This window comes from Rhodanobacter denitrificans, from assembly GCF_000230695.2.
In the GTDB taxonomy this organism is placed as follows: Bacteria; Pseudomonadota; Gammaproteobacteria; order Xanthomonadales; family Rhodanobacteraceae; genus Rhodanobacter; species Rhodanobacter denitrificans.
Map to the genome: position 1 here is coordinate 1,237,497 of NC_020541.1, position 109,041 is coordinate 1,346,537.

Below are 109,041 nucleotides of genomic sequence, written 5' to 3' on the forward strand. Positions count from 1 at the left end.
TGTGTGCGGAATCGCGGCAAGACCGATCCCCCGCCTCAGCCATCGCCTACATCACATCGCGCCCCAAGCCCGCAGCGGCCGGTTGCTAACCTCCTTCGCGCCGCCAATCGGGCGGCGTGAATCACGACAAGGAGTGTTTCCATGTCCAGCGACAATCGTATTTCGGCGGTGCTTTCGGATGAGGACGTGACGGCGGTGCAGGGTGCGCTGGCGGCGGCCCGCGCGGTGCTGCCGTTCCTGGTGACGCTGTCGGCGCAGGAGCGGCAGGCCTTGCCGCGGCTGGGGCCGAAGTCGGTGGGGTTCGACGAGAAGTGCGTGACCTACATGACGAACCGGGCGCAGTTCGTGCCGGGCTTCGTGGACCTGGCCGAGGTGCAGAAGGATCGCGCCCTGCGCAGCCAGCTGCTGCGTTTCGCGGCGGAGCTGCAGACGCTGGCCGCCAGCGTGGATGACACGCTGCAGCTGGTGGCCAGCGAGGTGTGGATGGCCGACCTGGCCTACTACCAGAGCGTGCGCGAGGCGGCCCACCGCGGCCGTGACGGCGCGCAGGACGTGTACGACGACCTGCGCCAGCGCTTCCCCGGCCCGCGCGCCAACCGTGCCGTGCCGGAACCGGCGGCGGCCTGAGTCGTGAACCCCGGCGGGGCGGTCGCCGACCGCGCCGCCGGGACTTTGCCGGTCGACACGGACCTGCGCTACCGCAGTCTCGCGGTTCGCCACCCCGGCGCCGCGCTTCGCCACCGCCCCGTCGACTTTCCGAACCTCCCCGCCGGCCTGGGGCACGTCCCCGTCGAGGTTCGGAACCTCTCCGTCGAGCTTCGCGACCTCCTCGCCGGGGTTCCGAACCTCCCCGCCGGCCTGGGGCACGTCCCCGTCGAGGTTCGGAACCTCTCCGTCGAGCTTCGCGACCTCCTCGCCGGGGTTCCGTACCTCCCGCCCGACCTGTGGAGCCTCCCGGTCGGGGTTCGCCATGTCCTCGCCGACCTTCGGAACCGCACCCGTTTCCCCATCGGTGTCCTGTGATTTTTTTCCGTACCCTGCGAATCATGGGATGAACCGCGAGGAAGCAGGCGTCCATGACCGGTAGACAACACCAGCAACGTTTCGAGTCGCTGCTGCACGAGCATCGCAGGATCGTGTTCAAGGTGGCCGGGCTGTACAGCCGCAGCACCGCCGACCGCGACGACCTGGTGCAGGAGATCGGCGCGCAGCTGTGGCGGTCGTTCGGCGGCTACGACCCGGCGCGGGCGAAGTTTTCCACCTGGCTGTACCGCATCGCGCTGAACGTGGCGATCTCGCAGGCGCGGCGCTGGCCCGAGGCCGACCGCTTCGAGCCGCTGGACACGCACCACCTGGAAACCGTCGGCGGTGGCGAACCGATCGCCGAACAGGACGAGCGGCTGACCGCGCTGCACGCGTTCATCGGCCAGCTCGATCCGCTGAACCGCGCGCTGATCCTGCTGTACCTGGAAGACCGCAGCTACGCCGAGATCGCCGACGTGCTCGGCCTCAGCGAAACCAACGTGGCGACCAAGCTCGGTCGCATCAAGCAGAAACTGCGCGGCCAGATGACCGCCGCGCAGGCCACCGGAGCATGACGATGGAACTCGATGAGATGAAACAGGCGTGGGCACGCATGGACCTGCGCCAGGACGGCATGGAGGCGCTGTTGCGCCAGGACTTCCGCGACCGGCGGATGGACAAGGCGCGTTCGACGCTGCGCTGGAGCCTGCTGGGGCAGGCGGTCGAGATCGCCTGCTGGCTGGCCTTCGTGGTGTTCGTCGCCTCGTTCTGGGTGGCGCACCGGCAGGTCACGCACCTGCTGGTGATCGGCCTGCTGCTGCACGCCTACGGCATCGCCGGCATCTGGTCGAGCGTCACCCAGCTGTTCCTGCTCAGCCGCATCTATCTGTTCGATGCGCCGGTGCTGGTGCTGCAGCGGCGGCTGGCGCAGCTGCGCCGCTTCCGCATGGTCAGCACGCTGGCGCTGGGCCTGCCGTGGTGGTTCCTGTGGCTGCTGCTGCCGCTGGTGGTGCTGACCTGGTGGTCCGGGACGGACCTGTTCGTCGGGGCCTCGGGCTGGATCGGGGCCAACATGGCGGTCGGCGCCGTTGGCGTCGGCTTCAGCCTGTGGCTGGCGCGTCGCCTGGCCGGTCGCCCGCTCCGCTCGCCGTGGCTGCAGCGCGTGGTCGACGACATGAGCGGTTGCAGCCTGGCGCGCGCTTCGCGCCAGCTGGACGAGATCGCCCGCTTCGAGCAGGAGTGAACGGATGCGGCGGATGACCGCCGGCTGAATCCGTGCCGGCCATGGGCGTCATCCGCGCGCGGGGTCGCCTCGTTTGCTGCCTTCAACCCGCCACGGTGGCGGTGCGAGGGAGGGAACACCATGAACAGGTTCTACAGCAGGTGGCTGGCCGCCAGCATCGTCGTCGGCATCGGCCTGGGTGGCGCCATGGCCGCCGCGGCGCAGACCGCGGCCGGCAGCACCCAGCGTGACGTCAACCAGCAGCAGCGCATCGAACAGGGGCTGAAGTCCGGCCAGCTGAGCACGGCCGAGGCGGCGCGGCTGGAACAGGGCCAGGCGCACGTGGACCGCATGCAGCAGCACGCGCTTGGCGACGGCAGCCTGAGTGCGGGCGAGCAGGCACGCCTCACGGCGGCGCAGAACCGCCAGAGCCACGCCATCCGCGCCGAGCGGCACAACGGCGTCAACGGCAACCCGCAGTCGCGCTCGTCGCGGCGCATGCAGCGCGACGTGGCGCGCAACGTGCACCAGCAGAGCCGCATCGAGCACGGCGTGCAGTCCGGCGCGCTGACCGCGCACGAAACCGCCCGGCTGGAAGGGCGCCAGGCGCATGCCGCGCAGGTCGAGCAGCGCGCCGCCCGCGACGGCCACCTGGGGCCGCACGAGCAGCGCCACATCCAGCGCGTCGACCAGCGCGACAGCCGCAGCATCTACCGCAAGAAGCACAACGGGCGGGTGGTGGGCTGAGCGGCGGCGGCCATCCGCGTCAGGTTCGCGCCCCCGTGCCGTGCGCGGCGGGTGCGAACCTGGCGCTCAACGCGCCTTCGGCTTCAGCCGCACGTAGAGCTGCTTGCGCACGCGGGCGATGAGCTGGCCGGAAGCGGTGGTCACCTCGGTCTCGAACCAGCGCAGCACCTTCTCGCCGCCGGCGGCTGCGGTGCGCAACTCGTCGACCACGCTGGCCTCGAGTTTGAAGTGCGCGTAGACGTCCTCGTAGCCCGGCGCGACGAAGTCGATCGCGCCGGCCTTGTCCCACACGTAGTAGTCGCGGCCGAGCTGGTGCATCGCCAGCAGCATCCAGAACGGGTCGACCATCGCGAACAGGTTGCCGCCGAACTGGCTCTTCACGTAGTTGCGGTTCCACGGTCGCAGCCGCAGTACCACTTTCGCCTCGGTGTAGTCGTCGCTGAGCGACTGCAGGCGGATCGCGTTGACCAGGAACGGCGGCCACAGGTTGAGCAGGCGGCGGAAGGTCGATGCGCGCATGGGGAGGCTCGTTGGGGCGGGAAGGGGGTATCTTACCTAACCGTACCTTGCGGTATTTCTACTGTGTCAATAAATATATGGCATGATCACGGCATCTTCTAGCAACCTGCGAGGAGGTGGGTCATGGGCATCGGTCTGGAAGGCCGCTTTGAGCGGTATGGCGAAGCGATGGTCATCGCCATGGGGCACGCGGATCGGGTGGCGCCCACGCGCTGGTATCTGCAGGGTTTGATGCTGCCTGGCGGCCGCAAGAGCGTGGAGCCGATGGCGGCACGGGTGCGGCCGCAAGATGTACGGGCGACCCACCAGTCGATGCATCACCTGGTGTCGACGTCGGCATGGAACGACGATGCCTTGCTGGCCGCCGTGGCCGAGCAGGTGCTGCCCGTGCTGACGCACGGCGGAACCACACCGTGCTTCTGGATCATTGATGACACCGGCTTTCCGAAGAAGGGTAGGCACTCGGTGGGCGTAGCCCGGCAGTACTGCGGGCAGACCGGCAAGACCGACAACTGTCGGGTGGCGGTGAGCTTGTCGCTGGCGACGGACTCCAACAGCCTGCCGTTGGCGTATCAGCTATACCTGCCGGCCGAATGGACCGACGACCCGCAGCGATGTGCCGCTGTTGGGGTGCCCGCATCAGTCGGCTTTCTGACCAAGAACCAGATTGCGGTGGCGCAGATCCGCGCCGCCGTCGCGGCGGGCGTGCCGCGAGGCGTCGTGTTGGGCGATGCCGCCTACGGCGATGACAGCACGCTTCGCGATGCGCTGAGCACGCAAGACCTGATCTACGCGCTGGGCGTCAGGCCGCTCACGGCGGTGTGGTGGGGCAAGCATCAACCAGCCACGCCACCACCGCCTGCGACGGGTGGTGGACGCCCCCGCGTGCGGGTATGCCGCGATGCGGCGCACCGGCCGATCAGTGTGCGTGCGCTGGCGCAGGCGTTGCCGGCGCGGGCGTACCGCACCATTACCTGGCGGCAGGGCTCCGCCGAACCCTTGTCCGGCCGCTTCGCCCGCGTACGCGTGGTCGCCGCCCACGACGACCGCGATCGCGCGCCCGAATGGCTGGTCATCGAATGGCCTGGCGGCGACGCCGAACCGCTACGCTACTGGTTGTCGACGTTGCCGAAAGCGACGACCTTCAAGGCCCTTGTCGGCACCATCAAGGGCCGTTGGCGCATCGAGCGGGACTACCTGGAACTCAAGCAAGAACTCGGCTTGGGTCACTACGAGGGGCGCAACTGGCGCGGCTTTCATCATCACGCCAGCCTGTGTATCGCGGCCTACGGCTTCCTGACGTTGGAGCGCTTGCGTGGCAGTAAAAAAAACCGTGCACGATTCAAGGCGCCTGCCGTACCCGAAGGCTTCCGCCCGCGTGGGGCTGGGGCCGATGCAGCGCCATCAACCGCTCTCGATCGCGACCGTACACTTTCGTCTCGCCCGCCTGATCGCACGACAGTTGGCGCGATGTCCTTGCTGCGGCATGGCGCATCCGAGCATCAAACGTCTTTAGTGACACAGTAGAAGTATGGAGGCCCGGAAAAACTCCATGCAGCATGAATCGCGGCGAAGGCCGGGAGCCAGTGGCTTCAGGTCATTGGAAACGCAGCGTCACGGGATTCCAGCTTTCGCTGGAATGACGAGCCTGAGGCGGGAGCGATGCGGGATCAGAACAGCAGCGAGGCCATCCGCCGCCGGTAGCGGCCGACCAGCTCGGCGTCGTCGAGCGTGGCGAAGGCAGCGAGCAGGCGTTTCTTGGCCTGGCCGTCGTTCCAGTCGCGGGCTTTCTGCAGGATGACAAGGAACTGTTCCAGGCCGGCTTCGACGTCGCCTTCGAGCAGCAGATGCACGCCGAGCTGGTCGCGGGCGGCCCAGTCGCTGGCGTCGGCCTGCACGCGCTGCTGCAGTTCGGCGATGCCCGGCGTGTCTTTCAGTGCGTGGGCCAGCTCCAGCTCGCTGCGCAGGCGCACGGCGCGGGCATCGGTGGCCAGGTTGGCCGGCAGCGCGGCCAGCTCGGCCTTGGCCGCGGCGACGTTGCCGGCGCGCATCAGCGCCAGCGCCAGATCGAGTTTCAGCTCGGGCCGGTTCGGTTCGGTGGCGATCGCCTGCTGCAGGCGGTTGATCGCCTGTTCGGCGGTTTCCGGCACGGTGGCTGCTTCGGCGGGTTCGGCCGGTGCTTCCAGCGGCTGCACGTGGCGCGACAGGAATTCGCGTAGCTGGCCTTCGGGCAGCGCGCCGGTGAAGCCGTCGAGCACCTGGCCGTCCTTCACCAGCACCACGGTGGGGATGCTGCGGATGCCGAACATGCCGGCCAGCTCCTGCTGCGTGTCCACGTCGACCTTGCCCAGCCGGAACGCGCCGTGGTACTCGGCGGCGAGTTTTTCCAGCATCGGGCCGAGCGTCTTGCACGGCTCGCACCAGGTCGCCCAGAAATCCACCAGCACCGGCGTGGTCAGCGAGGCCTGCAGCACGTCGGCTTCGAAGGTCTGCTGGTCCACGTCGAAGACGTGGGAAACGGCGGCGGCATCGGTCACGGGAAACTCCAGCTCGGCAGGTGCCGGTTCAGATCGGGGTTGCCGGGCAGCATATCAAGCGGCGCGTTCACGATAGATTTGCGAGAATCTGCGGATCGTCACGCCGAAGCAAGGCACCGGTTGCATGGGCATGGGCTCACCTGAAACGCTGCTGGTCTGCGAGCACTGCGACACGGTCTACCGCCGTCGTCCGCTGGCCCGCGGCGAGGTGGCGACCTGCGCCCGCTGCGGGGCGGAGCTGGAGCGCCACCACGCGTTGAGCGTGAACGCGATGCTGGCGCTGATCCTCACCGCGATGATCGTGTTCGTGCAGGCGAACATGTGGCCGATCGTGACGCTGGGCCTGAGCGGGCAGCAGAGCAGCACCACGCTGTGGGGCGTGATTCTCGCGATGTGGCGCGAAGAGGCCAAGGTGGTCTCGGTGCTGGTGGCCGCCACGCTGTTCTTCTTTCCGCTGCTGAAGATGTTGCTGCTGGGCTGGCTGCTGTGGTTCGGCAAGGCCGGGCGGCGCGCGCCGGGCTTCGTGCCGCTGATGGTGGCGCTGCACCGGCTCGGGCCGTGGACGATGAGCGAGGTGTTCGTGCTGGGCGCGCTGGTGGCGATCGTCAAGGCGCATACCTATTTCGACGTGACGCCGGACCCGGGCATCTACGCTTACGCGGCGCTGACCCTGCTGATCACCATCTTCGCCGGGGTGGACCTGCGCCAGCTGTGGGACCAGGTGCCGGAGCACGCCGCGTGAGCGCCCTGCCGCGCGCCGCCGAACTGGGCCTGATCGCCTGCACGGTGTGCGGGCAGGTGTGCCGCAACGTGCCCGGCGACCCGCAGCTGGACGGCGACGGCGTGGACGACGCGATGGCCTGCCCGCGCTGCGGCAGCACGTTGCGCCGGCGCAAGCCGCACAGCTACGCGCACACCTGGGCGCTGCTGATCGCCGCGTTCCTCCTGTACATCCCGGCCAACGTGCTGCCGATCATGCGCACCGCCAGCCTCAACGACGTGGACGACAACACCATCATCAGCGGCGTGGTGGAGCTGTGGGTGAAGGGTTCGCCGAACCTGGCGATCATCGTGTTCACCGCCAGCATCGTGGTGCCGGTGCTGAAGTTCCTCGCGCTGGGCACCTTGCTGGTGAGCAGCCAGCGCGGCAGCGGCTGGGCCCGCGTGCAACGTGCAAGACTCTATCGGCTGGTCGAACTGGTCGGCTACTGGTCGATGCTGGATGTGTTCGTGGTGGCGCTGCTGACCGCGCTGGTGCGCTTCAGCGTGCTGAGCCTGGTGGAACCGCTGCCGGGCGTGATCTTCTTCGGCCTGACCGTGGTGCTGACCATGCTGGCCTCGATGAGTTTCGACCCCCGCCTGATCTGGGATGGCAAGGATACCGATGACTGACGACAACCCCATCGAACAGGCCCCGCCGGGCGGCGAGCTGCCGCGGCCGGTGGTGAAGCGGCGTCGCTTCAACGCCTCGCTGATCTGGCTGGTGCCGGCGCTGGCGGCGCTGGTCGGCCTGTCGCTGGTGATCAACAACTGGCTGCAGGCCGGACCGCAGATCACCATCAGCTTCCAGAGCGCCGAGGGCCTGGACGCCGGCAAGACCCCGGTGAAGTACAAGAACGTGGTGATCGGGCGGGTCAACAAGATCCACTTGAGCGGCGACCGCAGCCACGTGCTGGTCAACGTGGCGCTGGAAAAGAGCGCCGAGGGCTTCGCCACCCGCGACACCCGCTTCTGGGTGGTGCGCCCGCGGATCGGGCTGGGCGGCGTATCCGGCATCGACACCCTGCTGTCGGGCGCCTTCATCGGCGCCGACGTGGGCGATTCGAACGACTACGAGGACGAGTTCAAGGGGCTGGAACTGCCGCCGGCGGTGAACCACGGCGCGCCGGGGCGCAGCTTCGTCCTGCACAGCGACGACCTCGGCTCGCTCGACATCGGCTCGCCGGTGTACTACCGGCGCATCCAGGTCGGCCGGGTAGCGTCCTATCAGCTGGACAGTGACGGCAAGGGCGTCTCGCTGCAGATCTTCGTGGACGGGCCGAACGACAAGTTCGTCACCCGCTCCTCGCGCTTCTGGAATGCCAGCGGCGTGGACGTGTCGATCGGCGCGAACGGGCTGAAGCTCAACACGCAGTCGCTGGCCACCGTGCTGGCCGGCGGCGTGGCGTTCCAGGACCCGCCCGGGCCGCACGACAGCACGCCGGCGCCGGAGGACAACGCGTACACCCTGTTCGGCGACCAGACCACCGCGATGGCGCCGCCGGACGGCACGCCGCACTACATCCGCATGCGCTTCGAGCAGTCGGTGCGCGGGCTGGCGATGGATGCACCGGTGGAGTTCCTCGGCATCAACATCGGCAAGGTGGTGTCGGTGCGGCTGGACTACGACGAGCAGAAGCAGCGCTTCCCGGTGCTGGTCGGCGCGGTGATCTATCCGCAGCGCCTCGGCGCCGCCTACGACAAGCTGGAGGCGCTGGCCAAGGCGCACGGCGAGAATCCGGACCTGTCGCAGATGATCGGCCGCCTGGTCGAGCACGGCCTGCGCGCGCAGGCGCGCACCGGCAACCTGCTCACCGGCCAGTTGTACGTGGCGCTGGATTTCATCCCGAAGACGCCGAAGGTGGCGTTCGACCCGGCCGCGAAACCACTGACCATCCCGACCGTGCCGGGCAGCTTCGACAAGCTGCAGGAGCAGATGGCCGGGATCGTCGACAAGCTCGCCAAGGTGCCGTTCGACAGCATCGGGCAGAACCTGGACCGGAGCCTGGCCGGGCTCGACCGCACGCTGAAGCAGGTCAACGGCCAGACGCTGCCGGCGCTCGGCGATACCCTGCACGGCGTGCAGCGGACCATGGCCACGGCGAACGAGGCGCTGGCCGGCGACTCGCCGCTGCAGCAGAACCTGGGCGCCACGCTGGAACAGCTGCAGCGCATGGCACGCTCGCTGCGCGTGCTGACCGATTACCTGGGCGGCCATCCGGAGGCGCTGATCCGCGGCCGCCGCGCGGATGCGAAACCGGCCGACGCGAAACCCGTCACCACGCCCGCGGCGATGCCGCCGACGCAAGGGAGCAAACCATGATTCGTAGCGGAAGGCATCTGCTGGGCGTGGCGGCCGGCGTGCTACTGGCGGCCTGTGCCTCGGCGCCGTTGCACTACTACACCCTGGTTGCGCCGGCCGACGAGCCGGCTGGCGGCCTCGTTGCGCCGGCGGACGAGTCTGCCGGCGGCCTGGTGGCGCCGACGACTAGCGCGCCGTCGCTGCCGTTCGAGCTGCTGCCGGTCGGCGTGCCGGCGCAGGTCGACCAGCCGCAGCTGGTGGTGCGCGAAGGCGGGCAGGGCGTGGCCCTGCTCGGCAGCGAGCGCTGGATCGCCCCGCTCGGCGACGAGGTGCGCAGCGCGCTGTCGGCCGACCTGGCGCGCGAACTGCACAGCGCGGACGTCAGCGGCCTGCCCGGCAACGACAAGCCGCTGCTGCGGATCAAGCTGGACGTGCGCCGATTCGACTCCGCGCCCGGCAGCTATGCGTTGATCGAGGCCGCATGGAGCGTGCGCCTGCTGCACGGCACCCGGCCCGCCACGCTGGCTTGCACCAGCCGCGTCAATGAAGCGGTGGGCCCGGGTTATCCTGCCCTGGTGCAGGGCCATCAGCGCGCGATCGCCCGGCTGGCGGCGCAGATCGCCAGCGCGGCGCGGGCGCTTGGCGAAGGCCAGGCGCCGGCCTGCCCGCCCGGCTGAAGGCCGCAAGCTTGGCGCCCGGGCTGCGCTGGGCTAGTCTGACCAGTTCACTCAGCCGGCTCGGGCCGGCTCGCACCAACCGCACAACGGCAACGGAATCATGCAGGACATTCAAGCCCCGACCTCGCCCGAACAGGATGAAGCTGCCTATCGCCCGCAGGCGGTGGAAGCCGCCGCGCAGCGCTACTGGAACGCGCAGCGCGCCTACGAGGTGAAGGAGGATGCCTCGCGGCCGAAGTTCTACTGCCTGTCGATGCTGCCGTACCCGTCCGGCGCGCTGCACATGGGCCACGTGCGCAACTACACCATCGGCGACGTGATCAGTCGCTACCAGCGCATGAACGGCAAGAACGTGCTGCAGCCGATGGGCTGGGACGCGTTCGGCCTGCCGGCGGAGAACGCCGCGATCAAGAACGCCACCGCGCCGGCGAAGTGGACCTACGCGAACATCGAGCACATGCGCAGCCAGCTGAAGTCGCTGGGCTACGCGATCGACTGGAGCCGCGAGTTCGCCACCTGCCGGCCGGAGTACTACCGCTGGGAACAGCTGATGTTCACCCGCCTGCTGAAGCAGGGCCTGGCGTACCGCAAGAACGCGGTGGTGAACTGGGACCCGGTCGACCAGACCGTGCTGGCCAACGAGCAGGTGGTCGACGGCCGCGGTTGGCGCTCCGGCGCGGTGGTCGAGAAGCGCGAGATCCCGCAGTGGTTCCTGAAGATCACCGACTACGCGCCCGAGTTGCTGGACGGGCTGGACACGCTGCCGGGCTGGCCCGACGCGGTGAAGACCATGCAGCGCAACTGGCTGGGCCGCAGCGAGGGCCTGGAGATCCACTTCGCGGTGGATGGCGAGGCCGCGCCGCTGACCGTGTTCACCACCCGCCCCGACACCTTGATGGGCGTCACCTTCGTCTCGATCGCCGGCGAGCATCCGCTGGCGCACAAGGCGGCGCAGGGCAATCCGCCGCTGGCGGCGTTCCTCGACGAGCTGAAGCACGGCGGCGTCTCCGAGGCGGAGCTGGAAACCCAGGACAAGCGCGGCATGGCCACCGGCCTGTTCGCGGTGCATCCGATCACTGGCGAGAAGCTGCCGGTGTGGGTCGCCAACTTCGTGCTGATGGGCTACGGCACCGGCGCGGTGATGGCGGTGCCCGGCCATGACGAGCGCGACTTCGCGTTCGCGCACAAGTACGGCCTGCCGATCAGGCAGGTGATCGCCGCCGGCGACGAAAGCTACGACCCGGCCGTCTGGCAGGACTGGTACTCGGACAAGACCCGCGTGGACATGCGCGTGGTGAACTCCGGTGCGATGGACGGCAAGGATTACCGCGCCGCGTTCGACCACATCGCCGGCGTACTCGAGGCCGAGGGCAAGGGCCAGCGCCGCGTGAACTGGCGCCTGCGCGACTGGGGCGTCAGCCGCCAGCGCTACTGGGGTTGTCCGATCCCGGTGATCTACTGCTCCGCCTGCGGCGCGGTGCCGGTGCCCGAGGATCAATTGCCGGTGGTGCTGCCCGAGGACGTGGCGTTCAGTGGCGTGCAGTCGCCGATCAAGGCCGATCCGGAGTGGCGCAAGACCAGCTGCCCGCAGTGCGGCGGCGCGGCCGAGCGCGAAACCGACACGTTCGACACCTTCATGGAGTCGAGCTGGTACTACGCGCGCTACACCAGCCCCGGCGCGGACGCGCAGATCGACGAGCGCGCGAACTACTGGCTGCCGGTCGACCAGTACATCGGCGGCATCGAACACGCGATCATGCACCTGCTGTATTTCCGCTTCTATCACAAGCTGCTGCGCGACGCCGGCATGGTGCATTCGGACGAGCCGGCGCGGAACCTGCTGTGCCAGGGCATGGTGATCGCCGAGACGTTCTATCGCGACAACGCCGACGGTTCGAAGGAGTGGATCAACCCGGCCGCGGTCGAGATCCGGCGCGACGACAAGGCTCGCGTGATCGGTGCGACCTTGAAGGCGGACGGCCAGCCGGTGCACATCGGCGGCACCGAGAAGATGTCGAAGTCGAAGAACAACGGCATCGACCCGCAGACCATGGTGGACAAGTACGGCGCCGACACGGTGCGCCTGTTCTCGATGTTCGCCGCGCCGCCGGAGCAGTCGCTGGAATGGAGCGAGGCCGGCGTCGAAGGCATGGCGCGCTTCCTCAAGCGGCTGTGGCGCGAAGTGACCACGCACGCGGCGGGGCCGGATCATGCGGCGACCGATCCCGCCACGCTGGATGCGGGCCAGAAGGCCCTGCGCCGCCAGCTGCACGAGACGATCCAGAAGGTCAGCGACGATTTCGGCCGGCGCCACGCGTTCAACACCGCGATCGCCGCGCTGATGGAACTCTTGAACGCGCTGGGCAAGTTCAACGACCAGAGCGAGCAGGGCCGCGCGGTGCGCCACGAGGCACTGGAGGCGATGGTACTGCTGCTCAATCCGGTGGTGCCGCACGTCAGCCACGCCTTGTGGCAGGTGCTCGGCCATGCCGAGAGCGTGCTGGAGGATCAGCCGTGGCCGCCGGTGGATCCGGCCGCGCTGGTGCGCGACACGGTCACCCTGGCGGTGCAGATCAACGGCAAGTTGCGCGCTACCATCGAGCTGGCCGCGCAGGCTTCGAAGGAAGAAGCCGAGGCGCTGGCGCTGGCCCAACCGCAGGTGGCGCACTTCCTGGCCGGCATGACGGTGCGCAAGGTCATCGTGGTACCCGGCAAGATCGTCAACATCGTCGCAGGATGAAACCCATGAGCTTCATGAAGGCGCACCGCCTGTTCCAGGTCTCGCTGCTGCTGGCCGCCACGCTCGTACTGGGCGGCTGCGGCTTCCATCTGCGCGAGAACGCCACCCTGCCATCCGAGATGCAGCGGGTGCACCTTGCAGTGAGCGGCGGCGGCGAGTTCGAGCGCCACCTGGCCCGCGCGCTGCAGACCTCCGGCGCCACCGTCGAGGACGACAGCGGCGCCGGCATCGCCGAGCTGCGTGTGCCGGTGGCGGCCTTCAGCACCGAGACGCTGAGTGCCGGCGGCTACGTGCGCGTCACCGAATATGCGGTGCGCTACCAGGTGCAGTTCGACGTGCTCGGCCCCGACGGACAGGTGCTGGTGCCGCACCAGCGCATCGACATGTCGCGCGAGTACAGCTACGACGCCGGCGACACCGTCGGCAACGCCTCGCAGGTGGAAGAGATCCAGCGCAGCCTCAACGACGACATGGTGCAGGCGATCCTGTTCCGCCTGCAGGCCGCCGGCAAGCATGAGCTGGCCGCACCGGCCGGCGCCGCCAGCACGCACTGATGCCGCTCAGCCCCGGCCAATGGCAGAAGGCGCTGGCGGCGGACAGCCTGCAGCCGGTCTACCTGCTCGCCGGCGAGCAGTTGCTGGTGCTGGAAGCCGCCGATGCCTTGCGCGCGCAGGCGCGCAAGCTCGGCTACAGCGAACGTGAAGTGCTCGAAGTCGGCCAGCATTTCGACTGGAACGACCTGGCCCGCGCCGCGGCGGGCATGTCGCTGTTCGCCAGCCGCCGGCTGCTCGACCTGCGCCTGCCCAGCGGTCGTCCCGGCATCGACGGCGCCAAGGCGATCGGCGCGTTCTGCGCCGACCCGCCGCCGGACGTCACCTTGCTGATCACGGCGATGGAATGGAGCAGCAAGCACGACGGCGCCTGGAGCAGGAAGCTCGACGCCAGCGGAGCGATGGTGGTGTTCAGTTCACCGCGGCCGGACCAGTGGCGGGTGTGGATCGGCGCGCGGCTCGCCTCGCGCGGACTCACCGCCACGCCCGATGCGGTGGCGCTGCTGGCCGAACGCGTCGAAGGCAACCTGCTCGCTGCCGCGCAAGAGGTCGACAAGCTCGCCGTGCTGCACGGGCAGGGCCGCGTCGACGCCGCCGAGATGGAGAACCTGGTCGCCGACAGCGCCCGCTACGACGTGTTCAAGCTCACCGACGCGGCCCTTGCCGGCGACGGCGCACGCGCGCTGCGCATCCTCGCCGGGCTGCGTTCCGAGGGCGACGAACTGCTGGCGCTGATGGGCTGGCTGGTCAATCAACTGCAGCTGGCGCTGCGCCTGGCCAATGCCGCGGACTTCGCCGCGCAGGCCAAGGCCGAGCACCTGTGGGACAGTCGCGCGCAGCAGTTCCGCCAGGCCCTGCGCCGCGCGCCGCGCGAGCACTGGCTGCAGTGCCTGGCCCGCGCCTCGCGCATCGACCGCATGGTCAAGGGCCGCGAGCAGGGCAACCCGTGGCAGGAAGCCGAACGGCTGATCGCCGCCATCGCCGAGCCGCGCGCGGCCCGGGCGCTCGCATGACATTTGACCGCCCCGTCGGGCAGCAAGGGGCCGTGACTTGCTCCCGCCCCTGCCTGCAGCGGCGGGTTGGGGAGGGGTAAGGCTCTTGCCGCAGACATCTGCCAGGCCACTCGCCATCTTCGGCGGCACCTTCGACCCGGTGCACCTGGGCCACCTCAGCGTGGCGTGGGAAGCGGCCGAACTGCTCGACGCCGAGGTGCGCCTGCTGCCGGTCAGCGTGCCGCCGCACCGCGCACCGCCGATCGCCACCGCGGCGCAGCGGGTGGCGATCCTGCGCGCCGCGCTGCAGGGCCAGTCACGGCTCACGCTGGACACGCGCGAACTGGATCGCCCGGGCCCGTCGTACACCATCGACACCTTGCACGAGCTGCGCGCGGAGCAGGGCGAGCGCCCGCTGGTGCTGCTGCTCGGCGCGGACGCGTTTGCCGGCCTCGCCAGCTGGCATCGCTGGCGCGAGCTGTTCGCGGCGACGCACATCGGCGTGCTGAGCCGACCGGGTGTTGCCACCGCCCTGCCGGATGCGCTGGAACGCGAAGTGGCCGGCCGGCGCATCGCCGACGCCGCGGAGCTGCGTGCGTGGCCCGCCGGCAAGGTGATCGAGCTGACAGTGACCCCGCTGGAAATCTCCGCCACCCGCATCCGCGAACTGCTCGCCGCCGGCCGCGACCCGCGCTACCTGCTGCCGGCGGGGTTGTTCGACGATCCGGCGCTGCTGGCGCCGTACCGGAACCCGGCCGCGTAGCAACCGCGCTCAGCCGCCGGCCAGCTGCGCGGTGACCTCGTTGATCGAATCGCGGATGCGCCGGGAGAACACCGAGTCGAGGTGGTGGATCAGCAGCAGGTGTTCGGTGGCGCGGGTCATGGCGACGTAGAGCAGGCGCGCCTCGTCGGCTTCGCTCTGGCCTTCCTTGGGCAGGCCGCCGATGCCGGGGATGATCACGAACGGGAATTCCAGCCCCTTGCTGGAGTGCATGGTGACCAGCTTGATGCTGTCCTCGACCGCGAACAGGCTCTGCTTGCCGGTGTTGTCGGCGAGCCGGCTGGGGATGCCCAGGTCGCGCAGTACCTCGTGCAGTTTTTCGCCTTCCCACTGGTTGCGGTAGATCACCGCCATCTCGGAATACGGACGGCCATGCGCGTGCTCGTCGCGCAGCCGCGCGATCAGCACGTCCATCTGCGCGCGGGCGGTGTCGGTGCGCACCAGTTCGGGCACCGCGCCGCGGCGGCCGGCGCTTTCCGGCGCGACCAGCGGCACGCCGTCGCCGTCGGCCTCGTCGCTGCGCGAGGCGAGCAGGTCCTGCGCGAAGGTGCGCGCGACCGAGAGGATTTCCAGCGTGTTGCGGTAGTTGAGCTTGAGGATGGTGGTGCGCCCCTGCGCCTGCACGCCGAGGCTCTTCCAGCTGATCTTGCGCCGGTTCGGGTTGCCGTAGATGTTCTGCGCGTCGTCGTACAGCACCAGCAGCGAGTTGGTGGCCGGGTCGATCATCTGCACGATCAGCTTGTACCAGTCCGGCTCGAAGTCGTGGCCTTCGTCGACCAGCACCGCGCCGTACTGGGCGCGCGGAATGCGGCCGCGGTCCACGCCGGCGATCACCGCCGGCGGCAGCGCTTCGACGAAGGCCTTGCCGCTGCCCGGCGGCAGCGGCTCGTGGTAGGCCACCAGCATCTTGCGGCACCACTTGTGGAAGTTGTAGACCTGCACCTTCTCGCTGAGGCCGCGCTCGCCGATCAACTGTTCCAGCCGCGCGGCCAGGGTCTTGTTGTAGCAGAGCACCAGGATCGGCTTGGAGAGCTCACGCGCGAGCTGCATCGCGCGGAAGCCGAGGATCATCGTCTTGCCGGAGCCGGCCACGCCGTGGATGATCCGGTGCTCGCCGCCGATCGAGCGCGCCAGCTGTTCCTGTTGCGTGTCCATCACCTTGACCAGGTCGGGGATCTCCAGTGGCCGCACCGCGGCATCGGTAGGACCGAACAGGCCGAACTGGCCGCTGCCGGCTTCCACGCGCAACTCCGGGAACAGGTGCCAGCGCACGCGGTCGATCTGCGGCAGGGTCAGCGCCACCGGATACACCTGCGGGAACATCGCCCACAGGCGCTGCTGGAACACCTCGGCGTCGACTGTCTCGTACAGCTCGTCGCGGCAGATCACCAGGTGCTCGGGCAGCACCTCGCCCAGGCCGCCTTCGTCGAACTGCTTGCGGGTGATGTTGGCCAGCACCACGCCCCAGCCCCACGGCATGATCAGCTTGCCGGCGTAACGCGAGCCTTCCGGGTGGCGCAGCGCGGGGTCCCGCTCCAGCACCACGCCGATCTCCAGCGCGTACGCGCGTGCCTGCAGCAGCGGGTTGGCCTCCTTCACCAGGCCGCGCTCGGTGACCAGGGTGAACTGGGTGCTGTCGGCGTGGCGGATGGTGTCGGCCTTCCAGTCCTTCACCTCCAGCACCAGCAGGCCGCGGCGCGGGTGGAACACCACGAAATCCGGGTGGCGCTGTTTCAGCCCGACCGGCACGTCGTACCACAGCAGGTAGTCGTCCTCCAGCTTCTGTTCCAGCCGCTCGGAAACGCGCTTCTCGCCGCCGGTCATCCGCGGCAGGCAGCTGTTGCGGGTCGGAATGAGTGTCGCCACGGAAGTCCTCGACTGACGCTGTCGCACGACGTTAGCCGATGGGATGACGCTGTCAATGCCGCTGGACGGCGTGAAGCTGCGCCCAGTGCCGCAGCTGCTCCGGCGGCACGTCCATGCGCCGGCAGGCGCGGCTGGCGATGCCGTCCTTCAGCGCGGCATGGAACACCGGCGCGATCGACCACAGCGCGTGCGCCGCCAGCCGCGCCTGGCGCCGCTGCCAGGGCGTGTGGCGCAGCCGCGCGAGCGCCCACTCCGGCAACAGCGCGTGGCCGGCGTACAGGAACAGGTCGCGCGACAGTCCGGCGGCTGGCACCGGCAGGCGCACCTGCGAAAGCAGGTCGAGCACCACGCGCGAGCGTTCGGTGAAGGCCAGCTCGGGCCGGATGCGCCGGAAGTATTCCGCTACCTCGTGTTCGCTGGCCGGCACGTCGCGCGCGCCCAGCGCCTCGGCGATCTGCCGCACCTCGTCGTAGTAGCGGTCGACCGCGCCGGGCGGCAGCGCGATGTGGCTGTAGCGGCGGTAGCCCTGCAGGAAGCAGCACGCCTCGCTGACGTGCACCCAGGTCAGCAGCTCGGGATCATTGGCGCTGTAGGGGTGCCCGTCCTCGCCATGGCCGGCGATGTGGTCGTGGATCTGCCGCACGTGCGCGATCAGCGCCTCGGCCTGCGCGCGCGGCGCGTAGGTGGTGCCGCCGACGAAGGCGGTGGTGCGGCGCAGCCGGCCGAGCAGGTCGCCGCGGAAGTTGGAGTGGTCCCACACCCCGGCCAGCGCCAGCGGATGCAGGGTCTGCAGGGTCAGCGCGGCGAGGCCGCCGGCCAGCATGCCGGGGAAATCCGCGTGCACGCGCCAGGTCGCGCTGTGCGGACCGAACAGGCCCGGATCGCCGTGCGGATGGTCGTAGTCGAGGCCGCCGCTGTCGGCGCGAGGGAAGGCGCCGAGCACCCAGCGGCGGACCGCTTCGCGGGCAGGTCGGGTCAGCAGGTCGAGCGGCGAAGGCATGCCGCCAGTCTAGCCTCGTGCCGGCGGGGAGTTTGATTTGGACGTCCATTGTGTTATCAATGACGACATGCATTCCGCCACCGCCCGCCTTTCTTTCTGGTTTTACGGCTACCCGAAGCCAACGGCGGCGGCGCGGACGCGATCGTTTTGAACTGATCGAAAGAACCACACCGAACCGCCATCCCAGGGCGGTTTTTTTATGGCCGCCACCTGAAAAACCTCCAGGAGAGCCGCCATGCACGCCACCGACGACCTGCGCATCCGCACCATCACCCGCCTCGGCACGCCGGCCGAGATCATGCGCGACTGCGCCGCCACCGAGCCGGCGAGGGCCACCGTGGGGGCTTCGCGGCAGGCGCTGCACGCCATCCTCGCCGGCCGCGACGACCGCCTCGCGGTGGTGATCGGCCCGTGCTCGATCCACGACCCGCGCGCCGCGCTGGAATACGCCACGCGGCTGGCGCCGCTGCGCCACGAGCTGGGCGACGCGCTGGAGCTGGTGATGCGGGTGTACTTCGAGAAGCCGCGCACCACGGTCGGCTGGAAAGGGCTGATCAACGATCCCGACCTCGACGGCAGCTTCCGCATCGACAAGGGCCTGCGCCTCGCTCGCGGCCTGCTGCGCGACATCAATGCGCTGGGCGTGCCGGCCGGTTGCGAGTTCCTCGACATGATCACGCCGCAGTACATCGCCGACCTGGTGGCATGGGGCGCGATCGGCGCGCGCACCACCGAGAGCCAGGTGCACCGCGAACTGGCCTCGGGGCTGTCCTGCCCGGTCGGTTTCAAGAATGGCACCGACGGCAACGTGAAGATCGCGGTGGATGCGGTGCAGGCCGCGTCGCAGCCGCACCATTTCATGGCGGTGACCAAGGACGGCCAGGCCGCCGTGGCCACCACCAGCGGCAACGGCGACTGCCACGTGATCCTGCGCGGCGGCAAGGCGCCGAACTACGATGCGGCCAGTATCGACGCGGCTTGCGCCGCGATCGGCAAGGCCGGCCTGGCCGCCCGGGTGATGATCGACGCCAGCCACGCCAACAGCGGCAAGAACCCGGAGAACCAGCCGCGGGTGGTCGAGGACATCGCTGCGCGGATCGCCGCCGGCGAGCAGCGCATCCTCGGCGTGATGGTGGAAAGCCACCTGCTCGGCGGTCGCCAGGACCTGCAGCCCGGCCAGCCGCTGCGCTACGGCCAGAGCATCACCGACGGTTGCATCGACTGGGACTGCTCGGTGCGGGTGCTGCAGCAGCTGGCGCAGGCGGTGCGCCAGCGGCGGCGGGTCGAAGCCGGCGCGAGCCGGCCTTCCGCGCAGGAGATCGCCGCCTGAGTCAGCTTTCCAGCCGGGCGTCCAGCGTGATCGTGGCCTTCAGCAGCTTGGACACCGGGCAGGCCAGCTTGGTCGCCCGTGCGATGCCGTCGAACGTGGCCGTGTCGATGCGCGGCACCCTGGCCCGGCAGGTCAGCGCCACCTCGGTGATGGCGAAGCCGTCGCCGTCCTTGAGCAGGGTCACCACCGCCGTCGTGTCGATGCTGTTGGCGGTAAAGCCGGCGCTGCCCAGCCCCAGCGACAGCGCCATCGAGTAGCAGCCGGCGTGGGCCGCCGCGATCAATTCCTCCGGATTGGTGCCGGGGCCGTCCTCGAAGCGCGATTTGAACCCGAATGGCGACTCTCGCAACACGCCGGTATCGGTCGACATGGTGCCCTGGCCGTCCGTGATGCCGCCGGACCAGTGCGCGGATGCGGATCGTTTCATGGGACTCTCCCGTGGGTGGTGGCAGGCAGGCGCCCACGATGCCCGGCGCCACATGCAGCCGATGCGAATGAAGCAACGCGATCGCTTCACGCCCGTTTGCCTCGCGCGGGTCGTATGCTGTGGGGATTGTGTTCCGGCCAGGAGTTCGCATGCCGTTCGCCATCCTTCACGATCGCATGGCCCGTCGTTTCGAGACCCGCGTGGACGGCGTGCCGTGCCTGCTCGAGTACGCCCTGGCCGACGGCGTGATGACGATCACCCATACCGGCGTGCCGGCCGCGGTGGGTGGGCGCGGCATCGCCGCCGCGCTGGTGCAGGAGGCGCTGGCGACGGCGCGCGCCGAAGGCTGGAAGGTGGTGCCGGCCTGCTCGTATGCTGCCGCGTGGATGCAGCGGCACCCGGAATACCACGACCTGCTCGGCTGAGCCCCTGACGCGGAGACAAGCATGGACGAATCATCAGGGCGCGCGGGCGAACGCGCGCCGCAGCGGCGCGGCTGGCGGCCATGGCGTTTCGTGAAGGGCCGCCGGTGGACGCTGCTGTCGCTGCTGATCTTCCTGGTGGCGCTGGCGCTGCTGCTGCATGCCGGCGTGCGTCCGGCCAATGCAGTGCTGCTGGGTTTCGACCTGGCCGCGCTGGTGTTCCTGGGCGTCTTCGCGCGCCTGTTCAGCCGGGCTTCGCCGAGTCACATGCGCATCCAGGCGCGGGCGCTGGACACCGGGCGCTGGGGCGTGCTGTGGGGCGGCGTGCTGCTCTCGGCAGTGGTGCTGGCGGCGCTGGGCAACGAACTGCATGCGGCCCGGGGCGGTGGCGTGCCGGCGCTGGCCGTCGGCGTGCTGAGCGTGGTGCTCAGCTGGCTGTTCCTCAACGTGATGTTCGCGGTGCACTACGCCCACGGCTACTACGGTGATTTCGGCGAGAAGCATGCCGGCCTGGAGTTTCCCGACACGCCCGAGCCGGACTACTGGGATTTCGCCTATTTCTCGATCGTCATCGGCATGACCTTCCAGGTCTCCGACGTGCAGATCACCAGCAAGTACCTGCGTCGCGTGGTGCTGCTGCACAGCGTGATCGCATTCTTCTTCAACGTGTTCATCATCGCCATCACGGTGAATATCGTGGCCGGGCAGGGCGGCTGAGCCGAGCGAGGTAACCGCCGGCCGGCGGGCGGCGAAGGAAGCGAGGGGGCGGCGTGGCCGTTCCCCTTTCTTTCTCCCGAGGATCTTCCGATGAACGCACGACTTGCCACTCTTCTTGCCGTATCCATGGCCTGCGGCCTCGCCACCGCGTCCGCGCTCGCGCAGGACGCGATGGCCGCCAGCTCCAGCACCGCCATGGCGCACGACGCCATGCAGAAAACGACCATGAAGCATGACGGCATGAAACATGGTGCGATGAAGCACGAAGCGATGAAGCACGAAGCGATGAAGGGTGACGCGATGAAGAGTGACGCGATGAAGGGTGACGCCATGCAGGGCGACGCCATGAAGGGCGCGGCGATGAAGTCCGGCGGCTGAGCGCCTGCCGCCGGCAGGCGGAGCTGCCGGCGGCTTCTGCTGCGCGTGGCAGTGGCGGATACTGTGTCCGTTTCCGCCACGGGCCGCCACGCCATGGATACATCGTTCGCCAGCCGGCTCGGCATCGAGCATCCGCTGATCCAGGCCCCGATGTCCGGCTCGACGCCGCCGGCGCTGGTGGCGGCGGTGTCCAATGCCGGCGCGCTGGGCTCGCTCGGCGCCGGCTACCTGGAGCCGCAGGCGATCCTCGACCAGGCGGCGCAGATCCGCGCGCTCGGCGAGCAACCGTATGCGATCGGCCTGTTCGTGCTGCCGGACGAATTCGAGGCCGGCATGGCGGCGGTGGCGAAAGCGTGCGAGCAGCTTGATGCGCTGATGGTGCGCGAAGGCCTCGACGTGCGCACCAGCGTTCCGCCGCGCTGGGCGCCGCTTTTCTCCGAGCAGTTCGCCGCGCTGTGCGAGGCGCGTCCGGCGGCAGCGATCTTTACGTTCGGGGTGATCGCCCCGGCGCAGTTGCGCGAGCTGCATAGGCGCGGCATCTGCGTGATCGGCACCGCCACCACGGTGGCCGAGGCACGCGCCTGGGCCGGCGCCGGCGCCGACGCGGTGTGCATGCAGGGCGCCGAGGCTGGCGGCCATCGCGGCACCTTCCTGCACGAGGCGGAGGACGCGATGATCGGCCTGTTCGCGCTGCTGCCGCTGGCCGTGCGCGCGATCGACATCCCGGTGATCGCCGCCGGCGGCATCATGGACGGCCGCGGCATGCTGGCGGCGGAAGTGCTCGGCGCGGCGGCCAGCCAGCTCGGCACCGCCTTCCTCACCTGCCCGGAGTGCTCGGCCGCCGAGGCGTGGAAGCAGGATCTGCCGCAGGTCGAGGAACACCGGGTCACCACCATCCGCGGCTTCTCCGGGCGCGCCGCCCGCGGCCTGCGCAACCGCTTCGTCGAGGCGATGCCCGAAGCGGCGCAGGGCTTGCCGTATCCGGTGCTGAACGCGCTCACCGCGCCGCTGCGGCGCGCGGCGGCCGCCGCCGGGCGCGGCGACCTGTTGTCCGAATGGTGCGGCCAGGCCGCCGCGCTGGTGCGCCCGCAGCCGGCCGCCGAGCTGGTGGCGCGACTGATGCACGAATACCGCTTGGCCAGGCGCTCGCTGGCGCACTGAGCGGGCCTGTCCGTGACGGTGGGCACCTTGACGTGACGTTGCGGTTGCGCGGTTATACTGCGACCGCGCCATTTTGCGCTGCGATCCCGCATCGAGGCCCACCCTCTTGAGCACAGCCCGTAGCAACAAGGCCGTCACCACGGCTACCCTGCGCAAGTCGGTCATCGACGCGCTCGAAGAACTGAAGGCCAAGGACGTGCGCGAGATCGACGTCCGCGGCAAGACCTCCATCGCCGACCTGCTGGTCATCGCCTCCGGCACCTCGGCCCGCCACGTCAAATCCATCGCCGACGAAGTGGGCAAGTTCGCCAAGAAGGCGGGCGTGATGCCGTTGGGCGTGGAAGGCGAAACGGAAGGCGAATGGGTGCTGGTCGATCTGGGCGACGTGATCGTCCACGTGATGCTGCCGCGCATCCGCGAGTTCTATGGCCTGGAGCGGCTGTGGACGGTGGGTGACCACGGGCAGGAAGTCGACGCTGCGCAAGCCAGCTGAGTCGAACCCACGGCATGCGCGCGCGCCTGATCGCCGTCGGTGAACGCATGCCCGGCTGGGTGGCGGAAGGCTTTGCCGAATACCGCAAGCGGCTGTCGCACGAATTGCCGCTGGAGCTGGTCGAGCTGAAACCCGGCAACCGCGGCAAGGGCCGCGACGATGCGCGGGCGATCCAGGACGAGGGCGCCGCGATCCTCGCGGCCTTGCCGCACGACATCCACGTGGTCGCGCTCGATGGCCGGGGCAAGAGCTGGTCCAGCGAGGAACTGGCCGCCCAACTGGCGGGCTGGCGCATGGCCGGGCGCGACCTGGCGTTCCTGATCGGCGGTCCGGACGGCCATGCGCCCGAGGTGCTGGCGCGCGCCGACCAGCGCTGGTCGCTGGGCCCGCTGACCCTGCCGCACATGCTGGTGCGGTTGCTGCTGGCCGAACAGCTGTATCGCGCCACCACGATCGTGGCCGGCCACCCCTACCATCGCGCCTGACGTCCAACGGAGTCCGCCCACCATGTCCTTCCACATCCGCCAAGCCACCATCCTCGACCTCGACACGTTGGCGCCGCTGTTCGACGGCTACCGCCAGTTCTACGGCCAGCCGGCAGACCTGGCACGGGCGCGGGATTTCCTGGCGGAGCGCTTGCGCCAGCACGAATCGCTGGTGCTGCTGGCGCTGGACGAGCACGGCGCCGCGCTCGGCTTCACCCAGCTGTATCCGCTGTTCTCCTCGGTGCGCACCGTACGCACCTGGCTGCTCAACGATCTGTTCGTGGCGGCGACGGCGCGGCGGCAAGGTGTGGGAGCTGGGTTGCTGAAGGCGGCGGCGGAACATGCGCACGCCCTGGGCGCGGCCAGCCTTTCGTTGTCCACCGCACTGGACAATGCCCCGGCGCAGGCGCTGTACGAAGCGCTGGGCTGGCAGCGCGACTACCAGTTCTGCGAATACAGCCTGACGCTGTGAGCCCGAGGCTTTATCTCGCCTCGCAGTCGCCGCGCCGGCACCAGTTGCTGGAGCAGCTCGGCGCGGACTTCGTCGTGCTCGACGTCGACGTGCCCGAGCAGCGTGCGCCGGGCGAATCGCCGCACGACTACGTGAGCCGGGTGGCGCGCGACAAGGCGCGCGCCGGCCTCGCCGCGCTGGCGCACGCTGGCGACGCGCTCGTGCTCGGCGCGGACACCGAGGTGGTGCTGGACGACGACGAAGTGTTCGGCAAGCCGCGCGACGCCGCCGACGCGGCGGCGATGCTGCGCCGGCTGTCGGGCCGCACGCATGCGGTGGTCTCGGCGGTGTGGCTGGTCGGCAGCGGCGGCGAGCGGTGCGAGGTGTGCGTGTCGCAGGTGCGCTTCGCCACGCTGGACGAGCCGGCGATCGCCGCCTACGTCGCCACCGGCGAGCCGTTCGGCAAGGCCGGCGCGTATGCGATCCAGGGCCGCGGCGCGGCGATGGTCGAGCATCTCGACGGCAGCTATTCCGGGGTCATGGGCCTGCCGCTGTTCGAGACCGCGCGACTCCTGCGCCGCGGCGGAATCAGCCCGGCGGGTTGATCGCCACGAACCAGACGGCGACGGCCAGCAGGTTGTTGACGCCATGCGCCAGCACCGCCGGCCAGATCGAGCCCGAACGCAGCCGCAATCCGGCCAGCAGCAGCGCCAGCAGAAGCAGGTTCGGCAGCGCGTACCACTGGTAGTCCAGCCCCGGCAGGTGCACCAGCGCAAACAGCAGCGAGCTGCCGGCCACCGCCCAGCCGACATGCACGCGCTTCATCAAGGCCGACAGCAGCACGCCGCGGAACAGCAGCTCTTCCACCAGCGGCCCCACGCACACCACCACCAGCACCAGCGGAATGCGCAGCCCCAGCGGGGTGTTGCCGCCGATCTGCTGGATGTCCTGGGTCACCGTGTGGCCGTGGGCCAGCCACTCGGTCAACAGCGCACCGAGGAACGGCGCGGCCAGTCCGACCAGCACCGCCAGCGCGAAGAACAGGGGCTGGCGCGGAGGCACGAAGCCGAACCCCGGCGGCTGCGCCTGCGGCCACAGCGCCGGCCAGCTGCGGCGCATCAGCCACAGGGTCAGCGGCGCGGCCACGCCGAGCGAGAGGATCGCCAGCAGCGCCTGCATCGCCGGTTGCGCCAGCGTGGTGCGGATCGCCGTCTCGATGCCCGCGCCGTTGTTGCGCAAAGCCGCCGTCGCCGCGATCGCCGCCCCGAACAGGAAGCTGACGGCGAACTGCAGTGCGAAGTAGACGACGATGATGCCCACGCTGGCGCGCAGGCCGGGCGCGGTGCGGCCGGCATGCGGTGGGGGTGGCGAATCCGGAGGCGACAGGGGCGAGACCTCGGTGCTGCTGATCTGCATGCGGTGACCATGGCCTGTGGCAGGGAACGGCGCGAGCCCAAGCTAGTGGTTTGCAGGCCGGCCGCGCAAGCCGGTCGGCCGCCAGGATTGCCCGCGGCCTGCGGGCCGCGGGCTCAGACTAGCATCGCGCGGCCCACGCCGACGCAGGCCAGCACCAGCAGCGCGGCCCAGCCGAGCATGCCGACCATATAGCCGGGGCCGCGTTTGGCGGGATCCTTCAGGTAGGTCAGCGCGTACCACACGCGGCCGACGATCCAGACCAGCCCCGCCACGCCGGCCCAGCCGCTGAAGCCGTAGTTCGCCGCCAGCCACAGCGTGGGCAGGAACATCACCGTGCTCTCCAGCGTATTCATCTGCACCCGATAGGCGCGCTCGAATGCGGGGTCGCCGCTGGTGGCCGGTGCCTTGATCCCGTACTTGCCGCGGGCGTGGCCGACGGCCCACATGGTGCCGAACAGCAGCAGCACGGTGAGCAGGGTGACCAGGGCGGGCAGGTGGGTCATGCTGAAATCCTCACAAAAGGTCACCTACTTTAGCGGCAGCGCATGCCGTGGCGTGATCCCGGTCGACGCGCTATCGTCGCCACGCGGCGTCGGGGCGCGTGCATCGGTCAGCAAGGGATTCCTATGGATTGGCGAAAAGGCGGCAGCAGCAGCAATGTCGAGGTCGACAACGGTGGCGGCGGTGGCCCGCGTTTCGGTGGCGGTGGCCGCATGGGCCTGGGCGGCCTGATCGTGCTGGCGCTGCTGGGCTGGATCTTCTTCAAGAATCCGCTGGCACTGCTGGACCAGAGCGGCACCCCGCCGGGCGCACCGACACAGACCGGGCAGCCGGTCCAGGTCGATCCCGAGCAGCAGGCCTTCGTCAGCGCGATCCTGCATTCCACCGAGCAGAGCTGGGGCGCGATCTTCCAGGCGCACGGTGCCACCTATGTCGAGCCCAAGCTGCACCTGTTCAGCGGTGGCGTGAACACGGCCTGCGGCGGCGCCACCACGGCGGTGGGCCCGTTCTATTGCCCGGGCGACCAGAAGGTGTACCTGGACCTGACGTTCTTCCAGCAACTGCAGGACGAACTGCATTCCTCCGGCGACTTCGCCCGCGCCTACGTGATCGCGCACGAGGTCGGCCATCACGTGCAGAAACTGACCGGCGTGTTCGACAAGGTCGACGAGGCGCGTCGCCGCGGCGCGCCGATGGATGGCGCCGATGGCCTGTCGGTGCGGCAGGAACTGCAGGCGGATTGCTATGCCGGCGTGTGGGCGAACCACAGCCAGCAGGAGCTGAACTGGCTGCAGCCGGGCGACATCGAATCGGCGCTCAACGCGGCCAGCCACATCGGCGACGACGCCCTGCAGCAGCAGGCGCAGGGCCGGGTGCGGCCAGATACGTTCACCCACGGCACCTCGGCGCAGCGGGTGAAGTGGTTCAAGGCCGGCTTCGGCAGCGGCGACATCGCCCGCTGCAACACCTTCGCCGGCGAGCCATGAGTAACCAAGCCGGCAGCCGCGCAGCGGTTGCCGGCTTTCGGAATCTCCTCCCCTGCTCGGCAGGGGAGGGCAGGGAGGGGTAGCGCTTGCTTCCCTGCTGCGCACCGGACGTCCGCTGCACTAGAATCTGCCTCCTGCGCGCCTCGGGGCGCCCACGGTCGATTCGATGCAACATCCCTGCCTGCGTTGTGGTGCCTGCTGCGCGTACTTTCGCGTGGCGTTCCACTGGTCGGAAGCGGAAGCCTTCCTCGGCGGCAACGTACCGCCGGAACTGACCGAGAAGCTCGACCCGCACCGCTTGGCGATGCGCGGCACCAACGCCGCGCAACCGCGCTGCGTGGCGTTGCAGGGCACGGTGGGCGAGGCGGCGCATTGCGGCATCTACCCGCAGCGGCCGTCGGTGTGCCGCGAGGTGCAGCCGTCGTGGGAGTTCGGCACGATCAGCCCGCAGTGCGACAAGGCACGCCTCGCCCATGGCCTGCCGGTGCTGACGCCGGAGGACTGGCTCGACCCGTTCGACGCCGGCGAACCGCCGCTGCCGCAGAGCGCCTGAGCGCGCTGCCGCGTCCGAAACAGCAGGAGGGAGCTGCCCGCCACCGCGATGGGTGACGGGCATGCTGGATACCCGGAGCCGGTTATTGGCAGCCCGGGAACTTGAACGACGCAAGGCGCGTGTTCCAGTTGAACGAGCCGGTGCTCTTCAGGTACTCGGTGGTGTACCAGAACGTGCAGTCGTCGACCGGATCGACCGTCATCGCGCTGTAGTCGCCCCAGCGCGACAGGTTGTTGCCGCTTTGCGAGCCCTGGCCCTCGATGATGCTGTTCTCGGCTTGCATGGTGCTTAGCGCGTCGGTGCTCAGCCGCCCGGTGTAGCGGATCGCCGGGTGCAGCGCGCTGCTGGATACGCTGTAGCCCAGCGCCATGTTTCCCTGCTTGTCCATCGCCACCGAGCCCATCCAGCGATAACTGGTGTCCGGCGAGAAGGTGGACTGCTGGTAGACCACCGGCGTGGTGCCCGGGCTGCGGATCTCGTACCAGCGCACCCCGGTGTAGGGGTTGTTGTGCTTGGCGCCGACCTGCACCGAATGGTTGACCACCAGCGACTCGTGGTCGCCGAAATTGCGGTAGGCCAGGCGGAACATCAGGCGATCGCCCAGCGAGTCCAGCTTTTGCCGCGTGCCGTACTGCGGAATGCAGCTGCCGCCGCGGCAGGCGGTGGCGAAGGCGGCCACCGGGATGTTGATCGGACCGCTCAGCGTGGTGTTGGCGCTGTTCGCCCAGTCCACATGGAATTTCCACAGGTTCAGCGAGTTGCTGGTGAAGTTCAGCATGTAGTTCGGCGCGCCGGCCGGCGGCGCGGTGGCGCCGTCGAGGTCCGCCGGCAGCACGCCGCCGTAGCTGGTGGACAGCTGGAAGCACTGCTGGGTCGCCGCCTGGCCGCTCAACATCGCAGTGCGGTCATAGGCGCACAACTTGGCGCCCTGGAAGGTATTGGTGAACATGTTGAAGGTTTCGTAATAGCCGTCCGGCCAGACGCCCATCTTTGGATAGTCGGGAAAGACGCTGCCGTAGGAGAAGGCGTAGCGGTAGTACGCGCCGGTGGCGTCACTGGTGGCCGACACGGCCACGCACTGGTAGTACGGCGTGGCGCTGACGGCGAATTGCGAGACGACCCAGCGGTTGGCGGCCTTGTCGTAGACCACCACGGCGTCGCCGTCGTTGTCGGCCTCACAGGGGCCGCCAAAGCCGGACCATAGGGTGTTGCTCGGCACCGGACCGTAGATCACCGCCTTGCTGGCTTTGTCGAACACCGCGAAGCCGGTGTTGACGATCTGCAGGTACTGGGTCGCGCCCACGGCGCCATTCGTATCCGGCGGCGCGCTGTTGACGGTGAAGGTGCCCTGCGGGCCGCTGAAGCCCTGGCCGACGCCTTCGAAGCCGGCGCCCAGCGCGGGCGCAAACGCCCCGGTGACGGTGTGCTGCACGGCGCCGTCGGTCTGGCTGCCCGGAGCCAGCGGTGGCAGCGGATGCAGCGGATGAATGCGTGGACTCTTCGAGAAATCTTCCGGGCGCGGCATGGTGCCGCGCAGGGAGCGCAAGGTGTCGTGCTTCACGGCAGGCGTCACTTCCACCTTCGGCGCCGCGTTTTCGGCGAAGGCCTGGTGGCTTGCCGCCAGACCGAAAACGGCGCCCAGCGCGATGCTCAGGCCGGTCAAGTTTCGTGATGACATGGGTTCCCCTCCACGAGGTAACGGCATGGGAAAGGATCGGCGCGTGCGACTGGCGTTGCGCAGCTTTTGTGGCCAGGCACGACGGGGATCCGACAACCGTTCCACCATCACGCGACGTCGGCACCGCGCACCCCCGGACTCCCTGGTGGAACAGCGGAGTCATAGCGCTTCGACGGGAATTTTTCGTGAAGAAGTCATCCGGCGCCAGATGGCGGACCGCCGCTTATCCTGCAAGCCGATAGATGTCCAAGGCCAGGAAACCCATGTCGATGCCGGCGTCGATCCGTTGCGAAGGGGGCGTTCGCAGCGGCGGCGCCGCGTGCCACGAACGGCGGCAGCAGGTGATCGTCGGTGGAGTGCACGCGTTTGGCGAACGCTGCGTTGCCTGCGTGAACGACCGGCGTGGGCTCCTAGCGGCCGAGCATCGGCAGGCCGAGGCCCAGGCGCAGCGGGTCGAGCCGGGCGCCGTAGCGGTCGGCGCGTGCCGTGTCGCGTTGCAGCGGCTGGCGTACCTGCGCGGCGCTGGCCGTGCGCACGCTGCGGCTGGCCTGGTGGTAGGCGAGGCAGGCCGGGTCGAACGGCAGGCCGCAGAATGCCAGCAGCGCACGGATCTCGCGCTCGGGCTCGGCCAGCAGCGCCTCGTAGCGCTGGAGGCGGATGCGCTGCGGCTCGGCCGCCTGCCACGCGTCCATGATCCGCTGGTAGTCGCGCAGGTAGGCGGCAATGTCGGTCAGCGTGCAGGCGAAATGCGGCAGCCGGTAGAACTGCTGCTTGTAGCAGGACCAGCCGGCTTCCAGCGCATCGCGCCGCGCGTCGACGATGCGCGCGCCCGGCAGCATCGCGCCCAGCACGCCGGCCAGCAGCCAGTTCGACGGCAGCTTGTCGGTGTGCCGCGGCTTGTGCGCTCGCCAGCGTGCGGTGCGTTCCAGGTAGCGTCGGCCCAGCCGCTGCCAGTCGTCGCCCGTTGCCGTGGCGAACCACTGCAGCAGCGGCTGGCGGCGGCGGGCGGATTCCTCGCCGAGCACCTGTTCCAGGTCCGGCAGCTCGCTGGCGCCTTCGACCTCGGGATGGGCGGCGAGGATCTGCTCGAACAAGGTGGAGCCGGAGCGCGGCAGGCCGACGATGAAGATCGCCTCATGGCCCAGGGCCGGATCCCTCGCCGTCGGCAGCCCGCTTGAAGCGGCAAACAGGGCATCGGCATGCGCCCGGAACGCGGCGGCGTTCCATGGATGGAGCTGGCGCAGTGCGGCATTGGCCTGGTCCAGGGCGGCGAAGGCCTGCTCGTAACGCTGCTGGTCCTCGCACACCTTGCCCAGCGCGAAGCCCATCGCGATACGGTCGGCGGGGTTCAGCCCGGGCAGGCGCAGCGCGGCCGTCAGGCGTTCGCGGTCGGCGTCCGGCAGCGGTCGCGTCTTGATGTTCGCCAGCCCGCGCCAGGCGTCGCCGCAGGCCGGGTGCAGCGCCAGCGCGGCACGGTAGCGGGCAGCCGCATCGTCGAAGCGGCCGGTGTGTACCAGCGCGTCGCCGAGCAGGATGAGTGCCGGCAGGAACTCCGGTGCCAGCGCGTGGGCCTGCTCAAGCGCCTCGATCGCTGCGGCGGTGTCGCCGTGCAGTTGCAGGTTGCGGCCGAGATTGAACCACGGCATCGGCGCGTGCGGCGCCAGCGCGCAGGCGCGCCGCCAGCTGGCAAAGGCCGCGTCCGCCTCGCCGGCAGCGAGCTGCGCGTTGCCCAGGTCGGCGTGCGCCAGCGCGTAGTCCGGCCATTGCGCCACGGCCTGCTGCAGGGCCGCGCAGGCTTCGGCATGGCGTTGTGCGCGGGCGTGCAGCAGGCCGAGCATGCGCAGCAGTTCCGGATGCGCCGGGGCGAGCGCGAGCGCCGCATCCAGCGCCTGGCGCGCGACCGCTTCGGCACCGTCGCGGATCGCATGGGCCGCCGCCTGCAGGTGCGGCAGGGCGGCCGGAGCCAGCCCATCGAGCCGCGGCTCGGCGCCGCGGGATGGGTGATGTTCGACGGTGGGGGTGGGCATGCGACGGCTTCACGGCGGCGGCGATGGTGCCGATCTTACGGGGCCGCGCCGCGGCTCATCGAGTGGCGGCTACTTGCGCCGCGGTGGCTTGCCGGCGCCGGGCCGCGGCTTGACGCCGGCGGGTTTCCTGAAGCCGCCCGGCTTGTGCGCCGGCGGCGCGCCGGTGCCGGCGTCGTTGCCGTCCCACTCGTGGATGCGCAGCTGCTGCTGCACCACCCACACCTTCTTCAGGTGCTCGAACACTTCCTTCGGCATGCCGTCGGGCAGGTCGATCAGGCTGTAGTGGTCGCGGATGCTGAGGCGGCCGATGTACTGGCTGTCCAGGCCGGCCTCGTTGGCGATCGCGCCGATGATGTTGCCCGGCTTCACGCCGTGCTCGTGGCCGACCTCGATGCGATAGGTGCGCTTGCCCTGCTCGGTGGCGTGCGCGCGCAGCGGGCGCTGGGCGGACTCGCGCGGCGGCGCACCCTCCTGCGGGCGCGGCTCGTGCGTACGCGGCTTGTGTTCGCGTGGGACCCGTGCGGGCGTGCCTTCGCGCTCGCGCGGCTTGTGTTCGCGCGCGGCCGGCTCGTACTTCTCGCGCTTGGGCGGCGGCGTCAGCAGCAGCGGTTGGTCGCCCTGGGCGATCCGCGCCAGCGCGGCGGCGATCTCGACCGCCGGCACGTTGTGTTCCTGCTCGTACTGCTCGATCAGCTGCTGGAACTGCTCCAGCTCGCCCTGCGCCAGCATGTCGCTGATGCGCTGCTTGAACTTGCCGATGCGCACGTCGTTGACCACCTCGACCGACGGCAGCTGCATCTGCTCGATCGGCTGCCGGGTGGCGCGCTCGATCGCGTGCAGCATGCCGCGCTCGCGCGGGCTGACGAACAGGATCGCCTCGCCGCTGCGCCCGGCGCGGCCGGTGCGGCCGATGCGGTGCACGTAGCTTTCGGTGTCGTACGGGATGTCGTAGTTCAGCACGTGGCTGATCCGCTCCACGTCGAGGCCGCGCGCTGCCACGTCGGTGGCGACCAGGATGTCGAGCTTGCCGTCCTTCAGCTGCTGGATCACCCGCTCGCGCTGCGCCTGGGCGATGTCGCCGTTGATCGCGGCGGCGGCCAGGCCGCGCGCCTGCAGCTTCTCGGCCAGCTCCTCGGTGGCCTGCTTGGTGCGCGCGAAGATGATCATCGCGTCGAACGGCTCGGCCTCCAGGATGCGGGTCAATGCATCGAGCTTGTGCATGCCGCTGACGAACCAGTAGCGCTGGTGGATGTTCGCCGCGGTGGTGGTCGAGGACTTGATGGTGACCTCGACCGGCTCCTTCAGGTGTCGCTGCGCGATCTTGCGGATCGGCGCCGGCATGGTCGCCGAGAACAGCGCGACCTGGCGCCCGGGCGGGGTGGCCTGCAGCACTTTCTCGACGTCGTCGATGAAGCCCATGCGCAGCATCTCGTCGGCTTCGTCGAGCACCAGGAATTTCAGCTCCGAGAGATCCAGCGTGCCCTTGTCCAGATGGTCGATCACGCGGCCCGGGGTGCCGACCACGACGTGCACGCCGCGCTTGAGCGAATGCAGCTGCGGGCCGTAGCTCTGGCCACCGTAGATCGGCAGCACCTGGAAGCCGGGAACGTGCGCGGCGTAGGTCTGGAACGCCTCGGCCACCTGGATCGCCAGCTCGCGCGTGGGCGCCAGCACCAGCGCCTGCGGCTTGCCGGGCCTGCGCTCGATGCGCGACAGGATCGGCAGCGCGAACGCGGCGGTCTTGCCGGTGCCGGTCTGCGCCTGGCCGAGCACGTCGCGGCCTTCCAGCAGCGGCGGAATGGTGGCGGCCTGGATCGGCGAGGGCGACTCGTAGCCGACGTCGGCCAGCACGCGCTGGACGTCGGGGTGCAGCGCGAGTGCGCCGAAGCCGGACGACACCGGGGTGTGGTCGGGAGCGGGGGACGACATGGGGGAACCTCGGGAAGGCAGCGCCGGGGTTGCGGCGCGCGGGTCGGCCATTCTACCAGTGTCCTCGGATGCGCGTGGCGATTCTGGCTGAACGCGAAAGGGCCGGCCGCGCGGTTATGCTCCGCGTTGCCTTTGCCAGCGGAGCGAAGACCACGATGGGCATGCTCGAAACGATCTCCGAACAGCGCTGCCACGGCGGCATCCAGGGCTTCTACCGCCACCACTCGGAAGCCTGCGCCGGCGCCATGCGTTTCGCCGTCTACCAGCCGCCGCAGGCCGGCCGGCAGTTGTGCCCGGTGCTGTATTTCCTGGCCGGACTGACCTGCACCGAGGAAACCGCCACGATCAAGGCCGGTGCGCAGCGGCTGGCTGCCGAACTGGGCCTGGCGCTGGTGATGCCCGATACCAGCCCGCGCGGCACCGGCATCGACGGCGCCACCGGCGACTGGGAGTTCGGCGAGGGTGCGGGTTTCTACCTCGACGCCACCGAGGCACCGTGGTCGGCGCGCTTCCGCATGGCGAGTTACGTGGTGGACGAATTGCCCGCGTTGATCGGCGCGCAGTTCCCGGTGGATGCCGCGCTGAGCGGCATCTGCGGCCACTCGATGGGCGGTCATGGCGCGCTGACCCTGGCCCTGAAGCATCCGCAGCGCTACCGCTCGGTGTCGGCGTTCGCGCCGATCGTGGCGCCCAGCCAGGTGCCGTGGGGGCGCAAGGCCTTGCCGCGCTATCTCGGCGACGATCCGGCGGCGTGGGCCGACCACGACGCCTGCGAGCTGGTGCGGCGGCAGACCTTTCCCGGCAGCATCCTGATCGACCAGGGCGAAGCCGACGGCTTCCTCGAGACGCAGCTGAAACCCGAGCTGTTCGACCAGGCCTGCGCCGAGGCGGGGCAGCCGCTGCTGCTGCGCCGGCATGCCGGCTACGACCACAGCTACTGGTTCATCACCAGCTTCATCGACGATCACCTGCGCCACCACGCAGCGGCGCTGGGGTTGTCCTGAATTTCCGGACGCTCGAGACGAACGTGGCGACCATCAGGCCGCCACGTTCGGTGTCATTCAAGCCATCGCTCAGGCCTTGGCGGCCGGACGATGGTTCGAGCGACGGCGCTGGTTGCCGGCGGCGTGCTCGCCGCGGCCCTGCGGCGCATAGCCGTTCGGCCGCGCCGCGCCGGCGGGCTTGCCTTGCCGCGGTGCGCGTTGCTGTTGCCGCTGACCGCCGCCGCCCTGCTTCGGACGCGGCGCGCCGGCATCCAGCCGCAGCGGGGCGGACGGCTCGTAACCGGCCACCGGGGTGATCGCGATGTCCTGTTTCAGCAGCTTGCGGATGTCGAACAGCAGCCCGGACTCGTCGTGGCTGACCAGCGACAGCGCGAGGCCTTCCATGCCGGCGCGACCGGTGCGGCCGATGCGGTGCACGTAATCCTCGGCCACCGAGGGCAGGTCGAAGTTGATCACGATCGGCAACTGCTCGATGTCGATGCCGCGCGCGGCGATGTCGGTGGCCACCAGCACGGTGACGCGGCCGCTCTTGAAGTCGCTGAGTGCACGGGTGCGCGCGTTCTGGCTCTTGTTGCCGTGGATCGCGGCGCTGCGCAGGCCGGAGGCATTGAGGAAGGTGACCAGTTTGTCGGCGCCGTGCTTGGTGCGGCTGAACACCAGGCTCTGGCGGCGGCTGTCTTGCGACAGCACGTGCAGCAGCAGGTCGCGCTTGCGCGAGGCGTCCACGGGATGCACCTGATGGCTGACCAGGGTGGTCACGGTGTTCGGCGCCGAGACCGAGATCTCGCGCGGGTTGTGCATGAACTCCATCGCCAGCGTCTTGATCGCCGGCGCGAAGGTGGCCGAGAACAGCAGGGTCTGGCGCTTCTTCGGCACCGACTGCAGGATGCGCTTCAGTGCCGGCAGGAAGCCCATGTCGAGCATGCGGTCGGCTTCGTCCAGCACCAGCGTTTCCACCGCCGACAGGTCCAGCGTGCGCTGCTGCATGTGGTCCATCAGCCGGCCGGGGGTGGCGATGACGATGTCGACACCGCGACGCAGTGCGTTGATCTGCGGGCCCATGCCGACGCCGCCGAAGATGGTGGTGGCGCTGACGTGGATGTGCTTGCCGTAGTCGCGCATGTTCTCGTGGATCTGCGCGGCCAGCTCGCGGGTGGGAGTGAGGATCAACGCGCGCGGGCGGCGGGTCATGGTCTGGCCGCTGGTCGACAGTTTCTGCAGCAGCGGCAGCGCGAATGCGGCGGTCTTGCCGGTACCGGTCTGGGCGGCGGCGAGCAGGTCGTGGCCTTCCAGTGCGGGCGGAATCGCGGCGGCCTGGATCGGGGTGGGCTGGGTGTAGCCGTAATCGGCAAGCGCACGCAGCAACGCGGGCGCAAGGCCCAGCGAATCGAAAGACATGGAACACTCCTGAGCAACCCGGAGTGTTCATACCGTGTTGCAGACTAAGGGGAAGGGGCGACGGTGTGTCGCAGCACGCGTGAGGACGAGTGCAGGAACGAGTATAGCCGATCCTTCGCCGCCGCGTGCGCTGGCGGGACATCAAGCTGAACGGCGCATCGCGATCATCTCAGCGGTGCGGTTGCGCCACGATCAGGTAGCTGTTGAACGGCGTGTGCCCGCGCAGCGGTTCGATGCGCACCTCGAGCTCGGCGTCTTCCAGTGGCGCGCGCACTTCGCCGGCACTCGGATAGTGCTGCGCACCGCCGGGAATCCAGCCCGAAACGCGCAGGAAAAACTCCTCGACGCGGGTGGCATGGAAGCGCCAGGTCGGTTCGCGCAGCACGTTGCGGATGATCAGGCAGCCATCGGGCGCCAGGTGCCGGGCGGCTTCCCGCAGCAGGACGGGCTGGCGTTCGGCGGGCAGGTAGTGCAGTACGTCGAGCAGCGCGACGTGGCCGTGCATCGGCGGCAGTTCGGCCACGTCGGCATGACGCAGGCTGATCGAGGCGCCGAGTCCGGCACGCTGCGCGGCCCGTTGCCCGGCGGCGATCTTGCGCGCATCGTGATCCAGTCCGAGGTAAGGCTGGGCATGGTCCCGTGCGTGCAGGTACAGCCCGAGCAGGCCGATGCCGCAGCCGATGTCGAGCAGCGGCATCGCCGTGCCGGCCACCAGCGCGGCGGTGGCCGCGTAGACCGGGTCGCCGGCCAGTTTGCTCCGGACGTAGCCGCGCTGCAGAGAGTTGTCGTACAGCTGGGCGATGCGCTGGCGGCCGTGGCGATCCACATCCGGGCTCCGCTGTTCGGTGGTGACCAGCCTAGGCCATCGGGTGCACGAGTACCATCGTCGCCGGCACGCCCCGTGCGTGAGGTCCCGTTCGAGGAGAGACCGATGTCGCTGCTTGCACCCTTGCGTGAACTCGATACTGTCCAGCGGCACACGGTGCTGGCCAGTTTCCTGGGCTGGACACTGGATGCGTTCGACTATTTCCTGCTGACCTTCGTCATCGTCACGGTGGCGAAGGAGTTCGACGTGGGTACGGCGCAGATCACCTACGCGCTGTTCCTGACCCTGGCGGCACGGCCACTGGGCGCGCTGCTGTTCGGGCGCCTGGCCGATCGTTTCGGGCGGCGGCCGATCCTGATGCTCGACGTGATCCTGTTCTCGTTGTTCGAATTCGCCACGGCGTTTGCCTCGTCGCTGACCGCGTTACTGGTGCTGCGTTTCCTGTTCGGCGTCGCGATGGGTGGCGAATGGGGCATCGGCGCGTCGCTGGCGATGGAGTCGATCCCGGCGAAGGCGCGCGGCGCGGTGTCGGGCCTGCTGCAAAGCGGCTACCCGTGCGGCTTCTTTCTCGCCGCGCTGGCGAACTGGTTGCTGGTCGACCACATCGGCTGGCGCGGCCTGTTCGTGGTCGGCGCGCTGCCGGCGCTGCTGGTGCTGTACATCCGCCGCAAGGTGCCGGAGTCGGCGGTATGGCAGGAGGGCGCGCGGGCGGCGAAGCGGCCCGGCCTGCGGGAGGCCATGCGCGGGCACTGGAAGCTGGCGATTTACCTGATGCTGCTGATGATGGCGTTCAACATGTTCAGCCACGGCTCGCAGGACATGTACCACACCTTCGAGGAGGTGAACCTGCACCTGCCTACCGGCTCGGCCACGGCCTTCGTGCTGGTGGCGCTGCTCAATCTCGGCGCGCTGGCGGGCGGTCTGTATTTCGGCGCGCTGTCGGAGCGGATCGGTCGGCGCAAGGCGATGATGATCGCCGCGCTGCTGGCGATACCGGTGATTCCGCTGTGGATGTACGGCGGCTCGCTGATCCTGCTGGGGGTGGGCGCGTTCCTGATCCAGGTGATGGTGCAGGGCGCCTGGGGCGTGGTGCCGAGCCATCTGAACGAGCTGTCGCCGGCCGCGCTGCGCGGCACCTTGCCCGGGTTTGCCTACCAGATGGGCAACCTGCTGGCGGCGGTCACCGCCACCGCGCAGACCTGGCTGGCGCAGCGCCATGGCGGCGATTTCGCGTTCGCGATGGCGCTGTGGATGGTCTTGGTGGCGCTGCTGCTGACCTTGCTGCTGTGGCTGGGACCGGAGGCGCGCGGGGTAGGCTTCGGTCACCGCGAGTCCTAGCGTCGCCGGGCTACTGCTAGAATCCGCCGTTTGATCCCATCGACGAGACAGGCAATGAAGGCTGGCAAGGACAAGGTCATCGCACTCCACTACACGCTGACGGCGGATGGCGAAAAGGTTGAGAGCTCGCACGATCGCGACGAGCAGTTGTGGATCCTGCTGGGGCACGGCCAACTGATCCCGGGCCTGGAAACGGCGCTGGAAGGGCATGCGTCCGGCGAGACGCTGAGCGTGGACGTGGCACCGGCCGACGCTTACGGCGAACGCCAGGAGGGCCAGATCCAGCGCATGTCGAAGAAATACTTCCCGCAGGCGAACCGGCTCAAGCCGGGCATGACGACCGTGCTGCAGCTGAAGCAGGGCGGCCAGCGCGCGGTGACCGTACACAAGGTCGGCATGAGCGCGATCGACGTGGACCTGAACCACCCGATGGCCGGCAAGACCCTGCATTTCGACGTGGCCATCGGTGAAGTGCGCGACGCCACCGAGGAAGAGATCGCCCACGGCCACGCCCATGCGCCGGGCAGTGCGGAGCACTGACCCCGCTTCAATGAAGCCAACGCGATAACGGCGCCCTCGGGCGCCGTTATTCGTTCGCCCCTTCTCCAACCGGGAGAAGGTTGGGATGAGGGTGCCGGTCCGTGCCTCGATCTATCCGCTGCCTGCTTCGCTGTTTCGGAAGATTCTGGAAGGGCGCTCCCCGCACCACCCTCAATCCAGCACCCGCTTCCCATAGGCGAAATGGCCGCCCCAGTACGGCCCGTCGATGTCGTCCAGCCGCACCGTGCCGCCGCTGTTCGGCGCGTGCACGAAGCGGCCCTTGCCGACGTACACGCCGACATGGCTGATCGCGCCGCCGATGTCGAAGAACACCAGGTCGCCGCTGGCCAGCTGGGTCATCTTGCGCACCTTGTGGGCGTCCATCGAGGCCATGTCGTGCGAGGTGCGCGGCAGCTTGATGCCGGCAGCGGTGCGGTAGATGTAGTCGACCAGGCCGCTGCAGTCGAAGCCGCCGGCGGGCGTGTTGCCGCCCCAGCGATACGGCGTGCCGACCAGGCCGATCGCGCGGAACAGGATGTCGTTCGCTTCCCCAGCGCTGGCGGCCGAAGGTGCGCGCGGCGGCAGCTCGGCCAGTGCCGAGTGCGAGGCTTTGTAAGTGGGCTGGCGCCGTTGCGGACTGCTGGCGCACGCAGCCAGCAAGGCGATCGCAGAGAAAAGCAGCACCCAGCGTGCGACCTGCGGCAGCGCTAACGACAAGGGAAATCGGGCGACGGGCTGCGGACTCACGAGACAACCTCGGCGTGGGGCGTGCCGAGGTTATCAATTCAATAATTCATATGCAAATCAATACGCTTTTTTGCATTTTAAATTCAGTTTCTCAACTCAATCCTTGTTGGCTCCGTCCGGAAGTGGCGTCAGGTCGAATTTGACCGGCACACGCGCATAGCCATCGACCGGCTTCCCGTCCTTCATCTGCGGATTGAAGTGCCATTGCCTTGCCGCATCACTGGCGGCGGCGATCAGGTCAGCAGACGTGGTGGTGCTGTGCTTAGGGTCGTAGGCGATGGTGCCCACCGTACCGTCGGCATGGACCTGGACCGTGAGCAGTACCGTGCCTTGCTCGTTGTTCTTGATCGCCGGAGCCGGGTAGCGGGGCTGGAGTTTTGCGTTGTAGGTCAGGTCCGATTCGGCTTGCCGATCGGACGATGGCCCAGTGCTGGCCTGGACCACGAATACGCCGCCTGCCATCAGCGTGGCGAGTGCAAGACAACCGATGCGACGGCGCAGGGCGCCGGGACGATGACGCTGGATCATGGTGAGTCGCTCCTTGAGTTGTGGCTCGGCGAGCCAGGGAATCAGCGCCGGTGCGGGGGACATGCCGGCGCTGTGCAGCAAGGTTTGCGCGTAGCCCGCTTCATCCTGCGGCGAGTGGCGCAGCACGCGTTCGTCGCAGGCCAGCTCCTGATCGAGCCGGAAACGCGGCAGCGCCAGCCACATCAGCGGATGGAACCACAACAGCGCGCCGGCCAGCTCGGCCAGCAGGTTCCACAGCGCATCGCCGCGACGCAGGTGGGTCAGTTCGTGACGCAATACCAGCCGACGCTCGGTGGCGCCGAAACGCTGCATGAAATCTGGCGGCAGCAGCAACAGGCTGCGTGGCGCCCATAGCACGGCCGGACCGGCCGGATGCAGACGCAGGCGGTGCGGGTCGAGCGTGTCCATTGCCGACCGCAAGGCCGGCTGCCATGCCTCCGGTAGCGGACGGCTGTGCCGATGAAGTTTCAGGTACTGCACGACCAGACGCAGCAGGCAGAACAGCACGCCAGGCAACCACGCCGACGCCAGCCAGATCCCTCGCGAGCCGTGGTGGGCCGGAGCGACGGCCATGGCGAGGTTGCCGGACAGCACCTCGATGCTCGGCAACGTCAGCAGAGGGGCTGGCAGTGTCGGTATCCAGGGTAGCGTTGCCATCAACGGCGGCAACAGCCACAGCGTGAAGGCCGGTCCCGCGCCGAAGCCGCGGCGCAGCGGGCGTCGCACCAGCAGCACCAGGAAAATCGCCGCGGTCACCAGCAGCAAGGAGCGCAGCGCGGCGGCATCCATGTCAACGGTCCTTCTTCTCGATGGCGTCGAGCAGCTTGCGCAGTTCGGCAATGTCCTTCGCGCCCAGTTTCTCGTGGGCACTGAAATGCACCAGCAGCGGCGAAAGCCGACCGCCGAACACACGATCGAGCAGACTGCGGCTTTCCTGCGATTGCCATTGCCCGCGGGTCAGCGTGGGCGAATAGAGGTAGCGCCGGCCATCCCGCTCGGCAGCTACCGCGCCCTTGCCGAGCAGGCGGCTGAGCAGGGTGCGGATGGTTTTCTCGTGCCAGCCGGTGGGTTGCAGCAGTGCGGCGACGATCTCCTCGGAGGTTCGCGGAGCCTGCTGCCACAGCAGCTCCATGACCCGGCTCTCGGCTTCGCTGATGGCAATGGGTTTGTCCGGCATGAGCGTCCCGCCATTGGATTACATGTGTAGTTCAAAACGAAGACTACGCGTGTAATTCTTTTGTGGCAAGCGTCTGCGCAACGCGCAGGAAAGCGGACGGATCGGGGCCGTGCCTGGACGGGGTTGGCGCGATGTCCCGGAAGAGCCAGGGAGTACCGCCGCGGACGGCAAGCTCTTGCCGCCTGGACGTCCCGGACATGTTTGAAGACACGCGGTGCCACGACAGAACCCTGGCAGACCAGGGTTGCACGATGGCCTTGCCGCGGCGGCCCAACGAGGAAACTCTCCGGGAACAACCTGCCCGCGACGATCTTCCGAGTTGCCGCGTCATTGGCGCCCGAGGCCGCAACCGACAACGAGCGGGCGAAATCGCCGGGCGTGGAACCGATGGCGCAGACCAGACCACCATCCGGGTCAATCGAGACGCCGCCGCCAGCAGGGTGCAAGCGGGTAGGCGCGCTGTTGGCGGCCGCAAGGCGGATCGAGTCAGGGAGTCGCGACCGCTATGGTGTGTTCGTTCATGGTCCGCCCGTCGGCGCCGATGCTGCGTAACCGGTAGGTGCCGGGGCGCAGGTAAAGTACATTTTTCGCATGGCGCAGGAAGAGATAGCGGTCGGCGGCAATGGCGTTGGCGGATTCCGTGGCGTAATGCGCCTCGACCAGACACGGAAATTTCTGCTCGCAGGACTCGCTGTCGACGGGCACGGCGACGCGCTGGCCGCCGAGCGAGAGCCAGTCGGGCCGGTGGCCGTTGTTGGCAGGCGGCAGCACGGCGCGCTTCTCGCCGTCGATCGACAGCCAGAGCGGGCCTTGCGTGTAATCGGAAGGCACCGGGTTGGCCGGCGGCAGAATGATGTTGAGGTCGTATGCGCCGGGCCTGGCACTCCATGGGGTGTGGTCGGCGGTCCGCAGAAGCGCGATCGGTCCGCTGGGGTGGAACGTGGCGACGATCCGGGTGTAAATACCGGTCACCGGGCGTGCCGGCAGGTCACCGGGGCCATTGGAGTTCAGTGATTGCCTGGCCGTTTGCGTGAGCGTCTCGTATTTCCGCAAGGCGTGCCGGAACGCGTGGTACGCCAAGGCTTCATTCTCCGGATTTTCTTCCCGGACGTCGGTCTGGTCGACCGACAGGGGATCGAGGCCGCTGAGCTTGCTCAATTGCATCGCCATCGGCCTGGTCGAGCCGATCCGGCCGCGCTGCTTGTCGATGTGGGCATAACCGGCGTGCACGAAGAGCTTCGCCTCGGGGTTGTGGGCAAAGACCTGCTCGTACAGGTTCCTGGCCTGGCCGTCCTCGCGGCCCTGCGGCGTGGCATCGACCGCTTCATAGGGAACGATGACGTAGCCCAGCCGGATGGCCTCGCGCACGATGTCGCCGTACAACGGCTCGTGGAGGTATTCGCTGCCGCTGCTGGTCACCGGGTAGCCGCGTTTCATGAGTGGAACATCCCGACGGTCGAGGGCTTCGGCGGCGAAGTGCGTGTAGCCTTCCGCACGCAGGCGCGGCAGCAGCATCAGGGTCAGCTCGCGGGTATGACCGTCGTGATGGGCCTCGTTCACCATCACCAGGCGCCGGTTGCGGGCCAGCGCGGCGATGGCATCGACCCCGTCCACCGCCTGCCAGCGATCGGCTTGCGGTGCGGTCAATCCTTTTGGCAGTTCGTTGCGCAGCGGGAAATCGCGAACCGCCTCGCTGTAAAGCCCCAGCTCGTTTTCGCTGAAGGCCAGCATCTGCTGGGCGAGCGACTGGTCGTTGCCGGTCAGCTGGGGCGTTGTCGCGATGAGGTAATCGTACCGGGCCAGTTCTCCGCTCAACGACTGCAGTTGATCGAACAGATTCGGCGGCGCTTCTTTTTGCGCGGCGTGAGCTCCGGTGCAGGCGATTGCAAGTGCCAGCAGGATCCATGTGGCGGCAGACGGGCGCTGATGCATGATTTTTCACCTGCGATGCGTTATCCGAATCCAGACTAGGTTTCCCCGATGTGCCACGCAAGGAACGTCATTGGGTTTTCCTGATGGCTTGACGTTCGTTGGTCGTGATGACCTGCTCGGACAGGGTTCTGCGGCGGATGTCCCATGCGCGCAGCCGGTAGTGGCCGGGCCTCACAGCTTGCTCACGGTGTCGTCCTGCATGAAGGCGTAGCGGTCGGCGGCGATCGCGCTCCCGTCTTCGTCGGCATAGTGCGCGTCGACGACGCAGGGCGTGGTGACGCGGCACAGGGTCGTGCTGGTCGTGTACGGGAGGCGTTCACCGTGCAGGGTGAGCCATTCCGGGCGCTGCGTGTTGACGAGGTGCGCCAGCATGGGCTGGTTGCGGACGGGAATCAATCGGAACAGCGCTCTGGCCGGCATATGCAACCCCCCGTGGATGATCCGGGGCTAGCGTGCCGGCGTATGCTCCGGCAGGCAAGCGCCTGCCGGCCCGGCGGGCGGACTGGGTACAATGCGCCGATGGCCCCATTCACCCTGCAGCGCGGTCGCGCACCGTTGTTGATCAGCCTGCCGCACGACGGCAGCTTCATTCCCGACGATATCGCCGCACGGATGCACTCGGCGGCGCGCCGTGCGCCGGACACCGACTGGCATGTCGGTCGGCTGTACCAGCCGTTGGCCGAAGCGTTGGGCGCCAGCGTGCTGAAGCCGCGGGCGTCGCGCTACGTCGTCGACCTGAATCGTCCCGCCGACGGCCATGCGTTGTATCCCGGGCAGCGCGAGACTGGCCTGGTTCCCTTGATTGGTTTCGATGGTAAACCCCTGTACCGGGACGGCGCCGAGCCGGATGCCGCCGAAATCCAACGGCGCATAAACGATTGCTGGCAACCCTACCATCAGGCCATCGCGCAGGAACTTGCACGGCTGTGCGCCGAGCATGGCCGCGCGGTGTTGTGGGAAGGGCATTCGATCCGCAGCCGGGTGCCCATGCTGTTCGAAGGTCGGTTGCCGGACTTCAACCTCGGCACGGCGGCTGGGGCCAGCTGCACCCCCGCGCTGCAGGATCGGTTGCAAGCCTGCCTGGCGTCGCAGTCGCGCTTCGATTTTGCCGTCAACGGCCGCTTCAAGGGCGGCTACATCACGCGCCACTACGGCACGCCCGCGACCGGCGTGCAGGCCGTGCAGCTGGAACTGGCCCAGCTCAATTACATGGACGAAGCGAGCTTCGCGTACGACGAGGCGAAAGCGCCCGAGGTGCAGGAGCTGATCGGCCGGATGCTGCAGCTCTGCCTGGCATGAGCGCAAGGAATTGCGGGCACGATCGGCTGCCGTGAAAGTCAAGATCCCGTGCGCCTGTCGCGCGGGAAAGTCCGTGTTCCATTCAGCCCTGGTATTCCCTCGCCGTCGCATCGTCGGTTCGTCGCGCCGCCCGAGTTGCCGGGTTCCGGCCGGGTCCGCGATACCTTCATTGTCCGAGGCTCGACATCATGATGCGTAAACTTCTGACCGCTGCCCTGCTCGTGGCGGGCGTTGTGCTTTCCGGTTCCGTGCTGGCCCAGGCCGCTGCTGCCCCGCAGGCAGCTGCTCCGGCGGCGCAGGCAGCCCCGGCGGCGGCTCCCGCTGCTGCAGCGGACGCCGCGCCGAAAACGGCCATGCACCACAAGTCGCACCACAAGTCCCATCATCACAAGAGCCACAAGGCGGCTGCAGACGCAGCACCGGCGCCTGCGTCGACGGCGGGTTGATGCGGTCGTAGCAGCCCGGAACCCCGCCGGAGCCATCCGGCGGGGTTTTTCATGTGCAGCTGGTTCGCGTGCCGCTTGCAGGGCTCAGTGCGGCGGCGCCGGCAAGGCGGCGATGCACTTCAGCTCGATCGCGATCGGCGTGGGCAGGGCGTCGATGCCCACCGTGGTGCGGCAGGCGTCGACGCCGGCGAAATACTCGGCGTAGAGACGGTTGTAGGCGGCGAAGTCGCGCTGCATGTCGGTAAGGAACACGGTGACGTCGACCAGGTCCTCCCAGCGTGCGCCGCTGGCTTCGAGCACGGCGCGCACGTTGGCGAACACCTGCCGGCACTGCGCCTCGATGTCGTAGCCGGCCAGGCGGCCGTCCGCGTCGTGCACGTTGCCGGGAATCGCATTGCTGCCGGGTTGGCGCGGGCCGACGCCGGACAGGAACAGCAGGTTGCCGACGCGCCGCGCGTGCGGGTAGGCGCCGACCGGCGCAGGGGCGGCGTCGGTGCGGATGCTGTCGCTGCTCACGCGGCGCCTTCCCAGCGGCGAGTGAGTTCGATCACTGCCTGCTGGTAGGCCTCAGGCAATTGTTCGCGGCTGCGCACGTCCAGGCCCAGGTCGTGGATATGCCCATTGTCGAGGCCATAGATCCACGCATGCACGGCCAGCTGCTGGCCACGCTCCCACGCCTCGCGCACCACCGTGGTGTGGCATACGTTGAGCGCCTGTTCCAGCGCGTTGAGTTCGCACAGGTGTGCATGCCGAATCGCGAACGATTGCGCCGGGTCGAGCTTGTCGGCGTGCTTCATGGCGATGTCGGTGATATGCCTGAGCCAGTTATCGATCAGGCCGAGGCGGCTTTCCTTCAGCACCGCACCGACGCCGCCGCAGCCGTAGTGGCCGACCACCAGGATGTGCTTCACCTTGAGCACGTCGACCGCGAACTGGATGGTGCTGAGCGCGTTGAGGTCGGTGTGCACCACCACGTTGGCGACGTTGCGGTGCACGAAGATCTCGCCCGGCGGCAGGTCGACGATCTGCGTGGCCGGCACGCGTGAATCCGAGCAGCCGATCCACAGGTAACGCGGCGCCTGCTGCTGCGAGAGTTGTTCGAAAAAGGTCGGGTCCTGCGCGGTGACCTGGGCGGCCCAGCGGCGGTTGTTGGCAAGCAGATCTTTCAGTGAATTCATCAGGACTCCATGGGTTCGCGCCAGCGTGTCCTAGCGCTGCGGCGGGGTCGCAGCGTAGGCAAGGCAGATGTTTTTCGGTTCGGTGAAAAAGTGCAGCGCTTCGCTGCCGCCCTCGCGACCAAGCCCGGATTGCTTGACTCCGCCGAACGGCGTGCGCAGGTCGCGCAGCAGCCAGCAGTTGATCCAGACGATGCCGAATTCGAGCAGGGCGGCGAGCCGGTGCGCACGCGCGAGGTCCTGCGTCCACAGCGAGGCGGCCAGGCCGTAGCGGCTGTCGTTGGCGATCGCCAGCGCCTCGGCTTCGTCCTCGAACGGGATCAGGCTGACCACCGGGCCGAAGATCTCCTGCTGGTTGGTCGGCGCCGCGGACGGCAGGCCTTCGAACACGGTCGGCGCGATGAACCAGCCGCCGGCGCAGCGGCCGGGCAGGCTGAGCGCGCCGCCACCGCAGAGCACGCGGCCGCCTTCGGCGCGGGCCTGTTCGATGCAGCCGAGCACCTTGTCGTAGTGCGCCTGCGAGACCATCGCGCCGAGGTCGCTGCCGGCGTCGTTCGGATCGCCCACGCGCAGTGCCTGCACGCGCGCCAGGTAGCGCTGGCGAAAGGCGTCGTAGATCGAGCGCTGCACCAGCAGGCGCGAGCCGCACAGGCAAATCTCGCCCTGGTTGGCGAAGCCCGAGCGCACGATGGTGTCCAGGTTTGCGTCGGACAGCTCGGCATCGGCGAACACGATCGCCGGGTTCTTGCCGCCCATCTCCAGCGAGACTTTCTTGAACTGCGCAGCCGCGATGGCGGCGATCCGTGCGCCGGTGGCCGTGCTGCCGGTGAAGGAGACCGCCTTCACCGCCGGGTGTTCCACGATCGCCTCGCCCACGCTAGGGCCGCGGCCCTGCACGATGTTCAGCACGCCGGGCGGGAAGCCGGCCTGGATGCTCAGCTCGCCGAGCAGGGCGGCGGTGCACGGCGTCACCTCCGACGGTTTGGCCACCACCGTGCTGCCGGCGGCCAGCGCCGGCGCGATCTTCCAGCTGAACAGGTACAGCGGCAGGTTCCACGGACTGATGCAGCCGACCACGCCGAGCGGCTGGCGCAAGGTGTAGTTGATCGCGCCGATGCCGCTGGCGCCGGCTTCCATCGCGTGCGATTCGCTGCCCCAGCCGACGATCGCGGCGGCGAAGTAGCGCAGGTTGCTGACCGCGCGCGGGATGTCGAGCCGGCGCGCGAGGCCCAGCGGCTTGCCGCTGTCGCGCGATTCCAGTGCGGCGAATTCCTCCAGCCGTGCCTCGACCAGGTCGGCCAGCCGGTTCAGGTAGTGCGCACGCTGCTCGATCGGTGTACCGGCCCATCCCGGCGCGGCGCGGCGGGCGGCGTCCACCGCCGCGGCGACATCCGCCGTCGACGAATCGGGGCAGTGCATGAAAACCTGACCGGTCGCCGGATCGTGCACATCGAGCCAAGCATCGAGGTGGGGCGCCTGCAGGCGACCATCGATCAGATTGGCTAGGCGCGGGGTGGACATCGTTGCAAGCTTAAAACCAGCGTGCCGCAATTGCACCGGACGCCGGCGTATGCGCCGGCAGGAAACGGGGCGACGACGACGGGTCGCTCAGCTCAACGCGCGGGTGCGGCCACCGTCCACCGCGATGCTGACGCCGTTGACGTAGGCGGCGGCGGGCGTGCACAGGAACGCGATCACCGCGGCCACTTCGCCGGCTTCGCCGAAGCGGCGGGCCGGCACCGAGGCCAGCATGGCCTGGGCGATCGCGTCCTCGTTGCGTCCGCTGGCCGCGGCCTGCGCGGCGAGCAGGCTGTCGAGGCGCTGGGTGCGGGTGTAGCCGGGCAGCACGTTGTTGACGGTGATGCCGTCGGCGGCCAGTTCGGCGGACAGGGTCTTGGCCCAGCCGGCAACGGCGGCGCGCACGGTGTTGGACACGCCCAGCCCGGCGATCGGTTCCTTCACCGAGGTGGAGATCACGTTGACGATGCGGCCGTAGCCGCTCTGGCGCATGCCGGGCAGCAATGCCTGCAGCAGCACCTGGCCGGCCAGCAGGTGCTGCCGGAACGCGGCCTCGAAGGCCGCAGGCTCCGCACTGTGGGCCGGGCCGCCCGGCGGGCCGCCGCTGTTGTTGATCAGGATATGTACCGGGGCGCCGGCGGCGAGGTCGGTGGCGGTGGCCTGCAGGCCGGCGGTGTCCAGCATGTCCACGCTGTGCCAGTCGTGCCGCTGCCCGGCGTGCGTCCGTGGCAGGCTTTCGGCGGCGGCCTGGAGCCGGTCGCCCGAGCGCGCCAGCAGGGTGACGCTGGCACCCAGTTCGGCCAGCTCGATCGCGCTGGCGCGGCCGATGCCCTGCGAAGCGCCGCAGACCAGCGCGTGACGTCCACCCAGATCCAGTTGCATGTCCCTAGGCTCCTTCAGTGCACCCACAGCCGCATGGCCAGCGCGGCGAGCCAGCACAGCCAGCCCAGCCACTGACTGTAACGCCACACCAGGCGCCAGCGGTTGATCGCGGCGTCGCCCAGCGCGGGCAGGGCCGGCGAGCGCAGCACCTGCTGCATGCTGGCCCATACACGGAACCCGGAGAGCCGGCCCTGCGCGGCGTTGGCGATGACCTGCCAGTGTTGCGGGTAGCGCGTGCGCAGCAGCGCGGCGACCCGGAACGGCGCCACGTACGACAATACGAACAGGCCGACGCCGCTCGCCAGCAGGGCGAGATAGAGGACGATCATGGCGAAGGACTATGGCCGGCCTTGCCGGCGCTGCCGTTGCTCCAGGGCAGCGGCAAGGCCGTGCGCAGGGTATTGAGCACGCCGTCGCCCTTCGCCGCCTTCTTGCAGATCGCGTTGTCGAGCGCCTTCTCGTAGGTCTTGTTCATCAGGCCGACCCACAGCGTACCGTCCGGTCCATGCGGGATGCTGAAGCTGCCGGTGGAATTCATCTGCAGCGAGGCGGCGCTGGAAGCGGAGAACGACGCCGGCGACTGCTCCCAGTAGGTCTTGCCCGACTGCTGCTCGGCCGAGCTGTAGACCAGCAGGTAGCGTGCCTGCGCGCTGTCGATGCTGAGGCTGCCGAAGGCGCCGGTGGTCTCGTCGCCCCAGCCCATGTGCTCGCACAGCCCGATGTCTTCCGAGCGGATCGGCTGGAAGCCCGCGTCCAGCAGCACCACGGTCGGTGCGAACAGGTAGCTGGCATGCAGCCAACGGCCGTTCAATTCCGACTTCATGGCCACCTTGTACGGCAGTTTCAGTTCGGTGGGCAGGCGGAAGGCGAGAAAATAGCTCTGTGTGCCGTTGAGGTTGGCCACCATGCTGCCGCGGCCCAGCACGAACTTCTGCGGTTGCCACGGCAGCAGGTTGCGGTAGGAAAAGTCGGCGAAGCTGCTGCAGCACGGGCTGGCCTGCATCAGCTGCAACTGGGCCAGCTTCAGCGCATCGCCGGTGTTTTCCGACGGCGGGCGCAGGTTCGGCGGCAGCAGGGCCTTGGCGTTGTGGCAGCCGCCCAGCAGGGCGGCGAAGGCCAGTACGGCGGCGATGGCGGGGAGTCGAAGCGGCATGGGCAAGGGTCGCTCAGAAGTCGGCCGTCCCGGCGGCACGGGGGTAGGGAATGGCATCGCGGATGTTGGACAGTCCGCAGATGTACACCAGCAGGCGCTCGAAGCCGAGACCGAAGCCGGCATGCGGTACCGTGCCATAACGGCGCAGGTCGCGATACCAGCCATAGGCTGCCGGGTCGAGGCCGAACTGGACCATGCGGCGATCGAGGTAGTCCAGCCGCTCCTCGCGCTGGCTGCCGCCGATGATCTCGCCGATGCCCGGCGCCAGCACGTCCATTGCCGCGACGGTCTTCTCGTCATCGTTCAGCCGCATGTAGAACGCCTTGATCGCCTCAGGGTAGTTCATGACGACCACCGGGCGGCCGATATGTTTCTCGGCCAGGTAGCGTTCGTGCTCGGTCTGCAGGTCGATGCCCCAGGCTACGGGATACTCGAACTTCTGCCCGGACTTCTGCAGGATCGTGATGGCGTCGGTGTAGTCGATGCGCTCGAACGGCTTGGCGATGAACGCCTCCATGCGGCTGATCGCATCCGGCTGCACGCGCTCGGCGAAGAACGCCATGTCGTCCGGACGTTCGTCCAGCACGGCCTTGAAGATCGCCTTCAGGAATGCCTCGGCGCAGTCCGCGTCGGCCGCCAGGTCGGCGAACGCGATCTCCGGCTCGACCATCCAGAACTCGGCCAGGTGGCGCGGCGTGTTGGAGTTCTCGGCGCGGAAAGTGGGGCCGAAGGTGTAGACCTTGCTCATCGCCAGCGCGTACGCCTCGACGTTGAGCTGGCCGGACACGGTGAGGAACGCCTCGCGGCCGAAGAAATCCTTGCGGAAGTCGATCTTGCCGTCGGGCAGGCGCGGCAGGTTGGCCAGGTCCAGCGTGGACAGGCGGAACATGTCGCCGGCGCCCTCGGCGTCGGAGGTGGTGATGATCGGCGTGTTGATCCAGAAGAAGCCCTGTTCGGTGAGGTGGCGGTGGATCGCCGTCATCATGGTGTGGCGCACCCGGGTCACCGCACCGAACAGGTTGGTGCGCGGGCGCAGGTGGGCCACCTCGCGCAGGAATTCCATGGTGTGCTGCTTGGGCTGGATCGGATAGGTTTCCGGATCGTCGACGAAGCCGGTGACCTGCACGCTGTCGGCCTGCAGTTCGAACGCCTGGCCCTTGCCCTGCGACGGCACCAGCGTGCCGCTGACGATCACGCCGGCGCCGGCGGTGAGGTGCTTCACCTCGCTGTCGTAATTGGCCAGCGTGGCCGGCACCACCGCCTGGATCGGATCGAAGCAGGAGCCGTCGGTGACGTTGACGAAAGACAGGCCGGCCTTGGAGTCGCGGCGGGTGCGCACCCAGCCGCGCACGGTCACTGCGCTGCCGGCATCGAGCTTGCCGGAAAGAGCCTGCTTCACGCTGCATAGCGTCGGACTGACCACGGCCATCGGTTGAAACTCCTGCTGATGCGCCGCACGTCGGCGCGTAGATGATGAACGGCGCGCGCGGCGGCGCCGCAAGGCCAAACCGGCATGATAATGTAGGCATCGTCCGCGCCGCGACTTTCCGGGCCATCCATCGAGGTCGACACCCAGCGCCATGAGCATCACCATCACTCCCGCCGCCAACGAACGCATGCGCCACTTCCTGGCTGGCACGCCGACCGCGGCCGGCGTGCGTTTCGGGGTCCGCCGCAGCGGCTGCTCCGGCTTCGCGTACGTGGTGGATCTGGCCGATGCGGTCGGCGAGGGCGATTCCCTGGTCGAGGTGGACGGGCTGCCGTTGATCGTCGATGACAAGAGCCTGTCCCTGGTCGACGGCACGGTGATCGACTTTCAGCGGCAGGGGCTCAACGCCAGCTTCGTGTTCCACAACCCGAACGCCACCGGCGAATGCGGTTGCGGCGAGAGTTTCACGGTGGGTTGAGCGAGGCGGTACTTGTGCGCTCATCCCTGGGCGCGAAGGTCAAAAGCGGCCATCCGTGGCCGGACCTTTCAAGTCCCGTCTGCTCTTTCGTGGGCGCATGAGCCGGAAGGCGGTCATCCGTGACGGTGCCCTTCAGATTCAGTCACTTGCGCGGCATCGCGCATTCCACGTAGAATTTCGCTTCTGTCCGCGCCCCAACCGGTGCCGGCAGGACACTTGCCTCACCGCACCGGCGGGAGGCTGCGAGGCCGCAAGGCCGCATCCACAAGGAGTCAACCTACAATGACCCTGCGTCATTACGAAGTTGTGTTCATGGTCCATCCGGACCAGAGCGAGCAGGTCCCCGCGATGCTCGAGCGCTACAAGGCGCTGATCGAGACCGACGGCGGCAAGATCCACCGCCTGGAAGACTGGGGGCGTCGCCAGCTGGCCTACCCGATCGTCAACCTGGCCAAGGCGCATTACGTGCTGCTCAACATCGAAGTGAGCCAGAACGCGCTGAACGAGCTGGAGTCGGGTTTCCGCTTCAACGACGCCGTGCTGCGCCACCTGGTGATCCGTCGCGACGAGGCCGACACCGAGCCGTCCTTCATCCTGAAGTCGAAGGAGAAGGACGATGCCAAGTCCACCCGCCGTCGCGACGACGAGGGTGAGGGCGAGGGCCGCGGCCACGACCGCGACAACGATCGCGACAGCGACGACTGATCAGGAGCACAGCCATGTCCAAGTTTTTCCGCCGCCGCAAGTTTTGCCGCTTCACTGCCGAGGACGTGAAGGAGATCGACTACAAGGATCTCAACACCCTGCGCCAGTACGTCACCGAGAATGGCAAGATCGTGCCCAGCCGCATCACCGGCACCAAGGCCCGCTATCAGCGCCAGCTGGCCACCGCGATCAAGCGTGCGCGCTTCCTCTCGCTGCTGCCGTATACCGACAACCACGACGTCTGATTGAAAAGCAGGGAATAGGGAGCAGGGAATAGGGAGTTGGTTGCCTCGCGGCACTTGCTGTTCCTGTTCCCCATTTCCCCTTCCCGGAAATTCGGACAACCGTCCTCTGGCTGCGCCGGGCCACACCGGCGCTAACGAACAGGAAAGCATCATGGAACTCATTCTTCTGCAGAAGGTCCGCAACCTCGGTACGCTCGGCGACAAGGTCGTCGTGAAGCCGGGTTACGGGCGCAACTACCTGCTGCCGCAGGGCAAGGCCGTGCGCGTCAATGCCGCCAACCTGGCCGCGTTCGAGCAGCGTCGCGCCGAATACGAGGCGAAGGCCAACACCATGCTGGCCAATGCCGAGTCGCGCAAGGCCAAGCTGGCCGATGCATCGGTCACCATCGCCGCACACTCCAGCGCCGAAGGCAAGCTGTTCGGCTCGGTTGGTCCGCGCGACATCGCCGAGGCGCTGGTCGCCGCCGGCCACGAAGTCCACAAGAACGAAGTTATCCTGGGCGAAGGCCCGCTGCGCAACGTCGGCGAGTACGACGTGGTGGTGAGTCTGCACGCCGACGTGCAGACCACGGTCAAGGTGGTCGTGGTCGGCGACAAGTAAGCCGTACGCCATCCGCGTGGTGGAACGAACGGGCGCCGCGAGGCGCCTGTTTGTTTTTGGAGGCCGGGAATAGGGAATGGAGAATGGGCAACGGCCGGAGCGTCGCGGTTCCTGCCTTCGATTCCCCGTTCCGTGTTCGCAGGTTTTATCCCCATCAACCCACAGCTTATCCACAAGGTTGTTGTATCGACGGTTGAGACGCCGCCGCGCATCATGGTGTCCGTGTGGCTACCCGCGACATGTCGGTGCATCGCGTGCCGCTCGCGGGGCAATTTTCGAGGTAAGTCGATGTCCTTCGTGCCCGAGCGCAAACCTTCCTCTCCCGCCATCGAGGCACTGCGGGTGCCGCCGCATTCCATCGAGGCCGAGCAGGCGGTGCTGGGCGGCCTGATGCTGGCGCCGGATGCGCTGGACAAGGTGGCCGATCGGCTCGGCGAGGACGATTTCTACCGCAAGGACCACCGGCTGATCTGGCGTGCGATCAACGAGCTGGCGAACAAGGGCATGCCGTGCGACGCGGTGACCCTGGGTGACTGGTTCGAGAGCAACGGCCTGGCCGAGATGGTCGGCGGCGCCGGCTACCTGATCGAGCTGGCCAACAGCACGCCCAGCGCCGCCAACATCGCCGCCTACGCCGAGATCGTGCGCGAGAAATCGGTGCTGCGCCAGCTGATCGACGCCGGCACCTCGATCACCGAGGACGGCTACCGGCCCGAGGGCAAGAGCGTGCACGAGGTGCTGGAAAGCGCCGAGCAGCGCGTGTTCCACATTGCCGAATCCGGCGCGCGCGGCAAGAAAGACTCCGTCTCCATGCGCGAGGCGGTGAAGGACGCGTTCCGCCTGCTCACCGAGCGCTACGAGAACCGCGGCCAGCTGACCGGCGTCAGCACCGGCTTCACCGACCTGGACAGGCTCACCTCCGGCCTGCAGCCGTCGGACCTGATCATCGTGGCGGCGCGCCCGTCGATGGGCAAGACCGCCTTCGCGCTGAACATCGCCGAGGCCGCCGCGCTGGGCGGCAAGAAGGCGGTGGTGGTGTTCTCGATGGAAATGTCCTCCTCGCAGCTGGCCTTCCGGCTGATCTCCTCGGTCGGGCGCATCCACCAGCAGCATCTGCGCAACGGCGACCTGCAGGAGGAGGACTGGCCGCGCGTGTCCAATGCGATCGCGCTGCTGTCCGAAGCGAAGATCTTCATCGACGACACGCCTGGCCTGTCGCCGGTGGAGCTGCGCTCGCGCGCGCGCCGGCTGCACCGCGAGCACGGCGGGCTGGGCCTGATCGTGATCGACTACCTGCAGCTGATGCAGGTGCCCGGCAACAAGGAGAACCGCGCCACCGAGATCTCGGAGATCTCGCGCTCGCTGAAGGGGCTGGCCAAGGAGCTGAACGTGCCGGTGATTGCCCTGTCGCAGTTGAACCGCTCGCTGGAGCAGCGCGCCGACAAGCGTCCGATGATGTCCGACCTGCGCGAATCCGGCGCGATCGAGCAGGACGCCGACGTGATCATGTTCATCTACCGCGACGAGTACTACAACAAGGAATCGCCCGACAAGGGCGTCGCCGAGATCATCATCGGCAAGCAGCGCAACGGCCCCACAGACACCTGCAAGCTCACCTTCCTCGGCCACTACACCCAGTTCGTGAACTACGCGTCGGATTCGTTCGTCGGCTCGTTCGACTGAGGGCAAGGAAACCGCGCGGCGAAAACGGACAGCTTTTCGCGCCGATACGTCTCGCCGCCTGCGATGATCGCGTGCCAAGCTCGCTTCATCCACGCATCCAGCCGGGAACCCGCATGGCCAAAGCCAAGACCGCCTACGTCTGCACCGATTGCGGCGCCGAACACCCGAAGTGGCAAGGTTCATGTGCCGAGTGCGGCGCCTGGAACACGCTCAGCGAGATCGTGCTGGCGCCGGCCTCGGCGGCGAAGCCGTCGGTGGGCGCGCAGCGCTCCAGCTACGCCGGTGCCGCCGCCGGCGCGCCGCGCATCACGCCACTGACCGCGGTGGCGCTGACCACCGAGGCGCGCACGCTGACCGGCATTGGCGAACTGGACCGCGTGCTGGGGGGCGGCCTGGTCGAGGGTTCGGTGGTGTTGATCGGCGGCGACCCCGGCATTGGCAAGTCCACCCTGCTGCTGCAGATGCTGGGCATGCTGGGCGCGCATCTGTCCAGCGTCTATGTCACTGGCGAGGAATCGCTGGCGCAGGTGGCCGCACGCGCGCAGCGCCTGGGCCTGCCGTTGGAGCCGCTGCAGGCGCTGGCCGAAACCTGCATGGAGCGCATCCTCGAACAGGCCGCGGCGATGCGCCCGCGGGTGCTGGTGATCGACTCGATCCAGACCATCTGGACCGAATTGCTCACCGCCGCGCCCGGTTCGGTGTCGCAGGTGCGCGAGTCGGCGGCCAAGCTCACCCGCTATGCCAAGGAGACCGGCACCTCGGTGTTCCTGGTCGGCCACGTCACCAAGGAAGGCGGCATCGCCGGCCCGCGCGTGCTCGAGCACATGGTCGACGCAGTGCTGTATTTCGAGGGCGAATCCGGTTCGCGCTTCCGCGTGCTGCGCGCGTTCAAGAACCGCTTCGGCGCGGTCAACGAACTGGGCGTGTTCGCGATGAGCGACAAGGGCCTGCGCGAAGTGCCGAACCCGTCGGCGATCTTCCTGTCCGCGCACGCGGGGCCGACTTCGGGCAGCGCCGTGATGGTCACCCGCGAGGGCACCCGGCCGCTGCTGGTGGAGGTACAGGCGCTGGTCGATCAGTCCTCGCTGGGCAACCCGCGCCGGGTCACCCTGGGGCTGGAGCAGAACCGGCTGGCGATGTTGCTGGCCGTGCTGCACCGGCATGGCGGCGTGGCGGCCTACGACCAGGACGTGTTCGTCAACGTGGTCGGCGGCATCCGCGTGCAGGAAACCGCCGCCGACCTGCCGGTGCTGCTGGCGGTACTGTCGTCCCTGCGCGACCGGCCACTGCCGGAGCACACCATCGCCTTCGGCGAAGTCGGCCTGTCCGGCGAGATCCGCCCGGTGCCGAACGGCGAGGAGCGCCTGAAGGAAGCTGCCCATCACGGCTTCCGCCGCGCCATCGTGCCGAAGGCGAACGCGCCGAAGAAGGGTCGCGTCGGCGAGATGGAGGTGGTCGGGGTGGAGCGCTTGAGCGAGGCGATCGACGCCTGCCGCTGAACGTTGCCGCTACATCCCCCGGTGCAGAATCAGTTCCAGCACCGCCTTGCTGCCGAAGAACGCCAGCATCAGCACGGCCATCCCGATCAGGGTCAGGTTGACTGCGCGCGCGCCGCGCCAGCCGTGCCGCCAGCGGCCGTACAGCAGCACGCCGAACACCAGCCAGGCGCCGATCGACAGCACGGTCTTGTGCGCCAGGTGCTGGCCGAACAGGTTGTCGACGAACAGCACGCCGGTGAGCAGGGTCAGCGTAAGCAGCACGAAGCCGGCGCTGATCAGGCGGAACAGCAGGGTTTCGGTCAGGGTCAGCGGCGGCAGCGCGCGCAGCCAGCGGCCGAACTGGCGATGGCGCAACGCCCGCTCCTGGAGCGCCAGCAGGATCGCCAGCGCCGCGGCGATCGACAGCACGCCGAACGCGAGCAGGGCCACCGTCACGTGCAACTTGATCTGCCAGTCCATCGGCTGCGGCAGGGTGGGCGGCGCCAGGAAGCCATCCAGCGCGAGCAGCGCGGCGGTCAGCGGGAACACGATGACGCCGAGCGCGGCGACCGGACGCGAGGCATTCACCAGCAGGGTCAGTGCCGAGACGACGAACGCGACCAGCGACAGCGCGGCGAAGAAGTGCAGGTCCAGCGCGCCGCGGTGCATGCCCAGCAGGATGCCGGCGTGGATCAGCACGGCGCTGCCGGCCAGCACCAGCGCCAGCCGGTTCAGCGGTTGCCCGCCGCCCAGCAGCGGGCGCGCCAGCCCGGCAGCGGCGGCGAGATAGAGCACGATGGCGAGTAGGGCAAGAACGTGGAGGGTCATGGCCGCGCAGTGTCGCACAGGGTCGTGCCGGCATGCATGCGGAGCGGAGCGATCCGTCCGCTATAATCGGCCACTTTCCCGTTTGCCGGTTTCGCCATGTTCGAGTCGCTCAGCCAACGCCTTTCCACCACCGTCAATCGCCTGCGCGGTCGCGGCCGGCTGACCGAGGAGAACATCCGCGAAGCCCTGCGCGAGGTGCGCATCGCGCTGCTGGAGGCGGACGTGGCGCTGCCGGTGGTGCAGGCGCTGATCCAGCGCATCAAGGTACGCGCGGTCGGCCAGGACGTGACCAAGAGCCTGTCGCCGGGCCAGGCGCTGATCAAGGTGGTCAGCGACGAGCTGACCGTGGTGATGGGCACTGCCAACACCGAGCTGAACCTGGCCCAGCAGCCGCCGGCCGTGGTGCTGATGGCCGGCCTGCAGGGCGCCGGCAAGACCACCACGGTGGCCAAGCTGGCGCGATTGCTGACCGAGCGCAAGAAGAAAAAGGTGATGGTGGTCAGCTGCGACGTCTACCGCCCGGCCGCCATCGAGCAGTTGCGCACGCTGGCCGAGCAGGTCGGGGTGAAGTTCTTCCCGTCCGCGGCGGGTCAGGATCCGGTGCAGATCGCCAGGGACGCGATCGCCGCTGCGCGGCGCGAGGTGGTCGATGTGCTGCTGGTCGATACCGCCGGCCGCCTGCACGTGGACGAGGCGATGATGGCCGAGATCAAGGCGCTGCACGCCGCGGTCACGCCGATCGAGACCCTGTTCGTGGTCGATTCGATGACCGGCCAGGACGCCGCCAACACCGCCAAGGCATTCAACGAGGCGCTGCCGCTGACCGGCGTGATCCTGACCAAGACCGACGGCGACGCCCGCGGCGGTGCCGCGCTGTCGGTGCGCTACGTCACCGGCAAGCCGATCAAGTTCCTCGGCGCCGGCGAGAAGAGCGACGCGCTGGAACCGTTCCACCCGGATCGTCTGGCCCAGCGCATCCTCGGCATGGGCGACGTGCTGTCGCTGGTCGAGGAGGTCGAGCGCAAGGTCGACCAGGACAAGGCGCAGAAGCTGGCCCAGAAGGTGATGAAGGGCAAGCGCTTCGACCTGAACGACATGAAGGACCAGTTGGAGCAGATGGGCAACATGGGCGGCCTGGCCGGCCTGATGGACAAGCTGCCCGGCGTGTCCAGCCTGCCGGACAGCGTCAAATCGAAAGTGAACGATGGCGAGATGAAGCGCATGATCGCGATCATCAGCTCGATGACGAAGAAGGAGCGCCGCCATCCGGATCTGCTGAACGGCTCGCGCCGCGCCCGCGTGGCGCGCGGTTCAGGCACCCAGCCGGCCGACGTCAACCGCCTGCTGAAGCAGTACATGCAGATGGAAAAGATGATGTCCAAGCTGTCCAAGGGTGGCAGCAAGGGCCTGCTGCGGCAGATGCGCGGAGCCATGAAGGGCATGGGCGGCATGGGCGGGCTGCCGCCGATGCGCTGAGGGCGGCGGCGCAGTCCGAGGCTGCTTTTCCGATGCCCTATTCCCTTTTCCCGATTACGCCCCTAAAATACCCCGTTTACCGCGCACGACTCTCGTGCGCCTGCCGCTGATTCGGCAATTCTGGAGTTTTACCATGGTCAAGATTCGTCTTTCGCGCGGTGGCGCCAAGGGCCGTCCGTTCTACCACGTCGTCGTGACCGATCAGCGCAACAAGCGCGACGGCCGCAACATCGAGAACGTGGGCTTCTACAACCCGGTCGCGGCGGGCAAGGACAAGCGCCTTGAGCTGAACATCGCGCGCGTGCAGGAGTGGGTCGGCAAGGGTGCCCAGTTGACCGACAAGGTCGCCGCCCTGGTCAAGGAAGCCGGCAAGCAGCAGGCTGCCTGAAGTGGCGGCAGCCGGTCGGCGCGTCCTGATCGGACGCATCGTCGGGCTGTATGGCGTGCAGGGCTGGCTGAAGATCGAATCCTTCGCCGAGCCGCGCATGCGCATCTTCGACTACCAGCCGTGGCTGCTCGGTGCAGCGCCCGGCACGGAGACGCAGGTCAGCGGAGTGAAGGGTCGTGCGCAGGGCAAGGGCATGGTGGCCCATCTGCCCGGGGTGGACGACCGGGAGCAGGCAGCGGCGCTGGTCGGTGCCGACATCCATGTCGCCCGCGAGCAGCTGCCGCCGCCGGCGCAAGGCGAGTATTACTGGGTCGATCTCGAAGGACTTGAGGTCGTCACCACGGAAGGCGTGAAGCTGGGGCGGGTCAGTCACCTGTTCGCCACCGGTGCCAACGATGTCGTGGTGGTGAGGGACGGCGAGCGCGAGCGCGAGCGCGAGCGCGAGCGGCTGGTCCCCTTCGTCCAGGGTTCGTATGTGCGTTCGGTGGACTTGTCCGCAGGGCGCATGGTGGTGGACTGGGATCCCGAGTTCTGACGTCGCCGGGTCGCGGGCTGAGGGGGTCGAGGATCATGCGCATCGATGTCGTCAGCCTGTTTCCCGACTTCGTGCGCCAGTGCGCCGCCGTCGGTGTGGTGGGACGCGCGCAGCAACGCGAGCTGCTGCAGGTGGAAACCTGGAACCCGCGCGACTACGCCACCGACAAGCACCGCAGCGTGGACAGCGGCTCGTATGGCGGCGGTCCCGGGATGGTGATGATGATCGAGCCGTTGCGCACGACCCTGGCGGCCATGCGCGCGGCGGCACCGGAACCGGTGCATCTGGTTTATCTCAGTCCGCAGGGAGTGCGGCTGACGCAGGGCCGGGTGGAGGCGCTGGCGAAGTTGCCGCGCATCGCTCTGCTCTGCGGGCGTTACGAAGGTGTGGACGAGCGTCTGCTGGCGCACGAGGTCGACGAGGAGCTTTCCATCGGCGATTATGTGCTGTCCGGCGGCGAGCTCGCCGCGGCGGTGGTCATCGACGCGGTGGGGCGCTTGCAGGAAGGTGCGTTGCACGATGCACAGTCGGCCGAACAGGATTCGTTCGCTGACGGCCTGCTGGATTGCCCGCACTATGCGAGGCCGGTGCACGATGCACTGGGTAGCGTGCCGGACGTGCTGCTGTCCGGCGACCACGCGGCAATTGCCCGCTGGCGCCTGAAGCAGTCGCTGGGACGCACCTGGTTGCGCCGCCCGGACTTGTTGTCACAGCGTGGACTGGATGCGGCATCCCGGGCCTTGCTGGATGAATTCCGCCGCGAACATGCCCAAGCCGGGCGTTTGCGGCAAGACGATGCGGCCGAATGACGACCGCAGCATTGATATCGCTGAAGTGAACCGACAGGTGCGCCATGAACAAGATCATTGAACAGTTCGAATCCGAGCAGATCACCCGCCAGCTGCCGGAATTCAGCCCCGGCGACACCGTGGTGGTCAACGTCAAGGTGAAGGAAGGCAACCGCGAGCGCGTGCAGGCGTTCGAGGGCATCGTCATCGCCAAGCGCAGCCGCGGCCTGCATTCGGCCTTCACCGTGCGCAAGATCTCGCATGGCACCGGCGTGGAGCGCGTGTTCCAGGCGCACAGCCCGGCCATCGACTCGGTGACCGTGAAGCGCAGGGGCAAGGTGCGCGGCGCCAAGCTGTACTACCTGCGTGGCCTGGAAGGCAAGGCCGCCCGCATCAAGGAAGACGTCGCCGCCGCCGCCGCCGCCAAGGCGAACGCGAAGGCTGCCGCCGCCGAGTAATCCGCTGCGCCATCGCTGCATGAAAAACCCGCGGAGCGATCCGCGGGTTTTTTCGTGCTTGCGGGGTGGCGTGCGGCAGGTTTTGCCGGAAGGGGTTACTCCAGGCGCTGCGGCTGCTGCAGGAAGTTGCCCTGCACGAAATCCACGCCGCAGGCGAACAGCAGCGAGGTACTGGTGGCGTCCTCGACCCATTCGGCGATGGTCTGACGCTTCAGCTCGTGGGCCTGCAGGCAGATTTCGGAGACCTTCTTCTGGCTTTCCGGGTGCTGCGGCAAGTCGGCCATGTAGCTGCGGTCGATCTTCAGGTAGTCCGCGTCGATGTGGTTGAGCAACTGGAACGAGTTCAGGCCCGAGCCGAACTGCTCAAGCGCGAAGCGGCCGCCCAGCTTCTTCCAGCCGTTGACGAATTCCTGGGCCGGGCGCAGCAGGGTCATCACCTTGCTCTCGGTCATCTCCAGCACCAGCTGGCCGCGCTTCAGCCCCGCCAGCTTGAGCCGATCGCCCAGCCACGCCAGCAGGGTGTCGTCCTGCAGCGAGGCAGCAGTGAGCTTGACGAAGAACGTGGTCTGCTGGCCCTGGCCTTCACGATCCTGCAGCGCCTTGATGGTCTGCTCGAATACCCAACGGTCGATCGCGCCGGTGAGGCCGTGTTTTTCGGCGATCGGCATGAAGAAGCCGGGCAACACCTCGCCCTGCGGGCCGTTCATGCGCAACAGGATTTCCGAATAGTCGCCCTCGGCGTCCTGCAGGCTGATGGTCTGCTGGTGGTAGAGCAGCAGGCCTTCGCCGGTGAGTGCGTTGCGCAGCAGTTCCAGCCAGTAGCGCTCGCGTTCCTCGTCGGCCTTCTCGCGCGCGGCCGGGTCGTGCAGTTCCACCTGGCTGCCGCCGAGGCTCTGCGCGGTGCGCAGGGCCTGGCTGGCCTGGTTGAGCAACAGTTCGGTGTTCGCGTTCTTCTCGCCCAGCAGGCTGCCGCCGATGCTGGCGGTGACCGTGATCGAGCGCGAGCCGGCGTCGAAGATCTCGTTGCTGACGCTGTGCTGCAACTTGGCGATCCACTCCCTGATCGCCTCGTCCGGGCGCGAGTCGAGCACCACGCCCAGGGTGTGTTCGGCGAGCATGCCGGCGACGTCGTCGGCGCCGAGCAGCATGCGGATGCGGTCGGCGAAGCCGGCCAGCAGTTCGTCGGCCTTGCCCAGGCCGATGCCGCCCACCAGCGAGGCCCAGTTGTCCGGCTCGATCAGCAGCAGCGACTGGCCCTTCTTGCCCTTGGCCGCCGCGGTGACGGCGTCGTCGATGGATTCCAGCATGCGGGCGCGATTGAACAGGCCGGTGACCGGGTCGCGCTGCAGTTGCTCCAGCACGGCCTGGTCGACGAGTTGCCGGCGGAACACGATCTGCAGGCAGGGTTCGCCCTCGAACGTGGCCGGCGCGAATTCCACCGTGGCGTCGAACTGGCTGCCGTCGGCGCGGCGCGCGTGCAGGGTGAGCTGGGACGGCGTCTTCTCCTGCCGTGCGTGGCCGCGCAGCAGGGCCTTGAACTCGTCGGCATGGGTCGAGTCGATCATGTCCAGCACCGGCAGCCCGAGCAGGTCGTCGAAGCTGTCGTAGCCGAAGGTTTCCAGGTAGGCCTGGTTGGCGCGCACGTGCATGCCCTCGTGCACGTAGGCGATCGCGTCGGTGGACGAGTCGAGCAGCGCGTCGCAGCGCCGCTCCGATTCGCGCAGGGCGGTCTCCAGGCGGCGCACCTGGCGGCGCGTCTGCAGCGAGTCGAACTCGCGCTGCAGTACCGCGATCAGCTGCTTCGGCTGGCTGCGCGAGGCGACGCCGCGGGCGCCATGCACGAACAGCTCCGCCACAACCTGGTTGTCGATCGAGTTGACCAGGCCCAGCAGCGAGTAGTCGCGGCCGTAGGCATCGAGCACCTTGACGGCGTCCTCCAGGCTGATGCTGGTGATCGCCGGGTCGAACATCACCACGTCCGGTTCCAGCTCGTTCACCGCAGCCTGCATCTGTTCCACATTGGTGGCACGGGCCGGCCGCACGGCAATGCCGGTATTGCGCAACAGGCTGATGATCTGCTCGGCCTCTTCCAGCGAGCTTTCGACGAAGAGGATCTTGATGACGTAATCTTTTTTCATGGGGCGTGATGCTGTCCGTTGATCATCGCAGGCGGTACCGGGCGGTCTGCGCATTCAGCCGCGATGACTGTTTGTAACGGATTCCGCCGGCAGCCGCCAGCGGGAAAACCGTGCAACAGGCACCGCTGCCCGGTTTACAGGGGACGCTTGGAGGCGTCGCCGCCCACCTCGCGTACCAGCCGGGGCACCAGGTAGCCCGGCAGGCGTGCACGCAGGGCCTCCATCAGCGCCAGTGCGCGGCTGTCGTCGACCTCGAAGTGCGCCGTGCCCTGCACGCGGTCGAGCTGGTGCAGGTAGTACGGCAGCACGCCGGCGGCGAACAGCCGCTCGGACAGGTCGGCCAGGGTATCGGCACCGTCGTTCACCCCCTTGAGCAGCACCGACTGGTTCAGCAGCGTGGCGCCGGCTTCGCGCAGCCTGGCACAGGCGGCGTCCACGCTGGCGTCGAGCTCGTTCGCGTGGTTGGCGTGCAGCACCACCACTTTTTGCAGGGGCAGCGACGCCAGCCAGTGGATGAAGGCGTCGTCGATGCGCTCGGGCAGCACCACGGGCAGGCGGCTGTGGATGCGCAGGCGGGTCACGTGGGGGATGCCTGCCAGTTCCTGCGTCAGCTCCTCCAGCTTGCCGGTGGCCAGCGACAGGGGGTCGCCGCCGGAGAGGATCAGCTCGTTGATCGACGGCGCGCGGCGCAAGTGCTCCAGTGCCTCCCGCCAGTGGTTGCTGGCGGCCATTTCCTCACCGTAGGGAAAGTGGCGACGGAAGCAGTAGCGGCAATTCACCGCACAGCTGCCGCTGGCGATCAGCAGGGCGCGGCCCGCGTACTTGTGCAGCACGCCGCGTGCCTCGCGCGCCGCCATGTCGCCGACTGCGTCGACGACGAAGCCGGGCACCTCGCCCAGCTCGGCCAGTTGCGGCAGCACCTGCAGCAGCAGCGGGTCGCGCGGGTCGCCATGGCGCATGCGGGCGACGAAGCCGCGCGGCACGCGCAGCTGGAAACCGGCGTCTGCCGGCGGCAGCTGGTCGACGAGTTGCTGCAGTCCGAGCAGGTCCAGCAGTTCGCCAGCGTCGGTGACGGCTTCGCGCCACAGCTGGCGCCAGTCGGCGGCCGGGGCGTCCGGCGTAATGCGTGCGGCAGGGCTTGCGGTTATCATGTGTGGCCTTGTCTGGGCCGGCCGGCCCGTCAAACCATCTATTTTAGCTGCCGGCAGCGGCGCAAGGGCCCGTTTCGGGCCCTTGAACATTGAAATTCACATATCGGAGCTCACTGCATGGCCACTTACGGTCTCAACGACGTCAAGAACGGGGTGAAGATCATCGTCGACGGCGATCCCTACGTCATCGTCGAGGCGGAGTTCATCAAGCCGGGCAAGGGGCAGGCGTTCACCCGCATCCGCATCCGCAACCTGCTCAACGGCCGCACCACCGAGAAGACGCTGAAGTCGAGCGAGTCGTTCGAAGGCGCTGACGTGGTCGATACCGACATGCAGTACCTCTACAGCGACGGCGAGTTCTGGCACTTCATGCAGCAGGAGACGTTCGAGCAGCATCAGGCCGACAAGGCGGCCGCCGGCGACGCCGCGAAGTGGCTGAAGGGCGAGGAGGAGTGCGTGGTGACGCTGTGGAACGGCCGGCCGATCGCGGTGCAGCCGCCGAACTTCGTCGAGCTGAAGATCGTCGAGACCGATCCGGGCGTGCGCGGCGATACCTCCGGCGGCGGCGGCAAGCCGGCCAAGCTGGAGACCGGCGCGGTGGTTCGCGTGCCGCTGTTCGTAGGCCAGGACGAGGTGATCAAGGTCGACACCCGCACCGGCGAATACGTCAGCCGCGTCAAGTGACGAACCGGCGCGCGGGCATTCGCCCGCGCTGTTGCCGGTGCGTCATCCCGGCGCAAGCCGGGATCCAGTGAAACACTCGTGCGCAGCGCGCCTCACTCTTTGCACAAGCAGCCGCAGCAACATGGGATCCGGACCTGGTCCGGGATGACGGACATGGGGCGGGCGCTGCACGGTGCACCGCCCTTTCTCGTATCCACCCCTTGCACAGTGAGTGAACGATGAACCAGCCCCCCCAGCCCGTCGACCTCCTCATTGAAGCCCGCTGGGTGGTGCCGGTCGAGCCGCATGCCGTGGTGCTGGAGAACCATGCGGTGGTGGTGCAGGACGGGCGCATCGCGGCACTGCTGCCGATCGCCGAGGCGCATGCCACCTACGCGCCGCGCGAGCGCGTTTCGCTTGCCGAGCACGCGCTGATCCCCGGCCTGGTCAACAGCCACACGCACAACCCGATGACCCTGCTGCGCGGCCTGGCCGACGACCTGCCGCTGATGGTATGGCTGCAGCAGCACATCTGGCCGGCCGAGGCGAAGGTGATGGGGCCGGAGTTCGTGCGCGATGGCGTCGAGCTGGCGGTGGCCGAAATGCTGCGCGGCGGCACCACCTGCGCCAACGAGAACTACTTCTTTCCCGACGTGATCGGCGCCACCTACCGCAAGCTGGGTTTCCGCGCGGTGGTCGGCCTGCCGGTGATCGAGTTTCCCACCGCATGGGCGAAGAGCCAGGACGAATACTTCGAGCGCGCCGGCGAAGTGCACGACAGCTTCCGCGGCGACGGCCTGATCAGCACCGCGTTCGTGCCGCACGCGCCGTACACGGTGTCGGACGAGAGCTTCGAGCGCATCCGCGTGCTGTCCGACCAGCTCGACATCCCGGTGCATCTGCATACGCACGAGACCGCGCACGAGGTCGAGGACGAGAAGGCCAAGAGTGGCCTGCGTCCGTTCCAGCGCCTGCAGAAACTGGGCCTGGTCAACGACCGCCTGATCGCGGTGCACATGACCCAGCTGACCGACGGCGAGATCGCCGCCTGCGCTGCCGCCGGCGTGTCGGTGGTGCACTGCCCGGAGTCCAACCTCAAGCTCGCTTCCGGCTTCTGTCCGGCCGAAAAGCTGCGCGCGGCCGGCGTCAACGTGGCGCTCGGCACCGACGGCTGCGCCTCCAACAACGACCTGGACATGTTCGGCGAGATGCGCACTGCCGCGCTGCTGGCCAAGGCGGTGGCCGGCGACGCTGCCGCGTTCGATGCGGCGTTCGCGCTGCGCGCGGCCACGCTCAACGGCGCCAGGGCGGTCGGACTGGAGGCGAAGATCGGCTCGATCGAAGTCGGCAAGCAGGCCGACTTCGCCGCCGTGCGATTGAGCGACCTGGAAACCCAGCCGCTGTTCCACGTCGTCTCGCAGCTGGTCTACGCCACCGGCCGCCACCAGGTCAGCGACGTGTGGATCGCCGGCAAGCGCAAGCTGGCCGCGCGCGAACTGACCGGCATGGACACCGCCGCGATCCTGGAGCGCACGCGCGCCTGGCGCGAACGCATTGCCTCGGCCTGAACCGGAGTCTTTCGATGAACCGTTACCTGGTCCTGCTGATCCGCCGGCCGCACCTCGACCCGGCGGTGGTGCCGCTGCACCTGGCGTTCCTGCAGGGCTTGCATGCAGAAGGCCGGGTGGAACTGTCCGGCGGCTTCAGCGACAAGTCCGGCGGCGCCTACCTGCTGCACGCGGCCGACCTCGCCGAGGCGACCGCGATCGTGCACGACGATCCCGCCCACGTCAGCGGCGGCTGGGACATCACGGTGTACGAGTGGCAGGTGGTTTGATCTTTGCGCTCCTCCATGGGTGCGAAAATCAGGAAGCGGCCATCCATGGCCGCACTTTCCAATAAACTCACAGGTTCACCGTGGACTCGAACATGACCGCCGCCAACGTCAACCCCGACGAGATCGCCCGCTTCGACAGCCTGGCGGCACGCTGGTGGGATCCCGACGGCGAGTCGCGCCCACTGCACGACCTCAACCCGGTGCGCGCCGCCTATGTCGCTGCCCGCGTCGACCTGCGCAGGGCGAACGTGGCCGACGTCGGTTGCGGCGGCGGCCTGCTCAGCGAGGCGCTGGCGCGCGCTGGCGCGAAGGTCACCGGCATCGACCTGGGCGAGAAGGTGATCGATGTCGCGAAGCTGCACCTGCATGAGTCCGGGCTCGATGTCGACTACCGCGTGCAGTCCTCGGCCGAGTTGGCCGCGGCCGAGCCGGCAGGTTTCGACGCGGTGTGTTGCATGGAGCTGATCGAGCATGTGCCCGACCCGGCGGCGCTGGTGAACGACCTGGCCGCGCTGCTGAAGCCGGGCGGGCGGCTGTTCATGTCCACCCTCAACCGCACGCCGGCCGCGTTCGGCGCGGCGATCGTGGGTGCGGAATACGTGATGCGCCTGCTGCCGCGCGGCACCCATCACTACGCGCAGTTCCTCAAGCCGTCCGAGCTGGGCCGCCTGCTGCGCCACGCCGGGCTGGAGCTGGAGGACGTCTCCGGGCTGGCCTACAACCCGCTCAACCGCAAGGCCCGGTTGAGTTCGACCACCGCGGTCAACTACGTGCTCAGCGCACGCAAACCGGCATGAAGCCCTTGCCCGGAAACATCCAGGGCGTGCTGTTCGACCTCGACGGCACCTTGCTCGACAGCGCGCCCGACCTGTACGCCGCCTTGCAGGTGCAGTGCGCGGAAGAGGGCGTGCCGCCACCGCCGTATGCGCCGGTGCGCGAGGTGGTTTCGCGCGGTGCGCGTGCGGTGCTGCGCTGCGCGTTCGCCGATCGCGGCGAAGACGGGCTGGTCGCGCTGGTGCCACGCTACCTGCAGTTGTACCAGGACGTCATGGTGCGGCAGACGCGTGCGTTCGAGGGTATCGACGAGCTGCTGGCGCGGATCGAGGCACACGGCCTGCGCTGGGGCATCGTCACCAACAAGGCGGGCTTCCTCGCCGATGAGCTGGTGGTGCGCATTGGCTGGGCCGGGCGCGTCGACGCGGTGGTGTGCGGCGACACCCTGGCCGTGAAGAAACCCGATCCGGCGCCGGTGCTGCTGGCTTGTGAACGCGCCGGCGTAGCGCCTGCGCAAAGCCTGTTCGTCGGCGACGATCGCCGCGACGTGCAGGCCGGCGCGGCCGCCGGCCTGTACACGGTGGCGGTGAGCTGGGGCTACCTCGATGGCGGCGATCCGCACACGTGGGGAGCCGACGCCGTGCTGGACCATCCGGCCGAGCTGGCCGAACTGCTGAAATTGCAACCGGTGTCGGCATGATCGAATTGGTCGAACAGAACGCGGTGCTGCAGGGCTTCATCGACAAGTGGCTGGCGGTGCAGCCGCGCCAGCGCGTGGCGCTGGCCTTCGTCGACGGCCGGCGCTACCCCGGCCACATCGCGCTGGCCGCGCTGGAACAGGAACTGCTCGGCGCCGCCTACGGCATTCGCGAGCCGCAGGTGGCCACCGCCAAGCTCAACTGGTGGGCCGAGGAGCTGGCCGGCGCGCCGGCCAGCGGCGGACGCCATCCGCTGAGCCAGGTGCTGTTCGACGACGAGCGCGCGCATGCCATCGCCAGCGAGCTGTGGCTGGCGCCGGTACTGGCCGCGATGGCGCAACTGGAGCAGGGCACCGCCGCCGACTTCCCCGCGCAGGTCGAGGCGGCGTTGCCGCTGCACGGTGCGCTGGCCGTACTGGAAACCGCCTGGTGGTATGGCGCCGAGGCGTCGCCGGCGCGGGCATCGCGGGTGGCCGTGCTGAACCATTTGCTGCATGCGCTGTTGCGCTTGCCGCAGGATGTCGAGCGCGACCGCCTGCCGCTGCCGATGGCGCGGCTGGCACGGCATGGCCTGAGTCGCGTGCAGTTGCGCAGCCACGGCGCGGCGCGGCAGCAGGCGATCAAGGCGCAACTGGACGACCTGCTGGCCAGCTGGCAGGAGTCGGCCACGCTGGCCGGGCCGCTCAGCGTGTTTCGCGCGCTGGAATCGCGTCACGCCTGCGGCCTGGCGCGACGCGCGGCGCGCGCCGGCGACGCGCTGGCGGTGCTGCAGGCCGGCCAGTCGCGTACCGCGCTGACCACCGCGCTGCAGGCCTGGCAGGCCGCACGTGCATGGCGCCGCTACGTGGCGTAAAACGGCCACGGACGCAGTGTTTCCGCCACGCCACTATTGCGTGGCCGCCCGCCTGCCCCAAGATTGTCTGCTTCACGGCGACCGCTCGCCGATGCCAGGATTCCCCGCCATGCCGAACCAGGAAAACACCGCCCGCCTGTTGCCCGATGTCGCCGTGCACGCGCAGCCACATCTTGCCGGTGCGCTGGACTGGGTCGGCATGGCCGACATCCAGGTGCCGGTGTTGTTCGACGCCGGCGATGGCCAGGCGCAGCGTTCCAGTGCCCGGGTCGGCGCCTTCGTCAATCTGAACCGGCCGGACAAGCGCGGCATCCACATGTCGCGGCTGTACCTGCAGGTCGAGCAGGCGCTGAGCACGCAGACGTTGAATGCGTCGATGCTGCATGCGCTGCTGCGCGGGTTCCTCGAATCGCACAAGGATCTGTCCGACCGCGCCTGCCTCAGCATCCGTTTCGAGTACCTGGTGCGCCGCCCCGCGCTGAAAAGCGCCAACAGCGGCTGGCGCGCGTACCCGGTGTGCATCGAGGCCAGCCTCACCGGTGACGAGTTCCTGCTCGAGTTCGGCACCGAGGTGGTCTATTCCTCCACTTGCCCGGCCTCCGCCGCGTTGTCGCGCCAGCTGATCCAGGACCAGTTCGCCAGCGACTTCGATGCCGGCAAGCCGCTCGACCATGCCGCGGTGCTGGCCTGGCTCGGCAGCGAGAAGGGCATCGTCGCCACGCCGCATGCCCAGCGCAGCGTGGCGCGGCTGCGCATCCGCCCGGTGATCGGCGCGGGCTTCAACCTGATCGGCCTGATCGACCGCGTCGAGCGCGCGCTCGGCACACCGGTGCAGACGGCAGTGAAACGTGAGGACGAGCAGGCCTTCGCGCTGGCCAACGGCGGTAACCTGATGTTCTGCGAAGACGCCGCCCGGCGCATCCAGAAGGCACTGGATGCCGATGCCGTGCTGGGCGATTTCCACATCCGCGTCGAGCACCAGGAAAGCCTGCACCCGCATGACGCCGTGGCCTACGCAAGCAAGGGTGTGGAAGGCGGCTACGGCTCCACGCCGTGACGATTGCTGCCGCTTGCGCCGGCCCGGCATCGGCGGCCATCCCGAGGTAACCGTGCTTCACGCGAGACAGCGTGGGGACGGCGGCCTTGTGGCGACGAGTCCGCATTCCAGAACGCTCAGTGCGCCTCGGGAGAATGTCCCCGGTGGCGGCAGCGGGAAAAATGGAAGCGCTCGGGCACCGGGTCCTCGCCGCCCTCGCACAGCGGCTGGCAGCGCAGCAGGCGCCAGCCAGCCAGCAGGCTGCCGCGCCATGGGCCGAAGCGGGTGACCGCAATGCGTGCATAATCGGAGCAGCTGGGGTGGAAGCGGCAGTGCGGACCCAGCAGGGGACTGAGCCAGCGCTTGTACAAACGCAGCATCCACAGTATCAATCGGGTCAGGACGTTCACGGTGCCGAAGCGGCCAGCGGCGGGTAGTGGTACAAGTATTCCAGATGCGAGCTTGCTGGTGTAGGACACATGGGCTATAACACCCGGCCGCCACGGCCAAAAACGGTGAAGGGATATGGCGAAAACGACGCGTAGTTCGACCGCCGCCAAGGCGCAGAAGGGCAAGACTTCGACAGCGGCCAGGACCGCCGGCGCGGCCAGGGCGGCGGCGAGCAAGGGGCGAACCGTGAAGAGCGCCGGCAAGGCAGCCGCGAAGACCGTTCGCGGCGCGAACGGCAAGGCGGCGCCGAAGAAGGCCGCCACCCGGCCGGCCGCTGCGAAGAAAACGCTCGCCAAGCCCGTGGCCGGGAAGGCCGTTGCCAAGTCATCCGCGAAGAAACCCGCCGCGAAGAAACCAGCCGTGAAGAAACCAGCCGCGAAGAAGGCGGCCGTGAAGAAAGCCGCGGTCAAGAAGGTGGTGGCGAAAAAAGTCGTAGCGAAGAAACCGGTCGCGACGAAACCGGTAGCGAAAAAGGCACCCGCGAAAAAGGCGGTCACTCGGAACACCCGCCCGGCGAGTGGCGCCGCTGCGAAAACGGCAGCGAAGCCGGCGACGCGGGTGGTCGCCGGCAAGGCGCCGCCGGCCAAGACCGTGGCGAAACAGGTCGCCAAGCCGGAAACCAGGCCGGCTGCAAAACCCGTCGCAAAACCTGCTGCAAAACCTGTCGTCAAGCCGGTACTGGCGGCTGTCAAAAGCGTATCCCCGGCACCCGCCAGCACCCTGTTCAAGGGCAAGGTGGCGAGTGCAACCGCCATGGTGACACCGCGTGCAGCCCCGGCCGCCGCGGGCCATGCCTCTTCCCCCAAAAGCCCGAAAAACTCGTCGTCCTCAATGAATAAATCCGCTGCAAAGAAACTCGACAACGGCATCACCCGCGAAGACGGGCGATACGCGCTGCCGTCCACCAGCAACATCACGTTGCCCAAGGGTTACCACCCCTCGCCGAGCGAGGAGTACATGAACCCGATGCATCTGGCCTACTTCCGCAACAAGCTGCGCGACTGGCGCGACCAGCTGGTGGAAGAGTCGCGCCAGACCATGGACAATCTGCGTGAGGAGGTGCGCGACGTCGGCGACGAAGCCGAGCGTGCCACCCGCGAGACCGAGAATTCGCTGGAGCTGCGTACCCGCGACCGCTACCGCAAGCTGATCTCGAAGATCGACAAGGCGCTGCGCCGGATCGAGGAAGGCAGCTACGGCTTCTGCGAGGAGACCGACGAGGAAATCGGCATCGACCGCCTCGACGCCCGCCCGATCGCCACGCTGTCGCTGGACGCGCAGGAGCGTCGCGAGCACCTGCAAAAACAGATGGGCGACTGATCACCGCGCCGTCCCTGCGGCCGGGGATGGCGTCGTTGTCCGCATCCACGATCAGCAAAACCCCCGAGCCTCGTGGCTCGGGGGTTTTGTTTTTCCCGGGCGGGCTCGACGCTAGAACTGGTAGCGCAAGGTCAGGTTCGCGCCACGCGGCGCACCCGGCAGGTTGAGGTTCGGGCTGGTGCCGTGGGCGGACACGATGTAGCGCGTGTCGAACAGGTTGGTCAGGTTGAGCTGCAGCGAGACCGGCCCGGTGCGGTATTGCGCCATGAGGTCGGCGGTCACGTAGCCGGGCAGGGTCACCGTGTTGCCCAGGTTGGCCTGCCGTGCGCCGACCAGATTCAGGCCGCCGCCCAGCTGCCAGCGCTGCGCAAACGCGCGGGTGATCCACAGGTTGCCGCTGTTGCGCGGGGTGAGGGTGGCGCGCTTGCCCTGGACCGGACGCCCGGCATCCATCGCCACGGAACGGGTGACGCGCGCATCCAGCCAGGCGTAGCCGGCAAGCAGGCGCCAGCCGTCCGCCAGGTCCGCGGCGGCGCTGAGCTCGACGCCGCGCGTGCGTTGCGTGCCGATCGGCAGCACTTTGTGCGTGACCGGATCGGTGGCCTTGATGCCGCTGCGTTCCAGCTCGAAGAGCGCGGCGTTGAAGGTGACGCGTCCATCCAGCAGGTCGTATTTCGCCCCGACCTCGGTGTTGTGCGTACGCTCCGGTGCGATGTCCGCATTGCTCGCGGCGAGCGCGAACGCCTCGCCGGAAGGCTGGAACGAACGGCTCCAGGACAGGTAGTAGGACTGCGTGGCCGAAGGCTGCCAGACCACGCCCGCGCGCGGGCTCAGCGCCTTGTCGGTGCGCAGGAGGTTGCGCTGGCCCGGCAGGTGGTTTTCCGTCTCCTGCCTGAAGCGGTCGTAGCGCACGCCCAGCAGGGCTTTCCACTGTGAACCCAGGCTCACCAGATCCTGCAGGTAGACGGCAGCCGTGTCGAAGATGCCGAGGTTGTCGGCGGCTGGCGTGCGGGACACCTGCAGCGGCAACACCGGCAGCACGGGATGGAACAGGTCGACCACCGCCACGCCGCTGGCGCTGCGATTGAGCAGGGCCTTGTCCTGCCGCCCCAGTTCCAGGCCGTAGAGCAGGTCATGGCTGAGCGCGTCGCCGGCCAGGTGCTGGCTGAGTTCGGTCTGGTTGAACCAGCCGTGTTCGTGCCGATCCACGTTGGAGCGGTTGAGCGAAACGGTTCGCGCGCTTTCGTCGACGCTGCCCGGCAGCGTGTTGTTGCGGTCGAGCTTGTAGTCGTACCAGCGTGTGGCGTTGCGCAGCGTGAGGTCGTCGCTGAAGGCGTGGGTCAGGGTTGCGGTGGTCGAGCTCACGGTGGACTCGCTGGTGTCGACGTCGCGCGCATTGGCCGCGCCGTAGTAGGTGCCCCTCGGCACGTCGACCGGGCGTCCGTGCCAGGCCGGAATGCCGAAATCGGTGACGCGGCGGTCCTTCAGGTAATCGGCCTGCAGCAGCAGCGTGGTGTTGCTGCCGGGGTGCAGCAGCACCGAGGGAGCCACGGCACGGCGTTTGAGGAACTGCGGGTCGCGGTAGCTGTTGGCATCCTCGACCGCGCCGGTGAGACGCCACGCGCTGCCGGCGTCGCCAAAGCGCCGCCCGACGTCCAGCTCGCCGCGGCGATCGGTCCAGCTGCCGTAGCTGAGCGCGAGCTGGCCACCGTCAGTGCCGGGCTGCCGGGTGATGCGATTGATCAGGCCGCCCGACGAGCCACGCCCGTACAGCACCGACGCCGGTCCCTTCAGCACCTCGATGCGCTCAATGTTGGAGAGGTCGCGGAAGTACAGCGCATCGTCGCGCAGGCCGTCGACAAACTGGTCCGCGATCGCGGTGAAGCCGCGGATGGAAACCTGGTCGCGCTGGCCGTCACCGGTCGAGAAGCCGACGCCGGGCACGTTCTTCAGTGCATCCTGCATCGACGTGGCGTGCTGGTCGCGCAGCACGCTGGCCGGCACCACGTTCACCGTCTGCGGCACGTCGCGCAGGGCGGCGTCGATTTTGGTGGCGCTGGTGGCGTCCGGCACGCGGTAATCGCCGGGATGGGTGGCCTGCACGTTGACGCCGGGCAGCAGCTTGGCCTGGTCGGCGGAAGCTTCGTCGGCAACGGCCCGGGGCGAGCCCAGGATGGCGAGCAGGGCGAGGGAGAGAGGCAGCAGGCGCATGGAGGAATCCTGGGCAGCCGTGGGCCACGCGCGTCCCTCGCGGGGGGCGCGATGAGCACACAGGGGATGGCGCCGGGCCGGCGTGGCGCTGGCTGGCTCAGGCCGCGGCGAACGGATGGAGCGCTTTCATCGTTGCCGGCCGGAAGCAGCCAGCAAGATGTTGCGAATTATTCTCATTTTCACAAATGGCGTCAACACTGCAGTGGATTGACGCCGTGCGGTGCGCAGCGAGCACCGTTGCGGGTGATGGGCAACGCGGCGAAGAGGGCAAAAGGTGCGTGGCGTCTCCGCTTCGTGCGATCAGCCGCCGCCCGCCGCGGCGGCGTAGCCCTTCAATTTGGCCAGCATCGCGGCCAAACCGTTCGAGCGGGTCGGCGAGAGGTGCTTGGCCAGGCCGATCGTGCCGATGAAGGCTGGCTCGGTGGCGAGGATCTCCGCGGCCGGGCGGTCGGAGTAGACGCGCAGCACCAGCGCGATCAGGCCCGACACGATCGCCGAGTCGCTGGCCGCTTCGAAATGCATGCATGACGCATCGCCACTGGGTACCAGCCAGACCATCGACTGGCAGCCGTGCACGCGGTATGCCTCGGTCTTGTACTCATCCGGGAACGGCGGCAACTGCCGGCCGAGATCGATCAGGTACTGGTAGCGTTCGGTCCAGTCGCCGAGGAAGGCGAATTCCTCGGTGATCTCCTGCTGCGCCTGCTCGGCGCGGGTGGTGGCGGTAGCGTTCATGCGCCCATTATCGCGCGGAGCGGGGCGGGAAATGAAATGCGCAGAAGCGCACCCTGTGCGCGATGTTCTTCGTCACGTGATGGAAGGCATCGCGTACAGGGTGCGCTCTTGCATGTGCGTCATGGCTTGGCGATGCTCCAGCGCGTGCCCTGGGCGCTGTCCTCGATCGCGATGTGCATGGCCGCCAGTTCGTCGCGGATCGCGTCGGCACGCGCAAAATCGCGGGCGGCGCGGGCGGCCTGGCGCTGTTGCAGCAGATCCTCGATGTGCGCTGCGTCGACCGTGCTCTCGCCACGCCTGAACCAGGCTTCCGCATCCTGCTGCAGCAGGCCGAGCAGGGCGCCGCCCCCGAGCAACGCGGCTTTCGCCGCGGCGCTGCCGGACTGGCGCGCGGCATCGGCCAGTACGGACAGCTCGGCCAGCGCCTGCGGCGTGTTGAGGTCGTCGCACAAGGCTGCTTCGATGCGCTCGGGCACCGGCAGTTCGCCGGGCGGCAGTTCGACCATGGCCAGGTCGCGCAGCACGCGATACCAGCCGTCCAGCGTGCTGGTCGCCTGGGCGATGGCCGCCTCGGACCAGTCCAGCGGCTGCCGGTAGTGGCCGCTCAGCAGGCGCAGGCGCAGCGCCTCGGGCGGGTGCAGCTTGAGCAACTCGTGCAGCAGCAGCACGTTGCCCAGCGACTTGGACATCTTGCGGCCGTCGAAGGTGAGCATGCCGTTGTGCATCCACCAGCGCGCGAAAATCCTGCCGCCGTGCGCGCAGGTGGACTGGGCGATCTCGTTCTCGTGGTGCGGGAACAGCAGGTCGATGCCGCCGGCGTGGATGTCGATGGTCTCGCCCAGGTGCGCTGCGCTCATCGCCGAGCACTCGATGTGCCAGCCGGGGCGGCCGCGGCCCCATGGGCTGTCCCAGCCGGGCAGCTCCGGCGTGGACGGTTTCCACAGCACGAAGTCGCCGGGGCTGCGCTTGTAGGGCGCCACGTCGACGCGCGAGCCGGCGATCAGCTCGTCGGTGTCGCGGCCGGACAGCTCGCCATAGGCCGGGAAGGAGCCGACGTCGAACAGCACGTGGCCTTCGGCGGCGTAGGCATGGCCGCCGTCGAGCAGGCTCTCGATCATCGCGATGATCGGGCCGACGTGGGTGGTGGCATGCGGCTCGATGTCCGGCGGCGCCACGCCGAGCACGGCCATGTCCTCGCGATACGCCTGCGCGAAACGTTCGGTGATCGTGCCGATCGGCACGCCCTGCTGCTGCGCAGCGGTGTTGATCTTGTCGTCGACGTCGGTGATGTTGCGCGCGTACGCCACCTGCGGGTAATGCCGGCGCAGCAGCCGCACCAGCACGTCGAACACCACCGGCCCGCGCGCATTGCCGATATGCACGTAGTTGTAGACGGTGGGGCCGCACAGGTAGATCGTCACGCGCTCGGGGTCGAGCGGAGCGAACGGTTCGGTGCGGCGGGTGAGGCTGTTGTAGAGCGAAATCGGCATCGGTGGGGTCCGCAGCGTGGGGCGGCGCACGGCAGGGCGCAGCCAGCGCGGCATCTTAACAAGGTGTAAGCGACCGAGTCGCGCAAGGTCCCGCCGGGAGGGGTTCTAAGCGTGTATTCAGTGTCAATTTGCTGGAATGCTGCCAGTACGCGCGCAAGCGCGCCCGCCGTTCTGCAATTGGGAGGCTGCCATGACCAAGCCATGGCTTTGTGCACTGGTACTCGCCGTGATGGCCACAAGCGTCCACGCTCAGGATGGGCGTTACGCCAATGCCGATGACAATACTCACTACGGCTGGGCCGACGTGCTGCGGGCCGACCCGGTGCAGGGCGTCACCCGCACCGAAGTGCCGCGGCAGGAGTGCTACGAGCAGCCGGTGGTGCGCCGCGAGGGCGGCAACAGCACGGCCGGCACGGTGCTGGGCGCCGTGATCGGCGGCGTGCTGGGCAACACCGTGGGCAAGGGCGATGGACGCAAGGCCGCCACCGTCGCCGGTGCCGTTGCCGGCGGCGCCATCGGCAACCGGGCATCCAGCCGCGGCAGTGAATACGAGTCCACCCAGACCCAGTGCCGCGAGGTCAGCTCGATCAGCGAGCAGCGCCGGATCATCGGCTACGACGTGGAATACCGCTATCGCGGCGAGATCTATACGTCGCGCCTGAACTACGACCCGGGCGAGCGCCTGCGCGTGCGTGTGCGGGTCGACCCCGCCGACTGATTCGCCCGCCTGACCGTCGCCGCCACCCGTTGGCGGCGATCTTTTTCCGGGACCCGATTTTTTTGTTGCACGGCAGCGAAATTGCCGCCATCATGCGCACTCGTTACTTGGAACCCCGCATGTCCACAGCCGTCTATACCGCCACCGTACTGACCAGCGCCCGCGCGGCTGCTGGCATGACGTCGCGTGCGCGCCGACCGCTGGATGGACATTCGGCCGGGTAGGCAGTCGCACGCGTTTCATGTGCATCGACGACAAAACCCGGCCATCGCGCCGGGTTTTTTGTTGGTTTATTTCACGCGGATCCATCCGCAACACCCCGGCCATCCATGGCCGGACCACACAATCTGGCGCGAATCCATTCGCAACACCCCGGCCGTCCATGGTCGGACCACACAATCTGGCGCGAATCCATTCGCAATACCCCGGCCGTCCATGGTCGGACCACACAATCTGGCGCGGATCCATCCGCAACACCCCGGCCGTCCATGGTCGGGCCACACAATCTGGCGCGAATCCATTCGCAACACCCCGGCCATCCATGGCCGGACTCTTCAACAAGGCATCGACTTCATGACCATTCGGCATTTCTTGACTACCCAGGATTACAGCCGCGCCGAGATCGATGCGCTGCTGGAGCAGGCCGCCGTGTTCAAGTGCTCGCCGCGCGGGCAGCAGCTGGCCGGCAAATCCATCGCGCTGCTGTTCTTCAACCCCTCGATGCGCACGCGCACCAGCTTCGAGCTGGGTGCGTTCCAACTGGGTGGCCACGCGATCGTGCTGGCGCCGGGCAAGGACGCGTGGCCGATCGAGTTCGAGGTGGGCAGCGTGATGGACGGCGATACCGAGGAGCACATCGCCGAGGTGGCGCGGGTGTTGTCGCGTTACGTCGACCTGATCGCGGTGCGCGCGTTTCCGAAGTTCCAGGACTGGGCGGTGGACCGGCAGGACAAGGTGATCAAGGCGTTCGCGCAGTACGCCACGGTGCCGGTGATCAACATGGAGACGATCACCCACCCCTGCCAGGAGCTGGCCCACGCGCTGGCGCTGAAGGAGCACCTGGGCGACCTGCAGAACAGAAAGTACGTGCTGACCTGGACCTATCACCCGAAGCCGCTGAATACCGCGGTGGCGAATTCCGCGCTGCTGATCGCGACCAAGCTGGGCATGGACGTGACCTTGCTGTGCCCCACGCCCGATTACGTGCTGGACGAACGTTACATGGCGTTTGGCCGTCTGAACGTCGAGCAGAACGGCGGTTCGCTGAAGGTCAGCCACGACATCGAGGAGGCCTACGCCGGCGCCGACGTGGTCTATGCCAAGAGCTGGGGCGCGCTGCCGTTCTTCGGCCGCTGGGAGCAGGAAAAGCCGGTTCGCGAGGCGAGCAGGCACTTCATCGTCGACGAGGCGAAGATGGCGCTGACCAACCACGGCCTGTTCAGCCACTGCCTGCCGCTGCGCCGGAACATCAAGGCCACCGACGCGGTGATGGATTCGCCCGCCTGCATCGCCATCGACGAGGCCGAGAACCGCCTGCACGTGCAGAAGGCGGTGATGGCTTCGCTGATCGGGCAGGGCTGAGCCGTCATGTACACGCCGAAGCATTTCGTGGAAAGCCGCGTCGAAGCCCTGCACGGACTGATCCGCGCGTATCCGTTCGCCACGCTGGTGACCCGTGCGGCCGACGGATTGACGGCCAATCACCTGCCGTTCGAACGGGTCGGCGAGGTGCTGCACGGCCATGTCGCCCGCGGCAACGAACTGGCGCGACTGGACGGCGCCGAAGTGCTGCTGGTGTTCCAGGGGCCGGACGGCTACATCAGCCCGAACTGGTACCCGAGCAAACACGAGACCGGGCGCGACGTGCCGACCTGGAACTACGCGGTGGTGCACGTGCATGGCCGCCTGCGCGTGATCGATGACGCGGCCTGGCTGCGTCGCCTGCTGGAAACCTTGACCGATCACCATGAGGCCGGCCAGCCGCAGCCGTGGAAGATCACGGATGCACCAGACGACCACATCGAGAAGTCGCTGCGCGCGATTGTCGGGCTGGAGGTCGTGGTCGAGCGGATCGAAGGCAAGTTCAAGCTGAGCCAAAACCATCCAGCGCGCAACCGCGCGGGCGTGATCGCCGGGCTGCGCGAGCGCAGCGGCGGTGGCGACGCGGAGCTGGCCGCATGGATGACTCAACAAGAGGAATCGAAACCGTGAACCATCAGCATCACTATCGCGTCGCCGTGGAATGGACCGGCAACCTCGGCAGCGGCACGGACAGCTACCGCAACTACAGCCGCGACCACGTGATCCGCATCGACGGCAAGCCGGCGATCGCCGGTTCCTCCGACCCCACCTTCCGCGGCGATGCCGCGAAGCACAATCCCGAGGACATGCTGGTGGCCGCGCTGTCGACCTGCCACATGCTGTCCTACCTGCACATGGCCACCGTGGCCGGCGTGGTGGTGACGGCGTATAGCGATGCTGCCGAAGGCACGATGGTCACCGAAGGCGATGGCGGCCGCTTCGTCGAAGTGGTGCTGCGCCCCACGGTGACCATCAGTGCCGCCAGCGACCCGGCCAAGGCCGAGGCCGCGCACGAGGCGGCGCATCACGCCTGCTTCATCGCCAATTCCGTGAATTTCCCGGTGCGCTGCGAGCCGCGCGTCGTCGTCGAATCCGCCTGACCACCCTTCTTTCCAGGATCTGCAAGCCATGAGCAAAGACATCGTCCTCGCCTTTTCCGGCGGCCTCGACACCAGTTTCTGCGTGCCCTATCTGCAGGAGCGCGGCTGGGCCGTGCATACCGTGTTTGCCGATACCGGTGGCGTGGATGCCGCGGAGCGCGCCTTCATCGAAGGGCGCGCGCAGGAGCTGGGCGTGGCCAGCCACGTCACCGTGGATGGCGGTCCGGCGATCTGGGCGGACTTCGTCAAGCCGTTCGTGTGGGCGGGCGAGGGCTACCAGGGCCAGTACCCGCTGCTGGTGTCCGACCGCTACCTGATCGTCGAAGCCGCGCTGAAGCGCGCCGCCGAACTCGGCACGAAGGCGATCGCGCATGGCTGCACCGGCATGGGCAACGACCAGGTGCGCTTCGACCTGGCGGTGAAGGCGCTGGGCGACTACCAGATCGTGGCGCCGATCCGCGAGATCCAGAAGGAACACACGCAGACGCGCGCCTACGAACAGAAGTTCCTGGAAGAGCGAGGCTTCGGCGTGCGCGCCAAGCAGCAGGCGTACACCATCAACGAGAACCTGCTCGGCCTGACCATGTCCGGCGGCGAGATCGACCAGTGGCAGGTGCCCGGCGCCGGCGCGGTGGGCTGGTGCAAGCCGCGCGCCGAATGGCCGTCCAAACCGCTGCGGGTGAAGATCGGCTTCATCAACGGCGAGGCGGTGACGCTGGACGGCGAGGCGATGGCCGGGCACACCATGCTGGCGAAGCTCAACGGCCTGTTCGCGCAATACGGCGTGGGTCGCGGCCTCTACACCGGCGACACCACCATCGGCCTCAAGGGCCGCATCATCTTCGAGGCGCCGGGTCTGACCGCGCTGCTCGCCGCGCACCGCGCGCTGGAAGAAGCGGTGCTCAGCAAGCAGCAGAACCGCTTCAAGCCGGATGTCGCGCGCAAGTGGGTGGAGCTGGTCTACGAGGGCTTCTTCCACGATCCGCTGAAGACCGATCTGGAGGCGTTCCTGGCGTCCAGCCAGTCCACCGTCAACGGCACGGTGACGCTGGAAACGAACGGCGGCAGTGTCGGCGCGGTGGCGGTGGAGTCGAAGCACATCCTCAATGCCAAGGGCGCCACCTACGCGCAGTCGGCCGACTGGGGCGTGGAAGAAGCCGAGGGCTTCATCAAACTGTTCGGCATGAGCAGCACGCTGTGGGCCGAGGTCAATCGCGGATGAGCGCACTGCTCGATGCCACGTTGAAACATCTGGCGGCGCTGGTCGGCTTCGACACGCGCAATCCGCCGCGCACGATCGACACCGGTGGCATCTTCGACTACCTGCGCGCGCAACTGCCCGGCTTCGAGGTGACGGTGACCGACTTCGGCGCCGGCGCGGTAGCCCTGCACGCGGTGCGCGGCCAGCCGAAGGTCCTGTTCAACGTGCACTTGGACACCGTGCCGGACTCGCCGGCCTGGACCGCCGACCCGCACACGCTGCGGGTCACTGCCGATCGCGCGATCGGCCTGGGTGCGTGCGACATCAAGGGGGCGGCGGCGGCGTTGCTGGCGGTGGCGAAGGCCAGCGACGGCGATCTGGCGCTGCTGTTCACGACCGACGAGGAGGCCAACGATGCGCGCTGCATCGCCGGCTTCCTGCGCGAACCGCATGCCTACGACGCGGTGATCGTGGCCGAGCCCACGAAGGGCGAGGCGGTGCTGGCGCATCGCGGCATCCAGTCGGTGCTGATGCGCTTTGCCGGGCTAGCCGGGCATGCGTCGGGCGAGCAGCAGCCCGGCGACAGCGCGCTGCACCAGGCCGTGCGTTGGGGCAGCGCCGCGCTGGATTTCGTCGCGGCACAGTCGCACGAACGTTTCGGCGGGCTCACCGGCCTGCGTTTCAACATCGGCCGCATCGAGGGCGGCATCAAGGCGAACATGATCGCGCCGACGGCGGAAGTGCGCTTCGGCTTTCGCGCCTTGCCCACGATGAATCCGGATCACCTGCTGATCCGTTTGCGCAATCTGGTGGAACCGCAGCCGGTGGAGTTCGTCGAGACTTTTCGTGGCGCCTCGCTGCCGGCCGGCGATACCGCCAGCGCCGAGGCGAACCGGCTGGTCGCGCGCGACCTCGCCGACGAGCTGGGCATCCCGGTCGGCAACGCGGTGGACTTCTGGACCGAAGCCGCGCTGTTCTCTGCCGCTGGCTGCACCGCCTTCGTCTACGGCCCCGGCGACATCGCGCAGGCGCACAGCGCCGACGAGTGGGTCGCGCTGGACCAGCTCGAACGCTATGCGCAAACGGTTTATCGAATCATTGAAAAGTCCGGCCAGGGACGGCCGGTTTTTGACTCTGGCGTTCACGGATGAACGCACTGGAAAACACAATGGACACGGCTAAGCACAACACCCGCAAGACCATCGTGCGCCTGCTCTCCAGCATGGGCAGCGCGAAGGAAATCCAGCAGTACCTGAAGCGCTTCTCCGAGCTGGACGCCAAGCGCTTCGCCGTGGTCAAGGTCGGCGGTGCCGTGCTGCGCGACGAGCTGGCCGATCTGGCCTCGTCGCTGACCTTCCTGCAGCAGGTGGGGTTGACCCCGATCGTGCTGCACGGCGCCGGCCCGCAACTCGACGAGGAGCTGGCTGCCGCCGGCATCGTGAAGCAGACCGTGGGTGGCCTGCGCGTGACCTCGCCGAAGGCGCTGGGTATCGTGCGGCGCGTGTTCATGCAGCAGAACCTGAAGCTGGTCGAGGCGCTGCAGTCGATGGACACCCGCGCCACCGCCGTGCCCTCGGGCGTGTTCATGGCCAGTTACCTCGACCGCGAGACCCTGGGGCTGGTCGGCAAGGTGGAGAGCATCAACCTGGCGCCGATCGAGGCCAGCCTGCACGCGAATTCGATCCCGGTGATCGCCAGTCTGGGCGAGACCGATGAGGGGCAGATCCTCAACGTCAACGCCGATGTCGCCGCCAACGAACTGGTGCGCGCACTGCAACCGTACAAGATCGTGTTCCTCACCGGCACCGGCGGCCTGCTCGACGGCGAGGGCAAGGTGATCGACTCGATCAACCTCAGTACCGAGTTCGAGCAGCTGATGGCGCAGCCGTGGATCAATGGCGGCATGCGGTTGAAGATCGAGCAGATCGCCGACCTGCTGGCCGACCTGCCGCTGACCTCGTCGGTGTCGATCACCCGACCGTCCGAACTGGCCAAGGAACTGTTCACCCACAAGGGTTCGGGCACCCTGGTGCGGCGTGGCGAGAAGGTGCTGCGCTTCGATTCCTGGGAAGGCGTGGACCGCGCGCGCATGCGCGGGCTGATCGAATCCAGCTTCGGCCGCACCCTGGTGCCGGATTATTTCGAGCGCACGAAACCGTTCCGCATCTACGTCAGCGAGAACTACCGCGCCGCGATGATCCTCACCATGGAAGGTGACCTGCCGTACCTGGACAAGTTCGCCGTGCTCGACGACGCGCAGGGCGAAGGCCTGGGCCGCGCAGTGTGGCAGGTGATGCGCGAGGAAAACCCGCAGCTGTTCTGGCGCTCGCGTCACCGCAACCCGGTCAACATCTTCTACTACGCCGAGTCGGACGGCTGCATCAAGCAGCCGCGCTGGAAGGTGTTCTGGTACGGCATCGACGAGCTCGACACGATTTCCCGCTGCGTGGCGCATTGCGCGCAACGCCAGCCGACACTGGTGGATTGAGCCATGCACACGAACAGGAAAACGGTAGGCATCGTCGGCGCGCGCGGCCATACCGGCATGGAACTGATCCGCCTGATCGCGGCGCATCCGGTGCTGCAACTGGCCTTCGTTTCCTCGCGCGAACTGGACGGCCAACGCGTGGCCGATCACGTCGACGGTTTCGCCGACGAACTGCGCTATGCCAGCCTGGACCCGGCCGCGGTGGCGGCGCAGGGCGCCGACGTGGTGATCCTGGCGCTGCCCAACGGCAAGGCGGCGCCGTTCGTCGAGGCGATCGACGCGGCGAAGCCGGACACGTTGATCCTCGACCTTTCCGCCGACTACCGCTTCGACCCGTCGTGGTACTACGGCCTGCCGGAACTCACCCGCGGGCAGTGGCGGGGCGAGAAGCGCATCAGCAACCCCGGCTGTTACGCCACCGCGATGCAGCTGTCGATCGCGCCGCTGAGGGACCTGCTGGCTGCGCCGCCGGTGTGCTTCGGCGTCTCCGGTTATTCCGGCGCCGGCACCACGCCGTCGGACAAGAACGACCCGGAGAAGCTGCGCGACAACCTGATGCCCTACGCGCTCACCGGCCACATGCACGAGAAGGAAGCCTCGTTCCGGCTCGGCGTGCCGGTGGAATTCATGCCGCACGTGGCGCCGCACTTCCGCGGGCTCACCGTCACCACCAACCTGTATCTGACCCGCCCGCTGAAACGCGAGGACGTGCTGCAGCGTTTTCATGCCGCCTACGACGGCGAGAAGCTGGCCATCGTGACCGACGAGGCGCCGTGGGTCAGCCGCATCGCGCACCGCCACCATGCCGAGGTCGGCGGCTTCGCCGTATCGGCCGACGGCAAGCGCGTGGTGATCGTGGCCACGCTGGACAACCTGCTGAAGGGCGCCGCCACCCAGGCGATGCAGAACATCAACCGCGCGATCGGCGTGGACGAGTACACCGCGATTCCGCTCTAGCCGATTTCAGGACACCACCATGACCCAACCCCTCTGGCAAAAAGCCGGCATCCAGATCGACGCGAAGATCATGCGGTTCCTCGCCGGCGACGACGTGCTGCTGGATCGCGAGTTCTTCCTGCACGACATCACCGCCAGCAAGGCGCACGTGGAAGGGCTGGCCAACATCGGCGTGGTCAGCACCGACGAAGCCGCCGCGCTGAAGCGCGAGCTGGATGCGCTGGCCGAAGATTTCACGAGCGGCGCCTTTTTGCTGGACGAGCGCTACGAGGACGGCCATTCGGCGATCGAGGCCCGCCTCACCGAACGCCTTGGCGACGCCGGCCGCCGCGTGCACACCGGGCGCAGCCGCAACGACCAGATCCTGGTCGCCACCCGGCTGTGGCTGAAGGACAAGCTGGCCGCGCTGGAGGCGCATTGCCGCGCGATCGCCGAGGCCTGCCTTGAGCGCGCGTCGCAAGAAGCCGTGCCGATGCCCGGCTACACACACCTGCAGCGCGCGGTGGTCTCGTCCACCGCGATGTGGTTCGCCGGCTTCGCCGAGGGCTTCATCGACAACGTGCTGCGCGCGCGCCAGACGATGACGCTGATCGACGCGAATCCGCTCGGCACCGCCGCCGGCTACGGCGTGAACATGAAGCTCGACCGCGAGCACACCACCCGGGCGCTCGGCTTCGCGCGCATGCAGATCTCGCCGATCTACGCCCAGCTGTCGCGCGGCAAGTTCGAGATGGCCGTGCTGGAGGCGATCGGCGGCGCGCTGCTCGACCTGCGCCGGCTGGCGTGGGACCTGTCGCTGTTCACCACCGCCGAATTCAACTTCGTCAGGCTGCCGGCCGAGTACACCACCGGCAGCTCGATCATGCCGAACAAGCGCAACCCCGACGTGATCGAACTGCTGCGCGCCAGCTATGCCAGCGTGGCGGCCGCGCGCACCGAGATCGAGCAGCTGCTGTCGCTGCCGTCCGGCTACCAGCGCGACCTGCAGTTCTCCAAGGGTTCGCTGTTCCACGGCGTGCGCCACGGCCTGGGCGCACTGGAGCTGGTGCCCGACCTGCTGGCACGGCTTGAGTGGAACGCGGGCGCCATGCGCGCCGCGATCGAGCCGGCGATGTACGCCACCGACGTGGCGATCGAACAGGCGGCCGCCGGCGTGCCGTTCCGCGATGCGTATCGCGCGGCGGCGGAAACCGCGGCATCGGCGGGGCAGGGGCGCACGCCCGAAGGCAGCCTCGCCGCGCGCGTCTCGCCGGGCGCCGGCAACGACTTGCGACTGGATGAATTGCGCGTTCGTCTGCGCGAACTCGACGGCTGAGAGGCCTCAGGGCATGGCGATGATCGACACGAAGAAAGTGCGCGACGTTTTGCCCGAACAGGTGTTGCCCAGCTGGCGCCGTGCCGTTCTCAAGGTCGGCAGCAACCTGCTCGCCGCCGATGGCGGCGGCCTCACCCCGCGCCATGCCAAGGCGCTGGCCGCCTTCATCGCCGCCAGCCACGCCGATGGCCGCGAGGTGGTGCTGGTGTCCTCCGGCGCGGTGGCGGCCGGGCGCGCGCTGCTGCGCCAGCATGCGCGCGGCAGCAGCGGCCTCGCCGCGCGGCAGGCGCTGGCCGCGCTGGGCCAGGCGCCGATGATCGCGCTGTGGCAGTCGCTGTCCGCGCGGCCGGTGGCGCAGGTGCTGCTGACCCACGACGACCTGCGCAACCGCCGCCGCTACCTCAACGCGCGCGCCACCTTGCGCGAGCTGCTGCAGCTCGGCGTGCTGCCGGTGGTCAACGAGAACGACACCGTCTCGGTGGACGAACTGAAGCTCGGCGACAACGACAACCTCGCCGCCATCGTGGCCGCGCTGGTCGATGCCGACCTGCTGCTGATCGCCTCCGACGTCGATGCGCTGTACAGCGCCGACCCGCGGCGCGATCCCGCGGCCGTGCCGATCGCGCAGGTCGCCGCGCTGACCCCGGAGATCGTCGCCATGGCCGGCGACAGCGGCAGCGCGGCCGGCACCGGCGGCATGCGCACCAAGCTGCAGGCGGCGGCGAAGGCTGCCGCCGCCGGCATCCCCACGGCCTTGTTCAGCGGGCGCGAGGCGGCCACCGTGCAGGCGCTGCAACGCGGGCGACTGCGCGGTACGCTGATCGCCGCGGCTTCCACGCGATTGCAGGCGCGCAAATACTGGCTGCGCCACGCACCCGCCGCGCCGGGCCGCATTCGTATCGACGCTGGTGCGGTGAAGGCGCTGGCCGGCGGGCGCGTCTCGCTGCTGCCGGGCGGCGTGCTCGGCGCCGACGGCGAGTTCCACCGCGGCGACCTGGTCGAGATCGTCGACGCGGACGGTGCCGCGGTCGCGCGCGGACTCAGCCAGTACGGTGCCGCCGAGGTGCGCCGGCTGGCCGGCCGGCACAGCCGCGAGATCGACGACGTGCTCGGCTACAGCTACGGCGACGAGGTGGTGCACCGCGACGACCTCGTCGGCATGAACCGCCCGGTCGCGTCCGGGCAGGAGGTCAACGCATGAGCACGATCCGCGAACAGGCACTGGCTTGCCGCGACGCCGCCCGGGTCGTGGCGGCGCTGGGCAGCGAGGCGAAGCGTGCGCTGCTGCGCGACATGGCCGCGGCGCTGGAAGCGCAGTCCGCCGCGGTGCTGGCCGCCAACGCCGAGGACATGCGCCAGGTCGCGGCGAAAGGCGTGCAAGGCGCCATGCTCGACCGGCTGCGGCTGGACGAAGCGCGCGTGGCCGGCATCGCCGGCGCGCTGCGCGAGGTGGCCGAGCTGCCCGATCCGGTCGGCGTGACGACCCGCCGCGAGACGCGGCCGAATGGCCTGTCGGTCGAGCGCGTGCGCATCCCGCTCGGCGTGATCGCGATGATCTACGAGGCGCGCCCCAACGTCACCGCCGACGCCGCGGCGCTGTGCCTGATGGCCGGCAACGCGGTGATCCTGCGCGGCGGCTCCGAGGCGATCCACTCCAACCTCGCCATCGCCGCGGCGTTGCACACCGCGCTGCGCGCGCACGGCGTGCCCGAGGCGGCGGTGACGGTGCTGCAGGATCTCAGCCGCGAGGCAATGGTCGAGCTGCTGCAACTCGTCGACATCGTCGACCTGGCCATCCCGCGCGGCGGCGAAGGCCTGATCCGCTTCGTCGCCGAACACGCGCGCGTGCCGGTGATCAAGCACTACAAGGGCGTCTGCCACCTGTACGTGGACCGCGCCGCCGACCTCGAGCTGGCGTTGAACCTGCTGATCGACGGCAAGACCTCGCGCCCCGGCGTGTGCAACGCGCTGGAGACGCTGCTGGTGCATCGCGATGTGGCCGATGCGTTCCTGCCACGCGCCACGCAGGCACTGCGTGAGCGCGGCGTCGAACTGCGCGGCGACGAACGCAGCCGCGCCCTGGTGCCCGACATGCACGCAGCCACGGAAGATGACTACGCCGCCGAATTCCTCGACCTGATCCTCGCCGTGCGCGTGGTTGACGACCTCGACGACGCCATCGCCCACATCCGCCGCTACGGCTCCGACCACACCGAAGTCATCGCCACCGCCGACCAAGCCGCCGCGCGACGCTTCGTGCAGGCGATCCGCTCCGCCGTGGTGATGGTCAACGCCTCCTCGCGCTTCAGCGACGGCGGCGAACTCGGCCTCGGCGCCGAGATCGGCATCTCCACCACGAGACTGCATGCCTACGGCCCGATGGGCGCCGAGGCGCTTACGGTGGAGCGGTTTGTGGTGCGCGGGGTGGGGCAGGTGAGGCATCCGCCAAGCCGGGTCTGAGAGCCCGTTCAAGATTTCCAGGTACCCCGCGCCGGCATCGGTGCTGGCTCGAGTCGCTATCGTGTCGCCGGTGCGTGCGCGATTTCTTGCGCAATGCCCATGTCTTTGCATTCGTGAGCGCGGGCTACAATCCGACCCTGATACTCCTGAAGGCAGCAGTCGTCGATGACACGTGCAGACCAGGAACCCGCCGTGCGCTGCCGCGGCCTGACCAAACACTATGGTTCGGGCAACGAGCGCGTGGATGCGTTGCGCGGCGTCGACCTCGATGTGCGCATCGGGGAATTGCTGATGTTGGTGGGGCCGTCGGGATGCGGCAAGACCACCCTGATCTCGATCATCACGGCGATCCTCGACCAGGATGAGGGCACCTGCGAAGTGCTGGGCCGCGATATCGGCCGCATGACGGAGAGCGAGCGAACGCGCTTTCGCGGCGGGGCCGTCGGTTTCGTCTTCCAGGCCTTCAACCTGCTGCCTGCGCTCACCGCGGCGGAGAACGTGTCGGTACCCCTGCTGGTGTCGGGCGTGGCGCGTGAGGTAGCCGAGAAGCGTGCCAGGTCCGTGCTCGAAGAGGTCGGATTGGGAGCACGGGCCGACGCGCTGCCGCGCAAGCTCAGCGGCGGACAGCAGCAGCGCGTCGCCATCGGGCGTGCCCTGGTGCACGATCCGAAGCTGGTGGTGTGCGACGAGCCGACCAGCAACCTCGATGCGAAGACGGGACACGAGATGATGGACATTCTGCGCGGCGTGGCTCGTGCGTCCGGTCGGACGCTCATCGTGGTCACGCACGACAACCGGATCTTCAGTTACGCCGACCGCATCGCACGCATGGAGGACGGGCGGATCGTCGAGGTTGGGCGGCAGGGGGCGCCATCGTGATGACGCCGTTCGAGAAGCGGTTATACCTGCTGGCTGGCCTGGCGCTGGCAGGGGTGGTCATCGCCGTGGCGGTGGTCTTCCGCTCCGGCGATTCGGCCGAGGTGACGACCGCGGCGCCAGCAGTCGAGAAGGTGCCCTTTGACGACTACGTCGTCGGCACCGGCATCACCGAAACCGGCCTGGGCAATGTCTCGATCGGCACCGCGGTTCCCGGCGTGGTGAGCACGATCGACGTGAGGCCGGGCGACGAGGTGAAAGCGGGTGCCCCGCTCTTCAGCATCGATGACCGTGACCTGCAGGCGCGACTCGGCGTCGCCAAGGCCAATGTCCGGCTGGCCCAGGCGGCGCTGGCGAAGCCCGCGCACCGGCTGGATTACCTTACGCGCCTGCAGCACATCGACAAAGCCGCCCTCAGCGTCGAGGCGCTGACCAATGCGAAGGACGACATGGAGGCGGCCGCTTCGGCGGTGGAGACGGCTTCGGCGACCGAGCGGCAGATCGAGGTCGACATCGGGCGCGCAGTAGTCCATGCCCCCATCGCCGGACGCATCCTGCAGGTCAACGTGCGGGTAGGCGAGTTCGCGCCGGCGGGCGAGGTGGCCAAGCCACTGGTGCTGATCGGCGACGACAGGCGCATGTATCTGCGCGTGGACATCGACGAGAACGATGCCTGGCGCGTTCGTCCGCATACGCGGGCGCGCGCGTTCGTGCGCGGCAATCCCCAGCTGTCCATTCCGCTGCGCTTCGAATACATCGAGCCGTACGTCACCCCCAAGACCTCGCTGACGGGGCTGAGTACGGAGCGCACGGACGTCCGCGTGCTGCAGGTGATCTATAGCTTCGAGCGCGGCACACTGCCGGTGTACCTCGGACAGCAGATGGATGCCTTCATCGAGGTACCGGCCGCGCCGGGAAAACCGGCGGCCGGACAGCGCTGATGTTCCGCATCGCGCTGAAGATGCTGGCAGCGGATCGCGCGAAGTTCGTGGGGCTGCTGTTCGGGATCGCGTTCACCTCCTTCCTGGTCACCTTCGCCGCCTCGTATTTCTGCGGCTTCATGACCGATGGTTTCGCGCTGATCGCCGAAAACGGCGCCACCGACGTGTGGGTGATGGACCCGGCGGTCGAGTCGGTGGAGCAGACCATCAACATGCCGGCATCCGCGCTGGACCGGGTGCGCAGCGTCCGGGGCGTCAGCCGCGCGGTGCCACTGGCGCTGGGCACCGCGGACGTGCGCTTCCCGAGCGGGCAGTTCCAGACCTTCCAGGTGATCGGCGTGGACGATGCGTCGCTGGCCGGCGCGCCGATGGTGCCCGGGCGGAATCTGGAGGAGCTGCGCGCACGCGATGCGGTGATCGTCGACGCGGGCGGTACGACCGGCAAGCTGGCGACCCCGGCGCTGGCGCGGGACCAGTGGCCGCATGACGGCGCGCACCTGGATGCGCCGACGCGCGAGCTGCGCGGCGGCGACGAACTGCTGGTCAACGAGCATCTGGTGCGCGTGCTGGGCCAATCCTCGGCCTTGCCGCGCTATCCGCCACGGCCACTGCTCTACACCACGCTGTCCAACGCGCTGCGCATCCTGCCGGTGGAACCGCATACGCTGACCTTCGTGATGGTGCGGGCTGCGGCAGGTGTCTCGCCGCGGGAGCTGGCAAGGCGCATCGAGCAGCGCACCGGCCTGCGCGCGCGCGCGACGGCCGACTTCAAGTCCGATACGGTCCGCTGGTTCCTGGTCAACTCCGAGGATGTCGGCGACATCGCGGCGATGCTGACGCTGGCGATGACCATGGGGTTCGGCGTCACCGGTGTCATGCTCTACATGTTCACCTACGAGCACCAGAGCCAGTACGCCGTGCTCAAGGCGCTGGGGACGCCGTCCGCAACGCTGATCGCGATGGTGCTGGCGCAGGCCGCGGCGTGTGCCTTGCTGGGGACCGGCATGGGCCTGGGATTGTGCGGCATTGCCGGCGAGGTCGTCGTCCGGTTGGGGTTCCCGTTCCGCATGCTGTGGTTCACCCCGCTGGCAGGCCTGCTGGGTGTCGTCCTGGTGAGCGTGGCGGCGGCCTTGATCAGCGTGCGTCCGGTGGTGAAGTTGCAGCCGGCGGTCGTGTTCGCCGGGCGGTAAGCTGGTGGCGATGGCATGTTCCGAGCCGCAGCCGATTCAGATGCTGCGGCTCCACCCCCGCACCGCCTCCGCAAACGCCAAACAATCCGCAAACCGGTTGTACAGCGGCGCGGGCGAAATGCGGATGACGTCGGGTTCGCGCCAGTCGCCGATGACGCCGTTTGCCATCAGGTATTCGAACAATGCGCGGCCGCGCTCGCGGCCGCCGGTCACGCGGATCGACAGTTGGGCGCCGCGGCGTTCGGGTTCGGTGGGGGTCACCACCTGCAGCACGTCGGCCCACTGCGTCTGCACCAGCCATTCCAGATAGCCGGTGAGCTGCAGCGATTTTTCGCGCAGGCGATCGATGCCGGCGCGGCGGAAGATTTCCAGCGACACGCGCAGCGGGGCCAGCGCGAGGATCGGCGGGTTGGACAACTGCCAGCCATCCGCGCCGGGGGTGGGCACGAACTCCGGGCCCATCTGGAAGCGGGTGGTCTTGTCGTGGCCCCACCAGCCGGCGAAGCGCGGCAGCATGGCTTTCGCGTGACGCTCGTGCACGAACGCGCCGCCGACGGCACCGGGGCCGCTGTTGAGATACTTGTAGCTGCACCAGATGGCGAAGTCGGCGTCGCTGTCGTGCAGTTGCAGCGGCAGGTTGCCGACCGCGTGGGCGAGGTCGAAGCCGACCGTGCAGCCATGCCGGTGGCCGAGCTCGGTGATCGCCTTCAGGTCGAACGCCTGGCCGGTGCGGTACTGCACGCCGGGCAGCAGCACCAGCGCGATGCGCGAGCCGTGCTCGGCCAGCGCGCGTTCGATCGCCGACATCGAGGTGATCCCGTTCGGCTCATCCGCTTCCAGTTCGATCAGCGCATCGGCCGGGTCGAAGCCGTGGAAGCGGATCTGCGATTCCACCGCGTAGCGGTCGGTGGGGAAGGCACCGGCTTCGATCAGGATCGCCGGGCGTGCGGCGGTGGGGCGGTAAAAGCTCACCATCATCAGGTGCAGGTTCACGCCCAGCGTGTTCATCGCCACCACTTCGGACGGCTGCGCGCCGACCACGGCGGCGAGGTCGTCGCGCACGAACTCGTGGTAGTCCATCCATGGCAGGCGGCCCTTGAAGTGGCCTTCCACGCCCAGCTCGCCCCAGTAATCCAGTTCCGCGTTGACCGCCTCGCGCACCGCGCGCGGCTGCAGGCCCAGCGAGTTGCCGCAGAAGTACGTGCTGTCAGAGAGCCGGCTGTCGCGGCCTTCGTGCGGCGGGATCAGGAACTCGTCGCGGAACGCGCGCAACGGATCGGCGGCGTCCCGGGCGTTGGCCCAGTCGAGGGTGGCTTCGAAGCTTGCGGGCATCGGGTATCTCTTCGGAGTGTTGATCCCTCCCCTGCGAAGCAGGGGCGGGATCGGCACGGACTCACTTCAGTTGCGCGGCGATCGCGTCGCAGCCCTTGTCGAAGGCGGCCTTCCAGTCGGCGCCGGCCTGGGTCTGGCTGGGACGCACGCAGCGCAGCTGGATCGCGTGGCCGCTCTTGAACCAGTAGTGCTCGGTGTAGCTGAAGGCCGTGCCGTTTTCCTGTGCGGAGTAGACGTTGCTGTTCGGGCCGGGCGGCACCGCGGCGGCCTTGTAGCCGGGCAGCGCCATGGCCTTCGCGGTGGCTTCGCTGCGGTACTGGTTGAAGCCGTTGACGTCGGCCACCTGCTTCACCGTGACGGTGACGCGGGCGAGGCTGTTCTTGCCGGTGGGCGAGGGGTCGGGTACCTGGAACACACGGGCTTCGGGGTCGCCCTGGGTTTCCATGATGCCGAGCCAGTTGTCCGGCGTGCTGAAGTGGACGCTGCCGTCGGCCATGCTGACGTCGGCGGCACGCGCGCCACCGGCCAGCAGGACGGTGGCGAAGGCGATCGCGAGGGTGGTGCTGCGCAGAAGGCTCATGCGGGTTCCTTCGGGATGGGGTCGGGGACGAAGCGGTGGCGGGGCAGGCCCAGCCATTCCAGCGCGGTGCCGTGGAACAGCCTCGCGCGGTCGGCCTCGTCCAGGCCCAGTGCCTCGATGCCGCTGCCGGGTGCCTGCTCCCCCAGCGGGAAAGGATAGTCGGTGCCGAGCATCACCTGGCGGGCGCCCGTCACATCCAGCAGATAGCGCAGCGCCTGGTCGTCGTGCACGCAGGAGTCGAAGTAGAAACGCTTGAGGTACTCGCGCGGGTTGCGCGGGTTGTCGGTGGCGACCAGGTCCGGGCGCATGCGGAAGCCGTGCTCGATGCGGCCGATGGTGTACGGGAAGCTGCCACCGCCGTGGGCCAGCATCACGCGCAGCTTCGGCAGCCGCTCCAGCACGCCGCCGAAGACCAGGCAGCAGGCGGCGCGCGACTGTTCGGCCGGCATGCCGACCAGCCACGGCATCCAGTATTTCGGCATGCTGGCCATGCCCATCATGTCCCACGGGTGCACCAGCACCGCGGCGCCGAGGTCGGCGGCGGCCTCGAAGAACGGGAACAGCTCCGGCGCATCCAGGTTCCAGTCGCCGCAGTGCGAGCCGATCTGCACACCCTGCAGGCCCAGTTCGTCGATGCAGCGCTCCAGCTCGCGCACGGCCAGCTGCGGCGCCTGCAGCGGCACCGTGCCGATGCCGGCGTAGTGGCGCGGGTGGTCGCGGCAGATGCCGGCCATGTGCTCGTTCAGGTGGCGATGCAGCTCCAGCGCCTGGTGGCCGGGTGCCCAGTACGAGAACAGCACCGGCACGGTGGAGATCACCTGCACGTCGACGCCGAAGCGGGCGTAGTCGTCGATGCGCGTCTGCGGGTCGAACGCCGAATCCCACACTTCGCGGAAGAAGCGGCTGTCCTTGTAGATGCGGTGGCGCCCGTCGGTATGCGTCATCACCGGGAAGCGGTCGTCGCCGTACCTGGCTGCCAGGTTCGGCCAGTCGCGGGGCAGGATGTGCGCGTGGGTGTCGATCTTGAGCATCCGTGCAGTGTAAAACCTCCGCACGAAGGCGTCGCGTTGCGCCCGCACATGCTGCGGCGCGGCTTACGCCACCGGTGGCTCTGCGGCGGCAAGCTCCGACAGGCCGCGCTTCGTCACGTGGGCCAGCGTGTCGACGTTGTCGACCAGCCGGTCGCTGATCCGCGCCAGCAGCTCGAATGCGGTGCGGTCGCCGACGCCCTGCATCGAGGTGACCAGCTCGCGCTGCATGGCGCGCAGCTTGGGCAGGGCGCCCGGCGGCTGCCGCTCGCGCAGCGCCGTGGCGATGGCCTGTACGGCGTCGGCGTTGCGCTCGACGAAACGGCCGATGGCGTCCGCCGCCGGCAGCGCGGCGAGATCGCCGAGGGTGGCTTCCAGGGTCATCGCGGTGCGCGCCAGGCGATTGCCGTTGGCGAACAGCGCGCGGGCCAGCGCCAGCAATTCCGGCGGCGTGGCCGGCTCGGTGCGCATGCGGTCGATCGAGGCCTGCGCATTGGTGCGCGCGGTGCGCGCCGCGGTGCGGGTGTCGTTGCGGTGGCCGCCCCGGTCGGGTTGCGCCAGGGCGCGCAGGTAACTGGCGTAGGCGTCCAGCATCACTGCCAGCGCGGCGCGCGCGCGCCCGCGTTCCCAGGTCGGCCAGGCCACGTAGGCGAGCAGCGCCATGCCGCAGCCGAGCGCGGTGTTGAGCACGCGGTCGGACACCGCCAAGCCGGGGTTGACGCCCTCGAACGACAGCAGGATCACCACGGTGCCGGTCAGCGCCGCCACCGCAATGCCGTAGTGCGCGCCGGCCAGGTAGCGAAACGCCATGCACAGCAGCGCCATCAGCGCCAGGTGCGCCCACGGTTCGTCCGGCGTGACGTGCAGCAGCACCGTGGTGAGCACCAGCCCCAGCACCGTGCCGAGCACGCGCAGCAGGCCGAAGTTGAAGGTGGCGGCGAAGTCCGGGCGCAGCACGATCGCCGCGGTCATCGGCAGCCAGTAGCCGTGCGGCAGCTGCAGCAGGCGCGAGATCCACAGCGCCGCGCTGAGGCAGACCGCCATGCGCACGGCGTGGCGGAACGCCACCGAGCGCGGGGTGAGGTTGGCGCGCAGGGTGGCCCAGGTGGAGCTGCTGCGAAGCGAATTGGGCAGCCGGGTTTCCGCTGCGCTGGCGCGCAGCTCGCCGCGGCTGCCGGCCCAGTCGGCGTTGCGCACCGCGGCGGCCAACTGGCCGGCCAGCGCATGGATGTGCGCGGTCAGGCCGTCGGCGTTGCCGCCGCCGTCGAGCAGGGCGCGCTCGCTGGCGCGCAGGGTCTGCAGCGCGCGGTCGGCCCGCTCGGGCGGGTCGCCCTGCTGCAGTGCCTCGGCGATCGCCGCCAGCACGCGCGCGGCGTCGTCGCGGAACATCGCGTGGACGGCCGGGTTGGCGTGCAGCTCGGCCATCGCGGTGAGCTCCAGCCGGATCCGCTCGGCCAGCTCCAGCAGCACGCCGAAGGCTTCCATCGCGCGGCCATGCGCGCGATGACGACCCAGCAAGGTGCGCTGCAGGCTGGTCATCGCCTCGGTCAACGCCGGCACTTCGGCATCGTCATGCGCCTGCTCGCGGGCCAGTGCGGCCAGCCCGGCGTACACCCGAGCCAGCTCGATGCGCTCCGGCCAGTAGCGCTGCAGCGGCCACGCCGCCAGCGAGAACGCGGTGAGCAGCACGCCGCCGGCGAAGATCAGCGCGGCGCCGCCGAGCGCATGGCTCGGCGACGTCGGCGTCGAGGCGGTGATCACCAGCAGGATCATGCTGGTCATGCCGACCCGCGCGGTATCCGCGCCGAACACCACCAGCATGCCGCCGAAGAAGCCGCAGGCGGCGGTGGCGAGCAGGATCGGCAGCAGCTGGCCGCCGATCAGGAAGCCCACCAGCGCGGCGAGGCCGGCCGCCAGCGACGCCAGCAGCAGTTGCCGCATGCGCTGGCGGTATGGCCCGGGCTGGTCGGAGAACATCGTGTCCAGCGCGCCGGCCGCCACGCCCAGGCCGATCTGCGGATGGCCGGTGGCCATGCCCACGGCCAGCGGCAGGATCACCGCCGCGGTATTGCGCAGCACCACGCGCAGCGGCACGTCCGGCCGCTTGATATCGGTCAGGCTCTCGATCGCATGGGCGCGTAGCGAATAACCGCTGGGTCGCATGGGGCAGGAAATGGGTGGAGAGGAGTGAGGGTCGAGTATGACAAAAGCACTCGTTTCTCACTCCTCTTTACGCACTCCTGCTCTCAGGCCCTGCCGGCGAACTCGCCGGTGAGCGTGTTCACCCACACCTTCTCGTCGTTGCTGATGTACTCGGGCACCTGGATCTCGATGCCGGTGTCGAGCTTGGCCGGCTTGGTGCGCTTGGTGGCGCTGGAGCCCTTCATTTCCGGCGCGGTGTCGACCACGGTCAGCACCACGCTGGTGGGCACCTGCAGGCCCACCGGCACGTCGTCGATCAGCTGCACGTAGTAGCCCTCGACGCCCTCGACGATGTAGCCGGCGTTGTCGCCGACCAGTTCCGGCGACAGCGGGTACTGGGTGTAATCCTCGGCATCCATGAACACGAACGCGCCATCGTCCATGTAGGAGAAGTTGGCGGCGCGGCGCACCAGGTCCATCTCGCGCAGCTCGTCGTCGGCGCGCAGGCTGAGGTCGAACTTGCGTCCGCCGGGGATCGAATACAGGGTGAAGCGGAACGTGACGTTGCCGCCACGCGCGCTCGGCGAGCTGCGCTCGATGTCGCGTACCTGGTAGACGGTGCCGCCGTGCTCGACCACGTTGCCTTTCTTGACGTCGGAAGCTTTCATGGGGTTTTGGCCGGGAATAGGGAGTCGGAAATAGGGAATCGTAAAAGCGGTTCGTCGTGCCGGAGGGCGTCGAGACGGGGCGCGATTTTGCCTTTGCGATTCCCGATTCTCTATGCCCTGTTCCCGGCTATTTGGCTGCTAGCCGCACCGCGCCGTCCAGCCGGATCGTCTCGCCGTTGATGTAGCGATTGACGAGGATGAAGGCCACGGTCTGCGCGAACTCCTCCGGCTTGCCCAGCCGTGAGGGGAACGGGATCGAGGCGGACAGCGACTGCTGCACGGCTTCGGGCATGCCGTCGACCATCGGGGTCCAGAAGATGCCCGGCGCGATGGTCGCCACGCGGATGCCGAAGCGCGCCAGCTCGCGCGCCATCGGCAGGGTCATGCCGACCACGCCGCCCTTGGAGGCGGAGTAGGCGGCCTGGCCGATCTGGCCTTCGTAGGCGGCCACGCTGGCGGTGTTGACGATCACGCCGCGCTCGCCGTCCTCGCCGGCTTCGTTGTTCTGCATCAGCGCCGCGCCGGCCTTGGCCACGTTGAAGCTGCCGACCAGGTTCACCATCACCGTGCCGGAGAACGTGGCCAGCGGCATCGCGCCTTCCTTGCCCAGCACGCGGCCGGCACCGAGGATGCCGGCGCAGTTCATCACCACGTTGAGGCCGCCCATCGCGTGGTGGGCGGCAGCCACGTTGGTGGCCACGCCGTCCTCGGAGGTGACGTCGGTGCGGAAGAAGCGCGCCGCGCCGCCCAGTTCCTTCGCGGCGGCCTGGCCCTTGTCCTCGTTGACGTCGAACAGCGCGACCCTGCCGCCGTTCGCCACCAGATGCTGCGCCACCGCGTGGCCGAGACCGGAGGCGCCGCCGGTGATGATTGCCTTGACCTGATCGAGCCGCATGGGGAATCCTTGGTAGCCAACGTCGAAAGGCCGCCATGGTAGCCGACCGGCGCGGGTTGCTGCAGGCTGAACACGAAATCTGCCATGGCAGGGGATTCACGCCGCGTTGGGGCGGCGGCGGTCACCTTGGACCCGAACCACCGGGCAGTCCGGGTTCGTCCGGGCAGGCCTTTTTCCATCGAGGATGGGGAGCAACGCATGAAGAAGCTACTGAGTCTGTCTGCCGTTCTGGGTGCCATGCTGATGCTGGCCAGCGGCTCCGCGCTGGCCCAGGGCAACGGCCATGGCCGGGGCCATGGGCACGATCGCGATCGCTACGAACAGCAGGATGATGGCGATCGCGGATACAACGACGACGGCGATCGCTACGTGCGCTACGAAGACGACGACCAGGGCAACGGCCATGGTCGCGGCCACGCCTATGGCCATTACAAGAACTGGCACGATCGCGGCCGCCACGAGGGCTGGTACAAGCGTGGCGGCTACCTGCCGGAGGAATACCGCAGCACCCGCTACGTGGTGACCGACTGGCGCCAGTACGACCTGCGCGAACCGCCACGCGGCTACCGCTGGGTGCGCAGCGACAGTGGCGACTACCTGCTGGTGGCGATCGCCACCGGCGTGATCGTCGACCTGCTGCTCAACCACTAGGCGCCGGCCGGCGCCTCATCGGGACCGACGGCGTGCCTGCGACCCGCTGGCACGCCGTTTTCGTTGCGGCCGGTTCAGCCCAGCAGGGCGTGCAGCGCCGGCGTATCGGCGAGTGCCTGGAACGGCGTCACGGGTTGCGGCGGAGTGGCGGCCGGCTGAAGTTCCTTCTGCCACACGCCCACGTCCCACCATTGCCCCAGTTTGTAGCCGCACTGGCGCCAGACGCCGGCGGGGGCGAAACCCATCGCCTCGTGCATCGCCACGCTGGCCGTGCCGGGCAGGGTGATCACGCCGACCGCCTGGGTGATGCCCTGCAGCCGCATCACCTCCAGCAGCGCGCCGTACAGCCGGCGCGCGATGCCGCGGCGCTGCGCATCGTGGCGCACGTAGATCGAGGTCTCGGCGATCCAGTCGTAGGCGGCGCGCTCGCGGAAGCGCCCGGCATAGGCGTACGCCAGCACTTCGCCGGCGTCCTCCCACACCAGCCACGGGTAGTGTTGCAGGCGTGCGCGGAGGCGTTCGCGCATGGTCTCCACGCTGGGCAGCTCGGTCTCGAAGGTGGCCACGCCGGCGCTGACCGAAGGGGCGTAGATCGCATGGATGGCGGCGGCGTCTTCGTCGCGGGCGGTGCGGATCATGAACAGGCTCTCAGCATTTCTCGTACTTCCAGTGGCGCCGCTTGCCTTCGGCCAGCCACTCCAGGGTGGTGGCGAGGCGCTTCTGGCGGGTGGCTTCGGTTTTCGCCTCGGCGATCCAGTCGATGTACTCGCGTTGCGCGCCGGGTCCGAAGCCTGCCCAGGTCGTGCGCGCGGCGGCGTGTTTCTTCTGCGCGAGCAGGGCGGCCAGATCGTCCGGCAGTGCCGGTGCGGGTTTCGCGGCGGCCTTCGGGCGTGCCTTCTTCACGCCGGCCTCGTTCAGCGCCATCGCCTTCTTCAGGTGGGCGGCGAGTTGCCGGTCCGAGGGCAGGTCCTTCAACGAGGCGAGCTTGCCGAACTGGCCCATGCCGTCCTCGTCGCTGCCGCCGGTGACTTCCTTCGACAGCCAGAAACCGAAGCCGCAGTGCTGCTTGAACGCGGCCATCATGCACATCGGCGCGCCCTTGTAGCTGAAGAACGGCATGCTCCACTTCAGGCTTTCCTCCACCTCGGGGCAAGCCTCGTGCACCAGCGCGCGCAGGTGTTCCAGGATCGGGCGGGCGAACCCGGCGGATTTCGCGATATACGCGTCGATGCGGGGAGCGTGGTTCGCCATCACCTCACCTCACAGCTCGCGGATGAAGTAGCGGTCGCAGCCGTGGTGACCGGTGCCGCCCATCGCGCTGCACAGGGCGGTGAAACCGCTGCGCTTGTACAGCGCCTGCGCCGCATCCATGCCGGTCAGCGTTTCCAGGTAGCAGCGCCTGAAGCCATGCGCGCGCGCCGCGTCGAGGCAGCGCTGCATCATCGCCGTGCCCGCGCCGATGCCGCGCGCCGTGGGCAGGAAGTACATCTTGCGCAGCTCGCACACGTCCGGCTCGCCGCCTTGCAGCGGCGCCACCCCGCCGGCGCCCACCACCACGCCGTCGCGCTCGACCACGAAATAGCTGCAGCGCGGTTGCGCGTAGGCCGCATGCATGTGGTCGACTTCCGGGTCATGGATGGCGAAGCCGGGGCCGCCGGCGCCGAACTCGGGCATCACCGCGCGGATGATTGCGGCGACCGCGGCGTCGTCGCGCGGCTCGATGGGGCGAATGGTGTAGTCGTGGGTCATGGCAACGGCGCGGCGTCTGCGGTGTAGTGTTGGGTATTCTCGCACCGGAGTCACCCATGTTGATCTACGACGCGATCAGCCCCGCCCCGCGCTGCCTGCGCATGTTCGTGCTGGAGAAGGGCCTGCGCCTGCCGGCCGTGACGGTGGATGTGATGCGTGGCGAGAACCGCGAGCCGGCCTGGCTGGCGGTGAACCCCGCCGGGCAGACGCCGGCGCTGCGCCTCGACGACGGCAGCGTGCTGGCCGAGGCGGTGGCGATCGCCGAATTTCTGGAGGAACTGCACCCCGCGCCGGTGCTGATCGGCGCGACGCCGGAAGAGCGCGCGCTGACCCGCCAATGGTGGCGGCGGGTGGAGCTCAACGTCACCGAGTTCATCCACAACGCCTTCCACTACGCCGAGGGCCTGCCGCGCTTCACCCCGCGCATCCCGGTGGCGCCCGAGGCGGCGGCGGGCCTGAAGCGCATCGCGCAGGATCGCCTGGCCTGGCTCGATGGCCTGTTCGGCGCCGGGCCGTGGCTGTGCGGCGAGCGCTTCACGGCGGCGGACATCTGGCTCTACGTGTGGCTGGATTTCGGCGCCGGCGTGAACCAGCCGTTCGACCGCACCTTGCCGAAGGTTGGCCCGTGGTTCGCGCGGGTGGCGGCGCGGCCCAGCGCGGCGGCCAGCCGCGAACTGCTGGCCTCCGCATGAGCGCCGAACGCCGCCTGCCGGTGCGCAGCTCCATGGTGTCGGTGGTGGCGTTGCGCGGCGCGGGCGCGGCCACGCAGATGCTGGTGGCGCGACGGGTCGGCGCCTACCTCGACGGCGCGTGGAGTTACCTCGCCGGTCATGTCGAGGCGGGCGAGACGGGCTGGCAGGCCGCGTTGCGCGAACTGCGCGAGGAAACCGCGCTGGAGCCGGAAAGCTTCTGGGCCACCAGCTTCTGCGAGCAGGTCTATCTCGCTGCAACCGACGCCATCGAGATCGTGCCCGCCTTCGTGGCGCGCGTGGCCGAGGGAGCGCAGGTGCGCCTCAATGGCGAGCACTCGGCGTTCCGCTGGGTCACGCTGGGCGAGGCCGCCGCGCTGCTGCCGTTCGGCAGCCAGCGCGAGCTGCTGGCGCACGTGCGCCGCGAGTTCGTGGAGCGCGAGCCCTCGCCGTTCCTGCGTCTCGCGCATCGCTAGCTGGCGCCGCGACGAGGCGCTGCCGCCGTGTCAGCGCGGCGAATCTTCCCGCCCGCTGGCCGGGCGCAGGTAGACGCCGCCGTCCTTCATCACGAACACCGGCTTTTCCAGGGCGTCGATCTGCGCGCTCGGGTCGCCCGCGAAGGCGGCAAGGTCGGCGCGCAGGCCGGGCGCGATGCGGCCGAACGCGGCCTGCTGGCGCAGGATCTTCGCCGCCACGTCGGTGGCCGCGTGCAGCGCCTGCGCCGACGTCATGCCGGCGGCCACCATCGCGGCCGGCTCGCGCCAGTTCTCGCCGTGCGTGAACACGCCCACGTCGCTGCCGTTGCCGATGGTCACGCCCAGCTTCAGCGCGGTGCGGAACGCGCGGGCGGCTTCCTGCATGCGCGGCGTGGGCGGGTCGCGGCCGGGCAGGTAGTGGTGGAAGTACTGCTCGGTGGAAGCGACCGCGGTTAGCGTGGGCTCATAGGCGATGCCCTTCTGCCTGAGCAGCTTGAACGTCCCCGCACTGGCGCCGTAGCCGTGCTCGATGCTGTCCGCGCCGGCCTCGGCCGCCATGCACACGCCGGCGTCGCTGGCTGCGTGCACGGCGACCGGGCGGCCGAGCTGGTGCGCGGTGTCGACCAGCGCTTTCAGCTCCGCCGGCGTGAAGGTGGGCGCGGTGGCGCCATCGGGGCCGACGCGGTAGTCGCCGTAGAGCTTGATCCAGTCGGCGCCGCGCGCGGCCTGCTCGCGCACCGCGGCCATCGCCTGGTCGATGCCGCTGACTTCCTGCGCGCCGCCGGGCAGGTCGAGGTCCGGGCGGAAGCCGCGCGGGCCGGGGCCGTAGCTGGCGGTGGCGACGATCGCGCGGGTGGCCACGAACAGCCGCGGGCCGGGGATCAGGCCTTCGTCGATCGCCCGCTGCACCGACACGTCGGCGTAGCCGGCACCCTCGGTGCCGAGATCGCGCAGGGTGGTGAAGCCGGCGAGCAGGGTGGCCTTCGCGTGGGCGGCGGCCTCCAGCGTGCGGTAGTCCTGCGGCTCGGTGAGCACCTGGTCGTTCCACAGCGTCTCGTTGTACGGGTGCAGGAACAGGTGCGAGTGGAGGTCGATCAAGCCAGGGGTGAGCGTGGCGCCGGGCAGTTCGATGCGTTGCGCGCCGGCCGGTGTCTGGATGCTCGCACGAGGGCCGACCGCGGCAATCGCGCCCTCGTGCACCAGCACCGCCCAGCCCACGTGCGCGGCGTCGCCGTCGGCAGTCCACACGCGTTCGGGCAACAGCAGCCAGTCGCCCTTCGGCGTGGCCGCTAGCGTAGGCAGGGAGCACAGCAGGAGCAGCAGGACCGCTGCCGTTTGCCACCAGGTCGTCAGGCTTGCGCGCATCGCTTCGTCCGGTCAGCCGAAGGGCCGATGATAGCGAGCTTTCAGCCCGCGGCAGTGCGCGCGCGGGTGACCCGGCTGGCGGTGTCCTTGTGCAGCTGCGCGGCGAGCCAGGCACCGGTGGCGACCAGCAGGTCGAGGTCGATGCCGGTCTGCATGCCCATGCCGTGCAGCATGTAGACCACGTCCTCGCTGGCCACGTTGCCGGTGGCGCCCTTCGCGTAGGGGCAGCCGCCAGTGCCGGAGACCGCGCTGTCGATCACGCGCACGCCTTCCTCCAGGCAGGCCAGGATGTTCGCCAGCGCCTGGCCGTAGGTGTCGTGGAAGTGCACCGCCAGCGCGGCGATCGGTACCTCCTGCGCCACCGCGCGCAGCATCGCGCGCGCCCTGGTCGGGGTACCCACGCCGATGGTGTCGCCCAGCGAGATCTGGTGGCAGCCCAGCTCGTGCATGCGTCGCGCCACGCGCACCACGTCAACGACCGGCACCTCGCCCTGGTACGGGCAGCCGAGCACGGTGGAGACGTAGCCGCGTACTTTCACGTCGTCGGCCCGGGCCTGTTCCATCACCGGGATGAAGCGCTCGATCGACTCGTCGATCGAGGCGTTGATGTTCCGGCGGTTGAACGCTTCCGACGCGGCGGTGAACACGGCGATGTGGGTGGCCCCCACTTCACGCGCGCGCTGGTAACCCTGCAGGTTCGGCACCAGCACCGGGTAGCTCACCCCCGGCAGCTTGCGGATGCCGGCGTATACCTCGGCCGCGTCGGCCAGCTGCGGCACCCATGCCGGACTGACGAAGCTGGTGGCCTCGATGGTCTGCAGGCCCGTCGACGAGAGCCGGTCGATCAGCGCGATCTTCACCGCAGCCGGCAGCAGGGTCTTCTCGTTCTGCAGGCCGTCGCGGGCGCCGACTTCGACGATGCGGACGTGGTTGGAGGCGTTCATGGGGTGACTCCGAAGAAGGGTCGTCCTCCCGGCGGAAGCCGGAAGCGCTCAACGGCGGCGAAGCCGGTGATCCAGTGCCGGTGTCGCCGTGCGAACTCACTGGATTCCAGCTTTCGCTGGAACGACGGCAAGAGCAGTCAGGCGCCAGCGAAACGCACCAGCACGGCGTCGGCCTCGACGAACTCGCCTTGCGCGGCGCTCACGCTTTCGATGGTGCCGGCGCGGGGCGCCTTCAAGGCCAGTTCCATCTTCATCGCCTCCATCACCAGCAGCTCCTGGCCCTGTTCGACCGCGTCGCCGGCGCTCGCTTTCACCAGCACGATGCGGCCGGGCATCGGCGCGATCACCTGGTTGCTGCCGACGGCGTCGCTGGTGGCCCATGCGAACGCGGCGGCGCGGGCGAAGCGGTAGCGCTGGCCGTGGGCGTCGTGCAGCAGTACGTGGGCGGCATCGCTGCGCAACGGCACGCGGCGCGATTCGCCGTCGAAGCGGGCGCTGAGATGGTCGTCGAGCAGGCGCGCGCCGCGCACGCTGCAGCCGGTTTCGCCGTGGTGCAGCTGGTAATCGCCGGCGTGGCCACGCGCCTCGATCTCGAAGCGCTGCTCGCGCCAGCTCAGCGCCACGATGCGCTTGCCGGCATGGCCGATGCGCCAGGCATCGGCGCTGGCCCACGGCGAATGCGGGTCGGCTGCGGCGCTGGCCACGCGCGACTCGTCGCGCAGCAGCACCGCCGTCGCGGCAGCGAACAGCACGCCGTCGGTCGGCGCCACGTCGCCGACCAGGAACTCGTCGAGGTGGCGGTCGAGGTAGCCGGTGTCGATGCGTCCCTCGACCACCGCCGGATGCCGAGCCAGTCGTTCGAGGAAGCCGATGTTCGATTTCGGGCCGACGATCTCGCACGCCGCCAGCGCTTCGCGCAGCCGCTGCAGGGCCTGCGGACGGTCTTGGTCGAACACGATCAGCTTGGCGATCATCGGGTCGTAGAAGATCGTCACCGTGTCGCCTTCGATCACGCCGCCGTCGAGGCGCACGTGGGCTGACGCCGCGGGCAGGCATAGCGTCTGCAGCTTGCCGGAGCCGGGCAGGAAGTTCTGGTCGGGATCTTCCGCATACAGGCGCACCTCGATCGCATGCCCGTGCGCGCGTACCTGGTCCTGGGTCAGCGGCAGCGCTTCGCCCGCGGCCACGCGCAGCTGCCATTCGACCAGGTCCAGGCCCAGGGTCAGTTCGGTGACCGGGTGCTCGACCTGCAGGCGCGTGTTCATCTCCATGAAGAAGAATTCGCCGCTCTGCGCGACGATGAACTCCACCGTGCCGGCGCCGACGTAGTCGACCGCCTTTGCCGCGGCCACCGCGGCGGCGCCCATCGCCTGGCGGCGCGCGGCGTCGAGGAACGGCGAGGGGGTTTCCTCCAGCACCTTCTGGTAGCGGCGCTGGGCCGAGCATTCGCGCTCGTTGAGGTGGATGACGTGGCCCTGCGTGTCGCCGAACACCTGGAATTCGATGTGGCGTGGGTGCTCCACGTAGCGTTCCAGGATCACCCGGCTGTCGCCGAACGAGCTGGCTGCCTCGCGCTGTGCCGAGGCGAGCGCATCGGCGAATTCGGCCGCACCGCGCACGATGCGCATGCCCTTGCCGCCGCCGCCGGCCGCGGCCTTGATCATCAGCGGGAAGCCGGTCTTGGCTGCCTGTTCGGCGAGGGCGGCCGCATCCTGGTTGGCGCCGTGGTAGCCGGGCACCAGCGGTACCGCGTGCTTCTCCATCAGCGCCTTGGCGGCGGCCTTGGAGCCCATCGCGTCGATGCTTTCCGGCTTCGGGCCGATGAAGACGATGCCGGCCTCGCCGCAGGCGCGGGCGAAGCCGGTGTTCTCGGACAGGAAACCATAGCCGGGGTGGATCGCCTGCGCGTCGGTTTGCCTCGCCACGTCCAGGATGGCGTCGCCGCGCAGGTACGATTCGGCCGGCAGCGGGCCGCCGATCGGCCACGCCTCGTCGGCCAGCCGCACGTGCTGCGCGTCGCGGTCGGCTTCCGAGTACACCGCGATGGTGCGGATGCCGAGGCGGCGGCAGGTGCGGATCACGCGGCAGGCGATCTCGCCGCGGTTGGCGATCAGTACGCGTTCGAACATGCGGGGTTCCCGTAACCGTTGGTGTCGATGCAAAGCTGCTGAAACTAACAGATTGCGCCGTCGCAGCCGATGCGCGGCGCAGCATGGCCGTGCTTATGTGGCCTGGCCGACCCACGCCGGTGCGCGCTTGTCGAGGAACGCCGCCAGGCCGTGCTGGCCTTCGGGCGAGACGCGCAGGCGGGCGATCAGTTCGGCATTGGCGGCGTCGATGCGCTCGGCCTGGGCCAGATCCGCGCCGCCGGTGCGCAGCGCCAACTGCTTCGCCTCGCGCTGGGCCAGCGGGCCGGCCTTGGCCAGCCAGTGCACCTGGCGCTCGATCGCCTCGTCCAGTTCGCTGCCCGACACCGCCGCATGCAGCAGGCCGATGCGCTGCGCTTCGGCAGCGTCGAACACTTCGCCGCTGACGAACAGCCGGCGCGCCTGGCGCAGGCCGATCGCGGCGACCACGTACGGCGAGATCACCGCCGGCACCAGGCCCAGTTTCACTTCCGACAGCGCGAACTTGGCGGTGTCCACGCCGATCGCGATGTCGCAGCAGGCGACCAGGCCCACGCCGCCGCCGTAGGCCGCGCCGTTGACGCGCGCGATGGTGGGCTTGGACAGGAACTGCAGGCTGCGCATCAGTCGCGCCAGGCGCAACGAGTCCTCGCGGTTTTCCTGCTCGCTGGCGGCGGCCATGCCGCGCATCCAGTTCAGGTCGGCGCCGGCGGAAAACGTGCTGCCGCTGCCGGTGAGCACGACGCAGCGAACCGCTGGATCGGCATCGGCGGCCGCCAGCGCTTCGGTCAGTGCGGCGATCAGGTCGTCGTCGAAGGCGTTGTGGACCTGCGGGCGGTTCAGGGTGAGCCAGGCGGTGGCGCCACGGCGTTCGCTGCGGATGGAATCGGTCATCGGTCGTCCCTGCGGCAAATAACGCGATGATAAACGCACCGGGGGTGCGGCAATCGGCGTGGTGCAGCGGGGCGGGTGTGGGGCTACAATGCGAACTATTCTTATTTGAGAATCAAGCCTGTGCGCCTGTCCGATTTGCCCAGGGGTGCCCCCGCCGTGGTCGAGCGCGTGGACGACGCGCATGCGGCCGATCCGATCGCGCAGCGCCTGCGCGACCTGGGCTTCGTCGACGGCGAGCCGGTACGCGTGGTGGCGGTGGGGCCGATGGGCGGCGACCCGCTGCTGGTCCAGATCGGCTTCACCCGTTTCGCCCTGCGCCGCGCCGAGGCGGCCCGGGTCAGCGTGCGCAGCGAGGCGGCGGCATGAGCGCGTCCACTCTGCGCATCGCCCTGGTCGGCAACCCGAACTGCGGCAAGACCGCGCTGTTCAACCTGCTCACCGGCGGTCGCCAGAAGGTGGCGAACTATGCCGGCGTCACGGTGGAGCGCAAGGAGGGCCGTTTCACCGCGCCGTCCGGCCGCGTGCTGCAGATCCTCGACCTGCCGGGTGCCTACAGCTTCGACGCCAGCAGCCCGGACGAGCAGATCACCCACGACGTCTGCGCCGGCAACTACCCGGGCGAGGCGCCGCCGGACCTGATCGTGTGCGTGGCCGATGCCACCAACCTGCGCCTGCACCTGCGCTTCGTGCTGGAAGTGAAGCGGCTGGGCCGGCCGGTGGTGCTGGCGCTGAACATGATGGACACCGCACGCTCGCGCGGCATCGCGATCGACGTGCCGGAGCTGTCGCGCCGGCTGGACTTGCCGGTGGTGGAGACGGTAGCGGTGAAGCGTGGCGGCGCGCGGGCGCTGATCGAGCGGGTCGACGGCGAGGTGCCGCCGGCGGCGCCGGTGCAGCCGGACGACGGCGCCAGCCGCGCCGACCTGCACGCGCAGGTGCGCGAGCTGCTCACGGCGACCGTGCGCATGCCGCGCGCCACCGCCGAGCTGGACGACGCGCTGGACCGCTGGACCCTGCACCCGGTGTTCGGCCTCGCGATCCTGGCGGTGGTGATGTTCCTGGTGTTCCAGGCGGTGTATGCCGCCGGCAAGCCGATGAGCGACCTGATCGGTGGCGGCTTCGGCTGGATGGGCGAGCACGTCGCCGCGCTGATGCCGGCCGGGCCGCTGCGCAGCCTGGTGGTGGATGGCCTGTTCGGCGGTATCGGAACCGTGCTGGGCTTCCTGCCGGTGATCCTGGTGCTGTTCTTCTTCATCCTCACGCTGGAGGAATCCGGCTACCTGCCGCGTGCGGCGTTCCTGCTTGACCGGCTGATGCTGTCGGTGGGGCTGACCGGCCGCTCGTTCATCCCGCTCCTGTCCAGCTTCGCCTGCGCGATCCCCGGCATCATGGGTACGCGCAGCATCCAGGATCCGCGCGACCGCATCACCACTATCCTGATTGCGCCGCTGATGACCTGTTCGGCGCGGCTGCCGGTGTACGCGCTGCTGATCGGCGCGTTCATCCCGGTCCACTACGTGTTCGGCGTGTTCAACCTGCAGGGCGTGGTGCTGTTCGCGCTGTATCTGGCCGGCATCCTCGGCGCGATGCTGGTGGGCTGGGTGATGAAGCACATCCGCCGCGACAAGAGCGAGCACGCACTGCTGATGGAGCTGCCCTCGTACCGCCTGCCGAAGGCGCGCGACGTGGCGATCGGGCTGTACGAGCGCGGCATGATCTTCCTGAGGCGGCTGACCGGGGTGATCCTCGGCCTGACCGTGTTGATGTGGTTCCTCTCCACCTTCCCGGGCGCGCCGGAAGGCGCCACCCTGCCGGCGATCGACTACAGCTTCGCGGGCTACATCGGGCGCGGCCTGCAGTACATCTTTGCGCCGATCGGCTTCAACTGGCAGATCAGCCTGGCGCTGATCCCGGCGTTCGCCGCGCGCGAGACGGCGGTAGCCGCACTGGCCACCGTCTACCTGGTGGGCGGCGAGGCGGAGGGGTTGAGCCAGGCGCTGGCCGGTCAGATACCGCTGGCCAGCGCGCTGTCGCTGCTGGTGTGGTTCGCCTATGCGCCGCAATGCATGTCCACCTTGGCAATCATCAAACGCGAGACCGATTCCTGGCGCAACGTGGCGATCTCGTTCGGCTACATGTTCGTGATGGCCTACACCGCGTCGTTCATCGTCTATCAGGTGACGAGGGCACTGACGTGAGCACGAGCCTGCTGCTGCAGTACGTGGTGATTGCCCTGGCGGTACTGGCCAGCGTGTGGATCGTGCTGCGCAAGCTGGCCAGGAAAACGACCAACCGCTGGCTGGCGGCCGCGTCCATCCACTTCAACCAGCCCGGCCGCGGCGCCTTGGCGCGGGCCTTCGGCCGGCGCTTGCAGCCGATCGAGGCCACCGGTGACTGCAGCGACGGCTGCAGTACCTGCGGCGCCTGCGGCCCGAAGCCGCCGGCGGCGGCACGCTCGGGCGAGCCGATGCCGCTGGAGTTCCGCCCGCGGCGGTAGGGTTCCGCCTTGGCTCTCCTCCCTCCGCTCGCAGGGGGAGGGAGCAAGACGCGGGCACGAAAAAGCCGGCTTGCGCCGGCTTCTTCTTGTCACGCGGGTCGCGCCCCAGCTTACGCCAGTTCGCGGATCTTCGCGTTGAGGCGGCTCTTGTGGCGGGCGGCCTTGTTCTTGTGGATCAGGCCGCGGGCGGCGTAGCGATCCATCACCGGCTGGGCGACGGTGAACGCGGCGACGGCGCCGGCCTTGTCCTTGGCCTCGATGGCCTTGACGACCTTCTTCAGGGCGGTGCGGACCATGGAACGTGCGCTGATGTTGCGCAGGCGGCGCTGTTCGGACTGGCGCGCGCGCTTCTTCGCGGACTTGATGTTGGCCAAGGTAGAACTCCGGGATGCAGTGTTGGGTTGGGTGGAAAAAGACGCCAATTATGCGGTCGATTCGCCGGTGCGTCAATCACTTGGGCGGCAGCGCCCCCGGCCGGCGTGGCGCGCGGCAGCGCTGATGCCGGTATTTTGCCATATCCGGGTTGTGATCCTGCCCCGGCGGGCTGTCAAACTGTGCGCCCCGTGTGATCGACGCCGAAGGTAGAACAGCCGCTCATGAAGTCACCCAGCATGCTCCGCGGGCTGCTCTCGTTCAGCAGCATGACGATGGTTTCGCGGGTGCTCGGCCTGGTGCGCGACATGTCGATCAACGCCGCGTTCGGCGCCAACGGCGCCACCGACGCGTTCTGGGTGGCGTTCCGCATCCCCAACTTCATGCGCCGGCTGTTCGCCGAGGGCTCGTTCTCCACCGCCTTCGTGCCGGTTTTCACGGAAGTGAAGGAAAAGGGCAGCCACGCGCAGCTGAAGGAACTGATGGCGCGGGTGTCGGGCACGCTGGGCGGGGTGCTGTTGCTGATCACCGCGCTGGGCATCCTGTTCGCGCCGCAGGTGACGGTGCTGTTCTCGCCCGGCGCGATCGATGAACCGCAGAAGTTCGAGCTGACCGTCGAGCTGCTGCGGCTGACCTTCCCGTTCCTGTTGTTCGTGTCGCTGACCGCGCTGTCCGGCGGCGCGCTGAACAGCTTCCACCGCTTCGGCCTGCCGGCGCTGACCCCG

At 68.7% G+C, this 109,041-nt stretch carries 115 protein-coding genes (1 of these 115 cut by a window edge); 70 read left to right on the forward strand and 45 right to left on the reverse strand.

The genetic code is table 11. The annotated features are described in order from the left end of the window. Positions 1-141 precede the first annotated feature (141 nt). From R2APBS1_RS05490 to R2APBS1_RS05510, 5 genes are all read left to right on the forward strand, one after another. Positions 142-627, forward strand: coding sequence for a hypothetical protein (locus R2APBS1_RS05490; RefSeq protein WP_015447158.1), 486 nt, complete (start codon positions 142-144; stop codon positions 625-627). A gap of 3 nt (positions 628-630) precedes the next feature. After that, positions 631-1,023, forward strand: coding sequence for a hypothetical protein (locus tag R2APBS1_RS05495; RefSeq protein ID WP_015447159.1), 393 nt, complete (start codon positions 631-633; stop codon positions 1,021-1,023). Positions 1,024-1,076: 53 nt separating this feature from the next. After that, entirely contained in the window at positions 1,077-1,598 is a 522-nt protein-coding gene (locus R2APBS1_RS05500; RefSeq protein WP_015447160.1) for an RNA polymerase sigma factor, read from the forward strand. 2 nt (positions 1,599-1,600) lie between these two features. Then, a complete protein-coding gene (locus R2APBS1_RS05505) occupies positions 1,601-2,266 on the forward strand; it encodes a hypothetical protein (protein WP_007510379.1) in 666 nt (221 codons plus the stop codon). 120 nt (positions 2,267-2,386) lie between these two features. Continuing rightward, complete coding sequence (locus R2APBS1_RS05510; protein WP_015447161.1) at positions 2,387-2,992, forward strand: hypothetical protein; 606 nt, start codon at positions 2,387-2,389, stop codon at positions 2,990-2,992. Positions 2,993-3,058: 66 nt separating this feature from the next. On the opposite strand, the gene R2APBS1_RS05515 is transcribed toward R2APBS1_RS05510, so the two are convergent. Further along, the gene (locus R2APBS1_RS05515; protein WP_007510381.1) at positions 3,059-3,511 is read right to left on the reverse strand and encodes a DUF4442 domain-containing protein; all 453 of its coding nucleotides are present in this window, start codon (positions 3,509-3,511) and stop codon (positions 3,059-3,061) included. Positions 3,512-3,634: 123 nt separating this feature from the next. On the opposite strand from R2APBS1_RS05515, the gene R2APBS1_RS05520 reads away from it, so the two are divergent. After that, on the forward strand, positions 3,635-5,038 hold the full coding sequence (locus tag R2APBS1_RS05520) for an IS701 family transposase (protein ID WP_015447162.1): 1,404 nt from the start codon (positions 3,635-3,637) through the stop codon (positions 5,036-5,038). Between the two features lie 143 nt (positions 5,039-5,181). On the opposite strand, the gene trxA is transcribed toward R2APBS1_RS05520, so the two are convergent. Beyond that, positions 5,182-6,048, reverse strand: a complete 867-nt coding sequence (trxA, locus tag R2APBS1_RS05525; protein ID WP_007510382.1) for a thioredoxin — start codon at positions 6,046-6,048, stop codon at positions 5,182-5,184. A gap of 124 nt (positions 6,049-6,172) precedes the next feature. Here trxA and R2APBS1_RS05530 point away from each other — a divergent pair, with 124 nt between their 5' ends. The 8 genes from R2APBS1_RS05530 (at position 6,173) to nadD (ending at position 14,832) form a co-directional block, all read left to right on the forward strand. Further along, complete coding sequence (locus R2APBS1_RS05530) at positions 6,173-6,790, forward strand: paraquat-inducible protein A (RefSeq protein ID WP_007510383.1); 618 nt, start codon at positions 6,173-6,175, stop codon at positions 6,788-6,790. Further along, on the forward strand, positions 6,787-7,440 hold the full coding sequence (locus R2APBS1_RS05535) for a paraquat-inducible protein A (RefSeq protein ID WP_015447163.1): 654 nt from the start codon (positions 6,787-6,789) through the stop codon (positions 7,438-7,440). Before R2APBS1_RS05530 ends, R2APBS1_RS05535 begins: the two co-directional genes overlap by 4 nt. Next, positions 7,433-9,130, forward strand: a complete 1,698-nt coding sequence (locus R2APBS1_RS05540) for a PqiB family protein (RefSeq protein ID WP_015447164.1) — start codon at positions 7,433-7,435, stop codon at positions 9,128-9,130. The genes R2APBS1_RS05535 and R2APBS1_RS05540 overlap by 8 nt, the downstream gene beginning before the upstream one ends. Beyond that, positions 9,127-9,786, forward strand: a complete 660-nt coding sequence (locus R2APBS1_RS05545; protein ID WP_015447165.1) for a PqiC family protein — start codon at positions 9,127-9,129, stop codon at positions 9,784-9,786. The genes R2APBS1_RS05540 and R2APBS1_RS05545 overlap by 4 nt, the downstream gene beginning before the upstream one ends. Positions 9,787-9,886: 100 nt before the next feature. Further along, complete coding sequence (gene leuS, locus R2APBS1_RS05550; RefSeq protein ID WP_015447166.1) at positions 9,887-12,526, forward strand: leucine--tRNA ligase; 2,640 nt, start codon at positions 9,887-9,889, stop codon at positions 12,524-12,526. Positions 12,527-12,531: 5 nt separating this feature from the next. Then, positions 12,532-13,080 carry an LPS-assembly lipoprotein LptE gene (locus tag R2APBS1_RS05555; protein WP_015447167.1) on the forward strand — a complete coding sequence of 183 codons (549 nt, stop codon included), beginning with the start codon at positions 12,532-12,534 and terminating at the stop codon, positions 13,078-13,080. Then, positions 13,080-14,090, forward strand: a complete 1,011-nt coding sequence (gene holA, locus R2APBS1_RS05560) for a DNA polymerase III subunit delta (RefSeq protein ID WP_007510389.1) — start codon at positions 13,080-13,082, stop codon at positions 14,088-14,090. The genes R2APBS1_RS05555 and holA overlap by 1 nt, the downstream gene beginning before the upstream one ends. A gap of 85 nt (positions 14,091-14,175) precedes the next feature. Then, positions 14,176-14,832, forward strand: a complete 657-nt coding sequence (gene nadD, locus R2APBS1_RS05565; RefSeq protein ID WP_015447168.1) for a nicotinate-nucleotide adenylyltransferase — start codon at positions 14,176-14,178, stop codon at positions 14,830-14,832. Between the two features lie 9 nt (positions 14,833-14,841). Here nadD and R2APBS1_RS05570 read toward each other — a convergent pair whose 3' ends face one another. Together R2APBS1_RS05570 and R2APBS1_RS05575 are read right to left on the reverse strand one after the other, a co-directional pair. Beyond that, on the reverse strand, positions 14,842-16,716 hold the full coding sequence (locus R2APBS1_RS05570) for a 3'-5' exonuclease (protein ID WP_015447169.1): 1,875 nt from the start codon (positions 16,714-16,716) through the stop codon (positions 14,842-14,844). A gap of 52 nt (positions 16,717-16,768) precedes the next feature. Then, positions 16,769-17,716, reverse strand: coding sequence for an oxygenase MpaB family protein (locus tag R2APBS1_RS05575; protein WP_015447170.1), 948 nt, complete (start codon positions 17,714-17,716; stop codon positions 16,769-16,771). A 235-nt stretch (positions 17,717-17,951) separates the two neighbouring features. Here R2APBS1_RS05575 and R2APBS1_RS05580 point away from each other — a divergent pair, with 235 nt between their 5' ends. Further along, a complete protein-coding gene (locus tag R2APBS1_RS05580) occupies positions 17,952-19,046 on the forward strand; it encodes a 3-deoxy-7-phosphoheptulonate synthase (protein ID WP_015447171.1) in 1,095 nt (364 codons plus the stop codon). A gap of 1 nt (position 19,047) precedes the next feature. Here the strand turns inward: R2APBS1_RS05580 and R2APBS1_RS05585 are convergent, their stop codons facing one another. Continuing rightward, entirely contained in the window at positions 19,048-19,473 is a 426-nt protein-coding gene (locus tag R2APBS1_RS05585; RefSeq protein ID WP_015447172.1) for an OsmC family protein, read from the reverse strand. Between the two features lie 149 nt (positions 19,474-19,622). Here R2APBS1_RS05585 and R2APBS1_RS05590 point away from each other — a divergent pair, with 149 nt between their 5' ends. The 8 genes from R2APBS1_RS05590 to R2APBS1_RS05625 all read left to right on the forward strand — a co-directional run bounded on the left by R2APBS1_RS05590 (position 19,623) and on the right by R2APBS1_RS05625 (position 24,185). Next, positions 19,623-19,898, forward strand: a complete 276-nt coding sequence (locus tag R2APBS1_RS05590; RefSeq protein WP_015447173.1) for a GNAT family N-acetyltransferase — start codon at positions 19,623-19,625, stop codon at positions 19,896-19,898. A gap of 21 nt (positions 19,899-19,919) precedes the next feature. Next, the gene (locus R2APBS1_RS05595) at positions 19,920-20,612 is read left to right on the forward strand and encodes a DUF1345 domain-containing protein (RefSeq protein ID WP_007510409.1); all 693 of its coding nucleotides are present in this window, start codon (positions 19,920-19,922) and stop codon (positions 20,610-20,612) included. Between the two features lie 90 nt (positions 20,613-20,702). Next, a complete protein-coding gene (locus R2APBS1_RS05600) occupies positions 20,703-20,990 on the forward strand; it encodes a pentapeptide MXKDX repeat protein (RefSeq protein WP_015447174.1) in 288 nt (95 codons plus the stop codon). Positions 20,991-21,083: 93 nt separating this feature from the next. Further along, the gene (locus R2APBS1_RS05605; protein ID WP_015447175.1) at positions 21,084-22,151 is read left to right on the forward strand and encodes an NAD(P)H-dependent flavin oxidoreductase; all 1,068 of its coding nucleotides are present in this window, start codon (positions 21,084-21,086) and stop codon (positions 22,149-22,151) included. 106 nt (positions 22,152-22,257) lie between these two features. After that, positions 22,258-22,644 (forward strand): ribosome silencing factor, encoded by a 387-nt coding sequence (gene rsfS, locus R2APBS1_RS05610; RefSeq protein ID WP_007510416.1) that lies wholly within the window; start codon positions 22,258-22,260, stop codon positions 22,642-22,644. Positions 22,645-22,658: 14 nt separating this feature from the next. Next, on the forward strand, positions 22,659-23,129 hold the full coding sequence (gene rlmH, locus R2APBS1_RS05615) for a 23S rRNA (pseudouridine(1915)-N(3))-methyltransferase RlmH (RefSeq protein ID WP_015447176.1): 471 nt from the start codon (positions 22,659-22,661) through the stop codon (positions 23,127-23,129). A gap of 22 nt (positions 23,130-23,151) precedes the next feature. After that, positions 23,152-23,601, forward strand: coding sequence for a GNAT family N-acetyltransferase (locus R2APBS1_RS05620; protein ID WP_015447177.1), 450 nt, complete (start codon positions 23,152-23,154; stop codon positions 23,599-23,601). Beyond that, complete coding sequence (locus R2APBS1_RS05625) at positions 23,598-24,185, forward strand: Maf family protein (protein WP_015447178.1); 588 nt, start codon at positions 23,598-23,600, stop codon at positions 24,183-24,185. Before R2APBS1_RS05620 ends, R2APBS1_RS05625 begins: the two co-directional genes overlap by 4 nt. On the opposite strand, the gene R2APBS1_RS05630 is transcribed toward R2APBS1_RS05625, so the two are convergent. Beyond that, positions 24,169-24,996, reverse strand: a complete 828-nt coding sequence (locus R2APBS1_RS05630; protein ID WP_015447179.1) for a CPBP family intramembrane glutamic endopeptidase — start codon at positions 24,994-24,996, stop codon at positions 24,169-24,171. The genes R2APBS1_RS05625 and R2APBS1_RS05630 overlap by 17 nt on opposite strands. Positions 24,997-25,109: 113 nt before the next feature. Further along, positions 25,110-25,499, reverse strand: coding sequence for an MAPEG family protein (locus tag R2APBS1_RS05635; RefSeq protein ID WP_015447180.1), 390 nt, complete (start codon positions 25,497-25,499; stop codon positions 25,110-25,112). A 123-nt stretch (positions 25,500-25,622) separates the two neighbouring features. On the opposite strand from R2APBS1_RS05635, the gene ypfJ reads away from it, so the two are divergent. Both ypfJ and R2APBS1_RS05645 read left to right on the forward strand, forming a co-directional pair. Beyond that, positions 25,623-26,483 carry a KPN_02809 family neutral zinc metallopeptidase gene (gene ypfJ, locus R2APBS1_RS05640; RefSeq protein ID WP_015447181.1) on the forward strand — a complete coding sequence of 287 codons (861 nt, stop codon included), beginning with the start codon at positions 25,623-25,625 and terminating at the stop codon, positions 26,481-26,483. A 166-nt stretch (positions 26,484-26,649) separates the two neighbouring features. Then, entirely contained in the window at positions 26,650-27,036 is a 387-nt protein-coding gene (locus R2APBS1_RS05645) for a YkgJ family cysteine cluster protein (protein ID WP_015447182.1), read from the forward strand. Between the two features lie 82 nt (positions 27,037-27,118). On the opposite strand, the gene R2APBS1_RS05650 is transcribed toward R2APBS1_RS05645, so the two are convergent. The 3 genes from R2APBS1_RS05650 to R2APBS1_RS05660 form a co-directional block, all read right to left on the reverse strand. Continuing rightward, complete coding sequence (locus R2APBS1_RS05650; RefSeq protein WP_015447183.1) at positions 27,119-28,714, reverse strand: hypothetical protein; 1,596 nt, start codon at positions 28,712-28,714, stop codon at positions 27,119-27,121. Positions 28,715-29,124: 410 nt separating this feature from the next. Beyond that, positions 29,125-30,741: a tetratricopeptide repeat-containing sulfotransferase family protein gene (locus R2APBS1_RS05655; RefSeq protein ID WP_015447184.1), complete on the reverse strand. Its 1,617-nt coding sequence runs from the start codon at positions 30,739-30,741 to the stop codon at positions 29,125-29,127. Positions 30,742-30,810: 69 nt separating this feature from the next. Further along, complete coding sequence (locus R2APBS1_RS05660) at positions 30,811-32,670, reverse strand: DEAD/DEAH box helicase (RefSeq protein WP_015447185.1); 1,860 nt, start codon at positions 32,668-32,670, stop codon at positions 30,811-30,813. Positions 32,671-32,825: 155 nt separating this feature from the next. On the opposite strand from R2APBS1_RS05660, the gene fghA reads away from it, so the two are divergent. Continuing rightward, on the forward strand, positions 32,826-33,674 hold the full coding sequence (fghA, locus tag R2APBS1_RS05665; RefSeq protein ID WP_007510445.1) for an S-formylglutathione hydrolase: 849 nt from the start codon (positions 32,826-32,828) through the stop codon (positions 33,672-33,674). Between the two features lie 69 nt (positions 33,675-33,743). On the opposite strand, the gene R2APBS1_RS05670 is transcribed toward fghA, so the two are convergent. Both R2APBS1_RS05670 and R2APBS1_RS05675 read right to left on the reverse strand, forming a co-directional pair. Beyond that, positions 33,744-35,072, reverse strand: a complete 1,329-nt coding sequence (locus tag R2APBS1_RS05670; RefSeq protein WP_007510447.1) for a DEAD/DEAH box helicase — start codon at positions 35,070-35,072, stop codon at positions 33,744-33,746. Between the two features lie 169 nt (positions 35,073-35,241). Further along, positions 35,242-35,898, reverse strand: a complete 657-nt coding sequence (locus tag R2APBS1_RS05675; RefSeq protein ID WP_007510449.1) for a class I SAM-dependent methyltransferase — start codon at positions 35,896-35,898, stop codon at positions 35,242-35,244. Between the two features lie 105 nt (positions 35,899-36,003). On the opposite strand from R2APBS1_RS05675, the gene R2APBS1_RS05680 reads away from it, so the two are divergent. Both R2APBS1_RS05680 and R2APBS1_RS05685 read left to right on the forward strand, forming a co-directional pair. Continuing rightward, positions 36,004-37,236 carry an MFS transporter gene (locus tag R2APBS1_RS05680; RefSeq protein WP_015447186.1) on the forward strand — a complete coding sequence of 411 codons (1,233 nt, stop codon included), beginning with the start codon at positions 36,004-36,006 and terminating at the stop codon, positions 37,234-37,236. Positions 37,237-37,290: 54 nt separating this feature from the next. After that, positions 37,291-37,776 (forward strand): FKBP-type peptidyl-prolyl cis-trans isomerase, encoded by a 486-nt coding sequence (locus tag R2APBS1_RS05685; RefSeq protein ID WP_015447187.1) that lies wholly within the window; start codon positions 37,291-37,293, stop codon positions 37,774-37,776. A 171-nt stretch (positions 37,777-37,947) separates the two neighbouring features. Here R2APBS1_RS05685 and R2APBS1_RS05690 read toward each other — a convergent pair whose 3' ends face one another. The 5 genes from R2APBS1_RS05690 to R2APBS1_RS05710 all read right to left on the reverse strand — a co-directional run bounded on the left by R2APBS1_RS05690 (position 37,948) and on the right by R2APBS1_RS05710 (position 42,580). Beyond that, complete coding sequence (locus R2APBS1_RS05690; RefSeq protein WP_015447188.1) at positions 37,948-38,523, reverse strand: C40 family peptidase; 576 nt, start codon at positions 38,521-38,523, stop codon at positions 37,948-37,950. A gap of 96 nt (positions 38,524-38,619) precedes the next feature. Continuing rightward, positions 38,620-39,891, reverse strand: a complete 1,272-nt coding sequence (locus tag R2APBS1_RS05695; RefSeq protein ID WP_235645812.1) for a M56 family metallopeptidase — start codon at positions 39,889-39,891, stop codon at positions 38,620-38,622. Beyond that, a complete protein-coding gene (locus R2APBS1_RS05700) occupies positions 39,842-40,228 on the reverse strand; it encodes a BlaI/MecI/CopY family transcriptional regulator (protein WP_015447190.1) in 387 nt (128 codons plus the stop codon). The genes R2APBS1_RS05695 and R2APBS1_RS05700 overlap by 50 nt, the downstream gene beginning before the upstream one ends. A 486-nt stretch (positions 40,229-40,714) precedes the next feature. Further along, a complete protein-coding gene (locus R2APBS1_RS05705; protein ID WP_015447191.1) occupies positions 40,715-42,160 on the reverse strand; it encodes a hypothetical protein in 1,446 nt (481 codons plus the stop codon). Positions 42,161-42,331: 171 nt separating this feature from the next. Continuing rightward, positions 42,332-42,580 carry a hypothetical protein gene (locus R2APBS1_RS05710; protein ID WP_015447192.1) on the reverse strand — a complete coding sequence of 83 codons (249 nt, stop codon included), beginning with the start codon at positions 42,578-42,580 and terminating at the stop codon, positions 42,332-42,334. Positions 42,581-42,679: 99 nt separating this feature from the next. On the opposite strand from R2APBS1_RS05710, the gene hutG reads away from it, so the two are divergent. Both hutG and R2APBS1_RS19535 read left to right on the forward strand, forming a co-directional pair. Then, the gene (hutG, locus tag R2APBS1_RS05715) at positions 42,680-43,459 is read left to right on the forward strand and encodes an N-formylglutamate deformylase (RefSeq protein WP_015447193.1); all 780 of its coding nucleotides are present in this window, start codon (positions 42,680-42,682) and stop codon (positions 43,457-43,459) included. A 188-nt stretch (positions 43,460-43,647) separates the two neighbouring features. Then, positions 43,648-43,905, forward strand: coding sequence for a hypothetical protein (locus R2APBS1_RS19535; RefSeq protein WP_155950211.1), 258 nt, complete (start codon positions 43,648-43,650; stop codon positions 43,903-43,905). Between the two features lie 84 nt (positions 43,906-43,989). Here R2APBS1_RS19535 and R2APBS1_RS05720 read toward each other — a convergent pair whose 3' ends face one another. The 7 genes from R2APBS1_RS05720 to asnS all read right to left on the reverse strand — a co-directional run bounded on the left by R2APBS1_RS05720 (position 43,990) and on the right by asnS (position 50,062). Beyond that, a complete protein-coding gene (locus R2APBS1_RS05720; protein ID WP_015447194.1) occupies positions 43,990-44,421 on the reverse strand; it encodes a RidA family protein in 432 nt (143 codons plus the stop codon). Further along, a complete protein-coding gene (can, locus tag R2APBS1_RS05725; RefSeq protein ID WP_015447195.1) occupies positions 44,418-45,083 on the reverse strand; it encodes a carbonate dehydratase in 666 nt (221 codons plus the stop codon). The genes R2APBS1_RS05720 and can overlap by 4 nt, the downstream gene beginning before the upstream one ends. Positions 45,084-45,113: 30 nt before the next feature. Beyond that, positions 45,114-46,601: an aldehyde dehydrogenase gene (locus R2APBS1_RS05730; RefSeq protein WP_027484792.1), complete on the reverse strand. Its 1,488-nt coding sequence runs from the start codon at positions 46,599-46,601 to the stop codon at positions 45,114-45,116. 87 nt (positions 46,602-46,688) lie between these two features. Continuing rightward, positions 46,689-47,480, reverse strand: coding sequence for an SDR family NAD(P)-dependent oxidoreductase (locus tag R2APBS1_RS05735; protein WP_015447197.1), 792 nt, complete (start codon positions 47,478-47,480; stop codon positions 46,689-46,691). A gap of 14 nt (positions 47,481-47,494) precedes the next feature. Further along, on the reverse strand, positions 47,495-47,809 hold the full coding sequence (locus R2APBS1_RS05740; protein ID WP_015447198.1) for a hypothetical protein: 315 nt from the start codon (positions 47,807-47,809) through the stop codon (positions 47,495-47,497). Further along, complete coding sequence (locus tag R2APBS1_RS05745; protein WP_007510483.1) at positions 47,806-48,633, reverse strand: MalM family protein; 828 nt, start codon at positions 48,631-48,633, stop codon at positions 47,806-47,808. Before R2APBS1_RS05745 ends, R2APBS1_RS05740 begins: the two co-directional genes overlap by 4 nt. A gap of 13 nt (positions 48,634-48,646) precedes the next feature. Beyond that, positions 48,647-50,062: an asparagine--tRNA ligase gene (gene asnS, locus R2APBS1_RS05750; protein ID WP_015447199.1), complete on the reverse strand. Its 1,416-nt coding sequence runs from the start codon at positions 50,060-50,062 to the stop codon at positions 48,647-48,649. A gap of 151 nt (positions 50,063-50,213) precedes the next feature. On the opposite strand from asnS, the gene R2APBS1_RS05755 reads away from it, so the two are divergent. From R2APBS1_RS05755 to radA, 6 genes are all read left to right on the forward strand, one after another. Continuing rightward, on the forward strand, positions 50,214-50,540 hold the full coding sequence (locus tag R2APBS1_RS05755) for a HesB/IscA family protein (RefSeq protein ID WP_007510487.1): 327 nt from the start codon (positions 50,214-50,216) through the stop codon (positions 50,538-50,540). Between the two features lie 282 nt (positions 50,541-50,822). Next, complete coding sequence (rpsF, locus tag R2APBS1_RS05760) at positions 50,823-51,245, forward strand: 30S ribosomal protein S6 (RefSeq protein WP_007510489.1); 423 nt, start codon at positions 50,823-50,825, stop codon at positions 51,243-51,245. Positions 51,246-51,259: 14 nt separating this feature from the next. Next, a complete protein-coding gene (gene rpsR / locus R2APBS1_RS05765) occupies positions 51,260-51,490 on the forward strand; it encodes a 30S ribosomal protein S18 (RefSeq protein ID WP_007081973.1) in 231 nt (76 codons plus the stop codon). 151 nt (positions 51,491-51,641) lie between these two features. Next, the gene (gene rplI / locus R2APBS1_RS05770) at positions 51,642-52,091 is read left to right on the forward strand and encodes a 50S ribosomal protein L9 (protein WP_015447200.1); all 450 of its coding nucleotides are present in this window, start codon (positions 51,642-51,644) and stop codon (positions 52,089-52,091) included. A gap of 288 nt (positions 52,092-52,379) precedes the next feature. Further along, on the forward strand, positions 52,380-53,774 hold the full coding sequence (locus R2APBS1_RS05775; RefSeq protein ID WP_015447201.1) for a replicative DNA helicase: 1,395 nt from the start codon (positions 52,380-52,382) through the stop codon (positions 53,772-53,774). Between the two features lie 113 nt (positions 53,775-53,887). After that, positions 53,888-55,273: a DNA repair protein RadA gene (gene radA / locus R2APBS1_RS05780; RefSeq protein ID WP_015447202.1), complete on the forward strand. Its 1,386-nt coding sequence runs from the start codon at positions 53,888-53,890 to the stop codon at positions 55,271-55,273. Between the two features lie 9 nt (positions 55,274-55,282). Here the strand turns inward: radA and R2APBS1_RS05785 are convergent, their stop codons facing one another. After that, a complete protein-coding gene (locus R2APBS1_RS05785) occupies positions 55,283-56,080 on the reverse strand; it encodes a cytochrome C assembly family protein (RefSeq protein WP_015447203.1) in 798 nt (265 codons plus the stop codon). 96 nt (positions 56,081-56,176) lie between these two features. Between R2APBS1_RS05785 and ffh the strand changes: the two genes are divergently transcribed. The 5 genes from ffh to rplS all read left to right on the forward strand — a co-directional run bounded on the left by ffh (position 56,177) and on the right by rplS (position 59,725). Further along, positions 56,177-57,556, forward strand: coding sequence for a signal recognition particle protein (ffh, locus tag R2APBS1_RS05790; protein WP_015447204.1), 1,380 nt, complete (start codon positions 56,177-56,179; stop codon positions 57,554-57,556). A 133-nt stretch (positions 57,557-57,689) separates the two neighbouring features. Further along, positions 57,690-57,944 carry a 30S ribosomal protein S16 gene (gene rpsP, locus R2APBS1_RS05795; RefSeq protein ID WP_015447205.1) on the forward strand — a complete coding sequence of 85 codons (255 nt, stop codon included), beginning with the start codon at positions 57,690-57,692 and terminating at the stop codon, positions 57,942-57,944. A gap of 1 nt (position 57,945) precedes the next feature. After that, entirely contained in the window at positions 57,946-58,479 is a 534-nt protein-coding gene (gene rimM, locus R2APBS1_RS05800; RefSeq protein WP_015447206.1) for a ribosome maturation factor RimM, read from the forward strand. Positions 58,480-58,514: 35 nt separating this feature from the next. Next, positions 58,515-59,288 (forward strand): tRNA (guanosine(37)-N1)-methyltransferase TrmD, encoded by a 774-nt coding sequence (trmD, locus tag R2APBS1_RS05805; RefSeq protein ID WP_007510515.1) that lies wholly within the window; start codon positions 58,515-58,517, stop codon positions 59,286-59,288. A 44-nt stretch (positions 59,289-59,332) separates the two neighbouring features. Beyond that, positions 59,333-59,725, forward strand: coding sequence for a 50S ribosomal protein L19 (gene rplS / locus R2APBS1_RS05810; RefSeq protein WP_007510517.1), 393 nt, complete (start codon positions 59,333-59,335; stop codon positions 59,723-59,725). A 95-nt stretch (positions 59,726-59,820) separates the two neighbouring features. Here the strand turns inward: rplS and R2APBS1_RS05815 are convergent, their stop codons facing one another. Together R2APBS1_RS05815 and epmB are read right to left on the reverse strand one after the other, a co-directional pair. Continuing rightward, positions 59,821-61,863, reverse strand: coding sequence for an EAL domain-containing response regulator (locus tag R2APBS1_RS05815; protein WP_015447207.1), 2,043 nt, complete (start codon positions 61,861-61,863; stop codon positions 59,821-59,823). A 134-nt stretch (positions 61,864-61,997) separates the two neighbouring features. After that, positions 61,998-63,014, reverse strand: a complete 1,017-nt coding sequence (epmB, locus tag R2APBS1_RS05820; protein WP_015447208.1) for an EF-P beta-lysylation protein EpmB — start codon at positions 63,012-63,014, stop codon at positions 61,998-62,000. Between the two features lie 117 nt (positions 63,015-63,131). On the opposite strand from epmB, the gene efp reads away from it, so the two are divergent. The 7 genes from efp to folE2 all read left to right on the forward strand — a co-directional run bounded on the left by efp (position 63,132) and on the right by folE2 (position 68,896). Continuing rightward, positions 63,132-63,698 carry an elongation factor P gene (gene efp, locus R2APBS1_RS05825; RefSeq protein WP_007510530.1) on the forward strand — a complete coding sequence of 189 codons (567 nt, stop codon included), beginning with the start codon at positions 63,132-63,134 and terminating at the stop codon, positions 63,696-63,698. 218 nt (positions 63,699-63,916) lie between these two features. Next, on the forward strand, positions 63,917-65,245 hold the full coding sequence (locus R2APBS1_RS05830) for a TRZ/ATZ family hydrolase (protein WP_015447209.1): 1,329 nt from the start codon (positions 63,917-63,919) through the stop codon (positions 65,243-65,245). Positions 65,246-65,259: 14 nt separating this feature from the next. After that, positions 65,260-65,514: a YciI family protein gene (locus R2APBS1_RS05835; RefSeq protein ID WP_015447210.1), complete on the forward strand. Its 255-nt coding sequence runs from the start codon at positions 65,260-65,262 to the stop codon at positions 65,512-65,514. Between the two features lie 92 nt (positions 65,515-65,606). After that, on the forward strand, positions 65,607-66,311 hold the full coding sequence (gene ubiG / locus R2APBS1_RS05840; RefSeq protein WP_015447211.1) for a bifunctional 2-polyprenyl-6-hydroxyphenol methylase/3-demethylubiquinol 3-O-methyltransferase UbiG: 705 nt from the start codon (positions 65,607-65,609) through the stop codon (positions 66,309-66,311). Beyond that, complete coding sequence (gene gph / locus R2APBS1_RS05845) at positions 66,308-66,988, forward strand: phosphoglycolate phosphatase (RefSeq protein ID WP_015447212.1); 681 nt, start codon at positions 66,308-66,310, stop codon at positions 66,986-66,988. Before ubiG ends, gph begins: the two co-directional genes overlap by 4 nt. Continuing rightward, the gene (locus R2APBS1_RS05850) at positions 66,985-67,839 is read left to right on the forward strand and encodes an isoprenoid biosynthesis enzyme family protein (RefSeq protein ID WP_015447213.1); all 855 of its coding nucleotides are present in this window, start codon (positions 66,985-66,987) and stop codon (positions 67,837-67,839) included. The genes gph and R2APBS1_RS05850 overlap by 4 nt, the downstream gene beginning before the upstream one ends. Positions 67,840-67,948: 109 nt before the next feature. Continuing rightward, entirely contained in the window at positions 67,949-68,896 is a 948-nt protein-coding gene (folE2, locus tag R2APBS1_RS05855) for a GTP cyclohydrolase FolE2 (RefSeq protein WP_015447214.1), read from the forward strand. 116 nt (positions 68,897-69,012) lie between these two features. On the opposite strand, the gene yidD is transcribed toward folE2, so the two are convergent. Beyond that, positions 69,013-69,255, reverse strand: coding sequence for a membrane protein insertion efficiency factor YidD (yidD, locus tag R2APBS1_RS20375; RefSeq protein ID WP_217154270.1), 243 nt, complete (start codon positions 69,253-69,255; stop codon positions 69,013-69,015). A gap of 145 nt (positions 69,256-69,400) precedes the next feature. Between yidD and dksA the strand changes: the two genes are divergently transcribed. Next, entirely contained in the window at positions 69,401-70,645 is a 1,245-nt protein-coding gene (dksA, locus tag R2APBS1_RS20380) for an RNA polymerase-binding protein DksA (protein WP_015447216.1), read from the forward strand. A gap of 111 nt (positions 70,646-70,756) precedes the next feature. Here dksA and R2APBS1_RS05875 read toward each other — a convergent pair whose 3' ends face one another. The 3 genes from R2APBS1_RS05875 to cysS form a co-directional block, all read right to left on the reverse strand. After that, positions 70,757-72,856, reverse strand: coding sequence for a TonB-dependent receptor (locus R2APBS1_RS05875; RefSeq protein ID WP_015447217.1), 2,100 nt, complete (start codon positions 72,854-72,856; stop codon positions 70,757-70,759). Positions 72,857-73,156: 300 nt separating this feature from the next. Continuing rightward, positions 73,157-73,591 carry a SufE family protein gene (locus tag R2APBS1_RS05880; protein ID WP_015447218.1) on the reverse strand — a complete coding sequence of 145 codons (435 nt, stop codon included), beginning with the start codon at positions 73,589-73,591 and terminating at the stop codon, positions 73,157-73,159. A gap of 119 nt (positions 73,592-73,710) precedes the next feature. After that, entirely contained in the window at positions 73,711-75,081 is a 1,371-nt protein-coding gene (cysS, locus tag R2APBS1_RS05885) for a cysteine--tRNA ligase (RefSeq protein WP_007510553.1), read from the reverse strand. Between the two features lie 190 nt (positions 75,082-75,271). Between cysS and R2APBS1_RS05890 the strand changes: the two genes are divergently transcribed. The 14 genes from R2APBS1_RS05890 (at position 75,272) to R2APBS1_RS05955 (ending at position 89,908) form a co-directional block, all read left to right on the forward strand. Further along, complete coding sequence (locus tag R2APBS1_RS05890; protein WP_007510554.1) at positions 75,272-75,799, forward strand: glycine zipper 2TM domain-containing protein; 528 nt, start codon at positions 75,272-75,274, stop codon at positions 75,797-75,799. Between the two features lie 573 nt (positions 75,800-76,372). Next, complete coding sequence (locus tag R2APBS1_RS05895; RefSeq protein ID WP_015447219.1) at positions 76,373-77,380, forward strand: N-acetylornithine carbamoyltransferase; 1,008 nt, start codon at positions 76,373-76,375, stop codon at positions 77,378-77,380. A 6-nt stretch (positions 77,381-77,386) separates the two neighbouring features. After that, positions 77,387-78,010, forward strand: coding sequence for an FMN-binding negative transcriptional regulator (locus R2APBS1_RS05900; protein WP_015447220.1), 624 nt, complete (start codon positions 77,387-77,389; stop codon positions 78,008-78,010). Continuing rightward, entirely contained in the window at positions 78,007-78,480 is a 474-nt protein-coding gene (locus R2APBS1_RS05905; protein WP_007510560.1) for an OsmC family protein, read from the forward strand. The genes R2APBS1_RS05900 and R2APBS1_RS05905 overlap by 4 nt, the downstream gene beginning before the upstream one ends. Before the next feature lie 28 nt (positions 78,481-78,508). After that, complete coding sequence (locus tag R2APBS1_RS05910; protein ID WP_007510562.1) at positions 78,509-79,702, forward strand: argininosuccinate synthase; 1,194 nt, start codon at positions 78,509-78,511, stop codon at positions 79,700-79,702. After that, the gene (locus tag R2APBS1_RS05915; RefSeq protein ID WP_015447222.1) at positions 79,699-80,832 is read left to right on the forward strand and encodes an acetylornithine deacetylase; all 1,134 of its coding nucleotides are present in this window, start codon (positions 79,699-79,701) and stop codon (positions 80,830-80,832) included. The genes R2APBS1_RS05910 and R2APBS1_RS05915 overlap by 4 nt, the downstream gene beginning before the upstream one ends. Positions 80,833-80,849: 17 nt before the next feature. Beyond that, on the forward strand, positions 80,850-82,169 hold the full coding sequence (locus R2APBS1_RS05920; protein ID WP_027484808.1) for an acetylglutamate kinase: 1,320 nt from the start codon (positions 80,850-80,852) through the stop codon (positions 82,167-82,169). 3 nt (positions 82,170-82,172) lie between these two features. Further along, positions 82,173-83,126 carry an N-acetyl-gamma-glutamyl-phosphate reductase gene (gene argC / locus R2APBS1_RS05925; protein WP_015447224.1) on the forward strand — a complete coding sequence of 318 codons (954 nt, stop codon included), beginning with the start codon at positions 82,173-82,175 and terminating at the stop codon, positions 83,124-83,126. 19 nt (positions 83,127-83,145) lie between these two features. Then, the gene (argH, locus tag R2APBS1_RS05930; protein WP_015447225.1) at positions 83,146-84,441 is read left to right on the forward strand and encodes an argininosuccinate lyase; all 1,296 of its coding nucleotides are present in this window, start codon (positions 83,146-83,148) and stop codon (positions 84,439-84,441) included. Positions 84,442-84,454: 13 nt separating this feature from the next. Then, entirely contained in the window at positions 84,455-85,642 is a 1,188-nt protein-coding gene (proB, locus tag R2APBS1_RS05935) for a glutamate 5-kinase (protein WP_015447226.1), read from the forward strand. Then, positions 85,639-86,901, forward strand: a complete 1,263-nt coding sequence (locus R2APBS1_RS05940; protein WP_015447227.1) for a glutamate-5-semialdehyde dehydrogenase — start codon at positions 85,639-85,641, stop codon at positions 86,899-86,901. Before proB ends, R2APBS1_RS05940 begins: the two co-directional genes overlap by 4 nt. 165 nt (positions 86,902-87,066) lie before the next feature. Then, positions 87,067-87,780, forward strand: a complete 714-nt coding sequence (locus R2APBS1_RS05945; RefSeq protein WP_015447228.1) for an ABC transporter ATP-binding protein — start codon at positions 87,067-87,069, stop codon at positions 87,778-87,780. Further along, positions 87,780-88,718 (forward strand): efflux RND transporter periplasmic adaptor subunit, encoded by a 939-nt coding sequence (locus tag R2APBS1_RS05950; protein ID WP_007510581.1) that lies wholly within the window; start codon positions 87,780-87,782, stop codon positions 88,716-88,718. The genes R2APBS1_RS05945 and R2APBS1_RS05950 overlap by 1 nt, the downstream gene beginning before the upstream one ends. After that, positions 88,718-89,908, forward strand: a complete 1,191-nt coding sequence (locus R2APBS1_RS05955; protein ID WP_015447229.1) for an ABC transporter permease — start codon at positions 88,718-88,720, stop codon at positions 89,906-89,908. Before R2APBS1_RS05950 ends, R2APBS1_RS05955 begins: the two co-directional genes overlap by 1 nt. A 36-nt stretch (positions 89,909-89,944) precedes the next feature. On the opposite strand, the gene kynU is transcribed toward R2APBS1_RS05955, so the two are convergent. The 6 genes from kynU to R2APBS1_RS05985 form a co-directional block, all read right to left on the reverse strand. Next, positions 89,945-91,240, reverse strand: a complete 1,296-nt coding sequence (gene kynU / locus R2APBS1_RS05960) for a kynureninase (RefSeq protein WP_015447230.1) — start codon at positions 91,238-91,240, stop codon at positions 89,945-89,947. 61 nt (positions 91,241-91,301) lie between these two features. Next, complete coding sequence (locus R2APBS1_RS05965) at positions 91,302-91,820, reverse strand: hypothetical protein (RefSeq protein WP_015447231.1); 519 nt, start codon at positions 91,818-91,820, stop codon at positions 91,302-91,304. After that, a complete protein-coding gene (locus R2APBS1_RS05970) occupies positions 91,817-92,851 on the reverse strand; it encodes an amidohydrolase family protein (RefSeq protein ID WP_007510589.1) in 1,035 nt (344 codons plus the stop codon). Before R2APBS1_RS05970 ends, R2APBS1_RS05965 begins: the two co-directional genes overlap by 4 nt. A gap of 63 nt (positions 92,852-92,914) precedes the next feature. Continuing rightward, a complete protein-coding gene (locus R2APBS1_RS05975; protein WP_015447232.1) occupies positions 92,915-95,011 on the reverse strand; it encodes an FUSC family protein in 2,097 nt (698 codons plus the stop codon). 83 nt (positions 95,012-95,094) lie between these two features. After that, on the reverse strand, positions 95,095-95,658 hold the full coding sequence (efpL, locus tag R2APBS1_RS05980) for an elongation factor P-like protein EfpL (protein ID WP_015447233.1): 564 nt from the start codon (positions 95,656-95,658) through the stop codon (positions 95,095-95,097). A gap of 127 nt (positions 95,659-95,785) precedes the next feature. After that, positions 95,786-96,553: an SDR family NAD(P)-dependent oxidoreductase gene (locus R2APBS1_RS05985; RefSeq protein WP_015447234.1), complete on the reverse strand. Its 768-nt coding sequence runs from the start codon at positions 96,551-96,553 to the stop codon at positions 95,786-95,788. A 198-nt stretch (positions 96,554-96,751) separates the two neighbouring features. On the opposite strand from R2APBS1_RS05985, the gene R2APBS1_RS05990 reads away from it, so the two are divergent. Further along, positions 96,752-97,204, forward strand: coding sequence for an RcnB family protein (locus R2APBS1_RS05990; protein ID WP_007510599.1), 453 nt, complete (start codon positions 96,752-96,754; stop codon positions 97,202-97,204). Positions 97,205-97,278: 74 nt separating this feature from the next. Here the strand turns inward: R2APBS1_RS05990 and R2APBS1_RS05995 are convergent, their stop codons facing one another. From R2APBS1_RS05995 to R2APBS1_RS06005, 3 genes are read right to left on the reverse strand one after another with little or no spacing between them, the layout of a single operon-like run. Beyond that, positions 97,279-97,842: a GNAT family N-acetyltransferase gene (locus R2APBS1_RS05995; protein ID WP_015447235.1), complete on the reverse strand. Its 564-nt coding sequence runs from the start codon at positions 97,840-97,842 to the stop codon at positions 97,279-97,281. Between the two features lie 10 nt (positions 97,843-97,852). Further along, the gene (locus tag R2APBS1_RS06000; protein WP_015447236.1) at positions 97,853-98,455 is read right to left on the reverse strand and encodes a YdeI/OmpD-associated family protein; all 603 of its coding nucleotides are present in this window, start codon (positions 98,453-98,455) and stop codon (positions 97,853-97,855) included. 9 nt (positions 98,456-98,464) lie between these two features. Then, positions 98,465-98,953, reverse strand: coding sequence for a GNAT family N-acetyltransferase (locus tag R2APBS1_RS06005; RefSeq protein ID WP_015447237.1), 489 nt, complete (start codon positions 98,951-98,953; stop codon positions 98,465-98,467). Positions 98,954-99,009: 56 nt separating this feature from the next. Between R2APBS1_RS06005 and R2APBS1_RS06010 the strand changes: the two genes are divergently transcribed. Next, a complete protein-coding gene (locus tag R2APBS1_RS06010; RefSeq protein ID WP_015447238.1) occupies positions 99,010-99,645 on the forward strand; it encodes a glutathione S-transferase family protein in 636 nt (211 codons plus the stop codon). Continuing rightward, complete coding sequence (locus tag R2APBS1_RS06015; protein WP_015447239.1) at positions 99,642-100,118, forward strand: NUDIX hydrolase; 477 nt, start codon at positions 99,642-99,644, stop codon at positions 100,116-100,118. The genes R2APBS1_RS06010 and R2APBS1_RS06015 overlap by 4 nt, the downstream gene beginning before the upstream one ends. A gap of 30 nt (positions 100,119-100,148) precedes the next feature. On the opposite strand, the gene R2APBS1_RS06020 is transcribed toward R2APBS1_RS06015, so the two are convergent. The 4 genes from R2APBS1_RS06020 to R2APBS1_RS06035 all read right to left on the reverse strand — a co-directional run bounded on the left by R2APBS1_RS06020 (position 100,149) and on the right by R2APBS1_RS06035 (position 105,447). Then, complete coding sequence (locus R2APBS1_RS06020) at positions 100,149-101,483, reverse strand: metal-dependent hydrolase family protein (RefSeq protein WP_015447240.1); 1,335 nt, start codon at positions 101,481-101,483, stop codon at positions 100,149-100,151. A gap of 41 nt (positions 101,484-101,524) precedes the next feature. Beyond that, positions 101,525-102,427: a hydroxymethylglutaryl-CoA lyase gene (locus R2APBS1_RS06025; protein WP_007510614.1), complete on the reverse strand. Its 903-nt coding sequence runs from the start codon at positions 102,425-102,427 to the stop codon at positions 101,525-101,527. Positions 102,428-102,564: 137 nt separating this feature from the next. Then, positions 102,565-104,556, reverse strand: a complete 1,992-nt coding sequence (locus R2APBS1_RS06030; RefSeq protein ID WP_015447241.1) for an acetyl/propionyl/methylcrotonyl-CoA carboxylase subunit alpha — start codon at positions 104,554-104,556, stop codon at positions 102,565-102,567. Between the two features lie 93 nt (positions 104,557-104,649). Then, complete coding sequence (locus R2APBS1_RS06035; protein ID WP_015447242.1) at positions 104,650-105,447, reverse strand: enoyl-CoA hydratase-related protein; 798 nt, start codon at positions 105,445-105,447, stop codon at positions 104,650-104,652. A 120-nt stretch (positions 105,448-105,567) separates the two neighbouring features. Here R2APBS1_RS06035 and R2APBS1_RS06040 point away from each other — a divergent pair, with 120 nt between their 5' ends. Genes R2APBS1_RS06040 through R2APBS1_RS06050 form a run of 3 tightly spaced genes read left to right on the forward strand, consistent with a single transcriptional unit; the run spans position 105,568 to position 107,944 of the window. Continuing rightward, positions 105,568-105,813, forward strand: coding sequence for a FeoA family protein (locus R2APBS1_RS06040; protein WP_041676681.1), 246 nt, complete (start codon positions 105,568-105,570; stop codon positions 105,811-105,813). Further along, positions 105,810-107,645 carry a ferrous iron transporter B gene (gene feoB, locus R2APBS1_RS06045; protein ID WP_015447244.1) on the forward strand — a complete coding sequence of 612 codons (1,836 nt, stop codon included), beginning with the start codon at positions 105,810-105,812 and terminating at the stop codon, positions 107,643-107,645. Before R2APBS1_RS06040 ends, feoB begins: the two co-directional genes overlap by 4 nt. Continuing rightward, the gene (locus R2APBS1_RS06050; protein WP_015447245.1) at positions 107,642-107,944 is read left to right on the forward strand and encodes a DUF6587 family protein; all 303 of its coding nucleotides are present in this window, start codon (positions 107,642-107,644) and stop codon (positions 107,942-107,944) included. The genes feoB and R2APBS1_RS06050 overlap by 4 nt, the downstream gene beginning before the upstream one ends. A gap of 110 nt (positions 107,945-108,054) precedes the next feature. Here the strand turns inward: R2APBS1_RS06050 and rpsT are convergent, their stop codons facing one another. After that, complete coding sequence (gene rpsT / locus R2APBS1_RS06055) at positions 108,055-108,318, reverse strand: 30S ribosomal protein S20 (protein ID WP_007510628.1); 264 nt, start codon at positions 108,316-108,318, stop codon at positions 108,055-108,057. A 222-nt stretch (positions 108,319-108,540) separates the two neighbouring features. Here rpsT and murJ point away from each other — a divergent pair, with 222 nt between their 5' ends. Next, positions 108,541-109,041 carry the beginning of a murein biosynthesis integral membrane protein MurJ gene (murJ, locus tag R2APBS1_RS06060; RefSeq protein WP_007510630.1) on the forward strand. It continues 1,110 nt past the right edge of the window, so only the first 501 of its 1,611 coding nucleotides appear in the window; its start codon is at positions 108,541-108,543; the stop codon falls past the right edge of the window.

What these genes read in the sequence shown, in the direction of transcription:
- R2APBS1_RS05605 (WP_015447175.1), top strand. Translation starts at nt 21,084, where the DNA reads ATGGATACATCGTTCGCCAGCCGGCTCGGCATCGAGCATCCGCTGATC.
- kynU (WP_015447230.1), bottom strand. Translation starts at nt 91,240, where the DNA reads ATGCCCGCAAGCTTCGAAGCCACCCTCGACTGGGCCAACGCCCGGGAC.
- cysS (WP_007510553.1), bottom strand. Translation starts at nt 75,081, where the DNA reads ATGCCGATTTCGCTCTACAACAGCCTCACCCGCCGCACCGAACCGTTC.
- R2APBS1_RS05890 (WP_007510554.1), top strand. Translation starts at nt 75,272, where the DNA reads ATGACCAAGCCATGGCTTTGTGCACTGGTACTCGCCGTGATGGCCACA.
- R2APBS1_RS06035 (WP_015447242.1), bottom strand. Translation starts at nt 105,447, where the DNA reads ATGACCGATTCCATCCGCAGCGAACGCCGTGGCGCCACCGCCTGGCTC.
- R2APBS1_RS05970 (WP_007510589.1), bottom strand. Translation starts at nt 92,851, where the DNA reads ATGCTCAAGATCGACACCCACGCGCACATCCTGCCCCGCGACTGGCCG.
- efpL (WP_015447233.1), bottom strand. Translation starts at nt 95,658, where the DNA reads ATGAAAGCTTCCGACGTCAAGAAAGGCAACGTGGTCGAGCACGGCGGC.
- yidD (WP_217154270.1), bottom strand. Translation starts at nt 69,255, where the DNA reads ATGCTGCGTTTGTACAAGCGCTGGCTCAGTCCCCTGCTGGGTCCGCAC.
- R2APBS1_RS05785 (WP_015447203.1), bottom strand. Translation starts at nt 56,080, where the DNA reads ATGACCCTCCACGTTCTTGCCCTACTCGCCATCGTGCTCTATCTCGCC.
- can (WP_015447195.1), bottom strand. Translation starts at nt 45,083, where the DNA reads ATGAATTCACTGAAAGATCTGCTTGCCAACAACCGCCGCTGGGCCGCC.
- R2APBS1_RS05950 (WP_007510581.1), top strand. Translation starts at nt 87,780, where the DNA reads ATGACGCCGTTCGAGAAGCGGTTATACCTGCTGGCTGGCCTGGCGCTG.
- R2APBS1_RS06005 (WP_015447237.1), bottom strand. Translation starts at nt 98,953, where the DNA reads ATGACCCACGACTACACCATTCGCCCCATCGAGCCGCGCGACGACGCC.
- R2APBS1_RS05745 (WP_007510483.1), bottom strand. Translation starts at nt 48,633, where the DNA reads ATGCCGCTTCGACTCCCCGCCATCGCCGCCGTACTGGCCTTCGCCGCC.
- R2APBS1_RS05875 (WP_015447217.1), bottom strand. Translation starts at nt 72,856, where the DNA reads ATGCGCCTGCTGCCTCTCTCCCTCGCCCTGCTCGCCATCCTGGGCTCG.
- R2APBS1_RS05965 (WP_015447231.1), bottom strand. Translation starts at nt 91,820, where the DNA reads ATGAGCCTTCTGCGCAGCACCACCCTCGCGATCGCCTTCGCCACCGTC.
- R2APBS1_RS05515 (WP_007510381.1), bottom strand. Translation starts at nt 3,511, where the DNA reads ATGCGCGCATCGACCTTCCGCCGCCTGCTCAACCTGTGGCCGCCGTTC.
- R2APBS1_RS05680 (WP_015447186.1), top strand. Translation starts at nt 36,004, where the DNA reads ATGTCGCTGCTTGCACCCTTGCGTGAACTCGATACTGTCCAGCGGCAC.
- R2APBS1_RS05740 (WP_015447198.1), bottom strand. Translation starts at nt 47,809, where the DNA reads ATGATCGTCCTCTATCTCGCCCTGCTGGCGAGCGGCGTCGGCCTGTTC.
- R2APBS1_RS05895 (WP_015447219.1), top strand. Translation starts at nt 76,373, where the DNA reads ATGACCATTCGGCATTTCTTGACTACCCAGGATTACAGCCGCGCCGAG.
- R2APBS1_RS05490 (WP_015447158.1), top strand. Translation starts at nt 142, where the DNA reads ATGTCCAGCGACAATCGTATTTCGGCGGTGCTTTCGGATGAGGACGTG.
- argH (WP_015447225.1), top strand. Translation starts at nt 83,146, where the DNA reads ATGACCCAACCCCTCTGGCAAAAAGCCGGCATCCAGATCGACGCGAAG.
- R2APBS1_RS05815 (WP_015447207.1), bottom strand. Translation starts at nt 61,863, where the DNA reads ATGAAAAAAGATTACGTCATCAAGATCCTCTTCGTCGAAAGCTCGCTG.
- rplI (WP_015447200.1), top strand. Translation starts at nt 51,642, where the DNA reads ATGGAACTCATTCTTCTGCAGAAGGTCCGCAACCTCGGTACGCTCGGC.
- R2APBS1_RS05985 (WP_015447234.1), bottom strand. Translation starts at nt 96,553, where the DNA reads ATGCGGCTCGATCAGGTCAAGGCAATCATCACCGGCGGCGCCTCCGGT.
- R2APBS1_RS05645 (WP_015447182.1), top strand. Translation starts at nt 26,650, where the DNA reads ATGCAACATCCCTGCCTGCGTTGTGGTGCCTGCTGCGCGTACTTTCGC.
- R2APBS1_RS06030 (WP_015447241.1), bottom strand. Translation starts at nt 104,556, where the DNA reads ATGTTCGAACGCGTACTGATCGCCAACCGCGGCGAGATCGCCTGCCGC.
- R2APBS1_RS05590 (WP_015447173.1), top strand. Translation starts at nt 19,623, where the DNA reads ATGCCGTTCGCCATCCTTCACGATCGCATGGCCCGTCGTTTCGAGACC.
- R2APBS1_RS05580 (WP_015447171.1), top strand. Translation starts at nt 17,952, where the DNA reads ATGCACGCCACCGACGACCTGCGCATCCGCACCATCACCCGCCTCGGC.
- R2APBS1_RS05730 (WP_027484792.1), bottom strand. Translation starts at nt 46,601, where the DNA reads ATGTCCACCCCGCGCCTAGCCAATCTGATCGATGGTCGCCTGCAGGCG.
- proB (WP_015447226.1), top strand. Translation starts at nt 84,455, where the DNA reads ATGGCGATGATCGACACGAAGAAAGTGCGCGACGTTTTGCCCGAACAG.
- R2APBS1_RS05940 (WP_015447227.1), top strand. Translation starts at nt 85,639, where the DNA reads ATGAGCACGATCCGCGAACAGGCACTGGCTTGCCGCGACGCCGCCCGG.
- R2APBS1_RS05735 (WP_015447197.1), bottom strand. Translation starts at nt 47,480, where the DNA reads ATGCAACTGGATCTGGGTGGACGTCACGCGCTGGTCTGCGGCGCTTCG.
- R2APBS1_RS06015 (WP_015447239.1), top strand. Translation starts at nt 99,642, where the DNA reads ATGAGCGCCGAACGCCGCCTGCCGGTGCGCAGCTCCATGGTGTCGGTG.
- R2APBS1_RS05505 (WP_007510379.1), top strand. Translation starts at nt 1,601, where the DNA reads ATGGAACTCGATGAGATGAAACAGGCGTGGGCACGCATGGACCTGCGC.
- R2APBS1_RS05755 (WP_007510487.1), top strand. Translation starts at nt 50,214, where the DNA reads ATGAGCATCACCATCACTCCCGCCGCCAACGAACGCATGCGCCACTTC.
- rpsP (WP_015447205.1), top strand. Translation starts at nt 57,690, where the DNA reads ATGGTCAAGATTCGTCTTTCGCGCGGTGGCGCCAAGGGCCGTCCGTTC.
- argC (WP_015447224.1), top strand. Translation starts at nt 82,173, where the DNA reads ATGCACACGAACAGGAAAACGGTAGGCATCGTCGGCGCGCGCGGCCAT.
- R2APBS1_RS05650 (WP_015447183.1), bottom strand. Translation starts at nt 28,714, where the DNA reads ATGTCATCACGAAACTTGACCGGCCTGAGCATCGCGCTGGGCGCCGTT.
- R2APBS1_RS05685 (WP_015447187.1), top strand. Translation starts at nt 37,291, where the DNA reads ATGAAGGCTGGCAAGGACAAGGTCATCGCACTCCACTACACGCTGACG.
- R2APBS1_RS05555 (WP_015447167.1), top strand. Translation starts at nt 12,532, where the DNA reads ATGAGCTTCATGAAGGCGCACCGCCTGTTCCAGGTCTCGCTGCTGCTG.
- R2APBS1_RS05575 (WP_015447170.1), bottom strand. Translation starts at nt 17,716, where the DNA reads ATGCCTTCGCCGCTCGACCTGCTGACCCGACCTGCCCGCGAAGCGGTC.
- R2APBS1_RS05510 (WP_015447161.1), top strand. Translation starts at nt 2,387, where the DNA reads ATGAACAGGTTCTACAGCAGGTGGCTGGCCGCCAGCATCGTCGTCGGC.
- R2APBS1_RS05945 (WP_015447228.1), top strand. Translation starts at nt 87,067, where the DNA reads ATGACACGTGCAGACCAGGAACCCGCCGTGCGCTGCCGCGGCCTGACC.
- folE2 (WP_015447214.1), top strand. Translation starts at nt 67,949, where the DNA reads ATGCCGAACCAGGAAAACACCGCCCGCCTGTTGCCCGATGTCGCCGTG.
- R2APBS1_RS05710 (WP_015447192.1), bottom strand. Translation starts at nt 42,580, where the DNA reads ATGCCGGCCAGAGCGCTGTTCCGATTGATTCCCGTCCGCAACCAGCCC.
- rplS (WP_007510517.1), top strand. Translation starts at nt 59,333, where the DNA reads ATGAACAAGATCATTGAACAGTTCGAATCCGAGCAGATCACCCGCCAG.
- R2APBS1_RS05655 (WP_015447184.1), bottom strand. Translation starts at nt 30,741, where the DNA reads ATGCCCACCCCCACCGTCGAACATCACCCATCCCGCGGCGCCGAGCCG.
- R2APBS1_RS06000 (WP_015447236.1), bottom strand. Translation starts at nt 98,455, where the DNA reads ATGGCGAACCACGCTCCCCGCATCGACGCGTATATCGCGAAATCCGCC.
- R2APBS1_RS05975 (WP_015447232.1), bottom strand. Translation starts at nt 95,011, where the DNA reads ATGCGACCCAGCGGTTATTCGCTACGCGCCCATGCGATCGAGAGCCTG.
- R2APBS1_RS05835 (WP_015447210.1), top strand. Translation starts at nt 65,260, where the DNA reads ATGAACCGTTACCTGGTCCTGCTGATCCGCCGGCCGCACCTCGACCCG.
- trmD (WP_007510515.1), top strand. Translation starts at nt 58,515, where the DNA reads ATGCGCATCGATGTCGTCAGCCTGTTTCCCGACTTCGTGCGCCAGTGC.
- R2APBS1_RS05620 (WP_015447177.1), top strand. Translation starts at nt 23,152, where the DNA reads ATGTCCTTCCACATCCGCCAAGCCACCATCCTCGACCTCGACACGTTG.
- leuS (WP_015447166.1), top strand. Translation starts at nt 9,887, where the DNA reads ATGCAGGACATTCAAGCCCCGACCTCGCCCGAACAGGATGAAGCTGCC.
- R2APBS1_RS05660 (WP_015447185.1), bottom strand. Translation starts at nt 32,670, where the DNA reads ATGTCGTCCCCCGCTCCCGACCACACCCCGGTGTCGTCCGGCTTCGGC.
- hutG (WP_015447193.1), top strand. Translation starts at nt 42,680, where the DNA reads ATGGCCCCATTCACCCTGCAGCGCGGTCGCGCACCGTTGTTGATCAGC.
- R2APBS1_RS05700 (WP_015447190.1), bottom strand. Translation starts at nt 40,228, where the DNA reads ATGCCGGACAAACCCATTGCCATCAGCGAAGCCGAGAGCCGGGTCATG.
- R2APBS1_RS05540 (WP_015447164.1), top strand. Translation starts at nt 7,433, where the DNA reads ATGACTGACGACAACCCCATCGAACAGGCCCCGCCGGGCGGCGAGCTG.
- ypfJ (WP_015447181.1), top strand. Translation starts at nt 25,623, where the DNA reads ATGGATTGGCGAAAAGGCGGCAGCAGCAGCAATGTCGAGGTCGACAAC.
- R2APBS1_RS05600 (WP_015447174.1), top strand. Translation starts at nt 20,703, where the DNA reads ATGAACGCACGACTTGCCACTCTTCTTGCCGTATCCATGGCCTGCGGC.
- R2APBS1_RS05500 (WP_015447160.1), top strand. Translation starts at nt 1,077, where the DNA reads ATGACCGGTAGACAACACCAGCAACGTTTCGAGTCGCTGCTGCACGAG.
- rpsR (WP_007081973.1), top strand. Translation starts at nt 51,260, where the DNA reads ATGTCCAAGTTTTTCCGCCGCCGCAAGTTTTGCCGCTTCACTGCCGAG.
- R2APBS1_RS05705 (WP_015447191.1), bottom strand. Translation starts at nt 42,160, where the DNA reads ATGCATCAGCGCCCGTCTGCCGCCACATGGATCCTGCTGGCACTTGCA.
- epmB (WP_015447208.1), bottom strand. Translation starts at nt 63,014, where the DNA reads ATGATAACCGCAAGCCCTGCCGCACGCATTACGCCGGACGCCCCGGCC.
- asnS (WP_015447199.1), bottom strand. Translation starts at nt 50,062, where the DNA reads ATGGCCGTGGTCAGTCCGACGCTATGCAGCGTGAAGCAGGCTCTTTCC.
- R2APBS1_RS05595 (WP_007510409.1), top strand. Translation starts at nt 19,920, where the DNA reads ATGGACGAATCATCAGGGCGCGCGGGCGAACGCGCGCCGCAGCGGCGC.
- ubiG (WP_015447211.1), top strand. Translation starts at nt 65,607, where the DNA reads ATGACCGCCGCCAACGTCAACCCCGACGAGATCGCCCGCTTCGACAGC.
- R2APBS1_RS06020 (WP_015447240.1), bottom strand. Translation starts at nt 101,483, where the DNA reads ATGCGCGCAAGCCTGACGACCTGGTGGCAAACGGCAGCGGTCCTGCTG.
- R2APBS1_RS05880 (WP_015447218.1), bottom strand. Translation starts at nt 73,591, where the DNA reads ATGAACGCTACCGCCACCACCCGCGCCGAGCAGGCGCAGCAGGAGATC.
- R2APBS1_RS19535 (WP_155950211.1), top strand. Translation starts at nt 43,648, where the DNA reads ATGATGCGTAAACTTCTGACCGCTGCCCTGCTCGTGGCGGGCGTTGTG.
- dksA (WP_015447216.1), top strand. Translation starts at nt 69,401, where the DNA reads ATGGCGAAAACGACGCGTAGTTCGACCGCCGCCAAGGCGCAGAAGGGC.
- R2APBS1_RS05520 (WP_015447162.1), top strand. Translation starts at nt 3,635, where the DNA reads ATGGGCATCGGTCTGGAAGGCCGCTTTGAGCGGTATGGCGAAGCGATG.
- R2APBS1_RS05545 (WP_015447165.1), top strand. Translation starts at nt 9,127, where the DNA reads ATGATTCGTAGCGGAAGGCATCTGCTGGGCGTGGCGGCCGGCGTGCTA.
- gph (WP_015447212.1), top strand. Translation starts at nt 66,308, where the DNA reads ATGAAGCCCTTGCCCGGAAACATCCAGGGCGTGCTGTTCGACCTCGAC.
- R2APBS1_RS05915 (WP_015447222.1), top strand. Translation starts at nt 79,699, where the DNA reads ATGAGCGCACTGCTCGATGCCACGTTGAAACATCTGGCGGCGCTGGTC.
- R2APBS1_RS05585 (WP_015447172.1), bottom strand. Translation starts at nt 19,473, where the DNA reads ATGAAACGATCCGCATCCGCGCACTGGTCCGGCGGCATCACGGACGGC.
- R2APBS1_RS05910 (WP_007510562.1), top strand. Translation starts at nt 78,509, where the DNA reads ATGAGCAAAGACATCGTCCTCGCCTTTTCCGGCGGCCTCGACACCAGT.
- R2APBS1_RS05900 (WP_015447220.1), top strand. Translation starts at nt 77,387, where the DNA reads ATGTACACGCCGAAGCATTTCGTGGAAAGCCGCGTCGAAGCCCTGCAC.
- rlmH (WP_015447176.1), top strand. Translation starts at nt 22,659, where the DNA reads ATGCGCGCGCGCCTGATCGCCGTCGGTGAACGCATGCCCGGCTGGGTG.
- R2APBS1_RS05990 (WP_007510599.1), top strand. Translation starts at nt 96,752, where the DNA reads ATGAAGAAGCTACTGAGTCTGTCTGCCGTTCTGGGTGCCATGCTGATG.
- R2APBS1_RS06025 (WP_007510614.1), bottom strand. Translation starts at nt 102,427, where the DNA reads ATGAACGCCTCCAACCACGTCCGCATCGTCGAAGTCGGCGCCCGCGAC.
- R2APBS1_RS05850 (WP_015447213.1), top strand. Translation starts at nt 66,985, where the DNA reads ATGATCGAATTGGTCGAACAGAACGCGGTGCTGCAGGGCTTCATCGAC.
- ffh (WP_015447204.1), top strand. Translation starts at nt 56,177, where the DNA reads ATGTTCGAGTCGCTCAGCCAACGCCTTTCCACCACCGTCAATCGCCTG.
- R2APBS1_RS05830 (WP_015447209.1), top strand. Translation starts at nt 63,917, where the DNA reads ATGAACCAGCCCCCCCAGCCCGTCGACCTCCTCATTGAAGCCCGCTGG.
- R2APBS1_RS05630 (WP_015447179.1), bottom strand. Translation starts at nt 24,996, where the DNA reads ATGCAGATCAGCAGCACCGAGGTCTCGCCCCTGTCGCCTCCGGATTCG.
- R2APBS1_RS05995 (WP_015447235.1), bottom strand. Translation starts at nt 97,842, where the DNA reads ATGATCCGCACCGCCCGCGACGAAGACGCCGCCGCCATCCATGCGATC.
- feoB (WP_015447244.1), top strand. Translation starts at nt 105,810, where the DNA reads ATGAGCGCGTCCACTCTGCGCATCGCCCTGGTCGGCAACCCGAACTGC.
- R2APBS1_RS06010 (WP_015447238.1), top strand. Translation starts at nt 99,010, where the DNA reads ATGTTGATCTACGACGCGATCAGCCCCGCCCCGCGCTGCCTGCGCATG.
- R2APBS1_RS05635 (WP_015447180.1), bottom strand. Translation starts at nt 25,499, where the DNA reads ATGACCCACCTGCCCGCCCTGGTCACCCTGCTCACCGTGCTGCTGCTG.
- R2APBS1_RS05920 (WP_027484808.1), top strand. Translation starts at nt 80,850, where the DNA reads ATGGACACGGCTAAGCACAACACCCGCAAGACCATCGTGCGCCTGCTC.
- holA (WP_007510389.1), top strand. Translation starts at nt 13,080, where the DNA reads ATGCCGCTCAGCCCCGGCCAATGGCAGAAGGCGCTGGCGGCGGACAGC.
- R2APBS1_RS05530 (WP_007510383.1), top strand. Translation starts at nt 6,173, where the DNA reads ATGGGCATGGGCTCACCTGAAACGCTGCTGGTCTGCGAGCACTGCGAC.
- fghA (WP_007510445.1), top strand. Translation starts at nt 32,826, where the DNA reads ATGGGCATGCTCGAAACGATCTCCGAACAGCGCTGCCACGGCGGCATC.
- R2APBS1_RS05955 (WP_015447229.1), top strand. Translation starts at nt 88,718, where the DNA reads ATGTTCCGCATCGCGCTGAAGATGCTGGCAGCGGATCGCGCGAAGTTC.
- radA (WP_015447202.1), top strand. Translation starts at nt 53,888, where the DNA reads ATGGCCAAAGCCAAGACCGCCTACGTCTGCACCGATTGCGGCGCCGAA.
- R2APBS1_RS05775 (WP_015447201.1), top strand. Translation starts at nt 52,380, where the DNA reads ATGTCCTTCGTGCCCGAGCGCAAACCTTCCTCTCCCGCCATCGAGGCA.
- rpsF (WP_007510489.1), top strand. Translation starts at nt 50,823, where the DNA reads ATGACCCTGCGTCATTACGAAGTTGTGTTCATGGTCCATCCGGACCAG.
- efp (WP_007510530.1), top strand. Translation starts at nt 63,132, where the DNA reads ATGGCCACTTACGGTCTCAACGACGTCAAGAACGGGGTGAAGATCATC.
- R2APBS1_RS05670 (WP_007510447.1), bottom strand. Translation starts at nt 35,072, where the DNA reads ATGTCTTTCGATTCGCTGGGCCTTGCGCCCGCGTTGCTGCGTGCGCTT.